Genomic DNA, 114065 nt, shown 5'->3' with positions numbered 1-114065 from the left:
CCCAGGCCTTCAGGGAAGTCCATGGGCACGTCTTTCATCGAATGCACAGCGATGTCGGCTTCGTTTTCCAGCAGCGCAGTTTCCAGCTCCTTGACGAAAAGACCCTTGCCGCCGATTTTCGACAGGGGTGAGTCCAGCAGCTTGTCGCCGCGACTGACCATGGGCACCAGGGATACCTTGAGGCCCGGATGAGCCTGCTCAAGGCGTGCTTTGACGTATTCGGCCTGCCACAAGGCCAAGGCGCTTTTACGGGTGGCGATGCGGATTTCGCGAGAGGACATGGATCAATCCGTACTGAATAGATACGGCGGATAATAACAGCTCAGGCAAATACGCTTTGATTTGAATCAGCAAGTGCGGGGCCTCCCTGGCCACATCGCACCGGGATAAGGAAGGCAGACCGCGCCCCAGCCCTTGGGCTAAAGCTGCTGCATCATCTTGCGCACGCCGGCGACATGGCGTCGGCTGACGATCAACGCATCGCCATTGAGCCCCTTCAGGAAGAGCTGAAAGTGCCCCAGGGGTGTGCGCTGCAAGCGCTCAATACGTTCGCGGGCTACCAGCGCGTTGCGATGGATACGCACAAAACGGTCGCCGAATTCATCCTCAAGAGCCTTGAGCGGCTCATCCAGCAGCACTTCGCCGGTTTCATGGCGCAGGGTCACGTACTTGTGATCGGCAATAAAGTAGACCACCTGGTTGAGCGGGATCAGCTCGATGCCTTTGCGGGTGCGCGCACTGATGTGGCTGCGTGGCCCGTTACCACTTTGGGCCGCAGGCTGGGTCAGTGCGGCAAGTTGGGCACGGCTGGGACGCTCGGCTTTTTTCAAGGCTTTGAGCAAGGCCTCGGCGGTGACCGGCTTGACGAGAAAACTGACACCGCTGTCTTCCAGCGTCTGTGCAGAGAACTCTTCCTGGGCCGCGCACAACACCACGGCAGGTGGCGATTCGCGTTCGCTCAGGCGGGCAGCGACTTGCAGGCCATCAAAGCCCGGCATACGGATATCGAGCAGCACCACATCCGGCTTGAGGCTGTCGATCAGCGTCAACGCCTCCTCACCGCTGGTGGCACTCGGTTCAAGGACTGTATAACCCTCGAGTTCACTGACAAGACGGCTCAGTCGCTCGCGGGCTTGGGGTTCGTCATCAACGATCAGGACATTCATATTGCGCTGGATTCCTGCGTGAGTCTCGCACAAGGATAGCGTAGACAGGTGCGGTGACTTGCGTCACAGCGATCCACGCTAAGACTAGCGCGAGCGGCAAAAAGTGCCCTGAGAGCGGCACCCAAATTTACCCGGACCTGTTCAATAGCGCCCAAGACCTGCTGCCTTCGGGCATCGTCGTAGGGTTCACTGATACACAATCCGAATACCCCCCTGTTTAATGGATAGTCTGGTTATGACCGCATCACCAGGCTTTGGTGCATTCACACACTAGCAGTCCAACTGTAGACGCTCACTGAGACGATATTGCTCAATCGTCAAATATCGTTTCAATAAGTACGTATCTCCAGTCTCGTCCCGGATGCGTTCGGCGGCAAGGCACTTAGCCATCTACGACACAAATAAAATTGCCGATCACCCGCGGCACCGCCTTCACGGGCAACCCTGTTATTATCGCCGGTACACCTTCATGCCTCTTTCAAGCAGATCACGAGCGAATCCATGAGCACCGACAAGACCAACCAGTCCTGGGGCGGCCGCTTCAGTGAACCCGTCGACGCCTTCGTCGCGCGCTTCACCGCCTCCGTCACCTTCGACCAGCGCCTGTACCGCCACGACATCATGGGCTCCATCGCCCATGCCACGATGCTGGCCAAGGTCGGCGTGCTGACCGACGCCGAGCGTGACAGCATCATCGACGGCCTGACCACCATCCGCGGTGAAATCGAGGCAGGCACGTTCGACTGGCGCGTCGATCTGGAAGACGTGCACATGAACATCGAGGCACGCCTGACCGATCGCATCGGCGTGACCGGCAAGAAACTGCACACCGGCCGCAGCCGTAACGATCAGGTAGCCACCGATATTCGCCTGTGGCTGCGCGATGAAATCGACCTGATCCTGGCCGAAATCACCCGCCTGCAAAAAGGTCTGCTGGAGCAGGCCGAGCGTGAATCGGACACCATCATGCCCGGCTTCACTCACTTGCAGACCGCACAGCCAGTGACCTTCGGCCACCATCTGCTGGCCTGGTTCGAAATGCTCAGTCGCGATTACGAGCGCCTGGTCGATTGCCGCAAGCGCGCCAACCGTATGCCGTTGGGCAGCGCTGCGCTGGCTGGCACCACCTACCCGATCGACCGCGAGTACACCGCACAACTGCTGGGCTTTGACGCCGTGGGCGGCAACTCCCTGGACGGCGTTTCGGACCGGGACTTCGCCATCGAATTCTGCGCCGCTGCCAGCATCGCGATGATGCACCTGTCGCGCTTCTCCGAAGAGCTGGTGCTATGGACCAGCGCCCAATTCCAGTTCATCGACCTGCCGGACCGCTTCTGCACCGGCAGCTCGATCATGCCGCAAAAGAAAAACCCTGACGTGCCTGAGTTGGTGCGCGGCAAGAGCGGCCGTGTATTCGGCGCGCTGATGGGCCTGTTGACCCTGATGAAAGGCCAACCACTGGCCTACAACAAGGACAACCAGGAAGACAAGGAACCGCTGTTCGACGCCGCGGACACCCTGCGTGATTCGCTGCGCGCCTTTGCCGACATGATCCCCGCGATCAAGCCCAAACACGCGATCATGCGTGAAGCAGCCCTGCGGGGTTTCTCCACGGCAACCGACCTGGCGGACTACCTGGTGCGCCGTGGCCTGCCGTTCCGTGACTGCCACGAAATCGTCGGCCACGCGGTGAAATACGGGGTGGACACCGGCAAGGACCTGGCGGAAATGAGCCTGGAAGAACTGCGCCAGTTCAGCGACCAGATCGAACAGGATGTGTTTGCCGTGCTGACCCTGGAAGGCTCGGTAAATGCCCGCAACCATGTGGGCGGCACTGCGCCGGCACAGGTCAAGGCAGCGGTCGTGCGCGGCAAAGAATTGCTCGCCAGCCGCTAAAACTGTGGGAGGGGGCTTGCTCCCGATGGCGGTGGGTCAGCTAAGATTTTCTTACCTGATACACCACCATCGGGAGCAAGCCCCCTCCCACATTTGCTCACCTTTTGGCCGCAATCATCGCCATGAATGCAGGCATCGCCGCCTGCCTGTCCGCCTCGACCTTCTGCGCGTTGGGCATTTCATTCAGGCGCCCCAACAAGGCCTTCACCTGCGGCAACTGCGCCAGCAGGTCCAGCCCGAACAGCTTCTCGCCCACGCCGCACGCCAGGTTCAGGCTGTACATGAAATACAAATCCGCAATGGTGAAGTTCTCCCCAGCCACATAAGGCGCGAACTTACCGTGCCGACCTAACGTACCGATCCCAAGCAGCAGCTCGGCCCTGGATTTCTCCTTGATCGCCTCCGGCACCGTCATGCCGAAAAAAGCCTCGGCGAAACACGCTCGCGCAGGCAGTTCGATGTAGAGCTCGATTTCACGGCACAGCGCCAGCACCTGAGCCCGTTGAAAAGGGTCGGCCGGCAGCAATGAAGGGCCTTCCTGAGTGTGTTCGATGTACTCCAGAATCACGCTGGTTTCATTGATAAACCCTTGCTTGACGCCCAGCACCGGCACTTTGCCTCGCGGGCTCACCGCCAAGGCTTCGGGGGTCTGGCCTGCATAGAAAGGCACCTCCTCGAAAGCCAGCCCTTTCTCCAGAAGTGCAAGCTTGACCATGTTGTAGTAGTTACTGACTGAAAATCCGTAGAGCTTGAGCATTGCAGATGCCTCCAGGCCGGGTGTGGGGTTGGCTGCAAGAGTTATAGTTCCAGGCGCCCGGCCTGACCAGCAGCATCACCTGCCTGAATGGCGGTAGACTGGCACCCTTTCCTTGAGGAGCCTGCCATGAGCGAGCCGACCGATATCGACAATGACGAAGAAGAATTCACCGAAACCACGCTGATCGAAGCCATCGAAAACCAGATCGAAAGCGACAACCCGCCAGCGGCCAAGGCAACGTTCAACAAACTGACCCTGGTGGGCTACGAGCGCGACGACATCCTGAATCTGATGGCTCACGTGCTGGCCTTCGAGATTGATACCATGCTGGACGAAGACCGCGCATTCGATACCCAATGGTATGAAACAGCGCTGCGAGCATTGCCGGAGTTGCCGCCTGAAAAGGAATAATCCCAGTACGCAGCAACACGCTGGACAGTTCGGCAAAGTGCGTTCACCTTATGGCCTGCTAGCCTCTAATAAATTTTAGAAAGTCTGGAGTCCTTATGTCGTATACCCCTGAGTTGGTTGCCGAACTGGAAATCCTTGTACTCTTCCCCTTGGACAGCACCAAGGAGGGCTTGAAAGTCCATCAGACCGCCGCTCCTACCGCCATCGCCGCTGCCAAGCGCCTCCATGCGAAAGGACTGATCGATCAGCCGGACGGGGGCTACCTGACGAGCCTTGGCCGGGATGCTGCAGAGCAGGCTCAAACCCTGCTGACCATTCTGACCACTGCCAGCACCAAAGAAGCTGCCTGACACCTGATCCCGCCCATGGGGTCCGCCCGTTGCGGACTCCGAGGGCGCTGTTGTGTGGCGCAAAAATTCTGACGCCAAAAAGCCACTTCCCTCTAAAACTCCTACGCTACTGTCTGTAGACTCCTGCATGGCTGCCCACGTCGGGCCCAGCGAGCCACCGAGTTCGACATGACCCGCACCCACGAAATCCGCCCCGATCTGGACGAAGGCATCGACCGCAAGGTGCTGACCCAGTTGCGCGCGCGTTTCATGGCCCTCAATGAGGGCCGCATGGCCCGGGCTGTCGAGGGGCTGACACCACGCCAACAAGGCGTATTGACCTTGTTGCCGCTGTTTTTCCACGTCAATCACCCGCTGTTGCCGGGCTATGTCTCCAGCAGCACCCCGGCGGGGCTGTCGAATTTCGAACCTGACGCCCAGGCCCTGGCCGAAGCCCAACGCCTGACCCGCTCGTTCTCCTATAAACCGCGCCATGGCAACCCGCCCCGCCCCATCCACGGCCTGTTCCTGATGGGCAGCCTCGGCACGCTGGCCCAGGCCGATCAAAGCGATATGGACGTGTGGGTGTGCCACGCCCCCGACCTGGACGAAAGCGAACTGGCAGAGCTGCGCAAGAAGTGCCAACTGCTGGAAGCCTGGGCCTTGAGCATGGGCGCCGAGGCGCATTTTTTCCTGATCGAACCTACGCGCTTTGTCCTGGGTGAACGCGATACGCAACTAAGCTCCGACGATTGCGGTACTACCCAGCACTACCTGCTGCTGGACGAGTTCTACCGCACAGCCATCTGGCTGGCCGGGCGCACGCCGATCTGGTGGCTGGTGCCGGTCTACGAAGAAAAGCGCTACGCCGAATTTACCCACGCCCTGATTTCCAAGCGGTTTATCCGCGCCGATGAAACCCTCGACCTGGGTCACCTGGCCCATATCCCGCCGGGCGAGTTCATAGGTGCCGGGCTGTGGCAATTGTTCAAGGGCATCGAGTCCCCGTACAAATCGGTGCTCAAGCTGCTGCTGACCGAGGTCTACGCCAGCGAACATCCGCACGTGCAATGCCTGAGCCTGCGTTTTAAACGGGCGGTGTTCGCCAATCAGGTCGATCTGGATGAGCTGGACCCTTACATCATGGTCTACCGCCGCATCGAGGAGTACCTCAAGGCCCGCAACGAGCCGGATCGTCTGGAACTGGTACGACGCAGCCTGTACCTGAAGATCAACCGCAAGCTCAGCGCCGGCCAGCGCACCGCCACTTGGCAGCGACTGCTGCTGGAACGCCTGGCCCAGGAATGGGGTTGGGACCAGCGCCAACTGGCCCTGCTGGACAGTCGCAGCCAGTGGAAAGTGCGTCAGGTTGCTTCCGAGCGCCGCGCCCTGGTCAATGAACTGAACTACAGCTACCGTTTCCTCACCCAGTTCGCCCGCAGCGAACAGACTGCCAGCCTGATCAACAAACGCGACCTCAATGTACTGGGCCGGCGCCTCTATGCGGCGTTCGAACGCAAGGCCGGCAAGGTTGAGTTCATTAACCCAGGCATCGCCCCGGACCTGGCCGAAGACACCCTGACCCTGGTGCAGTCTCCCAACCGCAAGGAGCCGGGCCAGCACCATTGGGGTTTGTATAACGGCAACCTGACAGCCTTGGAATGGGAGCACTTCGCGCCGATCAAACGCAGCCGGGACCTGCTGGAAATGCTCACCTGGTGCCATCGCAACGGCGTGATCGACAGCAGTACCCGCCTGGCGCTGCACCCCGGTGTCAGCGACATGACCGAGTTCGAGTTGTTCAACCTGCTGGGCAGCCTGCAACAGACCATCGCCCTGCCCCTGGCCAGTGTCGATGAGAGCCGCTTGCTGCGCCCGGCAGTGCCCGAAGAGGTGCTGTTGCTGATCAACGTCGGGGTTGACCCGCTCAAGCATCATCGCGACCTGAATATCCTGATGACCACCGAGCGCACCGACTCCCTGAGCTACGCCGGTGTACGCGAAAACCTGGTGCTGACCCTGGACCAGGTCATGCTCAACAGCTGGAACGAGGTAATGGTCAGCCGCTACGACGGGCCCCACGCCCTGCTCGACTGCCTGCGCGACTACCTCAACCAACTACCGCCGGGGCATCTGCCACGGCTGCGGGTGCGCTGCTTCTGTCACAACCGTGCGCAGTTCATTGCCCAGCGTGTAGAAGAGGTGTTCGACACCGCACAACACCTGCTGCTTGGCCAAGGCAATCATCGTTACCTGTTGCAGGTGCAACAGCATTATCACGTCATGGAACTGACACCGGGCCAGGCCAATCATGTGTCACTGCCAACCCAGGACGCGCTGATTGCCTACCTCAGCGAGGAACTGGCCAGCTACAGCCCTTGGCACCTTGACGTCATGGCCCTGGAAGACCATGACCTGGCGCTGCTCCTGCCTATGGGCCAGGCCGACTGCGTGCAAGTGTTCTATCGAGTCAATGAACACTTCGCCCAGCTGTATGTACTCGACGAATTCAACGCGCTTTGGCAGCAGCGCTTACCGTTTCATGATGAACAAAGCTTGCTGGCACCGCTGCAACGCTTCCTGCAATCGATCCTCTATCGCCGCCAAGCGCTGTCGTCCCTGGATGCCCGACAGCCCCTGAGTGAAGTGCACACCTTGTACTATCAGTTATTGCCATCGGGCAGCAGCCGCGCGCGCGGCGTAGAGCCACGACCGGCGCCGCAAACCCCTGCCAACAAGCCGTTTTATGACGTGCAGGCAATTATCGGCAAAGGCGCGCCTGGCCAGGTAGGGATCACCCTTTACTGCAATCAGCGGGAATTTTGCGAACTGGAATTTGGCGACCAACTGTTTGCCGTGGTCGCCCGGGAGATCGTCGGGCAACGCCGGGAAACCGAACGTTACCGTTGCTACATCACTGATCTGGACTTGTCAGGACTGCTCGGTGATGTGCAAAGCCCGAGCAATTTGTACCTGCGCTACAAAGCCGAACTGGAACAGTCCCTCAATGCCGCACTGGGCCAGATTTAGAGCGAGAAAGCCCCGCCATCCTTGGGCTGGCCTTCGACACTGAGCAATTCCAGCTTGAGCGTTTTGCCACCCGGTGCAGGCCAGTCGATATGCTGGCCCACTTGCAGCCCCAGCAAAGCACTGCCTACCGGAGCCAGGATCGAGATCTTGCCTTCGTCGGCGTTCGCGTCCTTGGGGTAGACCAGCGTCAGGTGATAGTCCTTGCCACTGCTTTGCTCACGGCAATGCACGCTGGAGTTCATGGTCACGACACCCGCAGTCACTTCATCGTGACCGACCACGTCTTCGGCGCGGTCGAGTTCGGCTTGCAACGCTTCGACGCCGGGAAACTCGTCGCCCAAGCGGTCGATCAGTTGCTCAAGACGCTGCACGTCAAGACGGGTAAGAATGATGGAAGGTGCGGTCATGATTCAGGCAGACTCCTTTTTTCTGCACAAAAAAGCAAAACCCCGCCAGAAAAAGGCGGGGTTCTCACGGACCTCGATGAGTTGAGGTGTACCCGGACACTACCACAGCGTCACAAATAAACAAGATGCTGTCAGGCTTGGGCCTTGCGCTGCTCAGCTTGCGCGCAGATCACCCGGCGCCGCGCATCGTCGGCGGAGCGCCATTCACGGATGTCTTCCACGTGGCGGAAGCAGCCGAGGCAGACTTTCTGCTCGTCCAGGCGACACAAACTGATACAAGGTGACGGCACCGCCGGGCTGACATTGCTGAACAGCGGCTTGGGCGGGCGTACAGGTACAGGCTGGGTCACGGTCAGATCTCTTCGAAATCCAGCTCGGCGCCGGTATATTCCTCGACGAGGCGCGCGAGCATTTCGCCCAGCAACTCTTCACTTTTGTCGCACTGCCATTTGCCGCTTTCTTCGTCGTAGTCGAAGTGAACGCCACCGGAGCGCGCAGCCAGCCACAGCTGACGCAGCGGCTCCTGGCGACTGAAGATCAGTTGCGGGCCGCTCTCGAACTTGACGGTCAGCACACCAGCCGAGTTTTCCAGATCCACATCCAGGTCGCTGTCGTCGAAAATATCTTCCAGCTTCTCCTGGGTGGCATCCACCAGGTCGTGAAAACGGGCTTCGGTCAAACTCATTGTGGCAACCTCAAAAGTGTCTGGTTTTGCTCAAGCGGGGCACAATACGGACGCGCTTCGCCGATTGCAAAGGATACCGATTTCATAACAGATGGCAGTACGAAATATCATCAAGTAGCGTAGCCCGCTTCTTGTGCTCCTCGGCAAAGCCCCGCCGGACGGGTAGTGCGGCGCATAGGCAAGCTGCCGGGTGGTCGGTATACTCGGGCGCAATTAATGCATATTCAAGGATTTCGCCATGAAGCGCCTGATCTCTTCCCTTGCTGCGCTCGTCGCGGTCGCTTGCCTCGTTAGTGCCTGTGGCCAGAAAGGCCCGTTGTACCTGCCGGATGACAGCAAAGATCCGAATGAACAGGCGCAATCGTCGCAAAAGCCGTCAAAAGCGCATAAGCACGACACCTACTAAGGGAAACTTATGGACGCTTTTAACTACCGGGACGGCGAGCTGTTCGCGGAAGGCGTGGCGCTGTCCGCGATTGCCCAGCGCTTTGGTACCCCGACCTACGTGTACTCCCGTACGCATATCGAAGCCCAATACCGCTCGTTCACTGACGCCCTCGATGGCGTGCCGCATCTGGTGTGCTACGCGGTCAAGGCCAACTCCAACCTGGGTGTGCTGAATGTCCTGGCGCGCATGGGCGCCGGTTTCGACATCGTCTCCCGTGGCGAGCTCGAACGCGTATTGGCCGCCGGCGGCCAGGCTGAGAAAATCGTGTTCTCCGGCGTCGGCAAGACCCGCGAAGACATGCGCCGCGCCCTGGAAGTCGGCGTGCATTGCTTCAACGTCGAATCCACCGACGAGCTGGAGCGCCTGCAAGTCGTTGCCGCCGAGATGGGCGTTCGTGCGCCGATCTCCCTGCGCGTCAACCCGGATGTCGACGCCGGCACCCACCCGTACATTTCCACCGGTCTCAAAGAGAACAAGTTCGGCATCGCCATCGCCGACGCCGAAGAGGTGTACATCCGCGCCGCGCAACTGCCGAACCTGGAAGTGCTGGGTGTCGACTGCCATATCGGCTCGCAACTGACCACACTGCCACCCTTTCTGGATGCCCTTGACCGTCTGCTGGCCTTGATCGATCGTTTGGGCGAGTGCGGCATCTACCTGCAGCACATCGACCTGGGCGGCGGCGTCGGCGTACGTTATAGAGACGAAGAGCCACCGTTGATTAGCGACTATATCCAGGCCGTGCGCGAACGCATCGAAGGCCGCGACCTGACGCTGATGTTCGAGCCGGGCCGCTATATCGTCGCCAACGCCGGCGTGCTGTTGACCCAGGTCGAGTACCTCAAGCACACCGAACACAAGGACTTCGCCATCGTCGATGCGGCGATGAACGACCTGATCCGCCCGGCGCTGTACCAGGCCTGGATGGATGTCACCGCCGTGACGCCTCGCGCAAGCGAAGCACGTACCTATGACATCGTCGGCCCGATCTGCGAGACCGGCGACTTCCTGGCCAAGGATCGTCAGCTGGCCCTGGAAGAAGGTGATCTGCTGGCCGTGCATTCGGCGGGTGCCTATGGGTTTGTCATGAGTTCCAACTACAACACTCGCGGCCGTGCCGCCGAGGTGCTGGTGGACGGTGATCAAGCATTTGAAGTGCGTCGCCGCGAGACGGTAGCCCAGTTGTATGCTGGCGAAAGCCTGCTGCCGGAGTAAGCCATGCTGCTGCGTTTTACCAAGATGCACGGGCTGGGCAATGATTTCATGGTTCTGGACCTGGTCAGCCAGCACGCGCACATCCTGCCCAAACACGCCAAACAGTGGGGCGATCGTCACACCGGCATCGGTTTCGACCAGTTGCTGCTGGTGGAGGCGCCGAGCAACCCGGAGGTGGACTTCCGCTACCGGATCTTCAATTCCGACGGTTCCGAAGTGGAACAGTGCGGCAACGGTGCGCGCTGCTTTGCACGCTTTGTGCTGGACAAGCGCCTGACGGCCAAGCGCCAGATTCGCGTCGAAACCAAGGGCGGTGTGATCGAACTGGATATTCGCAGTGACGGCCAGATCAGCGTCAACATGGGCGCGCCACGCCTGGTGCCGGCGGATATTCCGTTCCAGGCCACCGAGCAGGCCCTCAGTTACCCGCTGGACGTGGATGGCAAAACCGTGGATATCGCCGCCGTGTCCATGGGCAACCCCCATGCGGTACTGCGGGTCAACGACATCAATAACGCCCCGGTGCACGAACTGGGGCCGAAGATCGAACATCACCCGCGCTTTCCAGCGCGGGTCAATGTGGGCTTCCTGCAGGTGATCGACCGTACCCGCGCGCAATTGCGCGTTTGGGAACGCGGCGCCGGCGAAACCCAGGCTTGCGGTACCGGCGCTTGTGCCGCTGCCGTAGCCGCGATCAGCCAGGGGTGGATGGACTCGCCGCTGCTGATCGACCTGCCCGGTGGACGCTTGTCCATCGAATGGGCAGGCCCTGGCCACCCGGTGATGATGACCGGGCCGGCCTCGCGTGTATACGAAGGACAGGTCCGTCTATGAGTGAGCCAAGCCAATGACCGATAAGCCTCAAGTACCCGCACACGCTACCCCGAGTGAAAGCCTGGAGGCCGCTGCTGTCGCGGCGTACCTTGAGGCTAATCCGGACTTCTTCGTCGAGCATGAAGAACTGCTGCCGGCCTTGCGCATTCCCCACCAGCGCGGCGATACCGTGTCGCTGGTGGAACGACAGATGAAGATCCTGCGCGAGCGCAATATTGAAATGCGCCATCGGCTTTCCCACCTGATGGACGTGGCCCGCGACAACGACCGCTTGTTCGACAAGACCCGCCGCCTGATCCTGACCCTGATGGACGCCGCCAGCCTGGAAGAAACGGTGATCGCCGTGGAAGACAGCCTGCGCGAGGACTTCCAGGTGCCCTTTGTCAGCCTGATCCTGTTCAGCGACAACCCGATGCCGGTGGGTCGCTGGGTCACAGGTGGTGAAGCACAGACAGCCATCGGCGGCTTGCTGTCCGAAGGCAAGACTGTCAGCGGCACCTTGCGTGAACATGAACTGGACTTCCTGTTTGGTGCCGAGCAGCGCAAGCAGATCGGTTCTACCGCCGTCATCGCCGTCAGCCATCAAGGCTTGCACGGCGTGCTGGCCATCGCCAGCCGTGACCCTGCGCACTACAAAAGTTCGGTGGGCACGCTGTTCCTGACCTACATCGCCGAAGTACTGGGCCGCGTCCTGCCGCGCCACACCACCACACTGCGCGCGGTGCGCTGACCATGGAGCGGCAACTGGACGCCTACTGCGCTCACCTGCGCAATGAGCGCCAGGTGTCGCCCCACACCCTTGAAGCCTATCGGCGGGACTTGAACAAGGTCCTGGCCTATTGTGAGAAACAGCACGTCAGTAGCTGGAAAGCCCTGGATATCCAGGCCCTGCGCAGCCTGATCGCCCGGTTGCACCAGCAAGGCCAGTCCTCGCGCAGCCTGTCTCGCCTGCTGTCGGCAGTGCGCGGCCTCTATCACTATCTCAATCGCGAAGGCTTGTGCGATCACGACCCGGCCAATGGCCTGTCCCCGCCCAAAGGCGAGCGGCGCCTGCCCAAGACCCTGGATACCGATCGTGCCTTGCAGCTGCTCGATGGTGCGGTAGAGGATGACTTCCTGGCCCATCGCGACCAGGCAATCCTTGAGCTGTTCTATTCTTCGGGCCTGCGCCTGTCGGAGCTGACAAGCCTGAACCTCGATCAGTTGGACCTCGCCGATGGTCTGATACAAGTGCTCGGCAAAGGCAGCAAGACCCGCGTACTGCCGGTGGGCAGAAAAGCCCGCGAAGCCTTGCAGCTATGGCTGCCACTGCGCCTTTTGACCAACCCGGCGGACGATGCGGTGTTCGTCAGCCAGCAAGGCCGACGCCTGGGGCCCCGAGCGATCCAGCTTCGGGTCAAGGCCGCCGGCGAGCGGGAGCTGGGGCAGAATCTGCACCCGCACATGCTGCGCCATTCCTTCGCCAGCCACCTGCTGGAGTCCTCCCAGGATCTGCGCGCCGTACAGGAACTGCTCGGCCACGCCGATATCAAGACCACTCAGATCTATACACACCTGGACTTCCAGCACCTGGCAACGGTGTACGACAGCGCCCATCCCCGGGCCAAACGCATCAAAGGCAGCGACTCATGAGTATCAAGCTGATCACCTTCGACCTGGACGACACCCTCTGGGACAACGTACCCGTCATCATCAGCGCCGAAGCGTCGATGCGCGAATGGCTGGCGCTCAACGCCTCCAAGGTCGGGGACCTACCCCTGGAGCATTTCGCCAGCCTGCGCCAGCAAGTATTGCAGCGTCATCCCGAGCTCAAGCACCGCATCAGCATCCTGCGCCATCGGGTGTTGATGCTGGCATTCGAAGAGGCCGGCTATCCCCAGCCTGAAGCGGCGCAAATGGCGGATGTGTGCTTCGAAGCGTTCATACATGCACGTCACCAGCTCACCGTGTTCCCGGAAGCCGAGCCGATGCTCAAGGCGCTGCGCCAGCACTTCCTGCTGGGGGTGATCACCAATGGCAATGCCGATGTGCAGCGCGTTGGCCTGGCGGACTACTTCCATTTTGCCTTGCGCGCTGAAGATATCGGCATCGCCAAGCCGGACGCGCGGCTGTTTGACGAAGCGTTGCAGCGTGGCGGGGTGGACGCCAGTGCGGCCGTGCATGTGGGCGATCACCCTGGGGATGATATCGCCGGGGCACAGCAGGCCGGGTTGCGGGCGGTGTGGTTTAACCCGACGGGCAAAGTGTGGGATGCGCCAAAGCGCCCGGATGCAGAGATTCGTAGCCTGACAGCACTACCGGAGTTGCTCCTCAGCTGGCAGTAACACTAGAGATCCAACTGTGGGAGGGGGCTTGCTCCCGATTGCGGTGTATCAGGTACCCAATGTACTGGCTGACACACTGCAATCGGGAGCAAGCCCCCTCCCACATTTAGAACACCACAAGGCTCGGATAAATCATCAGGCATGAAAAAGCCCGCAGCGACGGCGGGCTTTTTCTTACAAGCAGGAGGCAGACCTTAGATAGGTCGGCTGCCGTACTTGTTATCCGGCTTCTTCGGTGGGTCTGCAACCACGTTAGCCTCGACTTCGACCACTTTGCCGCCTTTAGCGAGGAACTCTTCCATCGCACGGGCCAGGGCATCGCGCTCTTTGTTCTTGGCTTCAACGCTTGGCAGCTCGTCTACCGAAACAGCAGCCTTGGCTTTGCCTTTGGCTTTGGGAGCCGCGTCATCGGCACCGCCATCCTCGGCATCGTCAGCAACGTCTTCCGCCGCTACTTCAAGACCTTCTTCGGTGTCGTCTTCATCACCTACTTCGAGGTCGTCTTGTTCCAGATCATCGTCGCTCATGTTCTACCTCATGACTTGCGAAAAGCAGATTAGTTATAGCCCAGCTTCACCCTCTGTCGAGGTCGCCGGAAAAAAATCAACATCCACCGGATTTCCAGTGGCTTATGCCTCTTCACCGTGCAAGGTGGCGAGGACTTTACGAGCACCGCCATGATCACGGTGCTCGCCCAGATAAACACCTTGCCAGGTCCCCATCGCCAAGCGGCCGGCCTTGACCGGCAAACTCAGCTGGCAACCCAGCAGACTGGCCTTGAAGTGCGCCGGCAGATCATCCGGACCTTCGTCGTTGTGTTCAAACCCTGCGCGGCCCTGTGGCACCAGCAGGTTGAAAAAACGCTCGAAGTCACGGCGAACCGCCGGGTCGGCATTCTCGTTGACGGTCAACGAGGCCGAGGTGTGCTGCAGCCACAAATGCAACAGGCCCACACGGCAAGCCTTCAATTCAGGCAAGCCGGCAAGCAACTCGTCCGTTACCAGATGAAAGCCCCGGGGCTTGGCCCGCAGGGTAATCAGGGTCTGTTGCCACATACAGTTCTCCGCCCATCGGCGCGCATTCTAGCGCGCTCTGGGAAAAAACAAAGTGCCGAATACGCCTTCATGCCTGTAAGACATTTGCACTCTGAAAAGTGCCGTGTGGATCCCATCACAAAGTTGATAAAAAACCCATACACCTTTAGCCAAAGACAAACACCAGACAAAAAAATGCCCGGCAAGCCGGGCATGTTTTTTTCGCGTACTTACAAGTTGTAGCCGCGCTCGTTGTGTTGCGCCAGGTCGAGGCCCACAGCCTCTTCTTCCTCAGTGACACGCAGGCCCATGACCATGTCCAGCACCTTGAGGATGACGAAGGTCACGATGGCTGTATAGATCACAGTGAAGCCTACGCCTTTGCACTGGATCCAGACCTGGGCAGCGATATCGGTCACGGTGCCGAAACCGCCCAGTGCCGGGGCTGCAAACACACCGGTGAGGATCGCACCGACGATACCGCCGATACCGTGCACACCGAAGGCGTCCAGGGAGTCGTCGTAGCCCAGCTTGCGCTTGAGGCTGGTGGCGCAGAAGAAGCACACCACACCGGCAACCAGCCCGATCACCAGAGCACCCATCGGGCCCACGGTGCCAGCGGCTGGCGTCACGGCGACCAGGCCGGCCACCACACCTGAGGCAATGCCCAGTGCACTTGGCTTGCCGTGAGTGATCCACTCGGCGAACATCCAGCCCAGCGCCGCAGCAGCCGTGGCAATCTGGGTCACCAGCATCGCCATGCCCGCCGTGCCGTTGGCCGCCGCAGCGGAGCCGGCGTTGAAGCCAAACCAGCCGATCCACAGCATGGCCGCGCCGATCAAGGTATAACCCAGGTTGTGCGGTGCCATTGGTGTAGTCGGGAAGCCTTTACGCTTGCCCAGCACGATGCACGCCACCAGGCCCGCCACACCCGCGTTGATGTGCACGACGGTGCCGCCGGCGAAGTCCAGCACGCCCCAGTCCCACATCAGGCCACCGTTGCCGCTCCAGACCATGTGCGCGATCGGCGCGTAGACCAGGGTGAACCAGATAGCCATGAAGATCAGCATCGCGGAGAACTTCATGCGCTCTGCGAAGGCACCGACGATCAGCGCCGGGGTGATGATGGCGAAGGTCATCTGGAAGGTGATGAACACGGCTTCCGGAAACAGCGCCGCAGGCCCGGTGATGCTGGCCGGGGTGACACCCGCCAGGAACGCCTTGCCCAGGCCGCCGAAGAAGGAGTTGAAGTTGACCACACCCTGTTCCATACCGGTGGTATCAAACGCGATGCTGTAGCCGTAGACGACCCACAGGATGCTGATCAAGCCGGTGATGGCAAAGCACTGCATCATCACTGACAGAATATTCTTGGAGCGGACCATGCCGCCGTAGAACAGCGCCAGGCCAGGGATGGTCATGAACAGCACCAAAGCGGTGGCGGTCAGCATCCAGGCGGTGTCGCCGGAGTTGAGGACTGGAGCAGCCACTTCGTCTGCCGCCATGGCCAGGCTTGGCATTACGATGGACAGCAGGGCTCCGAGCCCTGCGAATTTACGCAGAGTCATAGTGTTTTCTCCTGGGGCGTTGGGGTTTGGCGGCTTAGATTGCGTCGGTATCGGTTTCGCCGGTACGGATGCGAATAGCCTGTTCCAGATTGACCACGAAGATCTTGCCGTCACCGATCTTGCCGGTGTTGGCCGCCTTGGTTATCGCCTCGATAACCCGGTCAAGATCCTTGTCGTCAATGGCGACATCAATCTTCACCTTCGGCAGGAAATCGACTACGTATTCCGCGCCACGATACAGCTCGGTATGACCCTTCTGCCGACCGAAGCCCTTGACCTCAGTAACGGTAATGCCCTGCACGCCGATCTCGGACAGTGACTCGCGTACATCGTCCAACTTGAACGGCTTGATGATGGCAGTGACTAGCTTCATGAAAACTCTCTCCCGAATTGGTGGACTTGCCCCAGGAAAACAAACCCGTCTCAAGTCTAAGCGCAGTGCCTGGCTTTGTAACGCATCGTCGCCTCGGCATTTGCCGTTGCGACGCCAGCGATCCACTGGTGACGAAACCTGTACCCCTGATCCGTCGGCGCACTGCATTCGTCACAGCGACTGCATCAGTGCATGGGTCATGATCGTCTAAGCAGAAACCTTGCCAGCTCCGTAAAAACCACTGAAATCAGTCCCTTGCTCACTTGTGCCCACCCACGGGGCGTGCGTGTGGCCGCAATGCGCATCAAAACGGTGCGCAGCCGCCCGCTTTGATGCGCGAAAACCGTGCGCAACGCGGCATGAAAAAGACTATAGACGCTGCGTGATACACTGCTGGCCAACTGTTTTCCGGAATGTTTCCCATGCTCGCGCCCAAAGACCTCCTCGACGCCCTGAGCGGCCACGCCTCTCGCCTGTTCAGCGGCGACACCCCGCTGCCCCGCAATGAAATCGAAAGCCAGTTCAAGGCATTGCTGCAAAGTGGTTTCAGCAAGCTCGACCTGGTCAGCCGGGAAGAGTTTGACAGCCAGATGGTGGTGCTGGCCCGCACGCGTGCGCGGTTGGAGAGCCTGGAGGCGAAGGTGGCTGAACTTGAAGCACGGTTGGCGCCATCCTCTGCTGAATAAACACGGTTAGTGTGGGAGCTGTCTTGCCTGCGATGGCGGTGCATCAGCGGATGATTCTTTGCTGACATACCGCTATCGCAGGCAAGCCAGCTCCCACATTTGTTTTGCATTGCCGCCCGGATACGTTCTGTAAAATCTCCCTCGCCCCGCTCCGTCCCACCTCGTCTACCCTTGAAAAACCCGCAGGAAGCGGCCCACCCATTCAAGGAACGAGCATGTCCCTCGCTATCGTGCACAGCCGCGCCCAGGTCGGCGTTGAAGCCCCCGCCGTCACCGTTGAAGTGCATATGGCCAATGGCTTGCCATCGCTGACGCTGGTGGGCCTGCCGGAAACTGCAGTGAAGGAAAGCAAGGATCGCGTTCGCAGCGCCATTCTCAACTCGGCGCTGCAATACCCGGCCCGGCGCATCACCCTCAATCTCGCGCCCGCCGACCTGCCCAAGGACGGCGGGCGCTTTGATCTGGCGATTGCCCTGGGGATCCTGGCGGCCAGTGTGCAAGTGCCGGCCTTGATGCTTGATGACGTGGAGTGCCTTGGTGAGTTGGCGTTATCGGGCGAGGTACGGGCGGTGAAGGGTGTGTTGCCGGCCGCGCTTGCGGCGCGCAAGGCCGGGCGCACCGTGATAGTGCCCAGGGCCAATGCCGAGGAAGCCTGCCTGGCGTCGGGGCTCAAAGTGATTGCGGTGGACCACCTGCTGCAAGTGGTGGCGCACCTTAATGGGCATGTGCCGATTGAGCCCTACAGGTCCGACGGCTTGCTGTACTTGAACAAGCCTTACCCGGACCTGAGTGAAGTGCAGGGCCAACTGGCAGCCAAGCGTGCCTTGCTGATTGCGGCGGCCGGCGCACATAACCTGCTGTTCAGCGGGCCACCCGGTACCGGCAAAACCCTGTTGGCCAGCCGCCTGCCGGGCTTGCTGCCACCGCTGAGCGAGCAGGAGGCGCTGGAAGTGGCCGCGATCCAATCCGTGGTCAGCCTGGCCCCCCTGAGCCATTGGCCTAATCGCCCGTTCCGCCAGCCGCACCACTCGGCATCCGGCCCGGCGCTGGTGGGTGGCGGCTCGAAGCCGCAGCCGGGGGAAATCACCCTGGCCCATCACGGCGTGCTGTTTCTGGATGAGCTGCCGGAATTTGATCGCAAGGTACTGGAGGTGCTGCGCGAGCCATTGGAGTCGGGGCATATCGTGATCTCCCGAGCCAGGGACCGGGTGAGTTTCCCGGCACGCTTCCAATTGGTCGCGGCCATGAACCCCTGCCCGTGCGGCTACATGGGCGAACCCAGCGGGCGTTGTCGGTGCACGCCGGAACAGATACAACGCTATCGCAACAAGCTATCCGGGCCGCTGCTGGACCGGATTGATTTGCACCTGACAGTCGCGCGGGAGGTCACTGCGCTGAGCCCCTCCCAACAGGCCGGTGACACCACCGCGCAAGCGTCCGCCCAGGTGGCGCAAGCCCGTGAACGCCAGCACCAGCGCCAGGGTTGTGCCAATGCATTCCTCGATCTGCCACGGCTACGCGAACACTGCCAGTTGACCAAAGCCGATGAAAGCTGGCTGGAAAGCGCGTGCGAACGACTGACATTATCGCTGCGTGCAGCCCACCGATTGCTCAAGGTGGCTCGCACCCTGGCGGACCTTGAGCAAGTGGAAGGCATCGCCCGCCATCATTTGGCGGAGGCGTTGCAGTACCGACCAGCCGCTCATGGCTAGCACTTGTCAGGCAAAATCCAGCAGCAGCCTCGCCACTTCCAGCACCTCTTCCAGCACCGCTTCTGCCGACTCTGCGGAAGGCTTGAGCATCAGGTCATCGGCATAGCCCATCGCCAGGGCGAAGATCTGCCGTGCAGCGCGCTGACACGACTCGCAGCGAAAGACGCCATCGGCAACGCCCCGCTCGATCACTTCGGCAAGCATGCCTTGCCACTGGGCGTTGATCACCAGGTAAGCCTGGGCCATTTGCGGGTCGTGCATGGCTTCGTCCCAGGCGTCGAGCCACAGCGCCCAAGCGGCGTCAGCGGTGCTGGGCAGGCAGTCGCGCAAGAACCCCATAAGCGCCTCCAGCGGTGGAGCATCGGCCAACGGCTCGCGCACTTCATCCAATTGCTCATTGGCAAAGCGCACAAAAGCTTCGCGACGCAGTTCATTCCAGTCACTGAAATAGTGATAGACGTGACTGCGTGACAGCCCGGCATGTTCGGCCAAGTCACGGGTGGACACCGCGGCAAAGCCCTTACTGCGAAACAGCTCAAGAGCGGCGGCGATGATCTGGTCTTTACGGTCGATACGCGACATGGGCAATTCCTTCGGGCGCCGGTAGATGAGCGGCGCTTGCTTTTTGAGCGATCGCTCAAAGATACTTGAGCAGTCGCTCAATAATAGCGTCTATCACTCCTTTGGTGCACCCATGACATCCGTCACCCCCCAAATTCTGATCGAAGAAAGCCAGAAAATCGGCCAGCAGTCCGCCAGCCAGACACTCAAGGCTATTGCCAAAGCCTATCCCGGCAAGCTGTCTTGCACCTTGTCGCTGGTGGCGCTGGAGAACGCACTGTTGTTGGCCTATCCGCTGTTTGCCGGGTTCGCGGTGGATTCGATTATCCGCGGCGATGCCACCAGTGCGTTGTTCTATGCCGCCGTGGTCATGGCGTTCTGGGTGGTCGGGGCGGCACGGCGAGCGCTGGATACACGCACGTTCACGCGCATTTACGCCGACCTTGCGGTGCCAGTCATCCTCAACCAGCGCCAACAGAACCACAGCACCTCGAAATCAGCGGCACGGGTGGTGCTGGCACGGGAATTTGTCGACTTCTTTGAAAAGCACGTGCCAATCATCGCCACGGCGTTGGTGTCGATTGTGGGCGCGGCGGTAATGTTGATCGTGATTGAGCCATGGGTAGGCATGGCCTGTCTGGCCGCGCTGCTGCTGTGCATGACCTTGTTGCCACGCTTTGCACAGCGCAATCAGGAACTACACGAGCGCCTGAATAACCGCCTGGAGAAAGAAATCGGCCTGGTCGAAAAGGTCGGCGCGCCGACCCTGCGACGTCACTACCAGGTGCTGTCGCGCCTGCGCATCTGGCTTTCAGACCGCGAGGCTGCGGCGTACCTGTTTCTCGGTACGCTCGCGGCTTTGCTGTTTGTGGTCGCGATCAGCCAGTTGGCCTTGTCCCCAGGGGTCAAGGCCGGCCACATCTACGCGGTGATGACTTACCTGTGGACCTTCGTGACCAGCATGGATGAAGCGCCAGGTATGGTCGACCAACTGGCGCGGCTCAAGGACATCGGCAAGCGCGTAGACCCAGGGCTGGGCGACCACTAAGCCTCAACGAAACCGGTCCACCTCCTGACGCAAGCCTGCCGCCAAGGTTTCCAGTTCCTTGGCGGTGACTGCCAGGTTCGACACCACTTCGCGCTGCTCGCTGTTGGCCAGGGCAATGCTCTGCAAGTTACTGCTGAGCAGGGTTGCGGTGCTGCTCTGCTCCTGGGTGGCGGTGGTGATCGCAGCGAATTGCTGGCCGGCCGAGCGGCTTTGCTCATCGATACGCGCCAGGGCCGAGGCGACGTCGGCGTTGCGCGACAGGCCGTCCTGCATCAATACCTTGCCGTGTTCCATGGTGCTGATGGCGTTGCCGGTTTCCTGCTGGATGCTCTGGATCATCGCCGAAATTTCATCGGTGGCCTGGCGGGTGCGCGAGGCCAGGTTGCGCACTTCGTCGGCGACCACGGCAAAACCGCGGCCTTGCTCACCGGCGCGGGCGGCTTCGATGGCGGCGTTGAGCGCCAGCAGGTTGGTCTGTTCGGCGATGGAGGTAATCACACCGACGATCCCGCCGATTTCCTGGGAGCGCTGGCCCAAGGTGTTGATCACCGTGGCGGTGCTGTTCAGGGCAGTGGCAATATGCTCCAGCGACGATGACGCCTCTTGCATCGAGGTGCGGCCGATCCGGGTCTGCTGGGCATTCTCTTGCGCCAGGCGCTCGGTGTTGCCCATGTTGTCGGCGATGTTCAACGACGTAGCGCTGAACTCTTCCACCGCGCCGGCCATGCTGGTGATCTCGCCGGACTGTTGCTCCATGCCTTCGTAGGCGCCACCGGATAGCCCCGACAGCGCCTGGGCGCGGCTGTTGACCTGTTCGGCAGCACTGCGGATATGCGAAACCATGGTCGACAGCGCCTCACCCATCTGATTGAAGCTGCGCGCCAACTGCCCGATTTCGTCATGGCTGGACACGTTAAGGCGTGCGCTCAAGTCGCCTGCGCCCAGAGCTTGCGCCTGGCGTACCAAATCACTCAATGGCGCCAGCTTGCTGCGCAACAGCCACACCGTGGCGCCCACTGCCAGCAACATCGCCAGCACGCTGCCGATCACCAGGCGAATCCCGACTTCCCACGTCACGGCGCGTATTTCCGCCTTGGGCATACTCGCCACCACCGCCCAGGGTCCGCCTTCGAACGGCACCGAGACGCTATAGAAATCTTCGTTCTTGTCGCTCCAGAAATGCCCTGCCCCCGGCGTCTTTGCCAGGTCGAGCATCACGGCAATGGCCTGGTCCGGCGCCTGCACGCCGGCTGGCGGCACCAGCCAATGCTTCTGCTCATCCAGCAGCGCCAGGGAGCCGGTCTGGCCGAGACGGAAGCGCTTGAGATTTTCAAACTGGGCGTTCTGCGCGTCGGTGTAATCGAAGCCGATAAACAGCACGGCGATGACCTTGCCGCTGCTGTCACGCACCGGGCTGTACTGGGTCATGTAGGAACGGTCGAACAATACCGCACGGCCGATATAGGTTTGCCCGTCGGCAACACGCTGGTAAGCCGCGCCCTGGCGGTCAAGCACCGTACCGATGGCACGGTTGCCATCCTGCTTGGTCAAGGAAGTGCTCACGCGGATAAAGTCGTCGCCGCTGCGCACGAATACGGTGGCCACACCGCCGGACATTTGCTTGAACTCATCCACTTCTTCGAAATTGTTGTTCAGCACCTCATTACCCAGGTACAGGCTCGGCGTCTGTACACCGGCCACGGCCACGGGTTGGTCGGCACGCACACTCAGGCCGGCGCCGAAGCGTTTTTCAAACAGCCCGCTCAAACGCTGGGTACTCTCGCGCAAGGTGCTGTGGAAGGTATTGAGTTGGTCGGCGAGCAAACGCGCCTCGCTGGCCAGGTGCTCCTCACGGGTGTCGAGGTTGGCGGAGTCGAGGGAACGCAGGGCAAACACAGTGCTGCCGCTGATAACGACAGCCAGAATCACTGCAAGGGCGAGACCTAACTGGGAGGCAATCCGGGCACGAGGTTGAGACATGACAGCTCCTGGCCGAGGCCAGGATCATCCTGATCTCATAGCGCTGCTCGGCAAATTATCTAGTGGGAAACGTTGGTGCACGATGGTTCCAACACACCTTCTTCGGCGGCACTTGGTAATACTTGAGCGAATCACAGGGGTATCCCGCAAACGATTGCATCAAACGCCGGCACCTACTCAATCGAGACGTTCAACCTGGGGCAACTCCATCGCTTTGACTTCACCTTGAAGAAACTCCGCCAGCCGTCGCAAGCGTTCCCCCCCGGGACGGGTTTTCGGCCACACCAGGTAGTAACTTTCCCCACTGGCGACCGCCCTGGGCCACGGCAGGCTCAGGCGTCCCTGGGCGACATCTTCGGCCACCATCAACAAATCGCCCATGGACACGCCATAACCACGCGCCGCCGCGATCATGCCCAACTCAAGGGTATCGAACACCTGCCCGCCCTTGAGAGACACCCGGGACGACAACCCCATGCGCTCCAGCCAGTTGCGCCAGTCGCGACGATCAGGCGTGGGATGCAACAACTCGGCACTCGCCAGGCGGGCAGCGTCCCAAGGCCCATCATCCAGCAGGTTCGGCGCGCCCACGGGGATCAGCAATTCGGGGAACAGGTAACTGGCCTCCCAGTCCGCCGGAAAATGCCCATCGCTCAACAACACCGCACAGTCGAAGGGTTCCTGGTTGAAGTCCACTTCATCCACGCTCATCCACGCACTGGTCAGTTGCACCTCATTGCCTGGCTGCAAGGCGCGGAAGCGACTCAGGCGCGCCAATAGCCAGCGCATGGTCAAGGTGGACGGTGCCTTCATGCGCAGAATGTCATCTTCAGTATTCAAGGTATGACAGGCGCGCTCCAACGCAGCGAAGCCTTCGCGCACGCCGGGCAGCAACAGGCGCGCGGCTTCGGTGAGCTGCAGATTGCGACCGCTGCGCTGGAAAAGGCGGCAGGCGAAATGCTCCTCGAGGGTGCGGATATGCCGGCTGACCGCACTTTGGGTGATGGACAGTTCCTGCGCCGCACGGGTGAAGGAGTTGTGCCGGGAAGCGGCTTCAAATGCACGCAGGGCATACAGTGGAGGAAGACGACGAGACATTGGGAAAGCTCCGACGGCGCAATATCGGCACCCTATCAGAATCAACCAGGCATGAGTTTTAATCATGTGAACGATCGCTTTTATCCTTTTGTGCAAAGCGCCCAAAGCGCCGAGAATCAATCTCCCCCCATTTCCTGACTATTTGAGTGTGATGATCATGCAACATCCGGCACGTACCGAACTCTGGGCCATTCTGCGGCTGTCGGGGCCGTTGATTGCCTCACAGTTGGCGCACATGCTGATGGTGCTGACCGACACCCTGATGATGGCGCGCCTGAGCCCCGAAGCCCTGGCCGGCGGCGGCCTGGGCGCGGCGAGCTATTCGTTCGTGGCGATCTTCTGCATCGGCGTGATTGCCGCGGTGGGCACCCTGGTCGCCATTCGTCACGGCGCAGGCGATATCGACGGCGCCACGCGCCTCACCCAGGCCGGGCTGTGGCTGGCGTGGTTGATGGCCCTGGCAGCGGCGCTGCTGCTATGGAACTTGAAGCCGGTGCTGCTGATGTTCGGCCAGACCGAAACCAACGTACAAGCGGCGGGGCAATTCCTCACCATCCTGCCTTTCGCCCTGCCCGGCTATCTGACTTTCATGGCGCTGCGCGGCTTTACCAGCGCGATCGGCAAGGCGACGCCGGTGATGGTGATCAGCCTGTGCGGCACCGTGGTCAACTACCTGCTCAACCACGCCTTGATCGAAGGCATGTTCGGCCTGCCGAAACTGGGCCTGATGGGCATTGGCCTGGTGACCGCCATCGTCGCCAACGGCATGGCGCTGGCATTGATGTGGTACATCCGCAGCAACCGCGCCTACGCCGCCTACCCGCTGGGTACCGGCCTGCTGCGCTTGAATACCCACTACCTGCGCGAGCTGTGGCGCCTGGGCCTGCCGATCGGCGGCACCTATGCAGTAGAGGTCGGGCTGTTTGCCTTTGCGGCGTTGTGCATGGGCACCATGGGCAGTACCCAGTTGGCCGCGCATCAGATTGCCCTGCAAATTGTCTCGGTGGCGTTCATGGTACCGGCGGGGATGTCCTACGCGGTGACCATGCGCATCGGCCAGCATTACGGCGCCGGGCAGTTGTTGCAGGCACGCATGGCCGGTCGGGTCGGCATAGGCTTTGGTGCCATGGTAATGCTGGGATTTGCCGTAGTGTTGTGGCTGTTTTCCGACCCGTTGATCGGGCTGTTCCTCGACCATGACAACCCGGCGTTCCATGACGTCATCGTTCTGGCCGTCAGCCTGCTGGCCGTCGCCGCGTGGTTTGAATTGTTCGACGGTGTGCAGACCATTGCCATGGGCTGTATCCGTGGTTTGAAGGACGCCAAGACCACCTTCCTGGTCGGCCTGGGTTGCTACTGGCTGATCGGTGCGCCCTCGGCCTGGCTGATGGCGTTCACTTTAGGCTGGGGGCCCACCGGGGTATGGTGGGGCTTGGCGCTGGGACTGGCGTGCGCGGCGGTGAGCCTGACATGGGCGTTTGAGGCGAAGATGAAGCGGATGATCCGGCAGGAGCCTGAAATGCAGCCTGCCTTTCAGGCCGCACCGACAGAATAAAGCCCTGCTCGGTCAGAACTGTGGGAGGGGGCTTGCTCCCGATTGCTGAGTGTCAGTCACTGCATTTGCTGACTGACGCACCGCTATCGGGAGCAAGCCCCCTCCCACAGTTTTAATTGTATTTGCACGTCTGGATCGCTCAGCCCAACAGCGCCTGCTGGCTTTGCCCAAACATCAGGTACTCCACCAGTTCCGCCAACGGCAACGGCTTGCTGATCAGGTACCCCTGGGCCTGGTCACAACCGAACAACCGCAACAGCTCAAGCTGCTCGGGTGTCTCCACGCCTTCGGCCACCACTTCCAGGTTGAGGTTGTGGGCCAGGTTGATCATCGCGTGTACCAATTTGCGGTTTTCTTCGCGCTCTTCCATGCCGCCGACAAAACTTTTGTCGATCTTCAACAAAGCGATCGGCAGGCTGTTGAGGTGCACGAATGACGAAAACCCGGTGCCGAAGTCATCCAGGGAGAACCGCACGCCGAGGCGGCCCAGGGCGTCCATGGTCTGCTTGACCAGATCGCTGCGGCGCATCACCGCGGTTTCAGTCAATTCGAACTCCAGCCATTGCGCTTCCACGCCACGCTCGGCAATCAGCCGACTGAGTGTGGAGAGCAATTGGCTGTCCTGGAACTGGCGAAACGACAGGTTGACGGCCATGTGCAGCGGCGGCAGGCCGCGTTCGCGCAGGTCTTGCATGTCGCGCAGGGCCCGGGAAATCACCCAGTAGCCCAAAGGCACGATCAGGCCACTCTGCTCGGCCAGCGGCACGAATTCGCTGGGTGGCAACAAGCCGCGCTCACCGTGGCGCCAGCGCACCAGGGCTTCGAGGCCGACGATATGACCGTCGTCCAAGTCCAGGCGCGGCTGGTAATGCAGCTCCAGCTCATCGCGGCGCAAAGCCCGGCGCAGTTCACTTTCCAGGTCGGCCAGGCTGCGAGCGTTGCGGTTGATGCGTTCATTGAAGATGTGAAAGGTGCAGCCCTGGGTGCTTTTGGCCTGCTGCATGGCGATATGGGCGTGCCACATCAACGGGTCAGCGCCGGCGCGGGCGCGCGCATGTGCCACGCCCAGGCTGCAGCCGATCAACAAGCTTTCGCCATCGACCCAGTAAGGCTCGGCCATCACTTCGGTGATGCGCTCGGCCATCCACTCGGCACGCTGGGGCGCGCGACGGGTGTCGATCAGCAAGGCAAATTCATCGCTGCCCAGCCGCGCCAGCTGGTCCCCGGCTTCGAGCTGGCTCTTGAGCCGCGACACCACTTGCAGGATCAACCGATCGCCGGCCTGGTGGCCGAGGGCGTCGTTGGCATGACGGAAGTTGTCCAGGTCCAGATGGCCCAGAGCCAGGCCGCGGCCTTCGTTGTCCGCCAGCCGCGCCGCCAGCAGTGTCTGGAAGCCCTGGCGGTTGGCGATACCGGTGAGCGGGTCCTGCTCGGCCAAGCGCTGCAAGGTGTTCTCCAGAACGCCGCGCTCGCGCACATGGCGCAAGCAGCGGCGCAATGTTTCAGGGTCCAGCCCATTCAGGATCAACCAGTCGCTGACACCGAGCGGCGACACCAGCGGCTCCTGCTCCAACAGCAATACACACGGCAAGCTGCAGCGGCCAGGACCGGGCTGCAGGCTGGGTGTGGTCAATAGCACGGCGCCCTGATCGTCATCGAACAGACGACTCACCGAGTCCCAGTTGGGTGCACTGATCAGCACAGCCCCTTCGCCCATCGGCACCAGGCACTCGCGCAACAACGCTGCCCATGCAGGCTCTTCGGCCAGCAGCAGCAAACGCAAGGGTTCGACAGGCGTAGACAAGCTAACTCCCTAGACTCTGCTAAATTTCGTGAGCGATGGCATTATGACGTGCGGCCTGGCAATGATAAATGCGTGACAAATGATAGGTGTTATCAAACACGCAGACTGTGAAAAATAGTCTGAGTATTCCCCACATCCTGCGGCAAAGTAGCAAAACCGGCAAATTTAGATCGAGTGGTACGTCACACCGTCGTTCTAAGGCAGCAGAATCTTGCCAGCCTGTTAAAATGCCCGCCCTTTTGAACAACGACTCCTAAAACTCCGTATGTCCCGACTCAATCCCCGGCAGCAAGAAGCCGTGAACTACGTCGGCGGCCCTCTATTGGTGCTCGCCGGCGCCGGCTCCGGCAAGACCAGCGTGATCACCCGCAAGATCGCGCACCTGATCCAGAACTGCGGCATCCGCGCCCAGTACATCGTCGCCATGACCTTTACCAACAAGGCGGCGCGGGAAATGAAAGAGCGGGTCGGCACCCTGCTCAAGGGCGGCGAAGGCCGCGGCCTGACGGTGTGTACCTTCCACAATCTGGGCCTGAACATCATCCGCAAGGAGCATGTGCGACTGGGCTACAAGCCCGGCTTCTCGATCTTTGACGAGACCGACGTCAAGGCCCTGATGACCGACATCATGCAGAAGGAATACGCAGGCGACGACGGCGTCGACGAAATCAAGAACATGATCGGCTCATGGAAAAACGACCTGATCCTGCCCGCCGAAGCCCTGGAAGCTGCACGCAACCCCAAGGAGCAGACCGCCGCCATCGTCTACACCCACTACCAGCGCACACTCAAGGCGTTCAACGCAGTGGACTTCGACGACCTGATCCTGCTGCCGGTCAAGCTGTTCCAGGAACACAAGGACATCCTGGAGAAGTGGCAAAACAAGGTACGCTACCTGCTGGTGGACGAATATCAGGACACCAACGCCAGCCAATACCTGCTGGTGAAGTTGCTGATTGGTACGCGCAACCAGTTCACCGTGGTGGGCGACGACGACCAGTCGATCTACGCCTGGCGCGGCGCCCGCCCGGAAAACCTGATGCTGCTCAAGGAAGACTACCCGTCGCTGAAAGTGGTGATGCTGGAGCAGAACTATCGCTCCACCAGCCGCATCCTGCGTTGCGCCAACGTGCTGATCTCCAACAACCCCCACGAGTTTGAAAAACAACTGTGGAGCGAGATGGGTCATGGCGATGAGATCCGCGTGATCCGCTGCCGCAACGAAGACGCCGAAGCCGAACGCGTGGCCGTGGAAATCCTCAGCCTGCACCTGCGCACCGACCGGCCCTACAGCGACTTTGCGATCCTGTATCGCGGCAACTACCAGGCCAAGCTGATCGAGCTGAAACTGCAGCACCACCAGGTGCCGTATCGCCTGTCGGGCGGCAACAGCTTTTTCGGACGCCAGGAAGTAAAAGACCTGATGGCCTACTTCCGGCTGATCGTGAACCCGGACGACGACAACGCCTTCCTGCGGGTGATCAACGTACCGCGCCGGGAAATCGGCTCCACTACCCTGGAAAAGCTCGGCAACTACGCCACCGAACGCAAGATTTCCATGTATGCCGCCACCGACGAAATCGGCCTGGGCGAACACCTGGACACGCGCTTCACAGATCGCCTGTCGCGCTTCAAGCGCTTCATGGACAAGGTGCGCGAACAGTGCGCCGGCGAAGACCCGATCAGCGCCCTGCGCAGCATGGTCATGGACATCGACTATGAAAACTGGCTGCGCACCAACAGTTCCAGCGACAAGGCCGCGGATTACCGCATGGGCAACGTCTGGTTCCTGATCGAAGCGCTGAAGAACACCCTGGAAAAAGACGAAGACGGCGAAATGACCGTCGAGGACGCCATCGGCAAGCTGGTGTTGCGTGACATGCTTGAGCGCCAGCAGGAAGAGGAAGACGGCGCCGAAGGCGTGCAGATGATGACCTTGCATGCCTCCAAGGGCCTGGAATTTCCCTACGTGTTCATCATGGGCATGGAAGAAGAAATCCTCCCGCACCGCTCCAGCATCGAAGCCGACACCATCGAGGAAGAACGGCGCCTGGCCTACGTGGGCATCACCCGCGCACGTCAGACCCTGGCCTTCACCTTTGCCGCCAAGCGCAAGCAATACGGCGAAGTCATCGATTGTGCCCCCAGCCGGTTCCTTGACGAGCTGCCGCCCGATGACCTGGCCTGGGAAGGCAATGACGACACCCCCACCGAGGTGAAGGCCGTTCGCGGCAACACCGCCCTGGCGGATATACGCGCAATGCTAAAGCGCTAGAATCGACTACTTTTCAATCTACTTTCGGCGCCTGCTGCGCCATCAGAGGAAGCTTTCCGTGGAAGCACTGCACAAGAAAATTCGCGAAGAAGGCATCGTGCTTTCCGATCAGGTTCTCAAGGTCGACGCCTTTTTGAACCACCAGATCGACCCGGCACTGATGAAACTGATCGGCGACGAATTCGCCGCGCTGTTCAAGGATTCGGGGATCACCAAGATCGTCACCATCGAAGCCTCAGGTATTGCACCGGCGATCATGACCGGGCTGAACCTGGGTGTACCGGTGATCTTCGCGCGTAAGCAGCAGTCGTTGACCCTGACGGAAAACCTGCTGTCGGCAACGGTGTATTCCTTCACCAAGAAAACCGAAAGCACTGTGGCGATCTCCCCACGCCACCTGACCAGCAGCGACCGCGTGCTGGTGATCGATGACTTTTTGGCCAACGGCAAAGCGTCCCAGGCGCTGATTTCGATCATCAAGCAGGCCGGCGCGACTGTTGCGGGCTTGGGGATCGTGATCGAGAAGTCGTTCCAGGGTGGGCGTGCGGAGCTGGATGCGCAGGGTTATCGGGTTGAGTCGCTGGCGCGGGTGAAGTCCTTGAGCGGTGGTGTGGTCACCTTCATCGAGTAATTTGCTCCACAGCAAATACCAAGTGAACACAGTTTAAAATGTGGGAGGGGGCTTGCTCCCGATTGCGGTGTATCAGTCACCAGATGTGTTGGCTGACCCACTGCTATCGGGAGCAAGCCCCCTCCCACATTTACCCTCTATTGCCTGTTAGTGCGCGGTGGCCTGGAGGCCGGCGAGTAACAGGCGCTGATACAGATCCTCCTTGAACCCCTCGGGATTATCCAAGCGCATCCGCTTCAAATGCTCGGGAAATGCCTCCGGCTCCGGCGCGTCGAGTGCCGCCTTGCCCAACTCCAGAATCTCCGTCAGCTTGAATTTGCTCTTGAGCCAGTTCAGCGCTCGCAACAAGTCCCGCTCCTCATCCGTGAAATCACTGCCCAACGGGTATTCCGGGAACAACCGTCGATGCTTGGCCTGAATCGCCTGGAGGCGTTCCGGCGTGTTGTCCGCAAAGCGCGGATCCAGCTGGAAGTCCTTGGGCAGCTTGCCGGCCTTTTGTGCCTGCTCAATCAAGTCGCCCTGGAAACGCGAGTCGGTGATATTGAGCAGCGCTTCGATCACCTTGGCATCCGTCTGCCCGCGCAAGTCGGCAATGCCGTACTCGGTAATGACGATATCCCGCAGGTGCCGGGGAATGGTGCAGTGGCCGTACTCCCAGACAATATTGGAACTGACCTCGCCCGCCGACTCCCGCCAGCTGCGCAAAATCAGGATTGAACGCGCACCGTCCAGCGCATGCCCCTGGGCAACGAAATTGTATTGCCCGCCCACACCGCTGAGCACGCGACCGTCTTCCAGCTGGTCGGCCACGCCGGCACCGAGCAATGTGACCATGATTGCGCTGTTGATGAAGCGCGCATCCAGGCGCTGCAGCCGCTTGAGTTCTTCCTGGCCGTACAGCTCGTTGATATAGCTGATGGCAGTCATGTTGAATTCGAGACGCTTGGCGTGGGTCATTTCCTGCAAGCGCTGGTAAAAACTGCGCGGCCCTAGAAAGAAGCCACCGTGGATCGACACGCCATCGGGTTGCGCCGCATCGTCCAGAGTGCCTTCGTTGGCCTGCGTCTGGGTCGCCACATCCGGGTAGACCTTGCGGCGCACAATCCCCGCATCGGCCAGAACCAACAGCCCGTTGACGAACATCTCGCTGCATCCGTAAAGGCCACGCGCGAAAGGCTCGACACCGCCCTCACGGCTGATCAGTGGCGCCCACTGATACACATCCAGGTCCGTCAGCAGCAATCGATAGGCTTCGTTATCGGCCTGGCGCGCCAGCAAGGCGGCGGTCAGCGCATCGCCCATGGAGCCAATGCCAATCTGCAAGGTGCCGCCGTCACGTACCAGGGTGCTGGCGTGCAGGCCAATAAAATGATCCTGGAAGCCCACCGGCATGTTCGGCGTGGAAAACAATGTGGTGCTGTCTTTTTCATCGAGCAGGTAGTCGAACGCGTCCATGCCCAACTCGGCGTCGCCGGGCATGTAGGGCAGATCGCTGTGGACCTGGCCGACAACGAGGATGGTTTCCCCGGCTTCGCGGCGCTTGGCGATCATCGGCAGCAGGTCGAGGGTGATATCCGGGTTGCAGCTCAGGCTCAGGCGATCAGGATGCTCGGCGCTGCTGGCAACCATTTGCGCCACCAGGTTCAGGCCGGCGGCATTGATGTCGCGGGCGGCATGGCTGTAGTTGCTGCTGACGTAATCCTGCTGCGCCGAAGTGCTGTGGAGCAGGCTGCCGGGCTGCATGAAAAACTGTTGCACTTGGATATTTTTCGGCAGGCTGTCCTTGTGCAGGTCGGCGAGGAAGTCCAGTTCAGGGTAGTCACCAAACACCCGCTCGATGAACGGTTCGAGAAAGCGCTTCTGCAAGCCATCGCCCATCGTCGGGCGGCCCAGGCTCAACGCGGTGTAGATCGTCAGCGCCCGCTCCGGCAGTTTGGCAATACGCCGGTACAGCGCGTTGGCGAACAGATTGGGCTTGCCAAGACCCAGCGGCATGCCCATGTGGATATGCGCCGGCAACCGCACCAGTACGTCGTCAACTGCTTGCTCGATTGAACACAACTGCACCATCGGACTGCTCCCGAACATTCCATGAATTGGAGTTGGACCGAGCTTGCCGGGTCTTTGCTGCAATGAACAGTGTCGAAACACAAATCGCGAGCACAAAAAAGCCGCCCGTAAGCGGCATTTTTGGCGAAGATCGTCTGATTACAGGCCGGACATCTTCTTGATGGCGCCTTTGAGGTCTTCATCCGAGCAATCAGCGCAGGTGCCTTTGGGTGGCATGGCGTTGATACCGGTGATGGCCTTGGCCAGGATGCCATCGAGGCCGCCCTGGTGGTCGGCGCGTTCTTTCCAGGCGGCGGTGTCGCCAACTTTCGGCGCACCCAAGAGGCCAGTACCGTGGCACGCGTTACAGTGCTTGGCGATAATCTCGTCCGGTGTTTTCGCACCGCCACCGCCCGCTGCCACGGCCACTTCCATGCCCTTGCATTCCTGGCCCTGGACGCAAACCTGGCCCACAGGCTCCAGGCGCTTGGCAATGTCATCATTGGTCGCAGCTTGAGCGCTGACAGCCCATAGGGCCAGTACGGTTGCTGGTGCAGCCAGCATTTTCATAATTAGGTTCACGCGTTCACCCTCAATGGTGGCTATTCACGCCTGCGGCCACGGTTTCGCAGGCGGCGAAAGTATAACGGTTAGCCCGGGCTGCCGAAACAACCCTATTAAATAAAGGGAGATACGGCCACACGGATACAGCTATGGGAGCCTCTGCAACGCTGGCAGGGCGCCTCTTTTGTTAAAAGTTCGCGGGCGTGGCTGCGCTGATTAGTCGCGCCGGCACATCGAACGGGTTGCGAAAACGATGGGGCTTGGTGCTTTCAAAGTAGTAGCTATCGCCAGCTTCGAGCACAAAAGTTTCAAGACCGACCACCAATTCCAGGCGACCTTCCAGCAGAATCCCGGTTTCCTCGCCCTCATGGGTGAGCATTTCTTCGCCCGTGTCGGCGCCCGGCGGGTAAATTTCGTTGAGAAAGGCGATGGCCCGGCTCGGGTGCGCCCGGCCCACCAGTTTCATGGTGACGGCACCGTCAGAGATGTCGATCAGCTCATTGGCTTTATAGACGATCTGCGTCGGTATTTCCTGGAGGATCTCCTCGGAAAAGAACTCGACCATGGACATGGGGATACCGCCCAACACCTTGCGCAGGGAGCTGATCGAGGGGCTGACGCTGTTTTTCTCGATCATCGAAATGGTGCTGTTGGTGACGCCCGCGCGCTTGGCAAGCTCGCGCTGGGAAAGACCTTTGAGTTTACGGATGGATTGCAGTCGTTCGCCGACGTCCAATGCAGGAGCCTCCTAGGATTCAGGCTTTGTTGTAATTGAGCGTTATCATGGCGACAGCGTTCAGTATTTACAACACTTGGGCCTAAATCCCGGGCAGCTGCATTCGTATCCGGCCATCAAGCGCCGCAATAGAGCCTTGGCACCCGGCGCAGGTTGCAGAAAATCTGGTAGGGAATGGTATCGGCAGCAGTGGCGACGTCACTGGCGAGGATGTTCTTGCCCCACAACTCCACGGTTGAACCAAGGCCCGCCTGGGGTAAGTCGGTGAGGTCGACACACAGCATGTCCATGGACACGCGCCCCAGCAGTTGGCTGCGCTGGCCCGCCACCAGCACCGGCGTACCGGTTGGCGCGTGGCGGGGGTAACCGTCGGCATAGCCCATGGCAACCACTCCGATGCGCATCGGCTTGGGCGTGACAAACCTGGCGCCATAGCCCACGGGTTCGCCAGCCGGCAGTTCGCGTACACAAATGATTTTGGACTCCAGGGTCATCACCGGCTGCAATCGTGCGGCAAAGGCCTGGTCTTCGCCAAATGGCGTTGCGCCGTAGAGCATGATGCCTGGGCGTACCCAATCGCTGGCCACGCCTGGCCAGCCTAATACAGACGGGGAGTTACGCAGGCTGACTTCGGCAGCCAAGCCTTGGCGAGCTGCTTCGAATACCGTGACTTGTTCGTTGCTGCTGACGCAATCGAGCTCATCGGCGCGGGCAAAATGGCTCATCAACACGATCTTCGCGACTTTGCCGCTGGCCAGCAGACGCTGGTACGCCTCTTGATAATCCTTGGGATGCAAGCCGACACGGTGCATGCCCGAGTCCAGCTTGAGCCACACGGTCAGCGGTTTGCTCAGTTTGGCCTGTTCGATGGCCTCAAGCTGCCACAACGAATGCACCACACACCACAAATCCTGTTCGATGATCAGCGGCAACTCGTCCGCCTCAAAAAAGCCTTCCAGCAACAGCACCGGCGCGCGAATGCCGGCGGCACGCAGTTCCAGGGCTTCCTCGATGCACGCCACGGCAAACCCGTCGGCTTCGGTTTCCAGTGCCTGGGCCACGCGCACGGCACCATGGCCGTAGGCATCGGCCTTGATCACGGCGAGCGCCTTGGCCCCCGTGACTTCACGGGCCAATTGGTAGTTGTGGCGCAGGGCTTGAAGGTCGATCAGGGCACGGGCTGGACGCATGGCGGCAGGCTTCTAGGCAGCAAGGTGAAGAAAAACCGGTGCCGACCAACAACGTCGGCGCCGGGAGAGGGATCGTTGCTAAGGCAGCGCCGCCACGACGGACAGCTCTACCAGGATTTGCGGCTCGCACAATTTGGCTTCAACCGTGGCACGGGCCGGAGCGACGCCTTTGGGCAGCCACTTGTCCCACACCGCGTTCATGCCGGCGAAGTCGGCGTCAATATCCTTCAGGTAGATGGTCACCGACAGCAACCTGGACTTGTCGGTACCGGCCAGGTCCAGTAAACGCTCGATATTGACCAGGGTTTCACGGGTCTGCTGTTCAATCCCGGCACTCAGGTCGTCGCCGACTTGCCCGGCCAGATACACGGTACCGCTGTGAACCACGATCTGGCTCATGCGCTCATTGGTGAGCTGGCGCTGGATTGACATGTTGTGCAGACTCCTGGTGATTGCCATAACGGGAAATATCGAGGCCGGCGGCGCTGATCTGCGGCGTTTTCTTTGCCATCAGGTCGGCCAGCAAGCGGCCAGAGCCACAGGCCATGGTCCAGCCGAGCGTGCCGTGACCGGTATTCAGGAACAGGTTCTTGAATGGGGTGGCACCGACAATCGGCGTGCCGTCGGGTGTGGTCGGACGCAGACCGGTCCAGAAACTGGCTTGGGCCAAATCGCCGCCCTGAGGATAAAGGTCGTTGACGATCATCTCCAGGGTTTCACGTCGACGTGGATTCAGCGACAGGTCAAAACCGGCTATTTCAGCCATGCCGCCGACACGAATACGGTTGTCGAAACGGGTGATCGCGACCTTGTAGGTCTCATCGAGAATGGTCGAGGTGGGCGCCATTGCCGGGTTGGTGATCGGCACGGTCAGCGAGTAGCCCTTGAGCGGGTAAACCGGTGCCTTGATCCCCAGGGGCTTGAGCAGCTTCGGCGAGTAGCTGCCGAGGGCCAGTACATAGCGGTCGGCGGTTTCCAGCTTGCCGTCGATCCACACACCGTTAATGCGATCACCGGCGTAATCGAGGCGCTGGATGTCCTGCTCGAAACGGAACTCCACACCCAACTGCTTGCACATCTCGGCCAGGCGCGTGGTGAACATCTGGCAGTCGCCCGTCTGGTCATTCGGCAGCCGCAAAGCACCGGCGAGGATATCCGTAACGCTGGCCAGGGCCGGTTCAACACGGGCAATACCGGCGCGATCAAGCAGTTCGAACGGCACGCCGGACTCTTTCAACACCGCGATATCCTTGGCGGCACCGTCAAGTTGGGCCTGGGTGCGGAACAGCTGGGTCGTACCGAGGCTGCGGCCTTCGTAGGCAATGCCGGTCTCGGCACGCAATTCGTCTAGGCAGTCGCGGCTGTACTCGGACAGGCGCACCATGCGCTCCTTGTTCACAGCATAGCGGCTGGCCGTGCAGTTGCGCAGCATCTGCGCCATCCACAGGTATTGATCGATATCGGCGGTTGCCTTGATCGCCAGCGGCGCGTGGCGCTGCAGCAACCACTTGATAGCCTTGAGCGGCACACCCGGCGCGGCCCATGGCGAGGCGTAGCCAGGGGACACCTGGCCGGCGTTGGCGAAACTGGTTTCCATGGCAGCGGCAGGCTGACGGTCGACCACCACGACATCGAAGCCGGCCCGCGCCAAATAGTAGGCACTGGTCACCCCAATGACACCGCTACCCAAGACCAGAACGCGCATTTTTATATCCTCATCACGGGCTTAGCCGCTGACGTGTGTTATTCGAGCAATGATGGACGCAGTGTAAAAAACAATCACCAGTGCATTTCACTATATAAATGCCTATATTTGGCGACAATTCTTGGCAAAAACCCTTTTCACAGAGGCGTATCCCCTATGCGTACCAACACCCAGACCAAGCGGGAGCTGGACAAGATCGACCGCAATATCCTGCGCATCCTGCAAACCGACGGGCGCATTTCGTTCACAGAGCTGGGGGAAAAGGTCGGGCTGTCCACCACTCCCTGTACCGAGCGGGTGCGGCGCCTGGAGCGCGAAGGGATCATCATGGGCTACAACGCGCGGCTCAACCCGCAGCATTTGAAAGGCAGCCTGCTGGTATTTGTCGAGATCAGCCTGGATTACAAGTCTGGCGACACCTTTGAGGAATTTCGCCGCGCCGTGCTGAAACTGCCTCATGTGCTGGAGTGCCACTTGGTATCAGGGGACTTCGACTACCTGGTGAAAGCGCGTATCTCGGAGATGGCTTCGTACCGCAAACTCCTGGGCGATATCCTGCTCAAGTTGCCCCATGTGCGCGAATCCAAGAGCTATATCGTGATGGAAGAGGTGAAGGAGAGCCTGAACCTGCCGATCCCCGATTGACTCAGTCAGACCAGCACTTGCCGGGTACTCGCCATATACTCATGGATCTGCTTCTCGACCCGCGGATGAATCAGCTCAACCGGTCGGCGCCCATTGGGGCATGGCAAGGTCTTGGTGGTGCCGAACAGGCGACAGATCAGTGGCCGCTCGTCATACACCGTGCACCCATGGGGCCCCAGGTGCACGCAGTTCAGCTCATCCATGGCGGCCTCCTGCTCGGCGGCCGTCTTGCGTGGCAGGCGCGACATTTCCTCAGGCGAAGTGGTCACCGGCCCACAGCAGTCATGGCAACCCGGAACACATTCAAATGAAGGAATCTGTCTGCGCAGCGCGCTGACTTTCTGACTGTTGCAACTCATCGATACACATACCCAACGGCGAATAGGCGTGGATTCTGACGCAAAACGCAGCGCGCAGACAGCTTCATCGGACCGCTGTATCCTGCGTCAAATTTTCCAAACAGGGAGGCTCCCCATGACCGCCAGCGCCCGGCATACCGCGTCCTACTACGCCGCCAGCAGCGTGCCGCACCCCGAGTACCCGGCGTTGACAGGCGAGCTGCGCGCCGATGTATGCGTGATTGGCGCGGGGTATTCCGGGCTCAACACGGCTTTGGAGCTGGCCGAGCGCGGCTTCAGCGTGGTGGTGCTGGAAGCGCGCAGGGTTGGCTGGGGCGCCAGCGGGCGTAATGGCGGCCAGTTGATTCGCGGCGTCGGCCACGGGCTGGATCAGTTCGCGTCCGTGATCGGCAGTGACGGCGTGCGCCAGATGAAGCTGATGGGGCTGGAAGCCGTGGAGATCGTGCGTGACCGCGTAGAACGCTTCCAGATCCCCTGCGACCTGACCTGGGGCTACTGCGACCTGGCCAACAAACCCCGTGATTTGCAGGGCCTGGCGCAAGATGCCGAAGAACTGCGCAGCCTGGGCTACCGCCACGAGGTACGCCTGCTGCAAGCCAGCCAGATGAGCAGCGTGATCGGCTCCGAGCGCTATGTGGGTGGCATGATCGACATGGGCTCTGGTCACCTGCACCCACTGAACCTGGCGCTGGGCGAGGCGGCCGCCGCGCAGCAGTTGGGCGTGAAGTTGTTCGAGCAGTCTGAAGTGACGCGCATCGACTACGGCCCCGAAGTCAAGGTGCACACCGCCCAGGGCCACGTACGTGCCAAGACCCTGGTGCTGTGCTGCAACGCCTACCTGAATGGGCTCAACCCGCAGTTGAGTGGCAAGGTCCTACCGGCCGGCAGCTACATCATCGCCACCGAGCCCTTGAGTGAAGCCCAAGCGACCCGCCTGCTGCCGCAGAACATGGCCGTGTGTGACCAGCGCGTGACGGTGGACTACTTCCGCCTGTCCGCCGACCGCCGCCTGTTGTTCGGCGGCGCCTGCCACTATTCCGGACGCGACCCCAAGGATATCGGCGCCTATATGCGACCGAAAATGTTGCAGGTATTCCCGCAACTGGCCGACGTGAAGATCGACTACCAATGGGGCGGCATGATCGGCATCGGCGCCAACCGCCTGCCGCAGATCGGCCGGTTGGCGGATCAACCCAATGTGTATTACGCCCAGGCTTACGCGGGTCATGGCCTGAATGCCACACACCTTGCGGGCAGGTTGCTCGGCGAAGCCATCAGCGGCCAGCAGCAGGGGCGTTTCGACCTGTTCGCTCAGGTGCCGCACATCACCTTCCCCGGTGGCAAACACTTGCGTTCACCGCTGCTGGCGCTGGGGATGCTCTGGCACCGCCTCAAAGAACTGGTGTGATCAACTGCGCCAGAACGGCTTCAGGCCTTCCTGGCGCGCCTGTTCAGCGGTCAAACCCACGTCCAGCAGCTGCTCGCGGGTCAGCGTAAGCAACGCCTTGCGCGTGTGACGACGGTGCCAGAACAGGCTCCAGCGGCTGCCGACAGGCGCAGTCGTTGCCCGCTGCTGCCCTGCTTCCAGTTCTTGGCTGTGTAGCGCCAGCCGCACATCGCTCATGCCGTTCATTTTGCTGCCCCTCGTTGGCTTGTTGCCTTGAGTGACTAGGATGGGGGCACGGGCAAAACCATTACAGATCCAGCCTGTTTTTATTAAATCCATACAGATACTGCCTATGGATGGCTGAATCCTGTATTTTCACTCTATCTGTACTGGTCTATCAGGAGCGGCCGCCATGACCCTTTACGTCAACCTCGCTGAATTGCTCGGCACTCGCATCGAACAAGGCTTCTATCGCCCCGGCGATCGCTTGCCCTCGGTGCGAGCCTTGAGCGTGGAGCACGGGGTCAGCCTGAGTACCGTGCAGCAGGCCTATCGGTTGCTGGAAGACAACGGCCTGGCAATGCCCAAGCCCAAGTCCGGTTACTTTGTACCCGCCGGTCGCGAGCTGCCGGCCCTGCCCGAGGTAGGCCGCCCGGCCCAACGGCCGGTAGAGATCTCCCAGTGGGACCAGGTGCTTGAGCTGATTCGCGCGGTACCCCGCAAAGACGTCATACAGATGGGCCGTGGTATGCCAGATGTATTGTCACCCACCCTGAAACCTTTGCTGCGCAGCCTGGCGCGGGTGAGTCGTCGCCAGGATCTGCCGGGCCTGTATTACGACAACATCCTTGGCTGTATGGAATTGCGCGAGCAAATCGCTCGACTGTCGCTGGACTCCGGCTGCCAACTGACCGCTGAAGACATTGTGATCACCACCGGCTGCCATGAGGCGCTGTCGGCCAGCATCCGGGCGATCTGCGAGCCCGGCGATATTGTTGCGGTGGACTCGCCCAGCTTCCACGGCGCCATGCAGACCCTCAAGGGCCTGGGCATGAAAGCCCTGGAAATCCCCACCGACCCAATCACCGGCATTAGCCTGGAAGCGCTGGAACTGGCGCTGGAACAGTGGCCGATCAAAGTCATCCAGCTCACACCCAACTGCAACAACCCGTTGGGCTACATCATGCCGGAGGCGCGCAAACGCGCACTGCTGACACTCGCGCAGCGCTATGACGTGGCAATCATCGAAGACGATGTGTATGGCGAACTGGCCTACAGCTACCCACGCCCGCGCACCATTAAATCCTTCGATGACGATGGCCGCGTGCTGCTCTGCAGCTCATTCTCGAAAACCCTGGCACCCGGGCTACGTATTGGCTGGGTCGCGCCGGGGCGCTACCTGGACCGGGTGTTGCACATGAAATACATCAGCACCGGCTCTACCGCCACCCAGCCGCAGATTGCGATTGCCGAATTTCTCAAAAACGGCCATTTCGAACCGCATTTGCGCCGGATGCGCACGCAATACCAGCGCAATCGCGACTTGATGCTCGACTGGGTGAGCCGCTACTTCCCGGCAGGCACGCGCGCCAGTCGGCCCCAAGGCAGCTTCCTGCTGTGGATCGAACTGCCGGAGGGCTTCGACACCTTGAAGCTCAATCGCGTGTTGGTGGAACAAGGCGTGCAAGTGGCCGTAGGCAGCATCTTTTCTGCCTCCGGCAAATACCGTAACTGCCTGCGTATGAACTATGCCGCCAAGCCAACCCCACAGATTGAAGAAGCAGTGCGCAAGGTCGGCGCCGCCGCGCTCAAGATGCTGGCAGAGACGCTGCACTGACCTTTCGCCGGAAAAGGCCGTCATATATCGATAACCGCCCTGACCTGGAAGCAGCTCCCTTGATAATTCGACGGCTATTACCGTTTTTGCTGTTGGGCACCTTGGCCCTGGGCGGCTGCGCCACGGTCGACACACCGCGTATTCCCAGCGATGCCCTGCCGGCGAACGGCTCCTCGTTCGGTCGCTCGATCCAGGCCCAGGCGGCGCCGCACCAAGGGCGCTCGGGTTTTCGCTTGCTGCCCAACAGCAGTGAAGCCTTCATGGCTCGCGCCGAGCTGATCCGCAACGCCCAATCCAGCCTCGATTTGCAGTACTACATCGTTCACGACGGCATCAGCACGCGTATGCTTGTGGACGAACTGCTCAAGGCCGCCGACCGCGGTGTGCGTGTGCGCATCCTGCTGGACGACACCACCAGCGACGGCCTCGACCAAATCATCGCCACCCTCGCCGCCCACCCCAAAATCGAAATTCGCCTGTTCAACCCCCTGCATTTGGGCCGCAGCACCGGCGTTACACGCGCCATGGGCCGTGTATTCAACCTGTCGCTGCAACATCGGCGCATGCACAACAAACTGTGGCTGGCGGATAACAGCGTGGCCATTGTGGGCGGGCGCAATCTGGGGGACGAATATTTCGACGCCGAGCCCAACCTGAACTTCACCGATATCGACATGCTCAGCGTCGGACCGGTGGCAGAGCAACTGGGTCACAGTTTCGATCAGTACTGGAACAGCGCACTGAGCAAACCTATTGATGAGTTTGTCTCGAAGATGCCCTCCAAAATCGATCTGGCCGTCGCCCGCGGGCGCCTGGAAGCTTCATTGGCGCAATCGCGTCAGCAGAACCACGCCCTGTATAACCGCCTGCGTACCTACCAGACCCGACCACGTATGGACATCTGGCGCCGTGAGCTGATCTGGGCCTGGAATCAGGCGCTGTGGGACGCACCGAGCAAGGTGCTGGCCAAGGCTGATCCGGACCCGCAGTTGCTGCTCACCACCCAACTGGCCCCGGAGCTGGAAGGGGTCAGCCGTGAACTGATCATGATTTCGGCGTACTTCGTTCCGGGGTCGCCCGGGCTGGTGTACCTGACAGGTCGGGCCGACGCAGGGGTGTCAGTGAGCCTGCTGACCAATTCCCTTGAAGCCACTGACGTACCGGCCGTGCACGGCGGTTACGCGCCCTATCGCAAGGCACTGCTGGAGCATGGGGTCAAACTTTATGAGCTGCGCCGACAACCAGGCGACCCCAGTGCCAGCAGTGGCCCGCACCTGTTTCGTCGAGGCAGCCTCTACGGCTCCGATTCGAGCCTGCACAGCAAGGCAATGATCTTCGATCGCGAGAAGTCATTTATCGGCTCGTTCAATTTCGACCCGCGCTCGGTGCTGTGGAACACCGAAGTCGGCGTGCTGGTGGACAGCCCTGAACTGGCGGAGCATGTGCGCAACCTGGCGCTGGAAGGTATGGCGCCGACGCTGAGCTACGAGGCGAAATTGCAGGATGGCAATGTGGTGTGGGTCACCGAGGACAACGGGCAATTGCACACCCTGACCCGCGAGCCCGGCAGTTGGTGGCGCCGTTTCAATGCTTGGTTCGCCACGTCAGTTGGCCTGGAACGTATGCTTTAAGCCAAAGAAGTTCAGGCAGGCTGCGCTGCTCCAAACGCCCCTTGGCGCAGCAACAGCACCACCAGCCCCAACGCCCCCGCCGCCATCAGCAATGGCAGTGCATGACCGCTGACCCATTGGCTGCCCGCACCCGCCACCAGCGGCCCGATCAGGCAGCCAATGCCCCACAGCTGCGCCACGTGGGCGTTGGCACGCACCAACGCATCATCACGGTAGCGCTCGCCAATCAAAATCAGCGACAGGGTAAACAACCCACCCGCGCTGGCGCCGAACAGCACCCACACCGGCCAGATCAGCAGTGTGTGCATCAACAACGGCACCGCCAGGCTCGACGCCAGCAACAGCAGCGCACACCCCAGGAACAACGTGCGGCGCGGCAAGTAATCGGCCAGGGCGCCAATGGGCAATTGCAGCAGCGCATCACCCACGACCACTGTGCTGACCATCGCCAAGGCAATCTCGGCAGTGAAGCCCTGTTGCAGGCAGTACACCGGCAACAGCGTCAGAATCATCGCTTCGAATGCGGCGAATAACGCCACCGCCCAGGCAATCGCCGGCAAGCTCAGGCAAAAGCGCCACAGCTCGCTGAACGTGACGCTGAACGCATCAGCCGTCGGCGCCCCGGATCGCCCCAGCAACAGCAGCGGCGCCACTACCAAAAGGCCGACGCCCACCCAGAACCCGTAATCATGATCGGTGCCCATCAGGCCCAGCAGCAAGGGTCCCGACAGCTGGCTCAAGGCATAAGTGCAGCCATACAGCGCCACCAGGCGGCCGCGCCACTGCTCGATCACCAGTTGGTTGATCCAGCTTTCACCCAGGATAAATACGATGGTCAGGATCACCCCGATCATCAACCGCAGCACCAGCCACACCGGGTAGCTGGGCAGGATCGCCAGCAAACCGATAGACAGCGCCCCGGCCCACAGGCACAGGCGCATCAGGTTGGCAGTGCCGAGCCAGGACGCCATTCGGCTGGAGACCTTGGCACCCAGCAATACGCCGAATGCCGGCATCGCCGCCATCACGCCAATGGCGAAGCTGCCGTAGCCCCAGCCTTCAAGACGCATGGATACCAACGGCATACTCACGCCCAAGGCCAGGCCAACGCTGAGTACCGATGCCAGCACGGCGAAATAAGTCGCCCAACGCATTGCCACGCTCCTGTGGATAATTTACGGGGTCGCACAAAACAGTGTGGGAGGGGGCTTGCTCCCGATAACGGTGGGCCAGTCACCACATGCAGTGGCTGACACCCAGCTATCGGGGGCAAGCCCCCTCCCACGTTTGGCCTGCAGTGCTGCTTAGAGTTTGATCCAGGTCGCCTTCAGCTCGGTGTACTTGTCGAACGCATGCAGCGACTTGTCGCGGCCATTACCCGACTGCTTGAAACCACCAAACGGTGCGGTCATGTCGCCGCCGTCGTACTGGTTAACCCAGACGCTGCCGGCACGCAGGGCCTTGGCCGTCAGGTGCGCCTTGGAGATATCCGCCGTCCATACCGCTGCGGCCAGGCCGTATTGGGTGTCGTTGGCAATGGCGATGGCTTCTTCGGCGCTGTCGAAAGTGAGCACCGACAGGACCGGGCCAAAGATCTCTTCCTGAGCGATCTTCATGGCATTGGTCACGCCATCGAAAATAGTTGGCTCGACGTAGGTGCCACCGGTTTCTTCCAGTGTGCGCTTACCGCCAGCGACCAGTTTGGCACCGTCGGCATGACCGGACTCAATGTAGGACAGCACGTTGTTCATCTGCTGCGTATCCACCAGCGCACCCACGTTGGTGGCTGGGTCCAGTGGGTTGCCCGGCTTCCAGCCTTTGAGCGCCTCGATCACCAGCGGCAGGAAGGTGTCCTTGATGGAACGCTCCACGAGCAGGCGCGAACCGGCAGTGCAGACTTCACCCTGGTTGAAGGCGATGGCACTGGCCGCAGATTCTGCGGCGGCTTGCAGATCCGGCGCATCGGCAAACACAATATTAGGGCTCTTGCCGCCCGCTTCCAGCCACACGCGCTTCATGTTCGATTCGCCGGAGCGGATCAGCAGTTGCTTGGCGATCTTGGTGGAGCCAGTGAACACCAACGTATCCACGTCCATATGCACCGCCAGGGCGTTACCCACCGTGTGGCCATAGCCTGGCAATACGTTGAACACGCCTTTTGGAATGCCGGCTTCGACGGCCAGGGCGGCGATACGGATGGCGGTCAGCGGGGATTTTTCGGACGGTTTGAGGATCACCGAGTTACCGGTGGACAACGCCGGGCCGAGTTTCCAGCAGGCCATCATCAATGGGAAGTTCCACGGCACGATGGCGCCGACCACGCCGACTGGCTCGCGGGTCACCAGGCCCAGTTGATCATGAGGGGTGGCCGCGACTTCGTCGTAGATCTTGTCGATTGCCTCACCGCTCCAGCTCAGGGCATTTGCCGCACCGGGAACGTCGATGTTCAGGGAGTCGCTGATCGGCTTGCCCATGTCCAGGGTTTCAAGCAGTGCCAACTCTTCGGCATTGGCCTTGAGCAGCGCGGCGAAACGGATCATGGTGGCTTTGCGCTTGGCCGGCGCCAGGCGCGACCAGACGCCGGAATTGAAGGTGGCGCGGGCGTTTTCCACGGCGCGCTGGGCGTCAGCCGCGTCACAGCTGGCGACAGTGGCCAGCAGACGACCGTCGACCGGGCTGATGCATTCGAAGGTGTCACCGGAAACGGCGGCGGTGTATTCGCCATTGATGTAGGCGCGGCCTTCGATCTTCAGATCCTTGGCGCGTTGTTCCCAGTCGGCACGGGTCAGGGTGGTCATGCGAGTGTCCTCCTCTTATTGAATAGAGGGCCAGGCGGGTGTCCCCCCGGCAGCCTCAAAGAATTCTTGCCCGCCAGCCAGCTGTTCGGCGCAAGGCAGCTGCCACCCTAAACCAGCGGCTGGGGATGTTTCAATATATTTGACATAACGGCGGTAAACGCCCTTGCGATGTTCATTTTAATAAACATAGACTTTGGGCTCTCCAACCGCAGGCCAGACGGGACACGCACATGAGCATCCAGGATATCGTCGACTTCAGCCAAGCCAACACGGCCCCCGAACGCTACCGCCCTGCCGCAGAAAAAATCCTCAAGGGCGATCCCGAGCAAACGATCTACAACCACTACAACAGCCCGTGCGGCCAGATGAATGCAGGGGTATGGGAAGGTGAGGTCGGGCAGTGGACGGTCAGCTATACCGAGCATGAATACTGCGAGATTGTGCAGGGGGTTTCCGTACTGCGTGACGCCGAAGGCAACGCCAAGACCTTGCGCGCCGGCGACCGCTTCGTGATCCCCGCTGGCTTCAAGGGCACCTGGGAAGTGCTGGAAGCGTGCCGCAAGATCTACGTGGTGTTCGAGCAGAAAGCCTGATCAGCAAATCCCAGGCAAAAAAAAGCCCGCATCGTGAGATACGGGCTTTTTTTCACAAGGAAGAAAATCAATTACTTGATTTTGCCTTCTTTGTAGATCACGTGCTTGCGAACGCGCGGGTCGAACATTTTCTTTTCGAGCTTGTCCGGGGTAGTACGCTTGTTCTTGTCGGTAGTGTAGAAGTGACCAGTACCGGCGCTAGAGATCATTCGAATCAATTCACGCATGATAGAGCTCCTTAGATCTTGCCAGCGGCGCGGATTTCGGCCAGCACGACAGTGATGCCACGCTTGTCGATAATACGCATGCCTTTGGCAGATACACGCAGGCGAACAAAACGTTTCTCTTCTTCAACCCAGAAGCGGTGATGCTGCAGGTTCGGCAGGAAACGACGACGGGTTTTGTTATTTGCGTGGGAAATGTTATTCCCAGTCACCGGACCCTTACCGGTAACTTGACAGACTCTCGACATGCCTCAGCCCTCTAAAACCACATGCCCAACCCGGCATGGGTTGGCCGCTTAATCTCTCAGTCATTTGGCGCCAGGCGCCGCGTTTCTTTAGGGTCTTACCGGCTACACCTACAAGCGAAGGAACCGGGCCCCTAGAAAAGAGCGCTGCTTTATACCAGAAAGACCCCAGTGCAACAACAGCCCGTGTGTTTTTACCAGCGTAAATCTTGGTGCCGGACGCCCGAACCGCTGCCAGGAGGGGCCGCTGTAACAGCCGACCGCTCGTCGCACAGAATGATTTACAGCGCTCGCAGGCACAGAGAAGTGCACGGCGAAACGCGCTGAGGCGCCATCAAAACAGCATTTTGGCCAAAAGCACAGGCAAAAATGGGCTAGTCATTTATCAATCAGACCTCTACGGTAGTCTTTTTCCAGACTGCACTCGCAGATGGGCCTTCGATCTGCACAGGAAACCGAATATGCGCCTCGCTGCCCTACCACTACTGCTTGCCCCCTTCTTTATCGCACCGATGGCCGTTGCAGCCACCAACTTGAGCGTCTGCACCGAGGCCAGCCCCGAAGGGTTCGATGTGGTGCAGTACAACTCGCTGACCACCACCAACGCCTCGGCGGACGTGCTGATGAACCGCCTGGTGGACTTTGATGCGGCCAGCGGCAAGCTGGTACCGAGCCTGGCAGACAGCTGGGAAGTTTCCCCCGATGGTCTGACCTACACCTTCAAGCTGCACCCGGGCGTGAAATTTCACCGTACCGATTATTTCAGCCCAAGCCGCACGCTGACCGCCGAAGACGTGCGCTTCAGCTTCGAGCGCATGCTCGATCCGGCCAACCCGTGGCACAAGATCGCCCAGAGCGGCTTCCCCCACGCCCAGTCCCTGCAATTGCCGGCACTGGTCAAGAAGATCGATGCCCTCGATCCGCTGACGGTGCGTTTCACCCTCGACCACGCCGACTCCACCTTTCTCCCGGCGTTGAGCATGGGCTTTGCCTCGATCTACCCGGCTGAATATGCCGACAAACTACTCAAGGCCGGCACGCCTGAGAAACTCAACAGTCAGCCCATCGGCACCGGCCCGTTCGTATTCATGCGCTTCCAGAAAGATGCCGTGGTGCGCTACAAGGCCAACCCGGACTATTTCGCGGGCAAACCGGCTGTGGATAACTTGATCTTTGCCATCACCCCGGACGCCAACGTACGGTTGCAGAAACTGCATCGCAACGAATGTCAGATTGCCCTGTCGCCCAAGCCCCTGGATGTAGGCGAAGCCGAAAAAGACCCGGCGCTGAAGGTGGAAAAAACCGCTGCCTTCATGACCGCTTTCGTCGCCATCAACAGCCAGCACCCACCGCTGGACAAACCCGAAGTACGCCAGGCGATCAACCTGGCCTTTGACAAGAGTAGCTACCTCAAGGCCGTCTTCGAGGGCACCGCCGAAGCAGCCAACGGTGTGTACCCGCCCAATACCTGGAGCTATGCCAAGGATTTGCCAGGCTACCCACAGGATCTGGCCAAGGCCAAGGCGCTGCTGGAACGTGCCGGGCTCAAGGACGGTTTCAAGACCACAATATGGACGCGCCCTACCGGCAGCCTGCTGAACCCCAACCCGAACCTCGGCGCCCAACTGCTACAGGCCGACCTGGCCAAGGTTGGCATCCAGGCTGAAATTCGTGTGATCGAATGGGGCGAATTGATTCGCCGTGCCAAGGCCGGCGAGCACGACTTGCTGTTCATGGGCTGGGCCGGCGACAACGGCGACCCGGACAACTTCCTGACCCCGCAGTTTTCCTGCGCAGCGCTGAAATCCGGCACCAACTTCGCCCGCTACTGCGACCCCGCTCTGGATAAGTTGATCAGTGCCGGCAAGACCACCAGCGAGCAAGGCGTACGCACCAAGCTGTACCAGCAGGCCCAGGCGCAGATCCAGCAGCAGGCGCTGTGGCTGCCGCTGGCGCACCCGACGGCGTTTGCATTGACGCGCAAGAATGTCGAGGGTTACCAGGTAAGCCCGTTCGGCCGCCAGGATTATTCGAAAATCAGCCTCAAGCCCTAGGGCGCAACCCCTTCCCTGTAGGAACGAGCTTGTTCGCTCCTACAGGAACAGAGGTGGCTATACCCATCCGTATTCAGCCATCGACAGCGGATCACCATCTCCCACAATGATGTGATCCAGCACCCGCACATCCACCACTTCCAACGCCTTTTGCAGCATTTTGGTCAATCTGCGATCAGATGCACTGGGCTCCGCATTCCCGGAGGGATGGTTGTGGCACAAAATCACCGCTGCCGCGTTATGAGCCAAGGCACGCTTGACCACCTGCCGCGGGTAAACAATCGCAGTGTCGATGGTGCCCTGAAACAACGCCTCGAACCCCAGTACACGATGCTTTGAGTCCAGGAACAGACAGCCGAATATCTCATGAGGCTCATGGCGCAACAGCGCCTTGAGGTATTGACGCACAGCCAGCGGGCTCTCCACTACCGAGTCGTCGCGCAAGCGTTCGGCCAGATGGCGCCGGGACATTTCCAGCACCGCCTGCAATTGGGCGAACTTCGCCGGCCCCAGCCCCATATGCTGGCTGAACAGCGCCTGGCTGGCCTCCAACAGCGGGCGCAGGCCGCCAAACTGCACCAGCAGATCACGCGCCAGATCCACCGCACTTCGACCGGAAACGCCAGTACGCAGGAAGATCGCCAACAATTCGGCATCGGACAGGCTCGCCGCGCCACCTTCCAACAGCTTCTCCCGTGGACGCTCCGCCACGGGCCAATCACGAATACTCATCCCACCTCCGTCTGTATCTGCTGCGCTGTTGCGCGGCAGACGCTGTGTTATCGTAGGCCCTCTTTTTTGCATGCGATTTCACCTGGGGAGGGGTCATCGCAGGCGTCACTGAACTGGCATCACTGAACTGGAAAGGCAAACCAATGCAGCGTCTGTATCGGAAACGCATCGTTCTCGGCGTCGGCGGCGGCATTGCCGCCTACAAGAGCGCAGAGTTGGTTCGCAGGCTCCTGGACCAGGGCGCGGAAGTGCGCGTGGTCATGACCCGTGGTGGCAGTGAGTTCATCACCCCGTTGACCATGCAGGCCCTGTCCGGCCACCCGGTTCACCTCGACCTGCTGGACCCGGCGGCCGAAGCCGCCATGGGCCATATCGAACTGGCCAAATGGGCCGACCTGGTGCTGATCGCCCCGGCCACCGCCGACCTGATCGCCCGCCTGGCCCAGGGCATCGCCGATGACCTGCTGACCACCCTGGTATTGGCCACCGACGCCACCGTCGCGATCGCCCCGGCCATGAACCAGGCCATGTGGCGCGACCCGGCCACCCAAGCCAATACCCAACTCCTGCAAAGCCGCGGCCTCAAGGTGTTTGGCCCCGCATCCGGCAGCCAGGCCTGTGGCGACGTCGGCATGGGCCGGATGCTCGAAGCCACCGACCTTGCGCTATGCGCCGCCGAGTGCTTCCAGCACCTGGCCCTGACCGGCAAGCACGTGCTGATCACCGCAGGCCCGACCCAGGAAAACATCGACCCGGTGCGCTACATCACCAACCATAGCTCAGGAAAAATGGGCTTTGCGTTGGCAGAAGCTGCGGTCGAGGCAGGCGCACGGGTGACCCTGATCACAGGTCCCGTGCATTTGCCGACCCCTGACCGCGTCACTCGAATCGACGTAGTCAGCGCCCGGGACATGCTGGCGGCCTGTGAAGCCGCCATTCCCTGTGACCTGTTCATCGCCTCGGCAGCGGTGGCGGATTACCGCCCTGAAGTCGTAGCCCCGCAAAAGCTCAAGAAAGACCCTACAAACGGTGACGGCCTGCTCCTGCAAATGGTGCGCAACCCGGACATCCTGGCCACCATCGCCACCCGTCCGGACCGTCCGTTCAGTGTCGGTTTCGCTGCCGAGACCGAGCACCTTCTGGACTACGCCGCGCGCAAACTGAAAGACAAAAACCTCGACTTGATCGTTGCCAATGATGTCGCCAACCCGAGCATCGGCTTCAACAGCGAGGAAAATGCCTGCAGCGTGATCGACCGCGAGCTGCACGCCACCCTTTTCGCCCAGACCAGCAAGGGCAAGATTGCCCGCCAACTGATCTCTTTTATCGCCCAACGGCTGAACCAGGTTTAATTTTCATGCACGCTTTGCAAGCCAAGATCCTCGACCCCCGCATCGGCAACGAATTCCCCCTGCCGGCCTACGCCACACCAGGCTCCGCCGGCCTGGACCTGCGCGCCATGCTCAAGGAAGACACCATCCTTGAGCCGGGCCAGACCATCCTGATCCCGACCGGCCTGTCGATCTATGTCGGCGACCCGGGCCTGGCGGCGCTGATCCTGCCGCGCTCCGGCCTGGGCCACAAACACGGCATCGTGCTCGGTAACCTGGTCGGCCTGATCGACTCCGACTACCAGGGCGAGCTGATGGTGTCGTGCTGGAACCGTGGCCAGACTGCTTTCAACATCGCCGTCGGCGAGCGCATCGCCCAACTGGTCCTGGTGCCGGTGGTGCAGGCGCATTTTGAATTGGTGCAGGAATTCGACGAAACCCAGCGCGGCGCAGGCGGTTTTGGGCATTCCGGCAGTCACTGACTAAGCTGAACGTGGCCGGATGCAATCGTCCGGCCACGCGCCACCGCCCGGCTTTTCAGGATGAAGAATGCGCGGAAATAATCATCGAGATTTCTCCAATGAAATCAAAGAACTACGTAAAAATAATGCTAGCGCCAATGCGCCGATGGCATTTTTACACCACGAACTCTCTGCCGAAAACGCCGTCATACCCTTCAGTTTGAGCCTGCCGGCCAGCCACATCAGGCCCGCCTTGCCCCCTTTCAGATGGAGTTTCCCCCGCGATGAGTACCGCAGCCCGCGTAGCCCCGACCTTTCCCGACAGCATTTTTCGCGCCTATGACATTCGTGGCGTGGTACCCAAGACCCTGACCGCCGAAACCGCCTACTGGATCGGCCGCGCCATCGGTTCGCAGAGCCTTGCCCAGGGCGAACCCAACGTCTCGGTGGGTCGTGACGGCCGTTTGTCCGGCCCCGAGCTGGTCGAGCAACTGATCCAGGGGCTGGCCGACAGCGGTTGCCACGTCAGCGACGTCGGCCTGGTGCCGACACCCGCGTTGTACTACGCGGCCAACGTACTGGCCGGTAAATCCGGGGTGATGCTCACCGGCAGCCATAACCCTTCGGACTACAACGGCTTCAAGATCGTCATCGCTGGCGATACGCTGGCCAATGAACAGATCCAGGCCCTGCACACCCGCCTGAAGACCAACGACCTGACCAGCGGCACCGGCACCATCACCAAGGTCGACATCCTGCAGCGCTACTCCGATGAAATCACCCGCGACGTCAAACTCGCGCGCCGCCTCAAAGTGGTGGTGGATTGCGGAAACGGCGCGGCTGGCGTGATAGCCCCGCAATTGCTCGAAGCGCTGAACTGCGAAGTAATCCCGCTGTTCTGCGACGTCGACGGCAACTTCCCCAACCACCACCCGGACCCGGGCAAGCCGGAAAACCTGGAGGACCTGATCGCCAAGGTCAAGGAAGTGGGCGCCGACGTCGGCCTGGCCTTCGATGGCGACGGTGACCGCGTAGGCGTGGTGACCGAAACCGGCGAGATCGTATTCCCCGACCGCCTGCTGATGCTGTTTGCCCGTGACGTCGTGGCGCGCAACCCCAACGCCGAGATCATCTTCGACGTGAAATGCACCCGCCGCCTGACGCCACTGATCAAGGAGTACGGCGGTCGCCCGCTAATGTGGAAGACCGGTCATTCGTTGATCAAAAAGAAAATGAAGGAAACCGGTGCACTATTGGCCGGCGAAATGAGCGGCCACGTGTTCTTCAAGGAACGCTGGTTCGGGTTTGACGACGGCATTTACAGCGCCGCTCGTCTGCTGGAGATCCTCAGCAAGGAAAAATCCACCGCCGAAGAACTGTTTCAGACCTTCCCGAATGATATTTCTACGCCAGAGATCAATATCCATGTGACCGAGGAGAGCAAATTCAGCATCATTGACGCATTGCACGATGCGCAATGGGGTGAAGGCGCCAACCTGACCTCCATTGATGGTGTGCGAGTCGATTACGCCAAAGGCTGGGGCCTGGTTCGCGCGTCCAACACCACACCGGTGCTGGTCCTGCGTTTCGAGGCGGATACCGAGGCCGAGTTGCAGCGCATCAAGGACGTGTTCCACGCCCAGTTGAAACGTGTTGCCCCTGATCTCCAATTACCGTTCTGATTTTTTGCCCGGAGCCCTGAATGACCCTCGAACGCGAAGCCGCTGCCAACACCGCCAAGGTCCTGTCCGAAGCGTTGCCTTATATTCGACGCTACGTCGGCAAGACGCTGGTGATCAAGTACGGTGGCAATGCCATGGAAAGCGACGAGCTGAAAACCGGCTTTGCCCGCGACATCGTGCTGATGAAAGCCGTGGGGATCAACCCGGTGGTCGTCCACGGTGGCGGCCCGCAAATCGGCGACCTGCTCAAGCGTCTGTCGATCGAGAGTCACTTCATCGATGGTATGCGTGTCACTGACGCGCAGACCATGGACGTGGTGGAGATGGTCCTCGGCGGCCAGGTCAACAAAGACATCGTCAACCTGATCAACCGCCACGGCGGCAGCGCCATCGGCCTGACCGGCAAGGATGCAGAGCTGATCCGCGCCAAGAAACTTACCGTGACCCGCAAGACGCCGGAGATGACCCAGCCGGAAATCATCGACATCGGCCAGGTGGGCGAAGTGATCGGCATCAACACCGATTTGCTCAACCTGCTGGTCAAGGGCGACTTCATCCCGGTGATTGCGCCGATCGGCGTGGGTGCCAATGGCGAGTCCTATAACATCAACGCCGATCTGGTAGCCGGTAAGGTGGCGGAAGCACTGAAGGCTGAAAAGCTGATGCTACTGACCAATATCGCCGGCTTGATGGACAAGGAAGGCAAGGTACTCACCGGCCTGACCACCCAGCAGGTAGACGACCTGATCGCCGACGGCACCATCTACGGCGGCATGTTGCCGAAGATCCGTTGCGCACTGGAAGCGGTGCAGGGCGGCGTCGGCAGCTCGCTGATCCTGGATGGCCGCGTGCCAAATGCAATCCTGCTGGAAATCTTCACCGATACTGGTGTGGGCACGCTGATCAGTAACCGCAAGCGTCCTTGATCGCTGCAATTAAAAAGGCCCCGCTCGATCCAATCGAACGGGGCCTTTTGTTTGTACACCGTTCACATGTGGGAGCTGGCTTGCCTGCGATGACGGCAGTACATGCAAAAATGCACCGCCTGACACACCGCTATCGCGGGCAAGCCCGCTCCCACAGGATTCAGTGTCAGACGCCAAACTGCTCGCGGTAGGCACGCACCGCCGGCAAATGCTGCTTGAGCTGCGGGTCATCTTCCAGGAACTGCAACACCTGGTTCAACGACACGATGCTCACCACCGGGATGCCGAAGTCACGCTCCACTTCCTGGATCGCCGACAACTCACCGTTGCCGCGCTCCTGGCGGTTCAAGGCGATCAGCACACCAGCAGCTTTTGCGCCGTCCTGGGAAGCGATGATCTGCATCACTTCACGGATCGCGGTGCCTGCGGTGATCACGTCATCGATGATCAGCACATCGCCGGTCAATGGCGCGCCGACCAGGCTGCCACCTTCACCATGGGCCTTGGCTTCCTTACGGTTGAAACACCACGGCAAGTCCTGCCCGTGATGCTCCGCCAGGGCGACCGCCGTCGCCGCTGCCAGGGGAATACCCTTGTAGGCCGGGCCAAAGAGTACGTCGAAGGAAATACCGCTCTCAACGATGGCTGCCGCATAGAAACGGCCCAGCTGAGCCAGGGCCGAACCTGAGTTGAACAGGCCCGCATTGAAGAAGTACGGGCTGGTGCGCCCGGACTTGAGAGTGAACTCACCGAAGCGTAAAACGCCGCGATCGATGGCAAAACGAATGAAATCGCGTTGATACGCCTGCATGAAAAAAGCCTCAGATACCACGGATTTAGCTAATTAGGTGGACGGCGTGTATCATACACGCACGCGATTTTTGGGGCCATTTATGCGGATCATCAGTGTGAACGTTAATGGTATTCAGGCTGCAGTCGAGCGTGGTTTGCTCAGTTGGCTGCAAGCCCAGAATGCCGACGTCATCTGCCTGCAGGACACCCGCGCCTCCGCCTTTGAACTGGACGACCCAGCCTTCCAACTGGATGGCTACTTCCTTTATGCCTGCGATGCCGAAGTGCCCACCCAAGGTGGCGTGGCTTTGTACTCGCGGTTGCAACCCAAGGCGGTCATCAGCGGCCTCGGCTTCGAGACAGCCGACCGCTACGGGCGCTACCTGCAAGCCGATTTCGACAAGGTCAGCATCGCGACCTTGCTGCTTCCTTCGGGGCAGAACGGCGATGAAGACTTGAACCAGAAGTTCAAGCTAATGGACGACTTCGCCCGTTACCTGGATAAACAGCGACGCAAACGTCGCGAGTACATTTATTGTGGCTCGCTGTACGTGGCGCAACAGAAGCTGGATATCAAGAACTGGCGCGACAGCCAGCAATCACCGGGCTTCCTGGCGCCGGAACGGGCCTGGATGGACGAGATTGTCGGCAACATGGGCTATGTTGATGCCCTGCGCGAAGTCAGCCGCGAAGGCGATCAGTACAGCTGGTGGCCGGATAACGAACAGGCTGAGATGCTCAACCTGGGCTGGCGTTTCGACTACCAGCTGCTGACCCCGGGCCTGCGCCGGTTCGTACGCAGTGCACGCCTGCCGCGCCAGCCGCGCTTCTCGCAGCACGCGCCGCTGATCGTGGACTACGACTGGACCTTGACCATCTGAGGTCTTTTTCCAGGCACAAAAAAAAACCGACAGCAATGTCGGTTTTTTTGTGGCCGCTCGGTTACTTGACCAGACGCCAAGTCCACGGATAGCGATAGGCAATGCCCTTGTTGGCCTTGATCCCGGCAATGATCGTCAGTATCAACGCCCCTATCACCAGTACGGTCATCAGCAAAAAGCCGACCACCACGAAGCCCAGCACCAGACACACCAACCAGGCGATGGCCACGGTGATCTGAAAATTCAGGGCTTCCTTGCCCTGATCATCGATAAGCGGGTCCACATCCTTCTTGAACTGCCACAGGATCAGCGGCCCCAACACGCTGCCGAAGGGGAACACCAACCCTGCAAACGCCGCGAAATGACACAGCATTGCCAACTGGCGTACTTCCTTGGACGGTGCCGGAACCGGCAATTGGCTGTCATTCATGGCGCTTCTCCTTGGGGCGGGCTTAGTCAGCGAGTGCAGCGGTTTGCAGTGCAAAGATTTCGGTCATGCCCTTCTGGGCCAGGGCCAGCATCGCGTTCAGCTCAGCCGGCTGGAATGGCGCGCCTTCGGCGGTGCCCTGCACTTCGATGAAACCACCGGTGCTGGTCATGACCACGTTCAGATCGGTCTCGGCGGCCGAGTCTTCCAGGTAATCCAGGTCCAGCACAGGCTCGCCCTGGTACATGCCGACCGACACAGCTGCGATCATCTGCTTGAGCGGGTCACCCGCCTTGAGGCCGCCGCGCTTCTTGATCACTTTCAATGCGTCGACCAGGGCTACCATGGCGCCAGTGATGGATGCAGTACGGGTACCGCCATCAGCCTGGATCACGTCGCAGTCGACGTAAAGGGTCACGTCGCCCAATTTGGACATGTCCAGCGCGGCACGCAGGGAACGGCCAATCAGGCGCTGGATTTCCAGGGTACGCCCGCCTTGCTTGCCACGGCTGGCTTCACGCTGGTTACGCTCACCGGTGGCGCGCGGCAACATGCCGTACTCTGCGGTCAACCAGCCCTGGCCCTGGCCCTTGAGGAAGCGCGGCACGCCGTTTTCGACGCTGACGGTGCAAATCACCTTGGTATCGCCAAACTCGACCAGTACGGATCCCTCGGCGTGTTTGGTGTAGTTGCGGGTGATGCGGATCGAGCGGAGCTGATCGGCAGCGCGACCACTTGGACGTTTCATAGGGGATACCTGTACTGAGGACGAAAAACTGCCGAGCATTATAGAGCCGCGAGCCGATTCGGGGCACTTCTAAAAATTCGGTTACGAATGCGCATGTTTGGGCGCCTCCTGCGCACTGCGCTACAATCCTGCGCCTCTCGACCGTAGGAGCGAGCTTGCTCGCTCCTACAGGTCGGCCTGGCCAATCTCTATCTATCCAACACGAGGTACCTCCATGGTGCACAGCATGACCGCCTTCGCCCGTGTCGAAAAAGCCGGGGTTCAAGGCACCCTCAGCTGGGAATTGCGCTCGGTCAACAGCCGTTACCTGGAGCCACACCTGCGCCTGCCCGAGTCGTTCCGCGACCTCGAAGGCGCCGTTCGTGAAGCGCTGCGCCAGGGCATTTCCCGTGGCAAGCTGGAATGCACCCTGCGTTTTACCGAAGAAACCACCGGTAAACCGCTGCAGCTGGACCGCGACCGCGCCGCACAACTGGTTGCCGCCGCCGAAACCATCGCCGGCCTGATCAAGCAACCGGCCGCGCTGAACCCTCTGGAAGTCCTGGCCTGGCCCGGCGTACTGGTGGGCGACGCAACCGACCCGCAGGCCCTGAACGCCGAAGCCCTCGCGCTGTTCAACCAGGGCCTGAAGGAGCTCAAGGCCGGCCGTGAGCGCGAAGGCGCTGAACTGGCGCGCCTGATCAACGAGCGTCTGACATCGATCGAAGCCGATGTGGTCACCCTGCGCGAACTGGTGCCGCAGATGCTTGCTACCCAACGCCAGAAGATCCTCGACCGCTTCACCGACATGAAAGCCGACCTTGACCCGACGCGTCTGGAACAGGAAATGGTCCTGCTTGCCCAGAAAAGCGACGTGGCCGAAGAACTCGACCGCCTGAGCACCCACATTCTTGAAGTACGCCGCGTGCTCAAGTCCGGTGGCGCCGCCGGTCGGCGCCTGGACTTCCTGATGCAGGAACTCAACCGCGAAGCCAATACACTGGGCTCCAAGGCGTTCGATCCGCGCAGCACCACGGCGGCGGTCAACCTCAAAGTGTTGATCGAGCAAATGCGCGAACAAGTACAGAATATTGAGTAAGGCAACCTCCATGACCCACAGCACCGGCACCCTTTACATCATTTCCGCCCCTTCGGGCGCGGGCAAAAGCAGCCTGGTCAAAGCCTTGACCGACGCTGACGAGCAGATCCGCATTTCGGTGTCGCACACCACCCGCGCCATGCGCCCGGGCGAAGTGAACGGCGTGCACTATCACTTCGTCGAGCGTACCGAATTCGTCAAGATGATCGAACACGGCGACTTCCTGGAGCGCGCCGAAGTCTTCGGCAACCTCTACGGCACCTCCCAAAGTCATCTGCAGCAGACCCTGGACGAAGGCCACGACCTGATTCTGGAAATCGATTGGCAGGGCGCCGAGCAAGTGCGCCAATTGATGCCCAAGGCACGCTCGATCTTTATCCTGCCGCCGTCGCTTGAAGCCTTGCACCAGCGCCTGACCAACCGTGGCCAGGACAGCGACGAGATCATCGAAGGGCGTATGCGTGAAGCCGTCAGCGAAATGAGCCACTATGTCGACTACGACTACCTGATCATCAATGACGATTTTGCCCACGCCTTGGATGATTTGAAGGCGATTTTCCGTGCCAATCAGCTCCAGCAAAAGCGTCAACAGCAGCGTTTCGGCAAATTACTCGCCGAACTGCTCGGCTGATTGGCTCTTCCCAAAACCGCTGCAAGGGCCTTACATTGGCACTTGTAGCGGTTTTGCGAGAGCCTGCGAAAAATCAGCGCTTCCCTAAACGCTGGTGATTTTTTAAACTGCTCAGTCCGCTCGCCCAACCGGGCAGCGCGCATCTTGCATTCGCTCCGAGGAATACCATGGCCCGCGTAACCGTTGAAGACTGCCTAGAACACGTGGATAACCGCTTTGAGCTGGTCATGCTCTCTACCAAGCGTGCCCGTCAACTGGCCACTGGCGGCAAAGAGCCCCTGGTCCAGTGGGAAAACGACAAGCCTACCGTTGTAGCTCTGCGTGAAATCGCTGAAGGCCTGATGAGCTACGAGTTCATTGCCAACGCCGAAATCGTTGAAGACGAACCGCTGTTTGCAGCGTTCGAGGACGAGTCCAACGAGGCCGTCTAAGCCTATGCCAGGTCGACGTAGCACGGCGCAGGGTCACAGTCATCGGCAGGAGTTCACACTTTGCCGAGCATAGACGCCCTCGCCGATCGCTTATCGGCCTACCTCGGCCCCGACCAGGTCAACCTGGTCCGCCGAGCGTATTTCTACGCCGAACAAGCCCACGACGGCCAACGCCGACGTAGCGGTGAGGCGTACGTCACCCATCCCCTTGCGGTGGCAAATATCCTGGCCGACATGCACATGGACCATCAGAGCCTGATGGCCGCTATGCTGCATGACGTGATCGAAGACACCGGCATTGCCAAGGAAGCGCTCAGCGCGCAATTTGGCGAAACCGTGGCCGAACTGGTCGACGGGGTCAGCAAACTGACCCAGATGAACTTCGAGACCAAGGCCGAAGCCCAGGCGGAAAACTTCCAGAAGATGGCCATGGCCATGGCCCGAGACATTCGGGTGATCCTGGTCAAGCTGGCCGACCGGCTGCACAACATGCGCACGCTGGAAGTGCTGTCCGGCGAAAAGCGTCGGCGCATCGCCAAGGAAACCCTGGAAATCTACGCGCCCATCGCCAACCGGCTGGGCATGCACGCTATTCGTATCGAATTCGAAGACCTTGGTTTCAAAGCCATGCACCCGATGCGTTCGGCGCGCATCTACCAGGCGGTCAAACGCGCCCGGGGCAATCGCAAGGAAATCGTCAACAAGATCGAAGAATCCCTGAGCCATTGCCTGGCAATCGACGAAATCGAAGGCGAGGTCAGTGGCCGCCAGAAGCACATCTACGGCATCTACAAGAAGATGCGCGGCAAGCGCCGGGCCTTCAACGAGATCATGGACGTGTACGCGTTCCGGATCATCGTCGACAAGGTCGATACCTGCTACCGCGTGCTGGGCGCTGTACATAATTTGTACAAGCCCTTGCCGGGCCGCTTCAAGGACTACATCGCGATCCCCAAGGCCAACGGCTATCAGTCGCTGCATACCACGCTGTTCGGTATGCATGGCGTGCCGATCGAGATTCAGATCCGTACCCGCGAAATGGAAGAGATGGCCAACAACGGCATCGCCGCCCATTGGCTGTACAAGTCCAGTGGCGACGAGCAGCCCAAAGGCACCCATGCCCGCGCCCGCCAGTGGGTCAAGGGCGTGCTGGAAATGCAGCAACGTGCCGGCAACTCACTGGAATTCATCGAAAGCGTGAAGATCGACCTGTTCCCGGACGAGGTCTACGTGTTCACGCCCAAGGGCCGGATCATGGAGCTGCCCAAGGGCTCCACAGCGGTCGACTTCGCCTACGCGGTACACACCGACGTCGGCAACAGCTGCATTGCCTGTCGGATCAATCGTCGTCTCGCGCCGCTGTCCGAGCCCCTGCAAAGCGGCTCCACGGTCGAGATCGTCAGTGCTCCAGGCGCACGCCCCAACCCGGCATGGCTGAACTTCGTGGTCACCGGCAAGGCCCGTACACATATTCGCCACGCCCTGAAACTGCAGCGTCGCTCCGAGTCCATCAGCCTGGGCGAGCGCCTGCTGAACAAGGTGCTCAACGGCTTCGACAGCGCCCTGGACAAGATTGCGCAAGAGCGCGTGCAGGCGATGCTTCATGAGTATCGCCAGGAAACCGTCGAAGACCTGCTCGAAGATATCGGCCTGGGCAACCGCATGGCCTACGTGGTCGCCCGTCGCTTGCTTGGCGAAGGCGAACAACTGCCGAGCCCGGAAGGCCCGCTGGCGATTCGCGGCACCGAGGGTCTGGTGCTCAGTTACGCAAAATGTTGCACACCGATTCCGGGCGACCCGATTGTCGGCCACCTGTCCGCAGGCAAGGGCATGGTGGTGCACCTGGACAACTGCCGCAATATCACCGAAATCCGCCACAACCCGGAAAAATGCATCCAGCTCTCGTGGGCCAAGGATGTCACCGGCGAGTTCAACGTCGAGCTGCGGGTGGAGCTGGAACACCAGCGCGGCCTGATCGCCCTGCTGGCCAGCAGCGTCAACGCGGCCGACGGCAATATCGAGAAAATCAGCATGGACGAACGTGATGGTCGCATCAGCGTGGTCCAACTGGTGGTCAGTGTGCACGACCGCGTGCACCTGGCCCGCGTGATCAAGAAACTGCGCGCCTTGACCGGTGTGATCCGCATCACCCGTATGCGTGCATAACCGATCCATTACAAGGAGTCATTCATGACCAAGACAGTTATCACCAGCGATAAAGCCCCAGCCGCCATCGGCACCTACTCCCAGGCGATCAAGGCGGGCAACACCGTCTACATGTCCGGCCAGATTCCGCTGGACCCAAAGACCATGGAACTGGTTGAAGGCTTCGAAGCCCAGACCGTACAAGTCTTCGAAAACCTCAAGTCCGTGGCTGAAGCTGCCGGTGGTTCGTTCAAGGACATCGTCAAGCTGAACATCTTCCTCACCGACTTGAGCCATTTTGCCAAGGTCAACGAGATCATGGGCAAGTACTTCGAACAACCCTACCCAGCCCGCGCCGCCATCGGCGTTGCCGCCCTGCCAAAGGGCGCACAGGTTGAGATGGACGCCATTCTGGTCATCGAGTAAAACACCCGGCGCAGCCCCAAAAGGCTGCGCCGGCTTCGCTTCATAAGGATTTCGTAATGCGCAAAGCGCTTGTAGCCTCTTCGTTGCTCGCACTGTTGCTCGGCGGTTGTGCCAGCAACCCGGCCGATCTGGACGTAAGCGGTACCTGGATCAACCAGGCCGCCATCGACGCGGCAGCCAAGGGCGGCCCTTTGCGTGAAGCCCTGCAATCCTATGGCCCCAACCTTGAGTGGGAGGTCAACACCAAGGCGTTGCAGGCGCGCTACTACAACGGTTTTGAAGTAGCGGAAGGCAAGTTGTCGGGTGAAAAACCCGGCGCGTGGAGCGTGGACTTCTACGGCAGCTCCGCCACCGAACTCAAGCGCAAAGGCAAACAATTGCTGCAAGTGGCCAACGACAATGAGCCAGAGCAGCTGTTCGCCCGCGCCAAAGACCCGGCCCCCGAAGGCGCACCACTGGGTGCCAACTTCGAACGGGCGCTGTATGCGGCCTACATGGGCGGCGACTGGAAGATAACCGACGGCACCGGCAACGGCGCCACAGTGCAGTTCCAGGCTGACGGCAAGATCGCCGGTCTGCCTGGCGTTGACCGTTACTCACTGTGCCTGGCGGGTGATTGCGCCTCCATGAGCGGCGGCTACGACAGCATCTGGCTGCAACTGAACGGCCAGGGCAACCCATGGATCTTCGTACGCAAGGGTGAGCAACTGGAAATCTTCCAGGCGATCAACACCGCCCAGGCCGATGAAGTGCCTTCGTTTACCCCAGGCCCGCGCCAATGGCTGCTTGAAAAGTAATAACAACGTCACCTGGATCTAAAGGTGGGAGGGGGCTTGCCCCCGATAGCATCACACCAGTCAATATTTCCTTGGCTGACTCACCGCTATCGGGAGCAAGCCCCCTCCCACATTTTTGACCGGGTTTCATTCTTTCAGGATGGCGGCATAGCCTTCCCGGTAAGTCGGGTAAGTCGGCACCCAGCCCAACGCCTTGATACGCGCATTACTGCACTGCTTGCTCCCCGCACGCCGCACACTGGCGTCATCAGCCCATTCGGTCACACCCAGGTACTCGCGCAACCAGCCCACCACCTCGGCCAATGGCGCCGGCGCATCGTCGACACCGATGTAGACTTTGTCCAATGTACCGCCCTGCTCTACGTGCCGCAGTAAAAACGCCAGCAGCCCGGCCGCATCATCAGCGTGAATCCGGTTGCCATATAAAGGCGGGTCAACCGCTACGCGGTAGCCTTGACGCACCTGGGTCAGCAGCCATTCACGACCCGGGCCGTAAATCCCGGTCAGCCGCACGATGGTGGCCGGAATACCACTATTGAGCGCCACTTGCTCAGCTTCCAGCATCACCTGCCCGGAATAACCCTTCGCTTGCGTCTCTGACGTTTCGTCGACCCACTCGCCGTTCTGCTGCCCATACACACTGCTGCTGGAGACAAACAGCAAATGCTTGGGCGCCTGGCCGTAGTCGTCCAGCCACTCCAGTACATGCTGCAACCCTTGCACGTAGGCGGCGCGATAGCCGGCCTCGTCGTGGTCGGTGGCAGCGGCGCTGTACACCAGATAATCCACCCCGCCGATTGGCCAGGTGTCCGGACAGTCCTTTTTGAACAGATCGCCGGCAATGCCGATCACGCCGTCGGGCAAGCGTGAAACATCGCGGCGCAGGCCGTGGACCTCCCATTCCGAGGCCAGCAATTGGCTAGCCAGCCGACTACCCACATCACCGCAACCGGCAATCACAACAGAAGGCGCAGACATCATAAAACTCCATTCTCAAAGGCGCAGATTAGCCGCGCGAGTGGATCAACGGCCAGTGAAAAGCGAAATAAAGTAACAGTGCCACTTTAGTTAACAAGAATTACTTGCAATAATAACCACCCATTTGTCCTCGACCCCCCTCGGTCTGGAAGGACGATCACCCATTTTTTCTCTCAGGTCCGGCCAGCATGACATGTAATACAACCCCCGCTTCGCCAACCAAGCCTCACAGCCCATCCCGCGCCTGGCGTGCGATTGCTGCGATGCTGTTCAGCGTCCTGCTGGCACCGACCGCCGCATTCGCTGATGCCACCGCCCCCGCCACTCCGGCGGCTACCGAGCAGAATGCTGCGACCCCGACGACACCTGCCGTTGCTCCAGTGGCTACCGACCCGGCCCAGGCCACGGGCGACGCCGCACCTGCCAACGAAACCGGCGTTGTGCTGGAAGAAGACAACACCCTGGGTATGGCCCATGACCTGTCGCCATGGGGCATGTACCAGAATGCCGACGTAGTGGTGAAGGCTGTGATGATCGGCCTGGCCATCGCCTCGATCATCACCTGGACCATCTGGATTGCCAAAGGCTTCGAGCTGCTGGGCGCCAAGCGTCGTCTGCGCGCTGAAATCGTCCACCTGAAAAAAGCCACTACCCTCAAGGAAGCGAGCGAAACCGCAACCAAAAAGGGCACCCTGGCCAACACCCTGGTGCACGACGCGCTGGAAGAAATGCGCCTGTCGGCCAACACCCGCGAAAAAGAAGGCATCAAGGAACGCGTGGCTTTCCGCCTGGAGCGCCTGGTTGCCGCCTGCGGCCGTAACATGAGCAGCGGCACCGGCGTACTCGCCACCATCGGTTCCACCGCGCCGTTTGTCGGCCTGTTCGGCACCGTATGGGGCATCATGAACAGCTTCATCGGCATCGCCAAAACCCAGACCACCAACCTCGCCGTCGTTGCCCCCGGCATCGCCGAAGCCCTGCTGGCTACTGCCCTGGGCCTGGTTGCCGCGATCCCTGCGGTGGTGATCTACAACGTCTTCGCCCGTTCGATCGCCGGCTACAAGGCTCAGGTATCGGATGCGTCGGCAGAAGTCCTGCTGCTGGTCAGCCGTGACCTCGATCACCTGCCTACCGAGCGCAGCTCGCAACCGCACATGGTGAAAGTGGGGTAATCGGCCATGGGCCTGCATTTGAATCAAGGCGACGACGAACTCGTCGAGAACCACGAAATCAACGTTACGCCGTTTATCGACGTGATGCTGGTGCTGCTGATCATCTTCATGGTGGCTGCACCGTTGGCCACCGTGGACATCAAGGTTGACCTGCCCGCCTCCAGCGCCAAGCCGGCGCCGCGGCCGGAGAAGCCGATTTTCCTCAGCGTCAAGGCGGACCAACGCCTGTTCCTGGGCGAAGAAGAAGTCAAGGCTGAAACCCTGGGGCCGGTGCTCGACGCCAAGACCCAGGGCAAGAAAGACACGACAATCTTCTTCCAGGCCGACAAGGGCGTGGACTACGGCGACCTGATGAGTGTGATGGATGCCCTGCGGGCAGCCGGCTACCTCAAGGTAGGCCTGGTCGGACTTGAGACGGCAGCCAAGAAATGATCACGACGCGCCACAAACTGACGCGTTACGGCACCAGCCTCGCCGTCGTGCTGGGCGTGCATGCCGTCGCGATCATCATCGCGCTCCAATGGTCCGCGCCGCAGGTGATCCAGTTACCGCCTGCCGCGATGGTCATCGACCTGGCGCCGCTGCCAGCGCCACCGCCGCCTCCGGCACCGCCCAAGGTCGTGGCGCCACCGCCGCCGCCAGTTGAGGAGCTGCCGCTGCCGAAATTGGCCGAGGCGCCCAAACCAACGATCCAGGTGCCCAAGCCGGTCAAGCCCAAACCCAAGCCGCAACCGCCCAAGCCAGTAGAGAAGAAGCCCGATCCGCCCAAGGAGAAACCTTCCGAGGAGCCTCCAAGCGAAACGCCGCCGAGCAACGCGCCTGCGCAAAAATCCGCCCAGCCTGCGCCCGGGCCATCGGCACAGCAGCTTGCTGCCCAGGCATCCTGGCAAAGTACCCTGCTGGCGCACCTGCAGAAGTACAAGAAGTACCCGCCGGGCGCCCAGCAACGTGGCAAGGAAGGCATGAACCGCTTGCGTTTCGTGGTCGATGGCGAAGGCAATGTACTGTCCTACGAACTGGAAGGCCGCTCCGGCAACGCCGACCTGGATCGCGCGACTCTGGAGATGATCCGCAAGGCTCAACCCTTGCCCAAACCGCCAGCCGACTTGTTGAAAAACGGCAGTGTCGAACTGGTCGCACCCTTCGTTTACAACATCGATAAACGTCGCCGCTAGCGGAGCAATGTGGGAGGGGCTCGCCCCCTCCCGCATCGTCTTTCACCGCGACAACAATTTCCGACATTCCCCACTCAATCCCCAGCAAAGTTCTGATAACGTGCGTCTATCGATTGCAGCCGGTATGCTTGGCCCGCAACTTCATGGACGCCTGCTATGACTCTTACAGAATTACGCTACATCGTGACCCTCGCCCAAGAACAGCACTTCGGCCATGCCGCCGAGCGTTGCCACGTCAGCCAGCCGACGCTGTCGGTGGGCGTGAAAAAGCTTGAAGACGAACTCGGTGTGCTGATTTTCGAGCGCAGCAAGAGCGCCGTGCGCCTCACCCCAGTGGGCGAAGGCATCGTTGCCCAGGCCCAGAAGGTCCTGGAGCAGGCGCAAAGCATTCGCGAGCTGGCCCAGGCCGGCAAGAACCAGCTGACCGCACCGCTCAAAGTCGGCGCGATCTACACTGTCGGCCCTTACCTGTTCCCGCACCTGATCCCGCAACTGCACCGCGTCGCGCCGCAGATGCCGCTGTATATCGAAGAAAACTTCACTCACGTGCTGCGCGACAAACTGCGCAACGGCGAGTTGGACGCGATCATCATCGCCCTGCCGTTCAACGAGGCGGACGTGCTGACCCTGCCGCTCTACGACGAGCCGTTCTACGTGCTGATGCCGGCCTCGCACCCGTGGACCAAAAAGGACACCATCGATGCCGGCCTGCTCAACGACAAGAGCCTGCTGCTGCTCGGCGAAGGCCACTGCTTCCGCGACCAGGTACTGGAAGCCTGCCCGACCCTGACCAAGGGCAACGACGGCGCCAAGCACACCACGGTGGAATCCAGCTCCCTGGAAACCATTCGCCATATGGTCGCTTCCGGCCTGGGTATTTCGATCCTGCCGCTGTCAGCGGTGGACAGCCATCACTACGCTCAAGGCGTGATCGAAGTTCGCCCACTCACGCCTCCGGTGCCGTTCCGTACCGTGGCGATCGCCTGGCGCGCCAGCTTCCCACGCCCCAAGGCAATTGAGATCCTCGCCGACTCGATTCGCCTGTGTTCGGTGGCCAAGCCGCCCGCTGCGAGCTAAGCAACCGTATGACTGAGCTGTCGCAGGTGTCGGTGACGGCACTCAAGGGTGTCGGTGACGCCATGGCCGAGAAGTTGGCCAAGGTCGGCCTGGAAAACCTCCAGGACGTGCTGTTCCACTTGCCCCTGCGTTATCAGGACCGCACCCGCGTCGTGCCCATCGGCCATTTGCGCCCAGGCCAGGATGCGGTGGTCGAAGGCACTGTCAGCGGCGCTGACGTGGTGATGGGCAAGCGCCGCAGCCTGGTGGTGCGCCTGCAGGATGGTACTGGCGGCTTGAGCCTGCGCTTCTACCATTTCAGCAACGCGCAGAAAGAAGGCCTCAAGCGTGGCACCCGTGTGCGCTGCTACGGTGAGGCACGTCCCGGTGCATCGGGCCTGGAGATCTACCACCCGGAATACCGCGCCATCACCGGCGACGAACCGCCACCGGTGGACACCACCCTCACGCCGATCTACCCGCTGACCGAGGGCCTGACCCAGCAACGCCTGCGCCAACTGTGCATGCAAACCCTGACCATGCTCGGCCCGCAAAGCCTGCCCGACTGGCTGCCCCTGGAGCTGGCCCGCGACTATCAACTGGCGCCCCTGGCCGATGCGATCCGCTACCTGCATCACCCGCCCGCCGATGCCGATGTGGACGAACTCGCCCTCGGCCATCACTGGGCCCAGCATCGCCTGGCCTTCGAAGAGCTGTTGACCCACCAACTGTCCCAGCAGCGCCTGCGTGAAAGCATGCGTTCCCTGCGTGCGCCGGCGATGCCCAAGGCTACGCGGCTGCCCGCGCAATACCTGGCCAACCTCGGCTTTGCGCCGACCGGAGCACAGCAGCGCGTGGGCAATGAGATCGCCTACGACCTCAGCCAGCAAGAACCCATGCTGCGCCTGATCCAGGGCGACGTGGGCGCAGGCAAAACCGTGGTCGCCGCCCTCGCCGCCTTGCAAGCACTGGAGGCGGGTTACCAAGTCGCGCTGATGGCGCCGACAGAAATTCTCGCCGAACAACACTTCATCACCTTCAAGCGCTGGCTCGAGCCGCTGGGCCTGGAAGTGGCGTGGCTGGCCGGCAAGCTCAAAGGCAAGAACCGTGCGAGCGCCCTGGAGCAAATCGCTGCCGGCGCGCCGATGGTGGTGGGCACCCATGCGCTGTTCCAGGACGAAGTGCAGTTCAAGAACCTCGCGCTGGTGATCATCGACGAGCAGCATCGCTTCGGCGTGCAACAGCGCCTGGCCCTGCGCCAGAAAGGCGTGGGCGGGCGCATGAACCCGCACCAGTTGATCATGACCGCCACCCCGATCCCGCGCACCCTGGCCATGAGCGCCTACGCCGATCTCGACACCTCGATCCTCGATGAATTGCCGCCCGGGCGTACGCCGGTCAACACCGTGCTGGTCACCGACACCCGGCGCGTGGAGGTGATCGAGCGCGTGCGCGGCGCCTGCGCCGAAGGCCGGCAGGCGTACTGGGTCTGTACCTTGATTGAAGAGTCCGAAGAGCTGACCTGCCAAGCCGCCGAAACCACTTACGAAGACCTCACCAGCGCCCTGGGCGAACTCAAGGTCGGGCTGATCCATGGCCGCATGAAACCGGCAGAGAAAGCCGCAGTGATGGCCGAGTTCAAGGCCGGCAACCTGCAATTGCTGGTGGCTACCACGGTGATCGAAGTGGGCGTGGACGTGCCCAACGCCAGCCTGATGATCATCGAAAACCCCGAACGCCTGGGCCTGGCGCAACTGCACCAATTGCGCGGCCGGGTCGGCCGGGGCAGCGCTGCCAGCCATTGCGTGCTGTTGTATCACCCGCCGCTGTCGCAGATCGGCCGCCAGCGCCTGGGCATCATGCGTGAAACCAACGACGGGTTTGTCATCGCCGAAAAAGACCTCGAACTGCGCGGCCCGGGTGAAATGCTCGGCACACGCCAGACCGGTCTGCTGCAATTCAAGGTCGCTGACCTGATGCGTGACGCCGACTTGTTGCCTGCTGTGCGCGACGCCGCGCAAGCCTTGTTGGAACGCTGGCCCGAACATGTCAGCCCGCTGCTGGATCGCTGGCTGCGGCACGGGCAGCAATACGGCCAAGTGTGACGCCCGACGCACTTATCCGACCATCACCCGTATCAAGCTGGTTATACTCCAATGACTGTAAGAAATTGGATCAGGCCATGTCAGAAGTTGCCCTCGCCACAGCCCCACTGACCGCCCCGCCGGTCATTCGGGCGCTGCTCGCAAAGCTCGCCGTCCCCTACACGGAAGTCGCCGAACACGCGGGCCTGAACCCTGCGCGAAAGGTCCAGGCGGTGTTGCTTGAGGATGCGGTCGGTGCACTCATGGTGCTGTTCCCTCAAAGCCAGTTGCTTGACCTCAACCGCCTCACCGAACTCACTGGTCGCCGTCTCACGGCCGTAGCCCCGGAGCGGGTCGAGCGTATGCTTGGCAAGCATGACCTGAGCCTGCTGCCCGGGCTGCCGCCGCTCACCAGTTCACCTTGCCTGTATGAAGGCAGCCTGCTCAACGAGCCGAGCCTGCTGGTGCATTCGGGCGAAGCCGGGTTGTTGCTGGAAATCCCCAGTGACGCCTTCAAGAGCCTGCTCACCAAGGCCAGTGCCGCCCAGTTCGGCGAGCCATTGAGCAACATTCGCCCGAACCTGGACCGCCCCAATGATGACCGCGAGGAAATCACCCAGGCGATGCAGGCGTTCACAGCCCGCCGCATTCAGCAACGCCTGGAAGCGACCATCGAGATTCCACCGCTGGCCGACACGGCGCAAAAGATCATCAAGCTGCGCGTAGATCCCAACGCCACCATCGATGACATCACCGGCGTGGTGGAAACCGACCCGGCGCTGGCCGCCCAGGTGGTGAGTTGGGCCGCGTCGCCCTACTACGCCTCGCCGGGCAAGATCCGTTCAGTCGAAGACGCCATCGTGCGCGTACTGGGCTTCGATCTGGTGATCAACCTGGCGCTCGGCCTGGCACTGGGCAAAACCCTGAGCCTGCCCAAAGACCGTCCGCATCAGTCCACCCCGTACTGGCATCAGTCGATCTACACCGCTGCCGTGATCGAGGGGCTGACCCGCGCCATGCCCCGTGCCCAGCGCCCGGAAGCCGGCCTGACCTACCTGGCCGGGCTGTTGCACAACTTCGGCTACCTGCTGCTGGCCCATGTGTTCCCACCGCATTTCTCGCTGATCTGCCGACACCTGGAGGTCAACCCGCACCTGTGCCACAGCTATGTCGAGCAACATTTGCTGGGGATCAGCCGCGAACAGATTGGTGCGTGGCTGATGCGCTACTGGGACATGCCGGACGAACTGTCCACAGCCCTGCGCTTTCAGCACGATCCGACCTATGACGGGCAATATGCCGAGTATCCGAACTTGGTGTGTCTGGCGGTGCGATTGTTGCGTAGCCGGGGGATTGGATCGGGGCCAGATGAGGCGATTCCGGATGCGTTGCTGGAGCGTTTGGGCTTGAGCCGGGAAAAAGCTGAGGAAGTGGTCGCCAAGGTGTTGGATGCCGAGGTGCTGTTGCGCGAGTTGGCATCGCAGTTCAGCCAGGGCTAAATCTTTCACCTGATAAACCGCTATCGCAGGCAAGCCAGCTCCCACAGTTGATCGAGTTCCAGCGTTGGAACGCAGCCAGACTGTGGGAGCTGGCTTGCCTGCGATGAATCCAACTCGGTATACCTGAAAACCCTACTTCTTTTTCTTCGGCTTCAAATACTTGGTCAGCCCTTGAAACCAGATCACCAGCGCCGGGTTGCCCTTGATCTGAATCGACTTGTCCTGAATCCCCGTCATGAACGCCAGTTGCTTGTTCTTCGCCTGCATCGTGGCAAAACCGTAGGCGGCATCCTTGAAAGCAATCGCAAAGGCAGGCTCAGGGTGAACACCTGAACGGCTGGTGATGCGCTGGTCTTTGACAATGAAGTGACGGGCAACCTTGCCGTCGAGGGTCTGCAGCTGGAAGGCCAGGTCTTTGTCACCCAGTTGCTGCTGGAAGGCGGGATTGGTGCGGCTGGCTTTGCCCATCATCAGGCCAAGCACCCACAGAAGAAGACGAAATTTCATGCACACGGCCTCGGTGTATTTATTGGAGTGGCCGCAGCAGTGTAACGATTTGCAAATAGAACGCCACCGATCTTGCGCTTTAGGCGCAGATCGGCTGGCGTTTAACGCTTATAGCAACAAGTGCTTAGACGTTAGGGCAAGGTACCGGCGCCCAGTCAACCAGGTTCGGGTTGGTGCAGTTGAGCTTGAGCTGGGAATCACCCGCGTTGGCTACCTGCTTGCTTTCAGCTTGCTTGGCCTGGGCCGTTTGCAAGGTCTTCTCGGTGGTGACCGCTTCTTTCGGCACGGTTGGCAGCACCGGCTTTTTCGGTGGCTTGGTGCCCGCGCCTTTCTTCTTGGTCGGCGTCACGACAGGCGCCGCATCGGCCTGGGCCACGGTGACCACGTCGGCACGCTGCACGCCGACTTGCTGCAGGTCTTTTTCGTAAGCCTGAGTGTAGTTGTTCAGGTCTTCGCTGGCTTTGCCGTTGACTGCGACGATCAGGTCATTGGATTCCTTCAAGCCCGAGACGATTTCCGCCAGGCGCTTGCGGCCTTCGGTATCGTTGACGGTCTTGGCCTTGCGGTCGGCCACAAGCTTGGTGAACGCACTCTGGTAGCACTGCTGCGACGCCTTGGCGTAGGCGGTGCTGCGGTCGATGTCGGAGACGCTTTTATTCACGTCAGCGGCATAGGAGGCGATGCGCTGGTTGTCATCGGCGATCTGCTTCTGACGTTCGGTGTAGTAACCCGCCGCGCCGCCGGCCAGGGCGCCACCGGCAGCACCGATGGCGGCATTACGGCCACGTTTTTCCTTGTCGCCGGTCAGCGCGCCCAGCAACGCACCGCCGGCCGCGCCGATGGCGGCACCGGTCACCACCGACTTGGTCATGTTCGAGTCGGTGGCACGCAGATGCTGCACCGGCTCGTAGCAGTTGGGGTAGTACTCGACCTTGGTGCTCGACGCGACCTTGGACGCAGGCGACGTAGCGCAACCGGTCAACACGGTGCTGAAACCGGCCGCGATCAGCAGCAGGTGACGCTTGGAAACCGACTTACGGGAAAAAAGCATAGATGTGATCTCTGTTAAGTTTGACTTGCCCAGCACGGCCCACCGCCGCCTGAGTCCCTTCCAAGCTCGCTAGACAGCCAACGATCAAGACCGCTGACCGCTCGCTGCGAGCAATTCCTTCAAGATCGTTGCCGGGTCGGCCCGCTGTTGCTTGCGGTAGTTGCCGACATGGCGAACGAACAGTGTCGCGCGCGTCACCAGGCTCTTGCCGAGCACTGGCTTGCGATCCAACTCTTCCTTGACCCGTTGAAACTGCGCCTGGATCACCGCATCGGTGTAGCGCGTGCCGGTGGCCAGGTTGTCGATATAAATCGCCACCGCGCCGTCGAGGGCGCTGCGTCCATTGGCAATGGCGGTGGCGAACAGCTGCGCGCTGGCTTCGTCCTTGCTGTCGACGGCCTGCTGGCGACTCTTCTGCAGGTTGGCCAGGCGAATGTTGTAGTTGCTGATGGTCTCGGCCACCAACGCCGCCGACTGGATCAGGTTGCCCGCGGCCTCTTCGCGCTGCTGGGCGATCAGCGAAACGTTGCGCTTGAGCTCTTCGTTGACCAGACCCAGCTCGGCCTGCAGCTTGAGGTCGACGCTGGCGGCGATGATGCTGTCCAGGCGCTTGGTCGGGTCCTGGGCGTCGTCGATGGCGTCGGTCAGCGCAGCGAGGCGGCCTTCCTTCTGCCATTGGGCAAACAACTCCTTGTAGCGCGAACGCGGCGCCGACAACGCGCCGATCGCCACGCGAAAGCCGGTGGTCTCGTTGCTTTGCTCGGTGCCATCGGCTGCAAACAATGGGTATTCGCGGCGCATACCGGTAAACAAGGTGCCCTCGCCTTCCAGGTAATTGCCGCCCTTGACCACAAAGCCGCCATAGGTGCCCTGGCGTCGGCCGGCATGTACCAGCTGGAACGATTCCTGGACCATTTCCGCAGCGTTGCCGATCACGTCGAACAGGCCGATGGGGTTGGGCAATTTGGTGCCGATGGGCATCAGCCGTGCCGCCTGACCGGTGCCGCCGGCGACCTGGTTGAACACCGCGTAATCAGCCAGCGGGCCATCGCTTTCGCTGCCCTCGGCGCGCCGTGGATACAAGCGGCTTTCCAGGTCCTGACGGCTCACCGCCTGGCCGCCGCGTGCGGCGTATTCCCACTCAACCTCGGTAGGCAGGCGCACAAAGCCCAGGCCGCCGTCTTCGGCTAACGAACCGCGCCCGCTCACCGGCAACAACTCGCGGTGGTACTTCATCAGCCAGGCGCTGTACACCGCCGAAAAATGCTCGGCTTCAAAACGCGACAGCTTCACCTTGGGCAACCGCCCGGCCATGCCGGTGGGCGCGTCACACGCCGGTGCCGGTTCACCGCTGGCCAGGGACTGCGCCTGGCCCATCACCTGGGCATATTGGCGTGCAGTCACTTCGTACTTGCCGATGAAGTACAGCATGGGCTTGAGTGGGGTCTTGGCGTCGGTCTTGGGCATCAGCGGCGCGATGACCTTGTTCCAGGCCTTGGGCAAGTCCTTGAGGGTGAACTGGCCGTTGATGAAGTCGCGGCGATAACCGGAAATAAACGACTGCTGGTAACCGGCCTCGCCTTCGGCAAAGGGGTAGCCGAGGCTGACTTCGCGGTCATCCAGGGTGCCCTGGGCCAGCACGTAGGCATAGCGGAACACCATGTTGCCTTCGCACGGCAGCGGCAAGCTCACGTCATCCGGCAACGGTTTCGGGTTGTCGAGCTTGTCGCTTGCCTCATCCGCCCAGGCCAGCGAGGCCAGGCTCAGCGCCACGCAGGCGCCCAGTAACTTATACATCTCTGATTCCTTCAGAAGCCTGGATACGCGCCACCCGCCACCCCCCACAGGCCGCCGCCACGGCGCTGACGCCGAGCACGGCAGCCAGGGCCAGGCCGTAGTGACGCGCCAACAGATGGCTGGCGTACTCGCCCGGCACCTGCACGAAGAGTTGATTCAAACCCGCTTCGGCCAGGCCATAGAGCCCAACACTGAGCAAGCCCGCAAAACCGGCGCTGTACAGCGCCTGCAACAGCACGAACAGCAACAGCGCGCCGGTGGAAAACCCCAGCAGGCGCAACACTGACAATTCCCGCCGCTTGCGCGCGACCGCCGCCAACGCGCCGGCAAATATCGCCGCAAAGGCTCCGGCCAGGGCCAACCCGGCGATGATCCAGAATACAATCGACAGGTTGCGGCTCAACGACTGCACTTGGGCGATAGTGTGCGCCTGGGTCGACACCAGCAGGTTCTGCCCGGCGAAATACACCCGCAGCGGTTCCACATCACTGAGGCTGCGCGCATACAGGCGAAACGCCGGATAGATACGCTGTTCGCTCACGCCCGCCACCTCGCCGTCCCAATGCAACGCCGGCACCGCACGGCCATCGCGATAATCTTCCGCCGCTTCCAGCAACGCTAAATCAGTCAACAGTCCATCACGGGCAAAGGCTTCCAACGGCAACACCGCCAGCACTTGCAACCGCGTGCGCTGGGCCTCGACGCGCCCCGCCACTTGCCGCGCAAAGCTGGTTTCCAGCCAGTCACCGGGCCTTGCCGCAAGCTTTTCGGCAGCGGTATGGCTGAGCACAATCTGATCCAAACCGTGAGGCATCGGTAAGCCTGCCAACAACGGATCACCCGCTGCGGTTGGCAACATTTCCAGGGTCAGCGCGCCCACTTGGGCCGTTGCCGCAATCTGCCGTGTGCGCGGCAAAGCAAACGCCACATCGCTGCGCTGCCCCAACTGCTCGATAAACGCTGCGCTGAATCGGCCACCGCCCAACGGGATAATTTCACGGGTAGCCGGATCGGTCTCCAAGCGTTCGGTCAAACTGCTAACCAGTCCAAATTTCAGGCTGAATAACACCAGCAATGGCGCGATAACCGCTACCAGCGCCAGCACCGAACAGGCCGACAGCCAACCGTCGTTGCGATAGTCCTGCCAGGCGAGTGAGGCAAGCAGACCGATGCGCATCAGCACGCCTCCCCGAGGGTTGCGGTGACGCCGCCGTCAGCATCGCGACGGCAACCGATACGCCGCACCTGCAAGCCACTGGCGCGGGCCAGGGGTTCGTCATGGGTGGCGATCACACAGGCCGCCCGCTGTTCACGGGCCCGGGCCAGCAGCGCCTGCATCACCCGCTCGGCGTTGAGCGGGTCGAGGGAAGCGGTCGGCTCATCCGCCAGCACCAGTTGCGGCGCATGGGCCAGGGCGCGGGCACAACTCACGCGCTGGCGCTGGCCCACCGACAACGCCGCCGGGCGCTTGGCCAACTGATCGCTGACCTGCAACTGCTCGGCCAGACGCGCCACGCTGCCGTCGTCCTTCAAGCCCAGCAATTGCCGGGACAAAGCGATATTGCCGCGCACATCCAGAAACCCCAGCAGCCCACCGGTTTGCGGTACATAGCCCAAGTGCTGGCTGCGCAACGCGGCCAGGGCGGATTGCCGGTCGGCACGCCACAGCGCGCCGATGTCCTGCTGGTTGAACGCAAACTGCCCGACCTGATCCGGCGCCAATACCAGCGCCAGCAGATCCAGCAACGTGCTTTTGCCGCAACCACTGGGGCCGACAATCGCCAGTTGTTCGCCCGCTTGCAGGTGCAACACCGGAATCACCAGGCTGTAGCGCTGGCTACCAACGCCCCGGCTCTTGTGCACTGCGCTCAGGTTCAACATTACGGCAGCGTCGACAGCGGCACGCGGTACAACGCATCACCCGGTTCGGCATCGCCGAAACGGACCCAGTTGGCCACGTCGTTATGGAAGGTTTCATACAGGCGGATTTTCGAATCCAGCTCGTCGATAAAGTCTTCCTGCTCAGCCACGCTCAACGACAGCCACAAATCCTGGGTCATGTTCAGCGACTTGCTGCGGTACGGCAGGCCCTCCAGGTATTCACCGAGCAGACCGCCGTCGGCCAGGTTGCCGCCCTTGCGCAGGGCCTGCGGGTCTCGGCTCATGTAAGCCGAGGCGCTGGCAATTTCCTGGAAGAAATCCTTGGGCGAGCTTTGGGTTTTGCGCGCCGCATCCACGATCAACTTCAGCGACTGTTGCAGGTCATTGAGTTGCAGCTTGGTCAGCATCACGCACACCTGGAACGCTGGCAGTGCCGGGTTGGTCAGGTCGCGGTCGGCGGTCCAGGCGCTGACCAGTTGCGGCGCCTGGCTGGCGGTTTTGCGCCCGAGGAAGTCCATGTGCATGGCATAGCCGACCGCGGTGGATTTGTCCGCCAGGCTTGGCGCCGAACCGAGCAGCGGCACCGGTTGCGGCGTGTTGTTGCGCACCTGATGCACCAGGTCGGCGAACACTGTACCGATCTCATCGACGCGCTCACCCAGCTTGCGCACATCGCCTCCCGGCACTGGCGTGTACAGGTCACCGATCTGCGGGTTGGCGTCGGCGGTAAGGATGCGGTACTGGCTCTCGGCACCGGCGTGGGTTTTCTTGCCGACATCGGTGCGCAGATGCAGCGCGTAGATCTTGATCTGCTTGCCGAGTGCGGCCTGTCGCACTTCGGCTTCGTTCATCTGGGTAGCGGCGAACGGGTCGTTCTTGCGCAGCGCACCCGCGTCGGTGACCAGCAGGATGATGCGCCCGCCATAGCCCGACCAGTCCATGCCATCCACCGCCTGCATCACCCCGGCAAACGCATCTTCGTTGAAGGAATGGCTGGAGACGGTTGAGGCTTTGACCTGGCGCGCCATATCGAGGAAGCGCTGCGGATCGCGCCCCTGGTCGAGGCTGATCAGGGTCTTGGCGACGTACTCAAGGCCAGGGGTTTTCTTGATGCTGCTGCGAAAGCCGACCAGGCCGAAGCTGACGCTGTCCAGTTCGCCGCGCTCGGCGATACGGGTTTGCAACTCGTGTACGACGTCGCGGATCTGGTCGATGTAGGGCTGCATCGATACCGTGGTATCCACCACCAGAACCACGGCGGTGCGGAATGCATCGGCATTGGCGCTGAGTGTCGGGGTCGCCGGTGTGGCAGCCGCGCTGCGGCCTGGGTCGATAGAGGCCACGTTGAGCAACTGCACCGGCTGGCCGTTTTCGTCGAAGCTCTCTTTTGAGTCGAAAATCGGCAACAGGTAGAACTGGTTTTGCGGAACCGCGCTGGCGGTCGGCTCAAGGGCCAGGACTTGCTGGTTGTCCTCAGGGTTACTCTGCGCCTTGGTCAGCACGCTTTTCGCGGCGGCAGGATCGGCCAACAGTTTCTCCACCTCGCCGGATTGGCGCAGGAACATCACGGGCGCACGCCCCGAGCGCTCGGTGAACTTGAGCACCAGGCTTTGTTTCCAGTCGCTGACCTGGGCGGCCGGCAACCAACCGTCGCTGCGCCCATCGGTGGCGGCGCCCACGCGTACCCACGGGCTGCCATCCACTTCCTTGCGCTGGTACACGTAGAGCACGGAAAACGCCGGCAACGCTTTACCCGGCGCGCTGCCCGCGTCTGCTGAAAGCTGGGCGCCGGGCTTGCTGAGTACGCGCTGGAACAGGGTCTTCTTGCCCGCCATCAGCAACGGACGTTGACCGCCATCCACTGCAGCGACAGCCACCGGTGGCATCACCGTGGGCACCACGGCGGCTGGCGGCTGAGCCGGTTCATCGCTGCCACTCAACCACCAGTAGCTGGCGCCACCAATGGCCAACGCGACGGCGACCGCCACGGCGGCCAAGGCCAATACCGGACCACGGCGCTGCTCGGAGGGCGCACTGTGCTGGGTCGGCGTGACCACCGGTTGGCGCACTATTGGCTGCGGCTGCGGTTTATCAGTCGGAATGTCGATGGTGACAGGGGTCATGCCCGCCAGATCAAAGCTCAGAGGAATCGGCAGCGGCCGTACCAGCGTGGCGTCCGATTCATCCGCCGGCAGTTGATCCAGCGCCAACAACAACGCTGCCGCATCCGGATAACGCTGCGCCGGGTCTTTGGCCAACAACTTGCGCAGCACACCCTGGTAACGCCCGTGATGCACAGGCAATTCCGGCAACGGCTCAGTCAGGTGCGCCAGCGCAGTGGAAAGCGCATCGGTGCCGCTGTAGGGCAGCTTGCCGACGAGGATTTCGTACAGCACCACACCGAGTGCGTAGAGATCGGCGCGCCCGTCGATCTCCTGGCCCCGCGCCTGCTCGGGGCTCATGTAGCTGGGTGTACCCACGGCAAACCCGGCCTGGGTGAATTGGGTGCGGTCGTCCAGCGACTTGGCGATACCAAAGTCGGAAAGTACTGCGGTGCCATCGGCGCGGAACAGAATGTTCGCCGGCTTGACGTCGCGGTGCACCAAGCCCTGGGCATGGGCATAACCCAGCGCCGAGGCGATCTGGCGGATCAGCGTCACCCCCTGCTCCGGCGTCAGGCCGGCAGCGATGCGCTCCTTGAGCGTGCCGTTGGGCAGGTATTCCATGGCCATGTAATACAGCTCACCGACGTTGCCGATGTCATGGATGGTCACCGTGTGCGGGTGCGACAGGCGCGCCAGGGTCTTGCCCTCACGCAGGAAGCGCTCGCAGAAACTCGGATCGGCTGCCAGCGCCGCGGCCATCACCTTCAACGCTACCTTGCGCTCCAGCGACCGCTGGGTCGCCAGGTACACGCTGGCCATGGCGCCTTCGCCGATCTCGCCTTCGATGTCATAACCTGGAATGACAATGTTCATGACGAGACCTTCACGACGAGGGTGGTGATGTTGTCCGGTGCGCCGCGATTGAGCCCCAGGTGCACCAGGCTGCGCACGATTTCGTCCGGTGCGTCATGGCTGAGCACGTCGCGGATTTCGCGGTCTTCGACGGTCTTGTTCAGGCCGTCGCTGCACAACAGGTAGCTGTCGCCGGGAGCGATCAACAGTTCAACCGACGCCACGTCCAGTTGCGCTTCCACGCCGACAGCGCGGGTGACGATATTGGAGCGCGGATGAGTGCGGGCGTCAGCTTCGCTGAGCAAGCCGCTGTCTTGCAGGTCCTGCACGTAGCTGTGGTCGCGGGAGATGCTTTCCAGCACGCCGTCACGCAGGCGATACAAGCGACTGTCGCCGGCCCACAGGCACACACCGCGCAAGCCGCGGGCGGCGAATACCACCACCGTACTGCCCATCATGGTCACGCCACGGTTGGCGGTTTCTTCGCGTACAGCGGTGTTGATGCGCAGCAGATCATTGCGCAGCGCCGCGGTGTATTCGTCGAGGGAGCGGCCCAGCGGTACATGGCGCAGGCTGTCGACGATCAAGCTGCTGACATAGTCCCCCGCGGCGTGCCCGCCCATGCCATCGGCCACCACCCACAGGCGGTTTTCCGGCAGGTCCAGAAAGGCATCTTCGTTGACTTGGCGAACCATGCCCACATGGCTTTTGCTCGCGGATTTGTACGTCGCGCCCATCTACACCACACCTTCTTGTCCGAGCAAAAACTGCGCAAAATCATTGGCGGCAGGCAAGCCCTGGCACCGTAATAAACCAGGTGAAATACGTTGCGAACCACGGCCCCACCACAGGCTCGCGCCCTCGCACGCCTGTTCGGCCAGTGCGGTCATGCGCTGATGGGGCACGATGGCGGCCACGCGCTGCAGGCCGGCGAAACGGCTGTCGACCGCACGCGGCTCACTCGCCGGAAAGCCCAGGGCGTCGAGACCCGCGTTGAAACTTTCGAAGGTAGCGCCACTGTCCAGGGTGCTGAGCAACAGCTCTTCGGCCTGCTCGAACCAGGTGTCCGGCCCGCCCACCAGGGAGGCGGGGTTGGTGTCGTGATCCAGCAAGGTGACCACGGCCAGCGGAAAATACCGCCCGACCCGATCAATGCTCGGCATCACCACGCCCGCCGCGGCATCGGGCCCGCATACGCCTGGCGCCAGTACGAAGCGCCACAAAGGGCTGACCAGATACACGTTGAGCCAGTCACCGCCCAGGCTGTTCTGGCTGGCGAGCAAACCCGCCGCCAGCCAGCTGTCCCACGGGCCGATAAAACTCTGGGGCAAGGCGCGGCTGACAAAGTCCCCGCGACTGGCCAACTTGCCGTAGAAACCCACAGTCGTCATAGCCGCTCCGGCAGGCTGAAACCGCTGAGCACGCGGCTTCTGAACGGGTTGAAGGCACTGTTGGCGCGCAGCTCGTAGGCGATGCTCGCACCATCAACCCGCAGGCGCAGGTTGAAGCGGTCCGGCGAGTTGCCCGCGGTGAGATCCGATTGCTCCAGCAGACGGAACCAGGCCCACGGACCGTCCAGCGTGATACCGGAGCGACCACTGGCCGACGGCGGCATGATGGAAATACGCACCACGCCGATGCTGCCAGGGTTCGGCCATTGCATCGCTACCGGGCGGCTCGGGCCGTGGTCGTAGCTCAACTGCTGGCCATCCAGATCAAGCAGAAACTGGGTGATGGTCGGGTCCATCGACACCGGCTTGAGCTCGAAACGCACGATAGGCTGGGTGCCCCCGGACCTGAAGAACGCATCGCGAATTGTCGCCGCCCGCTGGAAGGTTTGCAGCACGCCCGGGGCAATCCCCAGCTTCTGCGCCGCGCCCGGTTGCCAGCGCCAGGTCTGTGCCGATGTATCCACATAGGGCTGCAAGTATTTGCGGAAGTAGTTATCCATCACCCCGCCCACGCCGAAGAACTGGCCGAAGTCATCCAGGGTGGCGTCCCGCGCACTGCCCGGCGACATCGGGTAGCGACCGGCCAACGACTGACGATACACGTTGACCACTTCACTGACCCAGGCCGCGTTCAGCTGGTTACGCACCCCGCCCATCATGCTGTTGGTGGTGGAATTGACCACCGACTTGACCATGCCCTGCACCAGCGGCGGCTGGCGCTCGGCATTCAGGCTGACCCGCGTGGCCGCAGCCGCCGCCTGGTTCTTGGCCTCACCGAGCAAGGCATCGCCGCTGGCACCGACCATGGCGCTGACCTGCACATACAGCGCATTCATGTCCGACAGCAGGCCGTCGATGGCCGCCGGTTCGCCTTCGTTTTTGCTGACGATGCTGTTGAGTTCGGCAAAGTGCGCGGTCACCGGATCCTCCGACGCCGCCGGGGCATTCGCCGTCGGTTGCTCCTGGCCAAGCAAGCTGCCAAGGCGCTCCTTGAGCTTGTCGACGCCACCTTCCACCGGTACACCCTTGGCAGCCAACTGGCGCTCTTCGGCTTGCAGATCGGTTTCCCTGGCGACCGCCACCAGCAGCTTTTTCAGCGGCGAGGTCGGGCCGGAAATCACCCGCAGCACGTCGGCGGCCTGGGCCACGCTGGTGATCGGCACAAAGTCGATGTCGGCAAGCAGCGCATCCCACTGACGCTGGTAGTCCTGGAAGTACAAGCGACGCACATCCGCGGCCAGGCTCACCACGTTTTGCTGATCGGCCTGTTCGTGGCCCAGCACCCATTGTTCCTCGGCCAGGGTGCCGGTCTGGTTCAGGCTGCTCAGCAAGAACGCCTGACGATAGCCCTTGGCAGTGAAGAAACCACTCAACGGCTCACCCAATGGCTTGCCGCTTTTGCGGCTGAACACCAGCGCGGCGTCACGCCCAGCGGCTTCGTTGAGACGAAAGTCCGGGATGCCTTCGGGCAGTTTCTGGCGCTTGACCCGGTCATACACGCGCTGGGCCACCGGCAGTTGCTGCAACTGGCGTCGCAGGTCATCGATCAGGCGCGGGTCCAGGCGGGCGCTCGGCGGGTGCCGTCCGAACAGCGCTTGCAAGTGCCCGGCCAGCGCCTGACGCTGATCGGCCGGAAGGTCGCGGGGCAGGTTGCGGTCCCAGTCCAGGGCGATCCAGGCCTTGATAAAGTCCGGATCGTAATGCTCGGTGTCGGCGAGCATCAGGTAGGCCTTGAGGCCCTCGTAGAGAAAGTCGGAGTTACCGCCGCCGTGCAGTTGCTCTTCGATGCGCGTCACCAAGCGTGGCGCGAACACGGCGATCAACAGCTTGCGGTAGACACTGGCGGATTCGGCTTCAAGCATATCGCCCTGATACAGCCCCAGCCCTTCGGACCAGCTCGGCGAATCCCCCGCGAGGTTCTTCACCGCGTTCAGCAGTGGTAGCACCGCGAGCACTTCTCGTTGTGCCGGGCTCAGGTTCTGCACGGTCTGGCCCAGGGGCGCAACTTTCTGATCGACCTGGGCGATATACGCCTGGTTGGCGCGATAACTCACCCACCACAGGCTGCTGACCACCACGACCAGCGCAACGGTGGCCGCCAGCACACCACGTGCAATCCACTTGCGGCGCCGTTCGATTTTCGGGTTCACCCCCACCAAGCCACGCTCGGCGAAAGCCACTGCGGTGAAGAGTTTTTCGATGAAGTAACTGCGCCCGGTGCCGCTCTGGCGCGCCAGGTGCTGGCGGTCCAGGTTCATGCTCTGGGCCATGGCGCCGATCAGGCGGTCAATCGGGCTGCCTTCCTGGGTGCCGCTGGTGAAATACACGCCACGCAGCAACACGCGCTCTTCAAAGGCGTTGGGCTTGAACACACCTTCAAGGAAGCTTTGCAGACAGTCCTTCAACGCGCCGAACTGCTGCGGGAAACCGTAGATCAGGTCGCGGCGTGCCGGGTCGCGCTCCTGTTGCAGACGCTCGACCAGGCGTTCGTTGAGGCGCTGCTCCAGCCCGGCGAATTCGCTTTGCAGGTGCGCCAACGGGCTGTCGCTATTTTTGCCGTCGTCCAGGGCAAAGGTCATGCCCCACACCTGGGCGCGCTCTTCCTTGCTCAGGTTGTCGAAGAACTCCATGAAGCCCGGCACCAGGTCGAGCTTGGTCAGCATCAGGTAGATGGGGAAACGCACGCCCAACTGGGTGTACAGCTCCTGGATACGCAGGCGAATCGCGGCGGCATGGGCGGCGCGCTCGGCGTCTGTACCCAGCAGCAAATCCGACAGGCTGATGGCGATAAACGCACCATCGATGGGTCGGCGCGAACGTTGCTTTTTCAGCAGGTCAAGAAAGCCCAGCCACGCGGCTTTATCCACCGTCGAGTTGCTGTCCTGGGTGGTGTAGCGGCCCGCGGTGTCAAGCAAAACGGCCTGATCGGTAAACCACCAGTCGCAGTTACGCGTACCACCGACGCCGCGCACGGCACCGGCGCCCAACTGCGCCGCCAGCGGAAAGTGCAATCCGGAATTGACCAGTGCGGTGGTCTTGCCCGAACCCGGCGGGCCAATGATCACGTACCACGGCAGCTCGTAAAGGTTGCGGCGTTCGTCACCGCCCAGCTTGGCTTTTTTCAGCAGCGTCAGGGCTTCGTCCATGCGCTGGCGCAAGGTCGACAACTCTTCGGCAGTGGCAACACTGTTGGGATCAGCCGGGGTTTCGGCGGCCAGGCTGCGCATCACTTCGGCGGCCTGACGGCGGGCCTGGATGATGCGGAACACGCGGTAGGCGAGCCACAGCGCAAATACCAGAATGATCAGCGCCCAACGTCGCCCTTCGGGCATCAACACGTCGAGCAACGGCCCGACAAACCAGATGATCAGGCTCAGAGCAATCAGGCCCAGAACGGGGATCACCCAGCGAATCATGAAACTGAAAAACGCCTTCACTCGACGCCCTCCGCCAGTACGGTGATTTCAACCCGACGATTGCGGGCACGGCCTTCGGCAGTCCCGTTGCTCGCCAGCGGCTCGGTGTCGCTACGGCCTTCGGCGCTGAAGCGATCAGCCTGGCCGGTCTTGGCCGCGAGGATCTCCAGCACCGACTTGGCCCGGGCTTCGGACAGCGCCCAGTTCGACGGAAAGCGCAGCGTGGCGATCGGGCGGTTGTCGCTATGGCCGGTGACACGCACCTGACCCTTGACCTTGCGAATGGCATCAGCGATGCGCAGCATCAGCGGCTGGTAAGCATCGACAATGCTGGAGCTGGCGGAGGCGAACAGCTCATCGCCACGAATGGTCACCACCGAACGGTCAACCTTGTCTTCCACGGCCACGCGACCGGCCTTGATGTCTTCGGCCAGGAAGCCGGCCAGGCGCGGCCGCTCGATCACTTTTGGCTGCGCCACCGGACGGTCGATGGCCTGCACCGGGATCTCGCCCAGTGCATGAATGTTTTTAAACACTGGCTCGGCGTCCGAGGCCAGTTTCATGCGCAGGCCAAACAGCAACGCCAGCAGCAGCGCCACGCCGATCGCCACGGCGATCCACGGTGGCATGAACTGCGCCAGGCGATCACGGGCCACGGTCACGCCGCGCCAGTGCGGCGACAGCTCACGCTCGTGTTCACCACGGGCACTGCGAATCGCTGCGGCGGTGCGCTCGCGCAAGGCTTCCAATTGGCTGCGACCGTCGGTCATCACGCGGTAGCGGCCTTCGAAACCCAGGCACATGCACAGGTACAACAGCTCCAACAGGTACAGGCGTTCCCGTGGGCTTTGCAGGCAGTGGTCGAGCAACTGGAAGACCTTTTCACCGCCCCAGGCTTCGTTGTGCACGGTGATCAGCAGGCTTTGCTTGCCCCAATCACTGGTGCTGCCCCACGGCGTGCTCAACACCGCTTCATCCAGGGCGGTGCACAGCGCGTAACGGGCCAGCAGCACTTCGTTGCGCGCCACACCAGCCGCTTCGGCGCGCTCTTCGAACTGACGCAGATAGGCCAACAACTGCGCCCGCAGGCTGGCTGGCGCCGGGTGGGCGATGGTGTTGCGCAGCCGCGTCAGCAACGCCAGTAAAGGGCCGGCGGCGCTTTCCAGCGGGTTGAGGCCCTGGCTTTTGCCGGTGAGGATCGGCGCAGCCGGCATCGACAGCGGCGTCGGTTCTGCGCGTGCAGGCTCCGGCGCTCGGCCACCCGGGCGCGGCATGAACTGGGTGCGGTCATCATCATTGGGGTGCATCGCGGATTATCCTCGGATCGCCCAGAAGGCCAGGTTCAAACCCGGGAACTGCCCGGCGATATGGAAGGCAAAGCCGCCGGAATTGCTCAACTGCTGCCAGTGCTCGCTGCCTCGGTCCAGCTCGTAGTAGGTACTACCGGCGTGGTACGGCAATTGGCGCGGCGCCACCGGTAACGGCAGCAAGCCAATGCCTGGCAGTTGCAGGTTGACCATGTCGCGAATGTGCTCCACCGAACCGACTTTGCTCTGCTGGCCAAAGCGTGCGCGCAGGGTTTCGCCGGGCACATCGGCACGCACCACGAGGATGAAACTGGCGTTGTCGAGCAGGGTCTTGTCGGCCAGCATCGCCACGTGGATACCGTAGGCCTTCTCCACAATCGGGATCGGCGTGGCCTTGCTGTCGATCAGCATCGACAGCGCTTCACGCAGGGCCGCCATCACCGGAGTGAAGCTCAGCGCCAAGTCATCGTGCTGGTATTGCGGGTATTCCTGCGGGCGGCGACCTGAAGTGGAGAAGGTCGAAAACTCACCGGCCAGGCTCACCAGTTCGCTGAAGAAGCGCTCCGGGTGCAGCGGGCTCAACTGGCTCAAATGCTGGATCAGCGGCTGGGCGCGATTGACCAGCTGCAGCAGCATGAAGTCGGCAATCTCCGAAGCGCCGCCAGCGCCGGAGGCCACCACGCGCCCCGCCAGGGCTTCGCCACGCTGGTGCAGCAGGCCGAGCAGTTCACTGCGAAACGCAGTCAGCGGTTTGCTTGCGGTCACATTCAGCACCGGCGGGATGTAGGTGTCGTCGAGCACCAGTGCACGGTCGGCGCGTTTTTCCTTGATGCGTACCAGGCCAATGGCGGCATAGTCGCTGATGCCGTCCTGCGCCGTCAGCAGGCGCAATGCCCGCGACCCCACGGCTACCGGGGCGCGGTTTTCGAACGGCGCGTTGTCGTCACGCACTTCACGCACCTGGCTGACATAACGCGCAGCTTCCAGGGCTTCGCCTTCCTCAACCGTGTCACGCGCACCGGCACGCTTGAGCGGCAGGGCCAGGTACACCAAGCCGTCGCGCAGGTTGTCGTCGATACTCAACGGGCTCGGCGCCAGGTCATCCTGGGGGATATTGAAGGGCGTGCCATCGGGCAACAGGCCGCGGGCCGATACGATCGCCAGCTTGCCCTGGGCCAGCAGGCCCTGGTCGATCAGCAACTCGGAAAAACCCCAGGCCCCTGCCGACAACGGACGGCTGCGCGCGTCGATCAGGTTTTCCAGGTAACGGTCATGCTGCTGGAAGTGCTGCGTTGCGATGAACATGCCTTCCGACCAGACCACGCGATTGTTCCAGGACATGGGGGCTCCGATTGCTTGTTATTGGGCTGGGCTGGAGGGGGAAACCACGACGTCGGCGCGCACGGCACGCACATCGAGGCTGATCTGGTATTCGCTGGATTGGCGCGGCGCTACGTTGATCACGGCGCGCCATTGCGCGCGGTCCAACTCGCGATAGCCCACCAGCACGCCGATCTGGCGCGTGGCCGGGTTGAGGTCACGCTGAATGCTCAGTTGCTGGCCGGGTTGCACCACCACTTCATCCTGGTCCAGCAGGTCGAGGCCGAGGGTGGATTGCGCACGGTCAGCCAGGGCGAAGTAATCGGAGCGGGAAAAGGTCGCAGCGTTTTTCAGTTCGAAAATACGCACCCGCACCGGCGCAGCCTGGCCATTGGCGCCGGGGTTGAGCCCGGCGATCGCGTGGAAATGCAACTCGACGGCGGCGCTGTTGGCTTGCGTGTCGGCCGCCGCTTCGGGTTTGGCCGCGTCGTTTGCACACGCGGTCAGCAGCAGCGCGGTAGCGGCTGCGAGTAAAAACCTGGGAATCATCCTGCGTCCTCAATGACGTGTTTAGCTATCCGTTTTATCCATAAGTGCGACGCGCTTTAGCGTCGCTGTCGTGCGCTGTGCTCTTCGTAGGCCCGGCTGAATTCGCGACCGAACAGGTCCTGGAAATCCTCCTGGGCCTCGCGCGAAATGTTGCTGTAGAGCTCGGTAAACTGCTGCCAGTACTGGGCCTGGCGCGAGCCGTTGAAAATGCTCGAAAGGCCACCGGGCTTGCCCATGCGTTCCTCCAACTGCGCCGGTTCAAAGCGCGCGAGCAGGTGTTTGATCGCCGCTTCCACGCCAGCCATCACGGCCAACTGGTGGGCGCGCAGGTCATCGAAACTGTCCCGTACCGCGATGTCCGGCGCCATAAACGCCTGGTTGCCATGACGAAGCAGCAGCAGTAACGCTTCGTCGGCATTCGGGGCGAATTTCAACGGGTTGTTTTCAGCGGGGCGGATCATCGTCTGCTGCATACGGAACTCGCCCTTGAGGCTGGCCCGGGCGCGCAATACGTCGATCAGGCCCTCGACCATCAGCCGGTAGCTGCGGCCGATGCTTTCCATCTGGGCGCTGGCGTCGGCCTGGTCCAGGCGCAACTGGTCGAGACCGGCGCCACGCAGGAAGGCTTGCAAGAGGTCGGTAGGTTGCGCAGCGTCTGCCACGGCCAGCGCAACCGGCTCGACCACGGGCGGCGGAGCAATCGGTGCTGGGGCAATCGGCGCCGGGGCAGGCGCGGCATTGGCGACGGGCGCGGGCGCAGGCACGTCGCCAAACAGGTCCCAGTCTTCAGGAATGACAGCGCCTTGCACCACCGGTTTCTCGACTATCGGTACAGCAACCGGAGCCGGCGGGCGGAAATCGTGTTGTTCGGATGGCACATGGTCCGCCACAGTGGGCGGCGGCACGGCGGTGGGGCTGAGGAAGTCGAACAGGTCTGGCAGGGTTTCCATCGACGAGGCGCCGTGGAATTGCGGTGCGATCATCGGCGTAGGCGCAGGCGGACTCGCCACAGCGCCCATCAGCGCTTCGAAGCTGTTTGGCGACTCACCGGCAAACGGTTGGCTGTCGACGGCTTGCACGTTGAAGTCGATGCGCGCCTGGATTTCGTAATCGCCGATGCGGATCAACTCGCCATCTTGCAGCGGCTCGCTGTTACCCCGGCGCATACGAATACCGGCCTTGACCAACTCCACACCATTGGTGCTGTTATCGGTTAAGTAATAACGGCCATCTTTGTATTGAATAACGCAATGCTGGGAGGAGACGAGACGCTCAGGATCAGGCAATACCCAGTCATTATCCGAACTGCGACCAATAGCTATCCTGCCCTGATCCATGGACTTTTCAGCGCATTGCCCTGGGGTAATCTTGTGATAACTAGTGATAGTCAAACACAGCGACATCTTGCCTCCTTGCTGATGCATCGCGCGCGGTCTACCCAACGGGCCACGCTTCCCTGAAGATTTGCCCGCGGTCGCGAAAACGACCGCCAAAATCTGCTTTTACCAGCATGATCGCTGATCTTAACTGGCTTGCATGACAAAAATCCTCCATGGGCGCGCCTTTCGACCCGCCAGTCGCACAGGTTGTTAAACACCGCACATCTGTCACAGAGGGCGAATAGCTTACCTTGACAAGGCATAACTACTACACCAAAAATGCACAACTTCTTGAACATCAGTGATGGCGCAGTAGTGGCACTCTGATTGTATGACCAAGAAAACATGCACAGTTCATTGCGCAACTAATGCATGCGTTGCCCGCCTTCCAGCGGGCTGATAAGGAGATCGAACTCAGTGGATGTGCCGTTGCTGCTCACCGCCGTTTCTGCAACTTCGCCCTGTGGCGAAGACATGGAATATGACGCGCAATTTCTGCAATTGGAACGTGATGCCAAGGGCCAGCCCGAGCGCAGCATGGGCGACTCGATCCTGCCCGCCGAGCCGCCGGAGTGGCGCAGCATCCAGCAGCAGAGCCTCGACCTGTTGCAGCGCAGCAAAGACCTGCGCATCACTCATTTCCTGCTGCAAAGTTCCCTCGCCTTGCAGGGCGTGGCCGGGCTGGCTGAAGTCCTTGTCCTGATCAACGCCTTGCTGCGCGAATACTGGGCCGACGTGCATCCGCGCCTGGATGCCGACGACGACAACGACCCCACCGTGCGCATCAACGCCCTGACCGGCCTGACCTGCGACACCAATATTCGCCTGTTGCGCGAAAGCATCCTGACACGCTCACGCACCTTCGGGCCCGTGAGCCTGCGCGCCGCGCTCAACGCCAGCGGCCTGCAGAGTTTTGCCGATGAGCAACTGGGCAACCAGCAGCTCAACGCTGCATTCCTCGACAGCGACCCCGAGCTGCTGCAAGCCACCCGCGACGCGTTGATCGCAGCGCGTACGGCCTGCGAAGCCATCGAGCAACAGGTCAATGACCAGGTCGGTTCCGCCCAGGGCGTGGACCTCAGCGCCTTGAAGCAGCCGCTCAAGCAGGCCCTGCAAATACTCAATCAAGCGGTGCCCGGCACCGACAGCAGCAGCGAACCCGAGGCCGTCAGTGAAGACAATGCCCCCTCGGTCGATTTCGCCGCCGCACCCGCAGCCCCGCGCCCGACGGGCGACATCGCTACTCGCGATGACGTGTTGCGCAGCCTCGACAAGATCCTTGCGTACTACACCCGACACGAGCCTTCGAGCCCGCTGCCGGTGTTGTTGAACCGAGCGAAAAATCTGGTGCACGCCGACTTCGCGGCCATCGTGCGCAATCTGATTCCCGACGGCATGTCCCAATTTGAAAACCTGCGCGGCCCGGACAGCGAGTAAGCCGCCGGACCGTGCAGTAACAACACCGTCGCTCAAGCGACCAGGAGCAGCAACGTGGCGAAGCAAAGTTCTCAGAAATTCATCGCGCGCAACCGTGCGCCTCGAGTGCAGATCGAGTACGACGTCGAGCTCTACGGCGCCGAGAAAAAGGTCCAGCTGCCCTTCGTAATGGGCGTGATGGCCGACCTCGCCGGCAAGCCCGCCGAGCCGCTGGCACCCGTGGCCGACCGCAAGTTCCTTGAAGTGGACGTCGACAACTTCGACTCACGCCTCAAGGCCATGCAGCCACGCGTGGCGTTCCACGTACCCAACGAGCTGACCGGCGAAGGCAACCTGAGCCTGGATATCACCTTCGAAAGCATGGACGACTTCAGCCCGGCCGCCGTGGCGCGCAAGGTTGACTCGCTGAACCAGTTGCTCGAAGCCCGCACTCAGTTGGCCAACCTGCTGACCTACATGGACGGCAAGACCGGCGCTGAAGAAATCATCATGAAGGCGATCAAGGACCCGGCACTGCTTCAGGCACTTGCCAGCGCGCCCAAGCCTGCAGGGGAGCAGTAATCATGACTGACAATACCGCCCGCGAAGGCAGCCAGATCCTGGGTGCCACCGAAGAAGCCAGCGAGTTCGCCAACCTGCTGCTGCAAGAATTCAAACCCAAGACCGAGCGTGCCCGCGAAGCCGTGGAAACCGCGGTGCGCACTCTGGCTGAACAAGCCCTGGCGCAAACCGACTTGGTGTCCAACGATGCGATCAAGTCGATCGAATCGATCATCGCCGCCATCGACGCCAAGCTCACTGCCCAAGTCAACCAGATCATCCACCACCAGGATTTCCAACAGTTGGAAAGCGCCTGGCGTGGCCTGCACTATCTGGTCAACAACACCGAGAGCGATGAGCAACTGAAGATTCGCGTGCTCAACATTTCCAAGCCGGAGCTGCACAAGACCCTGAAGAAATTCAAGGGCACCGCGTGGGACCAGAGCCCGATCTTCAAGAAGATGTACGAAGAAGAATACGGCCAGTTCGGCGGCGAACCCTACGGCTGCCTGGTGGGCGATTACTACTTCGACCAGTCGCCACCCGACGTGGAACTGCTGGGCGAGCTGTCGAAAGTCTGCGCCGCCATGCACTCGCCGTTCATCGCGGCCGCATCGCCAACCGTGATGGGCATGGGCTCCTGGCAGGAACTGTCGAACCCACGCGACCTGACCAAGATTTTCACCACCCCGGAATACGCCGGCTGGCGCTCGCTGCGTGAATCGGAAGACTCGCGCTACATCGGCCTGACCATGCCGCGCTTCCTGGCGCGCCTGCCGTATGGCGCCAAGACCGACCCAGTGGAAGCCTTCGCCTTCGAAGAAAACACCGACGGCGCCGACAGCTCCAAGTACACCTGGGCCAACGCCGCCTACGCGATGGCGGTGAACATCAACCGTTCGTTCAAGCACTACGGCTGGTGCTCGCGCATCCGTGGTATCGAGTCTGGCGGTGAAGTGGAAAACCTGCCGGCCCACACCTTCCCTACCGATGACGGTGGTGTGGACATGAAGTGCCCGACCGAAATCGCTATCAGCGACCGCCGTGAAGCGGAACTGGCGAAGAACGGTTTCATGCCGCTGCTGCACAAGAAAAACACCGACTTTGCCGCGTTCATCGGCGCACAGTCGTTGCAGAAACCGGCCGAATACGACGATCCGGACGCCACCGCCAACGCCAACCTGGCCGCGCGCCTGCCGTACCTGTTCGCCACCTGCCGTTTCGCCCACTACTTGAAGTGCATCGTGCGCGACAAGGTCGGCTCCTTCAAAGAGAAGGACGAGATGCAGCGCTGGTTGCAGGACTGGATCCTCAACTACGTCGACGGCGACCCTGCGCACTCCACCGAAACCACCAAGGCCCAGCACCCATTGGCGGCTGCCGAAGTGATCGTGGAAGAAGTCGAAGGCAACCCGGGGTATTACAACTCCAAGTTCTACCTGCGCCCGCACTACCAGCTTGAAGGGCTGACGGTGTCGTTGCGACTGGTATCGAAGCTGCCTTCTGCCAAGAGCGCATAAGTAACTGTTGAACCGGTTCTTCTGTGGGAGCCGGGCTTGCCCGCGATGCAGGCGACGCGGTCTGCCAGCCAGACCGCGGTGATGCTATCGCAGGCAAGCCAGCCCCCCAGAAAAGCACTGCCCCATTGGCGGTAACCCAATATCGTGGCTGAGACCACACAGGGAGAAAACATGGCTGTTGATATTTTCATCAAGATCGGCGACATCAAGGGCGAGTCCATGGACAAGGCCCACAAGGACGAAATCGACGTGTTGAACTGGAGCTGGGGCATGGCCCAGTCCGGCAACATGCACGTTGGCGGTGGCGGCGGTGCGGGCAAGGTGAATATCCAGGACCTGTCGCTGACCAAGTACGTCGACAAGGCTTCGCCCAACCTGATGATGCACTGCGCCAGCGGCAAGCACATCGACAAGGTCAAGCTGACCGTGCGCAAGGCCGGTGGCGAAAGCCAGGTCGAGTACATGGTGATCAACCTGGAAGAAGTGCTGGTCACCTCCCTGAGCACCGGCGGCTCGGGCACCGATGATCGCCTGACCGAGAACGTGACCCTGAACTTCGCCCAAGTGATGGTCGACTACCAGCCGCAGAAAGCCGACGGCACCAAAGACGGCGGCGCGATCAAGTTTGGCTGGAACATCCGTTCCAACACCAAGCGCTGATAGCCCCTGTGGCCGTGACCCCGCGCCACGGCCACAGGCATCTTGTCTCTCTCGCAACCCGTCCGTGGAGCTGCTTTGGTGGTAACTGAAATCGCTTCCCGCGACCGTCTGCAACCGTCCCTGCTGGACCGGCTGACCGACGACGACCCGACCAATCCCAAGGAAAGCGCCGACAAACGCGTGCTATCCCTGACCCAATTGAAAGCCTCGGTACTGCGTGACCTGGCGTGGCTGCTCAACACCACCTCGTTACTTGATGCCGATGCGACGCTGCACACCCCGGCCGGTACCTCGGTGGTCAATTACGGCCTGCCGGCACTGGCGGGCAACAGCGTTTCCAGCGTCGACATCAAGGCCCTGGAAGCCCTGATCTACCAGGCCATCGCCACCTTCGAGCCACGCATCCTGCGCCACACCCTGCGGGTCAAAGCCCGTGTCGGCCATGGCGAGATGAACCACAACGCCCTGAGTTTCGAGATCGAAGGTGACCTGTGGGCGCAGCCAGTGCCGTTGCGCCTGCTGCTGCAAACCGACCTGGACCTGGAGTCCGGCCACGTACGCGTGGTCAATGCCGACCAGCGGAGACGCCCATGAATCCGCGCCTGCTGGAGCTGTACAACCAGGAACTGCACCACGTGCGCGAAAGCGCCGCCGAGTTCGCCAAGGAATACCCGAAGATCGCCAGTCGGCTGACCCTGTCCGGTATGGACTGCGCCGACCCCTACGTCGAACGCTTGCTTGAAGGCTTTGCCTACCTCACGGCCCGGGTGCAGCTCAAGCTCGACGCCGAGTACCCGACCTTCACCCACAACCTGCTGGAAATCGCCTACCCGCACTACCTGGCGCCCACCCCGTCGATGACCGTGGTGCAATTGCAGACCGACCCGGATGAAGGCTCCCTGGCCAGCGGTTTCCCCCTGCCCCGCGACACGGTATTGCGCGCCGCCCTGGGCCGCGAAACCCAGACCTGCTGCGAGTACCGCACCGCACATCCGGTGACGCTGTGGCCCTTGCAGGTCAGTCACGCCGAATACTTCGGCAACCCCGCCGCCGTGTTCGGTCGCCTGGCCGCCAGCGAGCCGAAAGCCAAGGCGGGGTTGCGCCTGACCTTGCGCACCGGCGCCGAATTGCCGTTCAGCAGCCTTGAGCTGGATAACCTGCCGCTGTACCTCAGTGGTGCCGACGAGCAACCATTCCGCCTCTACGAACAACTGCTGGGCAATGCCTGCGCGGTGTTTGCACGCAAACCCGGCGGCGATTGGGTTGAGCGTTTGCCCCAAGACGCGTTGCGCTCCCGTGGGTTTGACGATGCCGACGCGGCGATGCCGGTAGTGGCGCGGGCGTTCCAGGGCTACCGGTTGTTGCAGGAATACTTCGCCCTGCCCCACCGCTTCCTGTTCGTCGAGTTCGCCGAGCTGGGCCGGGCGGTCAAGCGTTGCGACGGCCAGGAGCTGGAACTGATCGTGCTGTTCGACCGCCACGAACCGAGCCTGGAAGGCAGCGTTGGCGCAGCGCAGTTTTTGCCCTTCTGCACCCCCGCGATCAACCTGTTCCCAAAACGTGTAGACCGCATCCACTTGTCTGACCGGGTCAACGAACACCACGTGATCGCCGACCGCACGCGGCCGATGGATTTCGAGATTCACTCCTTGAGCGGCATCACCGGCCACGGCACCGGGCCGGAGCAGCCGTTTTTACCCTTCTATGCGGTGCGTGATCCGTCGCGTTATGGCCGTGACCAGGCTTACTACACGGTGCGCCGCGAGCCACGCGTGCTGTCCAGCGACCAGCGCCGCAACGGTCCGCGCTCCACCTACGTGGGCAGCGAAACCTTCGTCAGCCTGGTGGACAGCCGCCAGGCGCCTTACGGCCATGACTTGCGCCAGTTGGGCGTCACGGCGCTGTGCACCAACCGCGACTTGCCGCTGTTCATGAGCGTGGGCAATGGCAAGACCGATTTCACCCTGGCCGACAGCGCCCCGGTGCTTTCTGTGCGTTGCGTCGCAGGCCCCAGCCGCCCACGTGCCAGCCATGCCCATGATGCCAAGGCCTGGCGCCTGATCAGCCAGCTGTCGCTCAATTACCTGTCTTTGAGCGAACAGGGCCAAGGTGCCGGCGCCCTGCGTGAGTTATTGCGCCTGTACGGCGACAGCAACGACGCCGCCCTGCAATTGCAGATCGAAGGCTTGCGCGAAGTCAGCAGCAAGGCGGTGACCCGGCGCCTGCCGATGCCCGGCCCGATCGTGTTTGGCCGCGGCCTGGAAATCACCCTGCAATTCGATGAAAACGCGTTTCGCGGTACCGGCGTGTTCCTGCTCGGTGCAGTGCTGGAGCGCTTCCTGGCACGTTATGTGTCGATCAACAGTTTTACCGAGACGGTGATCCGTACCACCGAACGCGGCGAGATCATGCGATGGAAAGCCAAGCCCGGACGGCGTCCGACCCTGTGAGTACCCTGGATGCGATGCATCAGGAGCCCTGGGAATATGACTTCTTCCAGGCGCTGCGACGTATCGAGTGCGAATCGCCGGACCTGCCGCGCCTGGGCCATTCCCTGCGCCTGGCGGATGATCCCTTGCGCCTCGGGCAACAGGCCGATTGCACCTTCGCGCCGGCGACGCTGGCGTCGGTCGACCCCGGCGGCGACGGCAAGCCGGCGCGCCTGGAGCAGTTCTTCTTCGGTCTCGGCGGCCCCAACGGCCCGCTGCCGCTGCATATCACCGAGTACGTGCGCGAGCGTCAGCGCAATAACGCCGACAGCACCAGCAAGCAGTTCCTGGATGTGTTCCACCATCGCTTGCTGACGCTGTTCTACCGAGCCTGGGCCGAGGCACGTCCGACGGTCAGCCACGACCGGCCGGACGATGACTACTGGTCCGCCCGCCTCGCCGCCCTGAGTGGTCGCGGGATGCCGAGCCTGCTCAATCAAGGGCTCATCCCCGATACCGCAAAGCTGCATTACAGCGGCCATCTGTCGGCGCAAACCCGCTACCCGGATGGCTTGAAAGCGATCCTCAGCGAGTATTTCGGCCTGCCGGTAGAGATCGAAGAATACGTCGGCCAATGGCTGGAACTGCCCGAACGCAGCCGCGTGGGCGTCAGCGCCAACCAGTTGGGCGTGGACTTCTGCCTGGGCAGCCACGTGTGGGACCGCCAGCACAAATTCCGCATCCGCCTGGGCCCGCTCACGCTGGATGACTACATGGGCATGCTGCCCGGCCAACAGCCGTTCAACGAGCTGGTGGCGTGGGTGGCCGAGTACCTGGGCCATGAATTGGACTGGGACTTGAACCTGGTTTTGCAACAACCCGAAGTTCCGGCGCTGCAACTCAACGGCCAGTTCCGCCTGGGCTTCAATACCTGGCTCGGCCAACCTGCGCATGACGCCAACGACCTAATCCTGGCCCGGCATTACGCCGACCACGCCACCACCTCAAGGAATCCAGAGCATGGGTGAAATCAGTCGCGCCGCACTGTTCGGCAAACTCAACAGCGTGGCCTACAAGGCCATCGAAGCCGCCACCGTGTTCTGCAAATTACGGGGCAATCCGTATGTGGAACTGGCCCACTGGTTCCACCAGTTGCTGCAACTGCAGGACTCCGACCTGCACCGCATCATCCGCCAGTTCAACGTGGAGCCGGCACGCCTGGCCCGCGACCTCACCGAAGCCCTGGACCGCCTGCCGCGCGGCTCCACGTCGATCACCGACCTGTCCTCCCATGTGGAAGAGGCCGTAGAACGCGGCTGGGTGTATGGCAGCCTGATGTTCGGCGAAAGCCAGGTGCGCACCGGTTATCTGGTGCTGGGCATCTTGAAGACGCCGAGCCTGCGCCATGCGTTGCTGGGTTTGTCCGGCGAGTTCGACAAGATCAAGGCCGAGGCCTTGAGCGAACGTTTTGATGAATACGTCGGTGACTCGCCGGAAAACGCCTTGAGCGCCAGCGACGGCTTCAATGCCGGTGTGCCAGGCGAGGCCAGCGGCGCCATGGCGCCCAGCGCGATGGGCAAGCAGGAAGCGCTCAAGCGTTTCACTGTGGACCTGACCGAACAGGCCCGCAGCGGCAAGCTCGACCCAATCGTGGGCCGTGACGAGGAGATCCGCCAACTGGTGGACATCCTCATGCGTCGGCGCCAGAACAACCCGATCCTCACCGGTGAAGCCGGGGTGGGCAAGACCGCCGTGGTCGAAGGTTTCGCCCTGCGCATCGTCGCCGGTGACGTGCCGCCTGCGCTCAAGGATGTGGAGCTGCGCAGCCTTGACGTGGGCCTGCTGCAAGCCGGCGCCAGCATGAAGGGCGAGTTCGAACAGCGCCTGCGCCAGGTCATTGAAGACGTGCAGGCGTCGCCCAAGCCGATCATCCTGTTTATCGACGAAGCCCATACCCTGGTGGGTGCCGGTGGTGCGGCAGGCACTGGCGACGCGGCCAACCTGCTCAAGCCCGCCCTCGCCCGTGGCACCTTGCGTACCGTGGCCGCCACCACCTGGGCCGAGTACAAGAAGCACATCGAAAAAGACCCGGCGCTGACCCGCCGCTTCCAGGTGGTACAGGTTGCCGAGCCGTCGGAAGACAAGGCGCTGCTGATGATGCGCGGCGTGGCCTCGACCATGGAAAAACACCACCAGGTGCAGATCCTCGATGAAGCCCTGGAAGCCTCGGTGAAGCTGTCGCACCGCTACATCCCGGCGCGCCAGTTGCCGGACAAGTCCGTGAGCCTGCTGGACACCGCCTGCGCCCGTGTCGCCATCAGCCTGCACGCAGTGCCCGCCGAAGTGGACGACAGCCGTCGCCGCATCGAAGCGCTGGAAACCGAACTGCAAATCATCGCCCGCGAACAGGCCATCGGCATTGCCATTGGTACGCGCCAGAGCAACAGCGAAGCCCTGTTGAGCACCGAGCGCGAGCGCCTGGCGACCCTGGAAAACCGTTGGGCCGAAGAGAAAGCCCTGGTGGATGAACTGCTCGCCACCCGTGCCACCTTGCGCGAAAAGGCCGGCGTCGTAGATAGCGGCAGCGATGAACTCCGCACGCAACTGATCGACCTGCAACAGCGCCTCACCGCCCTGCAAGGCGAAACCCCGCTGATCCTGCCGACCGTGGATTACCAGGCCGTGGCCTCGGTGGTCGCCGACTGGACCGGCATCCCGGTGGGCCGCATGGCGCGCAACGAACTGGAGACCGTGCTCAACCTCGACCAGCACCTGAAAAAACGCATCATCGGCCAGGACCACGCCCTACAGATGATCGCCAAGCGCATCCAGACTTCCCGCGCCGGCCTCGACAACCCGAGCAAGCCGATTGGCGTGTTCATGCTGGCCGGCACCTCGGGTGTGGGCAAGACCGAAACCGCCCTGGCACTGGCCGAAGCCATGTACGGCGGCGAGCAGAACGTCATCACCATCAACATGAGCGAGTTCCAGGAAGCCCACACCGTGTCCACCCTCAAGGGCGCGCCACCGGGCTATATCGGCTACGGCGAAGGCGGCGTGCTGACCGAAGCGGTGCGGCGCAAGCCCTACAGCGTGGTGCTGTTGGACGAGGTGGAAAAAGCTCACCCGGACGTGCATGAGATCTTCTTCCAGGTGTTCGACAAGGGCGTGATGGAAGACGGCGAAGGCCGAGTGATCGACTTCAAGAATACCCTGATCCTGCTGACTACCAACGCCGGTACCGAGCTGATCTCCCACGTCTGCAAGGACCCGGCGAACATTCCCGAGCCGGAAGAAATCGCCAAGGCCCTGCGCCAGCCGTTGCTGGAGATTTTCCCACCGGCGCTGCTGGGACGTTTGGTGACCATTCCCTACTACCCGCTGAGCGACGAGATGCTCAAGGCGATCACGCGCCTGCAACTGAACCGCATCAAGAAGCGCGTGGAGAACACCCACAAAGTCGCCTTTGACTACGACGATGCGGTGGTCGATTTGATCGTCTCGCGCTGCACTGAAACCGAAAGCGGTGGGCGCATGATCGACACTATCCTCACCAACAGCCTGCTGCCGGACATGAGCCGGGAATTTCTGACGCGCATGTTGGAAGGCAAGGCGCTGGCGGGGGGGCGGGTCAGCAGCCGGGGTAATGAATTGCACTACCAGTTCAACGATTGACCTGACGGAATGCGATAAAAATTGTGGGAGGGGGCTTGCTCCCGATAGCGGTGAATCAGTCACCCAATGCATAACTGACACACTGCTATCGGGAGCAAGCCCCCTCCCACATTGGATTCGGTTTCTTCAGTTATTACGACACTTACGGGTTAACCGATGCTATTCAACCAAGCCTCACGCCTGGCCAAGATCACCAGCCCTCTCGGGCCGGATGTGCTGTTGCTCAACGAAATGGGCGGCGGTGAAGAGTTAGGAAGGCTGTTCAACTATGAGCTGCAACTGACGTCCCTGGACGCCAACATCGACCTCAACCAGTTGCTCGGCAAGCCCATGAGCGTGGGCCTGCAACTGGCGGACGGTGGCGAGCGGCACTTTCACGGCATCGTCGCGCGTTGCAGCCAGAACATCGACCAGGGTCAGTTCGCCAGTTACCAGGTCACCCTGCGCCCATGGCTGTGGTTGCTCAGCCGCACCTCCGATTGCCGGATTTTCCAGAACCTGAGCATCCCGCAGATCATCAAGCAGGTGTTCCGCGACCTGGGTTTTTCCGATTTCGAAGACGCCCTGAGCCGACCGTATCGCGAGTGGGAATACTGCGTGCAGTACCGCGAGACCAGCTTCGATTTCGTCAGCCGCCTGATGGAACAAGAAGGCATCTACTACTTCTTTCGCCATGAACAGGATCGCCACGTGCTGGTGCTGGCCGACGCCTATGGCGCCCACACCACGGTGCCGGGCTACGGATCGATCCCCTACTACCCCAAGGACGAGCAGCAACGCGAACGCGACCATATGCACAACTGGCACTTGGCGCAGGAGGTGCAGCCGGGTTCGCTGGAGCTCAACGACTACGACTTCCAACGCCCCAGCGCGAGCATCGACGTGCGCTCGGCCATGCCGCGCCCACACACCGGCGGCGACTATCCGCTGTACGACTACCCCGGCACCTACGTGCAAAGCGCCGACGGCGAACACTACGCACGTACCCGCATCGAAGCCCTGCAAACCCTGCACGAGCAGATCGAGTTCGCCGGCAATGCGCGTGGCCTGGGGTCGGGCCACCTGTTCAGCCTCACCGGCTTCAGTCGTCAGGATCAGAACCGCGAATACCTGATCGTCGGCTGTCGCTACTACATCGTCCAGGAAAGCCTGGAGAGCGGCGGCGGCTCCGGTTCGGCGCAATTCGAAAGCAGCCTGACCTGCATCGACGCCCAACAGAGTTTCCGCCCACTGGCCAACACCCATCGCCCTATCGTCAAAGGCCCGCAGACTGCATTGGTGGTGGGCCCCAAAGGCGAGGAAATCTGGACCGACCAGTACGGCCGCGTGAAGGTGCATTTCTACTGGGACCGCCACGACCAATCCAACGAGAACAGCTCGTGCTGGATCCGTGTGTCGCAATCCTGGGCCGGCAAGAACTGGGGCTCGATGCAGATTCCACGAATCGGCCAGGAAGTGATCGTCAGCTTCCTTGAAGGCGATCCGGACCGCCCGATCATCACCGGGCGGGTGTACAACGCCGAGCAGACTGTGCCTTACGACCTACCGGAAAACGCCACCCAGAGCGGCATGAAAAGCCGCTCCAGCAAAGGCGGCACGCCGGCCAACTTCAATGAAATCCGCATGGAGGACAAGAAGGGTCTGGAGCAGTTGTATATCCATGCCGAGCGCAATCAGGACATCGTGGTGGAGGTGGATGAAAGCCACTCGGTGGGGCATGACCGCAACAAGAGTATTGGCCATAACGAGACGGTGACCATCGGCAGCAATCGTCTGCGGGTTGTGCGCAACAACGACACGGTGATCGTGGGTGGCGCCAAGTCCGACAGCGCCGCCACGCACTACACCATCGAGGCCGGCGAGAGTATTCGCCTGGTGTGCGGCGACAGTGTGATCGAGCTCAAGGCAGGCGGGGATATCAACCTGACCTGCGGCTCGTTCAACCTGTTTTCCACCGGCAGCAGCAAGATCCAGACAAAGGGCAAACTGGACATCAACCTGGGCAGTGACAAGGGCACATCGCCCGGCGCCCAGGGCGTGCAAGACACGATCAAGTCCGCCGTCGAATCAAAATTCCCCGGCAAGCCCGGCGCTGGTCAATAACGAGACTTCTTCACCATGAATTACCTGATCAACGAAGCCCAATTCACCCTGCCCGATGCCGAGGTACAGGACACCTCGATCAATATCCTCAAGTTCGCCAAGCTGGGCACCACCCTAGTGGTGAGCCGCAGCCCGTTGGCGGACGGCGAGAGCCTGCAAAGCAATTTCGAAGGCCAGCTGAAAAAACTCGAGCAGCAGGTCAAGGATCTGCGCTATTCCCCTGCACAAGCGGTCAAGGTCGGTCCGACGCAGGACATCGACGCCTTTGAAGTACAGAACCGTTTCAACAAAGGCAGCGACAACATTTACCAATATCAGCTGGCAATGCAGATACCCGGCACCCGCCAACTGATTGCACTGAGCTACGTCAAGACCCAGCCCCTGGGCCCTGCCGAGGCGGCTCATTGGGCAACGCTGAAAAACACGCTCAATTTTACTGCTACGCCCTGAGTCGAGCCTGAGCGATGAGTGACGATCTTTGGGCTGCCCGCGAAGGCGACGCACTGCTGCACACCTCGGTGATGGCCGATATTCTCGGCGGTGTGCTGGAAGTGGCCGCCTATGCGGCGATCACTACTGTGGGCTGCCTGGCCGTTGCCGGAGCGGTGTTCCTCGCGACCGGTGCAACCATTGCCACAGGCGGTGTTGCATTGGTTTTGGTGGTGGGCGCGGTCGTCGGCATCACCGCTGGGCTCACTGGCGCCGACTTGAAGATATCCAGTTGGTGCGAGTCCGCCGCCAACTGGGTGTTCCCGCCGGTGATCGATGCGTTCATCACCAGCGGCTCGCACAACGTGTTCATCAATGGCAAAAAGGCTGCCCGCGCCGCCGGCAAGATGACGGCTGTGCCCGTCGCGCCCAGCGAGCCGCCAGCGCCAAGCTTCCTGGATATGGCCGGAGAGTTTTTCTCGCAGATGTGGCGCCCGACGGTCGCCTCGCCTGCGCCCGGCACAGAGCCTTGCCCGCTGGACACCGTGGCGTGCAACAAGCACCCGCCCATGCCCCTGCAGTTCATTGCCGAGGGTTCCAGTTCGGTATTCATCAATGGTCAGCCGGCGGCACGCAGCGGGGATCGCAGTACCTGTGACGCCAAGATTGGAACGGCTGAGGGTCTGATTTCGCCGGATGTGCGCATTGGTGGCGAGACCATCGTGGTGCAGGAGATTCGTAGCGGGAAAACGCCGGGGGTGGGGCTGGCCATTGCCGTGGTGATGGCGTTGCGGGGCAACTTGAAATGTTTCTGGACCAAGCTGCCGTGCATGATCGGAGGGGCGTTGGTGGGCGGCGCAATCTCTTACGGAACTGCCAAGGTCACCTCGGCACTCAAGAACGCCATGAATGGCTCGCCCAATCCGGTGCACAGTTCGACGGGGGCCAAGGTCTTGGGCGAAGAGGAAGAATTGGACTTTGTTCTGCCCGGCCTGCTCCCTATCGATTGGCAACGTTTCTACAACAGTCTCGATACGCGTTGCGATGGCCTCTTCGGCGCCGGCTGGAGCGTCGACTATGAGGTGTCGGTCGAAATAGATGCCGACGAAAACCTGTTCTATATCGATGAGCAGGGGCGACGCCTGGAGATCGGTTACATCCCGTTGTCCGGTGGAGCGTTCGACCCGGGCGAAGGCCTTGCGGTGAGACGCAGCGGTGAAGGCGCGGTATTGATCGAGAGCATCGACGGCCTGTATCGGCTGTTCGAAATCGACCCGCAGAACAACTCACGGATGCGCTTGCACCTGCTGGGTGATCGCAATGAAGGTCGGATCTTCCTTGATTACGATGCCCAAGGACGGCTGTGCCGCCTACGCGACACGCATGACTTGATGCATGTGGACCTGAGTTATTCAATAGAACATCCACGGCGTGTGAGCCACATCGAGCGGCGTTACCTGCGCCAGGACCATTTCGATGCACGCAGCGACGTACTTGTCAGTTATCGCTATGACAACAACGGCGATCTTGCCGAAGTATTGGATGCCCAAGGCACAACCCTACGGCGCTTTGCCTACGACAGCGGCAGGCGCATGGCCGAGCACCAATTGCCGAGTGGTTTGCGCTGTTTCTACCAATGGGCTGAAGTACCAGGGCCAGACGGCCCGGAATGGCGCGTCAGCCGGCACTGGACCGACGCGGGCGATGAATACCGCTTCGATTACGATCTGGACGCCGGCATTACCCGCGTGACCGACGGCCTGATGCGGGTCAGCACGCGGCATTGGAACCCGCAGTTCCAGATCACTCGCTACGTCGATAACCTGGGCCATACGTGGCAGTTTGAATGGAGCGAAGATCGCCAGTTGCTCGGCGCGATTGACCCGCAAAACGGCCAGTGGCGTTTCAACTATGACGCATCCGGCAACCTGAGCGCCGTCATCGATCCGCGGTCCAGAACCCGCGGCACGCAGTGGCTGGAACACTGGGCATTGCCCCAAGTGGAAACCGATCCGGCAGGCAACAGTTGGCATTATCGCTACGACCAGCGTGGCAACTGCATCGAAGAAATCGACCCCTTGGGAAACCGTACGCGTTACGTCTATGACGGTTTCGGTCAGCCGGTGCAAATCATCGACGCCACGGAAAAGACCAGAACGTTGCATTGGAACGAGTGGAGCCAACTGGTCGAAGAAGTGGATTGCTCGGGTTATCCGACTCGTTATCAATACGATGCGTTTGGCAATCTGGTAGTGCAGACCAATGCCGAAGGTGAGTCGGTGCGCTACCGATACGGACCTCAGGGACTATTGCTGGAATGCCAGCTTCCCGACGGTCGCGTGGAGCAATTTCAACGTAGCACCAGTGGTTATCTGACGGTTTATATCGACCCGGCCGGTAGCACCACGCGCTATGCCTATGACGTACGCGGCCTGGTCAAGCAACGCTGGGATGCGCACAACCGCACGATCATGTTCGACCATGACGCCTACGGGCGACTGCGCAAGCTGACTAACGAGAACGGCGAAAGCTACCGTTTTGAATGGGACGCGGCCGACCGTATGGTGCAGCAGCAAGACCTCGACCAGAGTCGGCGCTGCTACACCTATGATTCGCTGGATGATGTCGTAGCCGTGGACTACCTGCCGGGGGCGGAAGGTGAGCCGATAGCGCCGCTGTCACATCAGTTTCAGCGAGATCCCGTGGGACGCCTGGTCAGCAAAATAACTGCGGACGGTACCACCAGCTACGAGCACGACCTCAACGACCAACTGGTCGGTGTTACTTTCACGGCGCCTGATGGTAGTGAGCAATCACTTGGCTTCAGCTATGACGCCATGGGGCAGCTCCTTGAGGAGAAAAGCTCGGCAGGGTCTGTGCAGCATCGTTACGACGAACTGGGAAATCTGATTCAAACCGGTTTGCCTGATGGTCGATGGCTGAACCGCCTGTACTACGGCAGTGGCCACCTGCATCAGTTGAATCTCGATGGAAAGGTTATCAGCGACTTCGAGCGTGATCGCTTGCATCGCGAAGTGCAGCGTACCCAGGGTCAACTCAAGACAAGTACCGCCTATGATCGAAGTGGAAGGGTCCGCTCGCGTCAGCGGCGCAGCATCGACCAACCATGGCAGCTGCCTCCATTGGTCGAGACCGATTACAGCTACGACTCCAGCGACAACCTGATCGGACGCCGCCGTGTTGACCGCCAGCACGATCGTCAAGAGTATCTGGGCTACGACAGTACCGGACGTATCCTCGTCAGCCAACGGGGCGGACGGAGCGAGACCTATGCCTATGATGCTGCGGCCAACCTGCTGGACGGATCGCAACAAAGCGGTCTGGTACGACATAACCGCCTGCTGACATTTCAGGATAAGCGTTACACGTACGACGCTCTTGGACGAATGATTGAAAAGCGTAGCGCTGCGCGTGGCTTCCAGCGTTTTGCCTACGACGCAGAAAGCCGACTGGTCGAAGTGCACAATGCAAACGGCAGTGTAGTCAGAATGACATACGATCCGTTGGGCCGTCGCGTCGAAAAAACCGAGCATGGCAACGACGGCTATCGATTGGGCGTGACGCGATTTACCTGGGATGGATTGAGGTTGTTGCAGGAGCACAAACATAGCCAGACCAGCCTTTATGTCTATGAGGAAGAAGGAAGCGAGCCTTTAGCCCGCGTGGACGGTGTCGGCCCGTCGCAAAAAATTCGCTATTACCACAACGACCTCAATGGTTTACCCGAACGTCTGACAGAAGCAGACGGACGTGACACTTGGCGTGCGACGTATACGGTATGGGGCAACACGGTGGAGGAGGTGCGCGAGCCTTACTACATTGAAGAGCAGAACCTGCGGTTCCAAGGACAGTATCTGGACCGGGAGACAGGGCTGCATTTCAACACGTTCAGGTTTTATGATCCCGATATAGGACGATTTACGACTCCTGACCCGATTGGTCTGTTGGGTGGGCAGAATCTATACGTCTATGCGCCCAACCCTATTGCTTGGATAGACCCTGAGGGTCTTAAATGTCACCTGCGGCCTTATTTCAAAGCATACGCCCGAATGAAGAAATTCAGAGGGCGCCTGAAAATGGAAGTGCATCATCGAATTCCTCAGATGTATATAGGCGTTAAAAAATTGTTCCCTGAATCCATGCGAACTTCGTTGTCAAACCTGCAAGGGTTGCCAAGAAATGTTCACAGAAAAATAGTGAGTCCAATGTGGGCAAGCTTTAGGAAAAATAACCCTAAGCCAACCCGTGCCCAGATCGTGAAAAAAGCGATGGAAATCGACAAAGTCATCGCCGAACATATTAACAAGGTCAATTAACCATGAAAGACATAGTCTCAAGCATTGAAAACCTCTCAACTGACCCTGAAAAGATTAAGTTATTCAGATCATATGGCACTATGGTTGTTCTGAAAAACATGGGAAAAGTCACGGGAGGGCTTGACAAGGAGTACATGTCGTTCCTGATGGAGACCAACGGGGCGTCTATTCTTGATTACTGTTTTTTAGGTTTCAAAAACCGCGAACTGGGCTTGAACCTTTATGAAAATATTATGGATTTCTGGCAAGCAGACAATTCATTAGCCATGAAATTCTGGGCATTTGCGGGCACCAGTGCCGGAGATGCTTTCGGCTATCTGGATTTAAAAAATAAAAAAGGATCCCACTTCATCGCTTACTACACCCCCGACCAACCCGAGCAAGTCACTGTTATCTCGTCGTGCTTTGAGCTTTTTATGAGGAAGTTCATAGCTGAAATTCAGATCCTCATTCAAGCCAGTGATGATTCGTTTTGGATAGAAGACAACGCATGGATGACATCTCAGGGAGGTTCGTTAGTTGATGATGTTGAACTGCAAGAATTTATTGCAACGAACGGAAGCGCCTACTACAAGCTTATCGGGTAATTGTGGCAAACAAGAAGACGGCTTTATTTGATAAGTACCTAGTCTCGCAAATGCTAAAAATCAAATAAATCCGTCCCCTTTAACCACTACGTAGGTTCCACTACTGATCAAACCTTCGGCTCAAGACTGAGTCAGCATGTCGCTTCCGGAAAACTGCCGGCTGACAAAATCAGCTCGGTACAGTTACACAGTATGAACGGGGCCACCGCCCAGGAAATCTACAAGGTCGAAGCCAGTGAAATTGTGCGAAATGGCGGCAGGAGCGTAGACGGCGGGAAAACCTCTAACCTTCGAGCGCCTGCCGGTACACGTGAGCTATTCAAAAACCCCAACTGGGTCGCAACAGAAAAATCTAAACCATCACGATTCGGAAAATGTGGCTAAGGAGTCAAAAATGGGCGCCTGGAATTACAACCCTTGGGAAAACGATGAAGCCGCGGACTGGTTTCAGGAATTCTGGAAACAACAAAATTTTGCGGTCTTGATCAACGAAATCAGCCAGTTTAATCCCGCTGAAGAACGTTATGACGCCTTTAGGGCTGCCTGTTATCTATTACAAACCCTAGGCAACCCCTATATATGGCCAGCCGAGTATCTGGCAGAACTCAAACCCCTGATCGAGCAGGCTATTTCAATTCTGACCCAACTGATTGACCCGCCCAATGACGAATGGGGGTTTCTTGATATGTGGGGCGACAGCGCCGATGTTATCAACGCCGTGGAGGAACAAATCGACGCTCTGAAAATGCGATTAGGCGAGCTGGCTTAATCTGGCATACGTATCGGCACCCAACAAAAATGGGCACCCGACCCAGTCGGCGTGCCCATTTTCTTTACCGCCCCGCCTCCCTTCGAGACGGTACCGCTTAACTTACGGGTTGACGCTGTCTTTGAGCGACTTGCCCGGTTTGAACGCGACGGTGTTGCTTGCCTTGATCTTCACAGGCTCACCGGTTTGCGGGTTTTTGCCGGTGCGGGCGCCGCGATGGCGTTGCAGGAAGGTGCCGAAACCCACCAGGGTGACGCTGTCCTTGCGGTGCAGGGCGCCGGTGATTTCTTCGAGTACGGCGTTAAGGACGCGGTTGGCCTGCTCTTTGGTGAGGTCTGCTTTTTCAGCGATGGCGGCTGCGAGATCTGGTTTACGCATAAATGAAGCCTCTTTGACGGTTTTTTGTTGTTATGTCCGTGCTGCTCTCTGGTGGAGCAGCGCCCAAGGCGCCGCAGGCTCTACTCTGCGGCAGACGGGAGTGAGGATGGCACGCCCTCGCACGCTCCGCCAGTCTCCCGGCGACCTTTCTACAGGCGAAACGGTGCTGATTCCGACAGAACAGCTGGCATTTACGCCAGCAATGGCGGAAGTTCTTTGTTCAGGGCCAGTTTTTCCATGACGGCGCTGCCGGTCAGCGCGTATCCCAGCAGGCGGCCGCTGGCGTCGCGACACAGGGCCTTGATGTCGGCGCCCTGCCCTTCGACGCTCCACACACCTTCGGTGCCCCGTGGCGCAGGTGACACCACCAGCGGGCAGACCGGGGTTTTCACGGTGATCGGCATAGGCCCATAGCTCACCGCCGTGGCGTTGCCGGCCAAGGTTTGCGCCAGGGCACGGGCGCAGCTCATCAGTGGCATCACGTACAGCAGGTTCAAGCCGTCGACCTCGGCGCAGTCGCCCAGGGCGTAGATGTTGGCGTGGGACGTCTTGAGGTGACGGTCCACCATGATCCCGCGATTGATTTGCAGGCCGGCGGCGGCGGCCAGGTCTACACGAGGACGCAGGCCGATGGCGGACACCACCAGGTCACAGTGGATCACATCACCGTCCGACAGGTGCGCCTCAAGGCCATCAGCCGTGCGTTGCAGGCGATTGAGCACCGGCCCCAGGTGGAAACGCGCGCCGATGCCTTCCAGCCCGGCTTGCACCGCTGCGGCAGCCGCCGGGTGCAGCAGGGTCGGCATGACCTGCTCACAGGGTGCGACCAGGTCGATTTCATAGCCGCCGAGGATCAGGTCGTTGGCAAATTCGCAGCCGATCAGGCCAGCGCCAAGCAACAACACGCGACGTTTGCCGGCAGCCGCGGCGCGAAAGCGCGCGTAGTCTTCCAGGTCGTTGATCGGAAAAATCAGTTCAGCCCCATCGCCTTCAACCGGTACGCGCACGGTTTCTGCGCCCCAGGCCAGGACCAGGTCGCGGTAGGCCACCGCTTCCTCGCCGATCCACAGGCGCTTGTGGCCTGCGTCGATGCCGCTGACACGTGTATGGGTGCGCACTTCGGCCTTGAGCTGCTCGGCCATGGCGCCGGGTTCGGCCATGCTCAGGCCATCGGCTTCCTTGTTCTTGCCAAAGCCGGTGGAGAGCATGGGCTTGGAGTAGGAGCGCCCGTCATCCGCGGTGATCAGCAGCAATGGGGTCTCGCTGTCGAGCTTGCGAAACTCCCGGGCTACGTTGTAACCGGCCAATCCTGTGCCGATGATCACGACGGGTGCGTTCATTCCTTTCTCCTTGTAGTACGTGTCTTAAACTAAGAATTAGCCGATTTCGATCATTTCGAAATCCATTTTGCCCACGCCGCAGTCCGGGCACAGCCAGTCTTCCGGGACGTCTTGCCACAGCGTGCCCGGAGCTATTCCGTCATCCGGCCAGCCGTCCGCTTCGTTGTAGATCAAGCCACAGACGATACATTGCCACTTCTTCATTACGTGCTTCCTCAAGTCCAGGCATGTTGGCCGGCGGTCGATGGATCCAGCGTTGCCGCACGGCTCAGGGCGTTTTGTACTGATCGAGGCCGGCAGATGCAAGCACGATCGACGCAAACGGCCGGTTTGGCGCGGCAAAAGTTCAGGGTGCCATGGTAAGCTCGCCGCCTCTTTTGCTGCCAATACTGACTCACCGTGCCGCACTCAATCGCCCCTTCCGATGCTTGCCAATGGCTGACCCAGAGCCTTCTGAGTCCCTTGCCCACGCCCTTGACCCTCGATTGGCTGTTTGACGAAGGCTCGCTGACGCGACGGCTGACAGGGCTGTCCAACGACGGTTTCAGCGTGACGCCGCTGTTCGAAGGCTGGCAGCCATTGCGCGACGATGAATGTGCCGCCCTGGGCCTGGCCCCGGCCAGCATCGGCTGGGTGCGCGAGGTGTACCTGCGTGGGCATGACCAGCCGTGGGTGTTTGCCCGCAGCGTGGCGGCGCGCAGTGCCTTGCAGGGCGACGGGCTGCACATGGACGAGCTGGGCAGTCGCTCGCTGGGGGAGCTGTTGTTCTGCGACCGCGCCTTTACCCGCCAGGCCATCGAAGTGTGCCATTACCCTCGCCCATGCCTGCCGGCAGCGGACCAGACCGACGGTTTGTGGGCGCGCCGCTCTCGCTTCGATCGCGGCGCGCTGAGCGTGCTGGTGGCAGAAGTCTTCCTGCCGAGTTTCTGGCACGCGCTGCATGACCATCCGGAGAACTGCTGATGTATCAACGTCTGCTCAAGTCCTTGAACCGCCTGAACCCCAGGGCCTGGGATTTCATTCAGTTGACGCGCATGGACAAGCCCATTGGCATCTACCTGTTGCTGTGGCCGACATTGTGGGCACTGTGGATCGCCGGCAAGGGCTCGCCGTCGCTGCTTAATATCGTGATTTTCGTGTTGGGCGTGGTGCTGACCCGCGCCGGTGGCTGCGTGATCAATGATTGGGCTGACCGCAAGGTCGATGGCCATGTGAAGCGCACCGAGCAACGCCCACTGGTGAGCGGCAAGATCAGCTCGAAAGAGGCATTGGTGTTTTTTGCCGTGTTGATGGGTATCAGCTTCCTGCTGGTGCTGCTGACTAACGCCAGCACTATCCTGCTATCCCTGGGCGGCCTGGCGCTGGCAGCCAGCTACCCGTTCATGAAGCGCTACACCTATTACCCGCAGGTAGTGCTGGGCGCGGCGTTTTCCTGGGGCATGCCGATGGCGTTTACCGCCGAGACCGGCCATCTGCCCGCTACTGCGTGGTTGCTGTATATCGCCAACCTGTTGTGGACCGTGGGCTACGACACCTATTACGCCATGACCGACCGTGATGACGACTTGAAGATCGGGGTGAAATCCACCGCCATTCTGTTTGGTGATGCTGATCGCGTGATCATCCTGACCCTGCAAGGGCTGTCGCTGGTGTGCCTGTTGCTGGCCGGCACGCGGTTTGAACTGGGGGGTTGGTTCCAACTGGGGTTGCTGGCGGCGGCGGGCTGTTTTGCCTGGGAGTTCTGGTACACGCGGGACAGGGACCGCATGAAGTGCTTCAGGGCGTTCTTGCATAACCATTGGGCCGGGTTGGCGATTTTTGTCGGGATTGTGGTGGATTACGCGGTTCGGTAGTGCAGGACTGACGCCATCGGGGGCAAGCCCCCTCCCACATTTTGATGTGTGAATACATTCAAGTGTGGGAGGGGGCTTGCCCCCGATGGATTCAGCAGCACCGCAGACTTAAGGCTTGATGATGTGCCAGGCGCCACCCTTGCCATCCCCGGTCTTGTCACCGGCTTTCTTGTCGTCCTTGTAGGTGTAGACCGGCTTGCCTTTGTAGGCCCACTGGCTGGTCTGGTCGTCGCGGGTGATCACCGTCCAATCACCGTCACCGGTCGTGGTGTCGGTGGATTCTGCCTTCAGCGGTGGCCAGTTGGTCGCGCACTGGTCCTTGCACACTGACTTGCCATCGGCGTCCTTGTCGAAGGTGTAGAGCGTCATGCCCTTGTGATCCACCAACATTCCGTCTTTAGTCATCGCAGGCTCTGCCGCAAACGCCAGGCCTGGCAGCGCCAAGGCTGCGGATAGCAGCAGGGCTTTCCAGGAAATCGTGCTGTAAGTCATCGGAACCTTCCTTTTGTGGTTGTCAGGATTCGGACCCAAAGGGTAGTCCAGAGTGCCCTGAATTGCCCAAGCGACTAAATTACTGTCACACGACTGCAATAATTCCGTTATCTAATGCGGCGCAAGACAGTTAAATGACAAGAGGATTTTGAGCATGGTTGGCAGGAGCATTCTGATTGTTGACGACGAAGCGCCCATTCGCGAGATGATCGCCGTTGCGTTGGAAATGGCCGGCTATGACTGCCTGGAGGCGGAAAACTCCCAGCAGGCCCACGCCATTATCGTCGACCGCAAGCCGGACCTGATCCTGCTCGACTGGATGCTGCCCGGCACGTCCGGCATCGAGTTGGCCCGGCGCCTCAAGCGTGACGAACTGACCGGGGATATCCCAATCATCATGCTCACCGCCAAGGGTGAAGAGGACAACAAGATCCAGGGCCTGGAAGTGGGCGCCGATGACTACATCACCAAACCTTTTTCCCCTCGGGAGCTGGTGGCGCGCCTCAAAGCCGTATTGCGCCGTGCCGGCCCGACCGATGGCGAAGCGCCGATCGAAGTCGACGGCCTGATTCTGGACCCGATCAGCCACCGCGTGACCATCGACGGCAAGCCCGCCGAGATGGGCCCGACCGAATACCGATTGCTGCAATTCTTCATGACCCACCAGGAGCGCGCCTACACCCGCGGCCAATTGCTGGACCAGGTGTGGGGCGGCAATGTGTATGTGGAGGAGCGCACCGTGGACGTGCATATCCGCCGCTTGCGCAAAGCCTTGGGCGACGCGTACGAGAATCTGGTACAAACCGTGCGCGGCACCGGCTATCGGTTTTCCACCAAAAGCTAAGCCAGCCCCTTCCTCCCTTAACAGCTGACAAGGACGCATGTTTAAGTGAACCAGAACTGGCATGGCACCCTGATCCGCCACATGCTTCTGTTGATCACTGCTTGCCTGCTGGTCGGGCTGATCAGTGGCTATTACGGCTGGAGCCTGGCCGCCGGCATCGCGTTGTACCTGGGCTGGACCCTCAAACAATTGCTGCGCCTGCATGAATGGCTGCGCCAGCACAAACCCGACGAGGCGCCGCCCGATGGCTATGGCCTGTGGGGTGAGGTGTTCGACAGCATCTACCACCTGCAACGCCGCGACCAACGGGTACGCGGGCGCCTGCAAGCGGTGATCGACCGGGTGCAGGAATCCACCGCGGCGCTCAAGGACGCCGTGATCATGCTCGACAGCGACGGCAATCTGGAATGGTGGAACCGCGCCGCCGAAACCCTGCTGGGTCTCAAGACGCCACAAGACAGCGGCCAGCCGGTGACCAACCTGGTGCGCCACCCGCGCTTCAAGGAATACTTCGAGCAGGACAACTACGAAGAAGCCCTGGAAATCCCGTCGCCCACCAACGACCGCGTACGCATCCAGCTGTACCTGACGCGCTATGGCAACAATGAGCACTTGATGCTGGTGCGTGATGTGACCCGCATCCATCAGCTTGAACAGATGCGCAAGGACTTCGTCGCCAACGTCTCCCACGAGCTTCGCACACCGCTGACGGTGATCTGCGGCTACCTGGAGACGCTGCTGGACAACGTCGACGAGATCAACCCGCGCTGGAGCCGCGCCCTGCAGCAGATGCAGCAGCAAGGCTCGCGGATGCAGACCCTGCTCAACGACTTGCTGCTTTTGGCCAAGCTTGAAGCCACCGATTACCCTTCGGATAACCACCCGGTGGCAGTGCAAAGCCTGCTGCACACCATCAAGAATGACGCCCAGGCGCTCTCCGGCGAACGCGGCCAGCAGATCACCCTGGAAGCCGACCCGACGGTGCTGCTCAAGGGCAGTGAGGGCGAGTTACGCAGCGCGTTCTCCAATTTGGTGTTCAACGCGGTGAAGTACACCCAGGACAAGGGCAATATCCGTATTCGCTGGTGGGCCGACGAACAGGGCGCGCACCTGAGCGTGCAGGACTCGGGTATCGGCATCGACGCCAAGCATCTGCCGCGCCTCACCGAACGTTTCTACCGCGTTGACTCCAGCCGCAACTCCAACACCGGCGGCACGGGGCTCGGCCTGGCGATCGTCAAGCATGTGTTGTTGCGCCATCGGGCGCGCCTGGAAATCAGCAGCGTGCTGGGGCATGGCAGTACGTTTACCTGCCATTTTCCGACAACGCAGGTAACGCGTTCGCCAGTGATCGACAATGATGAATAACTCAAATACAGCACAAATCTAAATGTGGGAGGGGGCAAGCCCCCTCCCACATTGGATTTGTATGCTTTTGGAGAACAGGTTCCTTGCCCCGCCCGGCAGCGGGCACTAGGCAAGCGCCCCGTCAGCCGCTACATTGGCCGACTTGCGCCTGCCTTTCAGGCTCACCTGTCATCCCTTATTGAACACACGGAACCTGCAAAACCCCATCATGGACCCTTCCCCTGGCATTACCCTCGCTACACTCTTCGCCGATTTCGGCATGATTCTTTTTGCACTGATCCTGGTACTGCTCAACGGTTTCTTCGTTGCGGCGGAATTTGCCATGGTCAAACTGCGCGCCACGCGGGTCGAGGCCATCGCCCACAAGAACGGCTGGCGCGGGCAGATCCTGCGCACCGTACACAGCCAGCTCGACGCCTACCTGTCGGCCTGTCAGCTGGGTATCACCCTGGCGTCCCTGGGCCTGGGCTGGGTCGGTGAACCGGCCTTTGCGCACATCCTCGAGCCAATGCTGGGCGCAATCGGCGTGCAGTCGCCGGAAGTGATCAAGGGCGTGTCGTTCTTTGCCGCCTTCTTCGTGATTTCCTACCTGCACATCGTGGTCGGTGAGCTGGCGCCCAAGTCCTGGGCGATTCGCAAGCCCGAGCTGCTGTCGCTATGGACGGCAGTGCCGCTGTACCTGTTCTACTGGGCGATGTACCCGGCCATCTACCTGCTCAACGCCAGCGCCAACGCCATCCTGCGCATCGCCGGCCAAGGCGAGCCTGGCCCCCACCATGAGCACCATTACAGCCGCGAAGAGCTCAAACTGATCCTGCACTCCAGCCGTGGCCAGGACCCGAGCGACCAAGGTATGCGCGTACTGGCCTCTGCGGTGGAAATGGGCGAACTGGAAGTGGTGGACTGGGCCAACTCCCGGGAAGACCTGGTGACCCTGGACTTCAACGCCCCGCTCAAAGAGATTCTTGCGCTGTTCCGTCGCCACAAATTCAGCCGGTACCCGGTGTATGACGCGGTGCGCAATGAGTTCGTGGGCCTGTTGCACATCAAGGATCTGCTGCTGGAACTGGCCGCCCTGGACCATATTCCCGAATCCTTCAACCTGGCCGAACTGACCCGCCCGCTGGAACGCGTCTCGCGGCACATGCCGTTGTCGCAACTGCTGGAGCAGTTCCGCAAAGGCGGCGCGCACTTCGCCCTGGTGGAGGAAGCCGACGGCAAGATCATCGGCTACCTGACCATGGAAGACGTGCTGGAAGTACTGGTGGGCGATATCCAGGATGAACACCGCAAGGCCGAGCGCGGCATCCTCGCCTACCAGCCCGGCAAATTGCTGGTACGTGGCGACACGCCGTTGTTCAAAGTCGAACGCCTGCTGGGCGTCGACCTGGACCACATCGAAGCCGAAACCCTGGCCGGCCTGATCTACGACACCCTCAAGCGCGTGCCGGAAGAAGAGGAAGTGCTGGAAGTGGAAGGCTTGCGGATCATCATCAAGAAGATGAAAGGGCCCAAGATAGTACTGGCCAAGGTCTTGCTGCTGGACTGACCTTCGATTGCCCAATGCAAAATTGGGCAATATCCCAAGCGTCGTGACGACCTAAACGATCGTCACGCAGGCAGCGCGTTGAAACAGATATCCACATTCATCTGCGCCGCGGCCGACAGATTGACTAACGCATCAAGAGAACACTTGTCGATCTTGCCGTTAAGTACGTCGTTCAGGCGAGGCTGGCTGATACCCAGCCTTAGCGCCGCATCCTTCTGGGACAGCTCCCAGCTACGAATGGTGTTGCACAACTCCAACAGCAGCTTTGAGCGTAGGCGCATATTGGCGGCTTGCGCTGGCGTGTCCTCCAGAGCATCCCACACAGAGTTGAAACGTTCGGTATGTAACTTTTGATTTGTCATGGGCTTAACCTAATTCCTGCAATCTGGCACGCGCCAATTCGATATCCCGCCCTTCGGTTTTCCGTGTGGTCTTGCGCAACGCGTGCAGCACATAGACAGCTTCAGGCCGATTGACCACGTAGAACACTCGAAACGCTCCCGACTCTTCAGTGATCCGAATCTCATTGACGCCCCTTCCGATCGTTTTCATCGGCTTGCAATCGAAGGGCTGCTCACCCTGTTGCAACAGATCCAACTGAAAACCGGCTGCCCTTCGGGCGTCGAGAGGAAAATCCTTGAGATCCTTGAGCGAGCTTCCTAGAAACACCACATCCTTGTGCCTTGGCATTGACTTCTCCTTTCCTGGAAAGAAAAAGCGTAATCGACGACTCAACCAAAGGCGGTGCAGCTTTGTTTCAAGGCATAGCAAAGGCTCGACAACACTGAAGCGTTATCGAGAGCCTATATCGGTACAGATATAAATCAAGCCATCCAGCAGGAAT

Annotated in this window: 106 protein-coding genes and 1 pseudogene (1 of these 107 only partly in view); 57 read left to right on the top strand and 50 right to left on the bottom strand. The window is 60.9% G+C overall.

Annotated features, from left to right (window positions below):
- Both hemC and E4P01_RS03665 read right to left on the bottom strand, forming a co-directional pair.
- A protein-coding gene (hemC, locus tag E4P01_RS03670; RefSeq protein WP_216090473.1) for a hydroxymethylbilane synthase crosses the window boundary here: on the bottom strand, positions 1-281 show its 5' portion. It extends 661 nt beyond the left edge of the window; the window shows 281 of its 942 coding nt (coding positions 1-281); the start codon lies at positions 279-281; the stop codon falls past the left edge of the window.
- A gap of 138 nt (positions 282-419) precedes the next feature.
- Entirely contained in the window at positions 420-1166 is a 747-nt protein-coding gene (locus E4P01_RS03665; RefSeq protein ID WP_078822617.1) for a LytTR family DNA-binding domain-containing protein, read from the bottom strand.
- A 501-nt stretch (positions 1167-1667) separates the two neighbouring features.
- Between E4P01_RS03665 and argH the strand changes: the two genes are divergently transcribed.
- A complete protein-coding gene (argH, locus tag E4P01_RS03660) occupies positions 1668-3062 on the top strand; it encodes an argininosuccinate lyase (protein WP_005792438.1) in 1395 nt (464 codons plus the stop codon).
- 97 nt (positions 3063-3159) lie between these two features.
- On the opposite strand, the gene E4P01_RS03655 is transcribed toward argH, so the two are convergent.
- Entirely contained in the window at positions 3160-3819 is a 660-nt protein-coding gene (locus E4P01_RS03655; protein WP_032878779.1) for a glutathione S-transferase, read from the bottom strand.
- 126 nt (positions 3820-3945) lie between these two features.
- Between E4P01_RS03655 and E4P01_RS03650 the strand changes: the two genes are divergently transcribed.
- From E4P01_RS03650 to E4P01_RS03640, 3 genes are all read left to right on the top strand, one after another.
- Positions 3946-4230, top strand: a complete 285-nt coding sequence (locus tag E4P01_RS03650; RefSeq protein WP_216090474.1) for a hypothetical protein — start codon at positions 3946-3948, stop codon at positions 4228-4230.
- A gap of 95 nt (positions 4231-4325) precedes the next feature.
- Positions 4326-4580, top strand: coding sequence for a TIGR02647 family protein (locus E4P01_RS03645; RefSeq protein WP_003195403.1), 255 nt, complete (start codon positions 4326-4328; stop codon positions 4578-4580).
- Between the two features lie 168 nt (positions 4581-4748).
- A complete protein-coding gene (locus E4P01_RS03640) occupies positions 4749-7589 on the top strand; it encodes a class I adenylate cyclase (RefSeq protein ID WP_078822618.1) in 2841 nt (946 codons plus the stop codon).
- Here the strand turns inward: E4P01_RS03640 and rnk are convergent.
- From rnk to cyaY, 3 genes are all read right to left on the bottom strand, one after another.
- Positions 7586-7996 (bottom strand): nucleoside diphosphate kinase regulator, encoded by a 411-nt coding sequence (rnk, locus tag E4P01_RS03635; protein WP_005792442.1) that lies wholly within the window; start codon positions 7994-7996, stop codon positions 7586-7588. The two genes, E4P01_RS03640 and rnk, sit on opposite strands and share 4 nt — an antisense overlap.
- A 131-nt stretch (positions 7997-8127) precedes the next feature.
- Positions 8128-8346 (bottom strand): DUF1289 domain-containing protein, encoded by a 219-nt coding sequence (locus E4P01_RS03630; protein WP_078822619.1) that lies wholly within the window; start codon positions 8344-8346, stop codon positions 8128-8130.
- A 2-nt stretch (positions 8347-8348) separates the two neighbouring features.
- Positions 8349-8681, bottom strand: a complete 333-nt coding sequence (gene cyaY, locus E4P01_RS03625; RefSeq protein ID WP_032878767.1) for an iron donor protein CyaY — start codon at positions 8679-8681, stop codon at positions 8349-8351.
- Between the two features lie 238 nt (positions 8682-8919).
- Between cyaY and E4P01_RS03620 the strand changes: the two genes are divergently transcribed.
- Genes E4P01_RS03620 through E4P01_RS03595 form a run of 6 tightly spaced genes read left to right on the top strand, consistent with a single transcriptional unit; the run spans position 8920 to position 13502 of the window.
- Positions 8920-9087: a lipoprotein gene (locus E4P01_RS03620; RefSeq protein WP_003195417.1), complete on the top strand. Its 168-nt coding sequence runs from the start codon at positions 8920-8922 to the stop codon at positions 9085-9087.
- 9 nt (positions 9088-9096) lie between these two features.
- Positions 9097-10344, top strand: coding sequence for a diaminopimelate decarboxylase (lysA, locus tag E4P01_RS03615; RefSeq protein WP_032878765.1), 1248 nt, complete (start codon positions 9097-9099; stop codon positions 10342-10344).
- A gap of 3 nt (positions 10345-10347) precedes the next feature.
- Positions 10348-11178, top strand: a complete 831-nt coding sequence (gene dapF / locus E4P01_RS03610; RefSeq protein ID WP_078822621.1) for a diaminopimelate epimerase — start codon at positions 10348-10350, stop codon at positions 11176-11178.
- A gap of 13 nt (positions 11179-11191) precedes the next feature.
- A complete protein-coding gene (locus E4P01_RS03605; RefSeq protein ID WP_005792447.1) occupies positions 11192-11908 on the top strand; it encodes a DUF484 family protein in 717 nt (238 codons plus the stop codon).
- A gap of 2 nt (positions 11909-11910) precedes the next feature.
- Complete coding sequence (gene xerC / locus E4P01_RS03600) at positions 11911-12810, top strand: tyrosine recombinase XerC (protein WP_032878757.1); 900 nt, start codon at positions 11911-11913, stop codon at positions 12808-12810.
- Positions 12807-13502, top strand: a complete 696-nt coding sequence (locus tag E4P01_RS03595; protein ID WP_216090475.1) for an HAD-IA family hydrolase — start codon at positions 12807-12809, stop codon at positions 13500-13502. Before xerC ends, E4P01_RS03595 begins: the two co-directional genes overlap by 4 nt.
- Positions 13503-13696: 194 nt before the next feature.
- Here the strand turns inward: E4P01_RS03595 and sutA are convergent, their stop codons facing one another.
- The 4 genes from sutA to glnK form a co-directional block, all read right to left on the bottom strand.
- Entirely contained in the window at positions 13697-14029 is a 333-nt protein-coding gene (gene sutA / locus E4P01_RS03590; RefSeq protein WP_032878753.1) for a transcriptional regulator SutA, read from the bottom strand.
- A gap of 102 nt (positions 14030-14131) precedes the next feature.
- Positions 14132-14557: a secondary thiamine-phosphate synthase enzyme YjbQ gene (locus E4P01_RS03585; RefSeq protein WP_005792453.1), complete on the bottom strand. Its 426-nt coding sequence runs from the start codon at positions 14555-14557 to the stop codon at positions 14132-14134.
- Between the two features lie 209 nt (positions 14558-14766).
- Positions 14767-16104 (bottom strand): ammonium transporter, encoded by a 1338-nt coding sequence (locus tag E4P01_RS03580; RefSeq protein WP_032878752.1) that lies wholly within the window; start codon positions 16102-16104, stop codon positions 14767-14769.
- Positions 16105-16138: 34 nt separating this feature from the next.
- On the bottom strand, positions 16139-16477 hold the full coding sequence (gene glnK, locus E4P01_RS03575; protein ID WP_002555808.1) for a P-II family nitrogen regulator: 339 nt from the start codon (positions 16475-16477) through the stop codon (positions 16139-16141).
- A gap of 422 nt (positions 16478-16899) precedes the next feature.
- Between glnK and E4P01_RS03570 the strand changes: the two genes are divergently transcribed.
- Positions 16900-17163, top strand: coding sequence for an accessory factor UbiK family protein (locus E4P01_RS03570; RefSeq protein ID WP_005792456.1), 264 nt, complete (start codon positions 16900-16902; stop codon positions 17161-17163).
- 215 nt (positions 17164-17378) lie between these two features.
- Positions 17379-18875 (top strand): YifB family Mg chelatase-like AAA ATPase, encoded by a 1497-nt coding sequence (locus tag E4P01_RS03565; RefSeq protein WP_005792457.1) that lies wholly within the window; start codon positions 17379-17381, stop codon positions 18873-18875.
- 6 nt (positions 18876-18881) lie between these two features.
- On the opposite strand, the gene E4P01_RS03560 is transcribed toward E4P01_RS03565, so the two are convergent.
- The gene (locus tag E4P01_RS03560; protein ID WP_032878749.1) at positions 18882-19457 is read right to left on the bottom strand and encodes a TetR family transcriptional regulator C-terminal domain-containing protein; all 576 of its coding nucleotides are present in this window, start codon (positions 19455-19457) and stop codon (positions 18882-18884) included.
- Positions 19458-19569: 112 nt separating this feature from the next.
- Here E4P01_RS03560 and E4P01_RS03555 point away from each other — a divergent pair, with 112 nt between their 5' ends.
- Positions 19570-20484 (top strand): ABC transporter six-transmembrane domain-containing protein, encoded by a 915-nt coding sequence (locus E4P01_RS03555; protein WP_179119857.1) that lies wholly within the window; start codon positions 19570-19572, stop codon positions 20482-20484.
- Between the two features lie 3 nt (positions 20485-20487).
- Here E4P01_RS03555 and E4P01_RS03550 read toward each other — a convergent pair whose 3' ends face one another.
- Positions 20488-22464, bottom strand: a complete 1977-nt coding sequence (locus E4P01_RS03550) for a methyl-accepting chemotaxis protein (protein WP_216090476.1) — start codon at positions 22462-22464, stop codon at positions 20488-20490.
- Positions 22465-22641: 177 nt separating this feature from the next.
- A complete protein-coding gene (locus E4P01_RS03545) occupies positions 22642-23562 on the bottom strand; it encodes a LysR substrate-binding domain-containing protein (protein ID WP_032878744.1) in 921 nt (306 codons plus the stop codon).
- Positions 23563-23713: 151 nt separating this feature from the next.
- Here E4P01_RS03545 and E4P01_RS03540 point away from each other — a divergent pair, with 151 nt between their 5' ends.
- Positions 23714-25117 (top strand): NorM family multidrug efflux MATE transporter, encoded by a 1404-nt coding sequence (locus tag E4P01_RS03540; protein ID WP_216090477.1) that lies wholly within the window; start codon positions 23714-23716, stop codon positions 25115-25117.
- Between the two features lie 139 nt (positions 25118-25256).
- Here the strand turns inward: E4P01_RS03540 and E4P01_RS03535 are convergent, their stop codons facing one another.
- Entirely contained in the window at positions 25257-26921 is a 1665-nt protein-coding gene (locus tag E4P01_RS03535; RefSeq protein ID WP_005792463.1) for a bifunctional diguanylate cyclase/phosphodiesterase, read from the bottom strand.
- A gap of 265 nt (positions 26922-27186) precedes the next feature.
- Here E4P01_RS03535 and rep point away from each other — a divergent pair, with 265 nt between their 5' ends.
- Together rep and E4P01_RS03525 are read left to right on the top strand one after the other, a co-directional pair.
- Positions 27187-29196, top strand: coding sequence for a DNA helicase Rep (gene rep, locus E4P01_RS03530; RefSeq protein ID WP_032878742.1), 2010 nt, complete (start codon positions 27187-27189; stop codon positions 29194-29196).
- Positions 29197-29254: 58 nt separating this feature from the next.
- Positions 29255-29827 (top strand): xanthine phosphoribosyltransferase, encoded by a 573-nt coding sequence (locus tag E4P01_RS03525; protein WP_043046890.1) that lies wholly within the window; start codon positions 29255-29257, stop codon positions 29825-29827.
- Positions 29828-29974: 147 nt separating this feature from the next.
- Here E4P01_RS03525 and E4P01_RS03520 read toward each other — a convergent pair whose 3' ends face one another.
- From E4P01_RS03520 to dadA, 6 genes are all read right to left on the bottom strand, one after another.
- The gene (locus tag E4P01_RS03520) at positions 29975-31897 is read right to left on the bottom strand and encodes an acetyl-CoA hydrolase/transferase C-terminal domain-containing protein (RefSeq protein WP_216090478.1); all 1923 of its coding nucleotides are present in this window, start codon (positions 31895-31897) and stop codon (positions 29975-29977) included.
- Positions 31898-32035: 138 nt separating this feature from the next.
- Positions 32036-32446: a c-type cytochrome gene (locus E4P01_RS03515; protein WP_032878737.1), complete on the bottom strand. Its 411-nt coding sequence runs from the start codon at positions 32444-32446 to the stop codon at positions 32036-32038.
- 181 nt (positions 32447-32627) lie between these two features.
- The gene (locus tag E4P01_RS03510) at positions 32628-33176 is read right to left on the bottom strand and encodes a cupin domain-containing protein (RefSeq protein WP_005792468.1); all 549 of its coding nucleotides are present in this window, start codon (positions 33174-33176) and stop codon (positions 32628-32630) included.
- A 116-nt stretch (positions 33177-33292) separates the two neighbouring features.
- Positions 33293-34366, bottom strand: a complete 1074-nt coding sequence (gene alr, locus E4P01_RS03505) for an alanine racemase (RefSeq protein ID WP_005792469.1) — start codon at positions 34364-34366, stop codon at positions 33293-33295.
- 78 nt (positions 34367-34444) lie between these two features.
- Positions 34445-34798: a RidA family protein gene (locus E4P01_RS03500; RefSeq protein ID WP_005792470.1), complete on the bottom strand. Its 354-nt coding sequence runs from the start codon at positions 34796-34798 to the stop codon at positions 34445-34447.
- On the bottom strand, positions 34770-36071 hold the full coding sequence (gene dadA / locus E4P01_RS03495; RefSeq protein ID WP_103734162.1) for a D-amino acid dehydrogenase: 1302 nt from the start codon (positions 36069-36071) through the stop codon (positions 34770-34772). The genes E4P01_RS03500 and dadA overlap by 29 nt, the downstream gene beginning before the upstream one ends.
- A gap of 156 nt (positions 36072-36227) precedes the next feature.
- On the opposite strand from dadA, the gene E4P01_RS03490 reads away from it, so the two are divergent.
- Positions 36228-36716 (top strand): Lrp/AsnC ligand binding domain-containing protein, encoded by a 489-nt coding sequence (locus E4P01_RS03490; protein WP_003176896.1) that lies wholly within the window; start codon positions 36228-36230, stop codon positions 36714-36716.
- A 5-nt stretch (positions 36717-36721) separates the two neighbouring features.
- Here the strand turns inward: E4P01_RS03490 and E4P01_RS03485 are convergent, their stop codons facing one another.
- Positions 36722-37075, bottom strand: coding sequence for a YkgJ family cysteine cluster protein (locus E4P01_RS03485; protein WP_005792472.1), 354 nt, complete (start codon positions 37073-37075; stop codon positions 36722-36724).
- Positions 37076-37190: 115 nt separating this feature from the next.
- Between E4P01_RS03485 and E4P01_RS03480 the strand changes: the two genes are divergently transcribed.
- Positions 37191-38483, top strand: coding sequence for an FAD-binding oxidoreductase (locus E4P01_RS03480; RefSeq protein WP_216090479.1), 1293 nt, complete (start codon positions 37191-37193; stop codon positions 38481-38483).
- Here the strand turns inward: E4P01_RS03480 and E4P01_RS03475 are convergent, their stop codons facing one another.
- Positions 38484-38708 carry a DUF1127 domain-containing protein gene (locus tag E4P01_RS03475; RefSeq protein ID WP_078822630.1) on the bottom strand — a complete coding sequence of 75 codons (225 nt, stop codon included), beginning with the start codon at positions 38706-38708 and terminating at the stop codon, positions 38484-38486.
- 166 nt (positions 38709-38874) lie between these two features.
- Here E4P01_RS03475 and E4P01_RS03470 point away from each other — a divergent pair, with 166 nt between their 5' ends.
- Positions 38875-40299: a PLP-dependent aminotransferase family protein gene (locus E4P01_RS03470; RefSeq protein ID WP_103734160.1), complete on the top strand. Its 1425-nt coding sequence runs from the start codon at positions 38875-38877 to the stop codon at positions 40297-40299.
- A gap of 62 nt (positions 40300-40361) precedes the next feature.
- Entirely contained in the window at positions 40362-41930 is a 1569-nt protein-coding gene (locus E4P01_RS03465) for a phospholipase D family protein (RefSeq protein WP_081883358.1), read from the top strand.
- Positions 41931-41941: 11 nt separating this feature from the next.
- Here E4P01_RS03465 and E4P01_RS03460 read toward each other — a convergent pair whose 3' ends face one another.
- Together E4P01_RS03460 and E4P01_RS03455 are read right to left on the bottom strand one after the other, a co-directional pair.
- Positions 41942-43084 carry an MFS transporter gene (locus tag E4P01_RS03460; protein ID WP_216090480.1) on the bottom strand — a complete coding sequence of 381 codons (1143 nt, stop codon included), beginning with the start codon at positions 43082-43084 and terminating at the stop codon, positions 41942-41944.
- A 150-nt stretch (positions 43085-43234) separates the two neighbouring features.
- Entirely contained in the window at positions 43235-44728 is a 1494-nt protein-coding gene (locus tag E4P01_RS03455; RefSeq protein WP_032878725.1) for an aldehyde dehydrogenase, read from the bottom strand.
- Positions 44729-44958: 230 nt separating this feature from the next.
- Between E4P01_RS03455 and E4P01_RS03450 the strand changes: the two genes are divergently transcribed.
- A complete protein-coding gene (locus tag E4P01_RS03450; RefSeq protein WP_032878723.1) occupies positions 44959-45321 on the top strand; it encodes a cupin domain-containing protein in 363 nt (120 codons plus the stop codon).
- A 71-nt stretch (positions 45322-45392) separates the two neighbouring features.
- Here E4P01_RS03450 and rpmG read toward each other — a convergent pair whose 3' ends face one another.
- On the bottom strand, positions 45393-45548 hold the full coding sequence (rpmG, locus tag E4P01_RS03445) for a 50S ribosomal protein L33 (RefSeq protein ID WP_003176906.1): 156 nt from the start codon (positions 45546-45548) through the stop codon (positions 45393-45395).
- Between the two features lie 11 nt (positions 45549-45559).
- Positions 45560-45793 carry a 50S ribosomal protein L28 gene (gene rpmB, locus E4P01_RS03440; protein WP_003176907.1) on the bottom strand — a complete coding sequence of 78 codons (234 nt, stop codon included), beginning with the start codon at positions 45791-45793 and terminating at the stop codon, positions 45560-45562.
- Between the two features lie 458 nt (positions 45794-46251).
- On the opposite strand from rpmB, the gene E4P01_RS03435 reads away from it, so the two are divergent.
- Positions 46252-47844: an ABC transporter substrate-binding protein gene (locus E4P01_RS03435; RefSeq protein WP_032878722.1), complete on the top strand. Its 1593-nt coding sequence runs from the start codon at positions 46252-46254 to the stop codon at positions 47842-47844.
- Between the two features lie 57 nt (positions 47845-47901).
- Here the strand turns inward: E4P01_RS03435 and radC are convergent, their stop codons facing one another.
- Entirely contained in the window at positions 47902-48576 is a 675-nt protein-coding gene (gene radC / locus E4P01_RS03430; RefSeq protein ID WP_216090481.1) for a DNA repair protein RadC, read from the bottom strand.
- Between the two features lie 143 nt (positions 48577-48719).
- On the opposite strand from radC, the gene coaBC reads away from it, so the two are divergent.
- The 4 genes and pseudogenes from coaBC (at position 48720) to argB (ending at position 52976) form a co-directional block, all read left to right on the top strand.
- Positions 48720-49928, top strand: coding sequence for a bifunctional phosphopantothenoylcysteine decarboxylase/phosphopantothenate--cysteine ligase CoaBC (gene coaBC, locus E4P01_RS03425; RefSeq protein WP_216090482.1), 1209 nt, complete (start codon positions 48720-48722; stop codon positions 49926-49928).
- Between the two features lie 5 nt (positions 49929-49933).
- Complete coding sequence (dut, locus tag E4P01_RS03420) at positions 49934-50389, top strand: dUTP diphosphatase (RefSeq protein ID WP_005792483.1); 456 nt, start codon at positions 49934-49936, stop codon at positions 50387-50389.
- Between the two features lie 248 nt (positions 50390-50637).
- Positions 50638-52050 (top strand): annotated as a pseudogene (locus E4P01_RS03415) (phosphomannomutase/phosphoglucomutase); the annotation flags it as partial.
- Between the two features lie 20 nt (positions 52051-52070).
- Positions 52071-52976 (top strand): acetylglutamate kinase, encoded by a 906-nt coding sequence (argB, locus tag E4P01_RS03410; protein ID WP_003213275.1) that lies wholly within the window; start codon positions 52071-52073, stop codon positions 52974-52976.
- Between the two features lie 166 nt (positions 52977-53142).
- Here the strand turns inward: argB and pyrE are convergent, their stop codons facing one another.
- Complete coding sequence (gene pyrE / locus E4P01_RS03405) at positions 53143-53787, bottom strand: orotate phosphoribosyltransferase (protein WP_003195489.1); 645 nt, start codon at positions 53785-53787, stop codon at positions 53143-53145.
- Positions 53788-53869: 82 nt separating this feature from the next.
- On the opposite strand from pyrE, the gene E4P01_RS03400 reads away from it, so the two are divergent.
- Positions 53870-54649: an exodeoxyribonuclease III gene (locus tag E4P01_RS03400; protein ID WP_003195493.1), complete on the top strand. Its 780-nt coding sequence runs from the start codon at positions 53870-53872 to the stop codon at positions 54647-54649.
- Between the two features lie 61 nt (positions 54650-54710).
- On the opposite strand, the gene E4P01_RS03395 is transcribed toward E4P01_RS03400, so the two are convergent.
- On the bottom strand, positions 54711-55079 hold the full coding sequence (locus E4P01_RS03395) for a DUF4870 domain-containing protein (protein WP_005792486.1): 369 nt from the start codon (positions 55077-55079) through the stop codon (positions 54711-54713).
- A gap of 22 nt (positions 55080-55101) precedes the next feature.
- A complete protein-coding gene (gene rph / locus E4P01_RS03390; RefSeq protein WP_005792487.1) occupies positions 55102-55824 on the bottom strand; it encodes a ribonuclease PH in 723 nt (240 codons plus the stop codon).
- A 214-nt stretch (positions 55825-56038) separates the two neighbouring features.
- Between rph and E4P01_RS03385 the strand changes: the two genes are divergently transcribed.
- From E4P01_RS03385 to E4P01_RS03360, 6 genes are all read left to right on the top strand, one after another.
- Positions 56039-56902 (top strand): YicC/YloC family endoribonuclease, encoded by an 864-nt coding sequence (locus E4P01_RS03385; RefSeq protein ID WP_005792488.1) that lies wholly within the window; start codon positions 56039-56041, stop codon positions 56900-56902.
- Positions 56903-56912: 10 nt separating this feature from the next.
- Complete coding sequence (gene gmk, locus E4P01_RS03380; protein WP_003213284.1) at positions 56913-57533, top strand: guanylate kinase; 621 nt, start codon at positions 56913-56915, stop codon at positions 57531-57533.
- A 167-nt stretch (positions 57534-57700) separates the two neighbouring features.
- The gene (gene rpoZ, locus E4P01_RS03375) at positions 57701-57964 is read left to right on the top strand and encodes a DNA-directed RNA polymerase subunit omega (RefSeq protein ID WP_003176920.1); all 264 of its coding nucleotides are present in this window, start codon (positions 57701-57703) and stop codon (positions 57962-57964) included.
- A gap of 60 nt (positions 57965-58024) precedes the next feature.
- Positions 58025-60130, top strand: coding sequence for a bifunctional GTP diphosphokinase/guanosine-3',5'-bis pyrophosphate 3'-pyrophosphohydrolase (gene spoT, locus E4P01_RS03370; RefSeq protein WP_032878715.1), 2106 nt, complete (start codon positions 58025-58027; stop codon positions 60128-60130).
- 24 nt (positions 60131-60154) lie between these two features.
- Positions 60155-60535: a RidA family protein gene (locus tag E4P01_RS03365; RefSeq protein ID WP_003176922.1), complete on the top strand. Its 381-nt coding sequence runs from the start codon at positions 60155-60157 to the stop codon at positions 60533-60535.
- Positions 60536-60591: 56 nt separating this feature from the next.
- Positions 60592-61332, top strand: coding sequence for a hypothetical protein (locus E4P01_RS03360; protein WP_032878714.1), 741 nt, complete (start codon positions 60592-60594; stop codon positions 61330-61332).
- Positions 61333-61458: 126 nt separating this feature from the next.
- Here E4P01_RS03360 and E4P01_RS03355 read toward each other — a convergent pair whose 3' ends face one another.
- Entirely contained in the window at positions 61459-62310 is an 852-nt protein-coding gene (locus E4P01_RS03355; protein WP_216090483.1) for an SDR family oxidoreductase, read from the bottom strand.
- Between the two features lie 188 nt (positions 62311-62498).
- On the opposite strand from E4P01_RS03355, the gene exbB reads away from it, so the two are divergent.
- The 6 genes from exbB to E4P01_RS03325 all read left to right on the top strand — a co-directional run bounded on the left by exbB (position 62499) and on the right by E4P01_RS03325 (position 69296).
- Positions 62499-63482 carry a tonB-system energizer ExbB gene (exbB, locus tag E4P01_RS03350; protein ID WP_032878712.1) on the top strand — a complete coding sequence of 328 codons (984 nt, stop codon included), beginning with the start codon at positions 62499-62501 and terminating at the stop codon, positions 63480-63482.
- Between the two features lie 6 nt (positions 63483-63488).
- A complete protein-coding gene (exbD, locus tag E4P01_RS03345) occupies positions 63489-63914 on the top strand; it encodes a TonB system transport protein ExbD (RefSeq protein WP_003195519.1) in 426 nt (141 codons plus the stop codon).
- Positions 63911-64657 carry an energy transducer TonB gene (locus E4P01_RS03340; protein WP_005792493.1) on the top strand — a complete coding sequence of 249 codons (747 nt, stop codon included), beginning with the start codon at positions 63911-63913 and terminating at the stop codon, positions 64655-64657. The genes exbD and E4P01_RS03340 overlap by 4 nt, the downstream gene beginning before the upstream one ends.
- Before the next feature lie 156 nt (positions 64658-64813).
- Positions 64814-65734, top strand: coding sequence for a hydrogen peroxide-inducible genes activator (locus tag E4P01_RS03335; protein ID WP_032878710.1), 921 nt, complete (start codon positions 64814-64816; stop codon positions 65732-65734).
- A gap of 8 nt (positions 65735-65742) precedes the next feature.
- Entirely contained in the window at positions 65743-67818 is a 2076-nt protein-coding gene (recG, locus tag E4P01_RS03330; RefSeq protein WP_032881178.1) for an ATP-dependent DNA helicase RecG, read from the top strand.
- Between the two features lie 77 nt (positions 67819-67895).
- Positions 67896-69296, top strand: a complete 1401-nt coding sequence (locus E4P01_RS03325; RefSeq protein ID WP_005792496.1) for an aminoacyl-tRNA deacylase and HDOD domain-containing protein — start codon at positions 67896-67898, stop codon at positions 69294-69296.
- A 132-nt stretch (positions 69297-69428) separates the two neighbouring features.
- Here the strand turns inward: E4P01_RS03325 and E4P01_RS03320 are convergent, their stop codons facing one another.
- The 13 genes from E4P01_RS03320 to tagH all read right to left on the bottom strand — a co-directional run bounded on the left by E4P01_RS03320 (position 69429) and on the right by tagH (position 86935).
- A complete protein-coding gene (locus E4P01_RS03320) occupies positions 69429-69803 on the bottom strand; it encodes a hypothetical protein (protein ID WP_032803751.1) in 375 nt (124 codons plus the stop codon).
- 124 nt (positions 69804-69927) lie between these two features.
- Positions 69928-70854 (bottom strand): type VI secretion system-associated lipoprotein TagQ, encoded by a 927-nt coding sequence (gene tagQ, locus E4P01_RS03315; RefSeq protein WP_032878708.1) that lies wholly within the window; start codon positions 70852-70854, stop codon positions 69928-69930.
- Between the two features lie 84 nt (positions 70855-70938).
- A complete protein-coding gene (locus E4P01_RS03310) occupies positions 70939-72651 on the bottom strand; it encodes an SUMF1/EgtB/PvdO family nonheme iron enzyme (RefSeq protein ID WP_248129890.1) in 1713 nt (570 codons plus the stop codon).
- A complete protein-coding gene (locus tag E4P01_RS03305; RefSeq protein WP_248129888.1) occupies positions 72644-73828 on the bottom strand; it encodes an ABC transporter permease in 1185 nt (394 codons plus the stop codon). Before E4P01_RS03305 ends, E4P01_RS03310 begins: the two co-directional genes overlap by 8 nt.
- Positions 73828-74532 carry an ABC transporter ATP-binding protein gene (locus E4P01_RS03300; RefSeq protein WP_078822639.1) on the bottom strand — a complete coding sequence of 235 codons (705 nt, stop codon included), beginning with the start codon at positions 74530-74532 and terminating at the stop codon, positions 73828-73830. The genes E4P01_RS03305 and E4P01_RS03300 overlap by 1 nt, the downstream gene beginning before the upstream one ends.
- Positions 74532-77510 (bottom strand): serine/threonine-protein kinase, encoded by a 2979-nt coding sequence (locus tag E4P01_RS03295; RefSeq protein WP_216090485.1) that lies wholly within the window; start codon positions 77508-77510, stop codon positions 74532-74534. The genes E4P01_RS03300 and E4P01_RS03295 overlap by 1 nt, the downstream gene beginning before the upstream one ends.
- Entirely contained in the window at positions 77507-78226 is a 720-nt protein-coding gene (locus E4P01_RS03290) for a protein phosphatase 2C domain-containing protein (RefSeq protein ID WP_005792503.1), read from the bottom strand. Before E4P01_RS03290 ends, E4P01_RS03295 begins: the two co-directional genes overlap by 4 nt.
- The gene (tagF, locus tag E4P01_RS03285) at positions 78227-78880 is read right to left on the bottom strand and encodes a type VI secretion system-associated protein TagF (RefSeq protein WP_103734146.1); all 654 of its coding nucleotides are present in this window, start codon (positions 78878-78880) and stop codon (positions 78227-78229) included.
- Positions 78877-82377, bottom strand: coding sequence for a type VI secretion system membrane subunit TssM (tssM, locus tag E4P01_RS03280; RefSeq protein ID WP_216090486.1), 3501 nt, complete (start codon positions 82375-82377; stop codon positions 78877-78879). Before tssM ends, tagF begins: the two co-directional genes overlap by 4 nt.
- Positions 82374-83663, bottom strand: a complete 1290-nt coding sequence (locus E4P01_RS03275; protein ID WP_078822642.1) for a DotU family type VI secretion system protein — start codon at positions 83661-83663, stop codon at positions 82374-82376. The genes tssM and E4P01_RS03275 overlap by 4 nt, the downstream gene beginning before the upstream one ends.
- 6 nt (positions 83664-83669) lie before the next feature.
- Positions 83670-85004 (bottom strand): type VI secretion system baseplate subunit TssK, encoded by a 1335-nt coding sequence (tssK, locus tag E4P01_RS03270; protein WP_005792507.1) that lies wholly within the window; start codon positions 85002-85004, stop codon positions 83670-83672.
- A gap of 18 nt (positions 85005-85022) precedes the next feature.
- On the bottom strand, positions 85023-85532 hold the full coding sequence (tssJ, locus tag E4P01_RS03265) for a type VI secretion system lipoprotein TssJ (RefSeq protein ID WP_005792508.1): 510 nt from the start codon (positions 85530-85532) through the stop codon (positions 85023-85025).
- Between the two features lie 56 nt (positions 85533-85588).
- Positions 85589-86935, bottom strand: a complete 1347-nt coding sequence (tagH, locus tag E4P01_RS03260) for a type VI secretion system-associated FHA domain protein TagH (protein WP_216090487.1) — start codon at positions 86933-86935, stop codon at positions 85589-85591.
- A 393-nt stretch (positions 86936-87328) separates the two neighbouring features.
- Here tagH and tssA point away from each other — a divergent pair, with 393 nt between their 5' ends.
- From tssA to E4P01_RS03195, 13 genes are all read left to right on the top strand, one after another.
- Positions 87329-88348: a type VI secretion system protein TssA gene (tssA, locus tag E4P01_RS03255; protein WP_032878693.1), complete on the top strand. Its 1020-nt coding sequence runs from the start codon at positions 87329-87331 to the stop codon at positions 88346-88348.
- Positions 88349-88402: 54 nt separating this feature from the next.
- On the top strand, positions 88403-88909 hold the full coding sequence (gene tssB, locus E4P01_RS03250; RefSeq protein ID WP_003195557.1) for a type VI secretion system contractile sheath small subunit: 507 nt from the start codon (positions 88403-88405) through the stop codon (positions 88907-88909).
- Between the two features lie 2 nt (positions 88910-88911).
- Entirely contained in the window at positions 88912-90408 is a 1497-nt protein-coding gene (gene tssC, locus E4P01_RS03245) for a type VI secretion system contractile sheath large subunit (RefSeq protein WP_005792511.1), read from the top strand.
- Positions 90409-90579: 171 nt separating this feature from the next.
- The gene (locus E4P01_RS03240) at positions 90580-91068 is read left to right on the top strand and encodes a type VI secretion system tube protein Hcp (RefSeq protein ID WP_005792512.1); all 489 of its coding nucleotides are present in this window, start codon (positions 90580-90582) and stop codon (positions 91066-91068) included.
- 78 nt (positions 91069-91146) lie between these two features.
- Entirely contained in the window at positions 91147-91662 is a 516-nt protein-coding gene (gene tssE / locus E4P01_RS03235; RefSeq protein WP_005792513.1) for a type VI secretion system baseplate subunit TssE, read from the top strand.
- Entirely contained in the window at positions 91659-93518 is a 1860-nt protein-coding gene (gene tssF, locus E4P01_RS03230; RefSeq protein ID WP_216090488.1) for a type VI secretion system baseplate subunit TssF, read from the top strand. Before tssE ends, tssF begins: the two co-directional genes overlap by 4 nt.
- Positions 93482-94525 (top strand): type VI secretion system baseplate subunit TssG, encoded by a 1044-nt coding sequence (gene tssG, locus E4P01_RS03225; protein WP_216090489.1) that lies wholly within the window; start codon positions 93482-93484, stop codon positions 94523-94525. Before tssF ends, tssG begins: the two co-directional genes overlap by 37 nt.
- A complete protein-coding gene (gene tssH, locus E4P01_RS03220) occupies positions 94518-97172 on the top strand; it encodes a type VI secretion system ATPase TssH (RefSeq protein ID WP_248129886.1) in 2655 nt (884 codons plus the stop codon). Before tssG ends, tssH begins: the two co-directional genes overlap by 8 nt.
- 156 nt (positions 97173-97328) lie before the next feature.
- A complete protein-coding gene (locus E4P01_RS03215) occupies positions 97329-99275 on the top strand; it encodes a type VI secretion system Vgr family protein (RefSeq protein ID WP_032878689.1) in 1947 nt (648 codons plus the stop codon).
- A 15-nt stretch (positions 99276-99290) separates the two neighbouring features.
- Positions 99291-99725 carry a DcrB-related protein gene (locus tag E4P01_RS03210; RefSeq protein WP_032878688.1) on the top strand — a complete coding sequence of 145 codons (435 nt, stop codon included), beginning with the start codon at positions 99291-99293 and terminating at the stop codon, positions 99723-99725.
- Between the two features lie 14 nt (positions 99726-99739).
- A complete protein-coding gene (locus tag E4P01_RS03205) occupies positions 99740-104041 on the top strand; it encodes an RHS repeat-associated core domain-containing protein (RefSeq protein ID WP_248129885.1) in 4302 nt (1433 codons plus the stop codon).
- A 2-nt stretch (positions 104042-104043) separates the two neighbouring features.
- Positions 104044-104628 carry an SMI1/KNR4 family protein gene (locus tag E4P01_RS03200; protein ID WP_078822650.1) on the top strand — a complete coding sequence of 195 codons (585 nt, stop codon included), beginning with the start codon at positions 104044-104046 and terminating at the stop codon, positions 104626-104628.
- A gap of 394 nt (positions 104629-105022) precedes the next feature.
- Positions 105023-105397 (top strand): DUF4259 domain-containing protein, encoded by a 375-nt coding sequence (locus E4P01_RS03195; protein ID WP_032878687.1) that lies wholly within the window; start codon positions 105023-105025, stop codon positions 105395-105397.
- A 102-nt stretch (positions 105398-105499) separates the two neighbouring features.
- On the opposite strand, the gene E4P01_RS03190 is transcribed toward E4P01_RS03195, so the two are convergent.
- The 3 genes from E4P01_RS03190 to E4P01_RS03180 form a co-directional block, all read right to left on the bottom strand.
- Positions 105500-105775, bottom strand: coding sequence for an HU family DNA-binding protein (locus tag E4P01_RS03190; protein ID WP_003195589.1), 276 nt, complete (start codon positions 105773-105775; stop codon positions 105500-105502).
- A gap of 191 nt (positions 105776-105966) precedes the next feature.
- Positions 105967-107115, bottom strand: a complete 1149-nt coding sequence (locus tag E4P01_RS03185; protein ID WP_032878686.1) for an FAD-dependent oxidoreductase — start codon at positions 107113-107115, stop codon at positions 105967-105969.
- Between the two features lie 36 nt (positions 107116-107151).
- Entirely contained in the window at positions 107152-107319 is a 168-nt protein-coding gene (locus E4P01_RS03180; RefSeq protein ID WP_002555879.1) for a rubredoxin, read from the bottom strand.
- 195 nt (positions 107320-107514) lie between these two features.
- Between E4P01_RS03180 and E4P01_RS03175 the strand changes: the two genes are divergently transcribed.
- Together E4P01_RS03175 and ubiA are read left to right on the top strand one after the other, a co-directional pair.
- The gene (locus tag E4P01_RS03175; protein ID WP_216090491.1) at positions 107515-108078 is read left to right on the top strand and encodes a chorismate lyase; all 564 of its coding nucleotides are present in this window, start codon (positions 107515-107517) and stop codon (positions 108076-108078) included.
- A complete protein-coding gene (gene ubiA, locus E4P01_RS03170) occupies positions 108078-108968 on the top strand; it encodes a 4-hydroxybenzoate octaprenyltransferase (protein WP_148853784.1) in 891 nt (296 codons plus the stop codon). The genes E4P01_RS03175 and ubiA overlap by 1 nt, the downstream gene beginning before the upstream one ends.
- Positions 108969-109076: 108 nt before the next feature.
- Here ubiA and E4P01_RS03165 read toward each other — a convergent pair whose 3' ends face one another.
- Positions 109077-109460, bottom strand: a complete 384-nt coding sequence (locus tag E4P01_RS03165; RefSeq protein WP_216090492.1) for a hypothetical protein — start codon at positions 109458-109460, stop codon at positions 109077-109079.
- A 154-nt stretch (positions 109461-109614) separates the two neighbouring features.
- Here E4P01_RS03165 and phoB point away from each other — a divergent pair, with 154 nt between their 5' ends.
- The 3 genes from phoB (at position 109615) to E4P01_RS03150 (ending at position 113221) form a co-directional block, all read left to right on the top strand.
- Positions 109615-110304 (top strand): phosphate regulon transcriptional regulator PhoB, encoded by a 690-nt coding sequence (gene phoB / locus E4P01_RS03160; RefSeq protein ID WP_005792526.1) that lies wholly within the window; start codon positions 109615-109617, stop codon positions 110302-110304.
- An 81-nt stretch (positions 110305-110385) separates the two neighbouring features.
- Entirely contained in the window at positions 110386-111672 is a 1287-nt protein-coding gene (gene phoR / locus E4P01_RS03155) for a phosphate regulon sensor histidine kinase PhoR (protein ID WP_236648093.1), read from the top strand.
- A 208-nt stretch (positions 111673-111880) separates the two neighbouring features.
- On the top strand, positions 111881-113221 hold the full coding sequence (locus E4P01_RS03150; RefSeq protein ID WP_005792528.1) for a hemolysin family protein: 1341 nt from the start codon (positions 111881-111883) through the stop codon (positions 113219-113221).
- 62 nt (positions 113222-113283) lie between these two features.
- Here the strand turns inward: E4P01_RS03150 and E4P01_RS03145 are convergent, their stop codons facing one another.
- Together E4P01_RS03145 and E4P01_RS03140 are read right to left on the bottom strand one after the other, a co-directional pair.
- Positions 113284-113583: an XRE family transcriptional regulator gene (locus tag E4P01_RS03145; protein ID WP_005792529.1), complete on the bottom strand. Its 300-nt coding sequence runs from the start codon at positions 113581-113583 to the stop codon at positions 113284-113286.
- A gap of 4 nt (positions 113584-113587) precedes the next feature.
- Positions 113588-113911 carry a type II toxin-antitoxin system RelE/ParE family toxin gene (locus E4P01_RS03140; RefSeq protein ID WP_005792530.1) on the bottom strand — a complete coding sequence of 108 codons (324 nt, stop codon included), beginning with the start codon at positions 113909-113911 and terminating at the stop codon, positions 113588-113590.
- Positions 113912-114065 lie beyond the last annotated feature (154 nt).

It is taken from the genome of Pseudomonas sp. NCIMB 10586, from assembly GCF_023127895.1.
Taxonomy (GTDB): Bacteria; Pseudomonadota; Gammaproteobacteria; order Pseudomonadales; family Pseudomonadaceae; genus Aquipseudomonas; species Aquipseudomonas synxantha_A.
Note: the sequence above shows the minus strand (reverse complement) of the source record. Positions and strands in the feature narration are given on the sequence as shown.

Excerpts from the sequence above, each read along its gene's own strand:
- E4P01_RS03300 (WP_078822639.1), bottom strand. The coding sequence starts at position 74,532 with ATGTTGAACCTGAGCGCAGTGCACAAGAGCCGGGGCGTTGGTAGCCAG.
- rpmB (WP_003176907.1), bottom strand. The coding sequence starts at position 45,793 with ATGTCGAGAGTCTGTCAAGTTACCGGTAAGGGTCCGGTGACTGGGAAT.
- E4P01_RS03335 (WP_032878710.1), top strand. The coding sequence starts at position 64,814 with ATGACTCTTACAGAATTACGCTACATCGTGACCCTCGCCCAAGAACAG.
- tagQ (WP_032878708.1), bottom strand. The coding sequence starts at position 70,854 with ATGCTTTTTTCCCGTAAGTCGGTTTCCAAGCGTCACCTGCTGCTGATC.
- E4P01_RS03640 (WP_078822618.1), top strand. The coding sequence starts at position 4,749 with ATGACCCGCACCCACGAAATCCGCCCCGATCTGGACGAAGGCATCGAC.
- E4P01_RS03665 (WP_078822617.1), bottom strand. The coding sequence starts at position 1,166 with ATGAATGTCCTGATCGTTGATGACGAACCCCAAGCCCGCGAGCGACTG.
- dut (WP_005792483.1), top strand. The coding sequence starts at position 49,934 with ATGCACGCTTTGCAAGCCAAGATCCTCGACCCCCGCATCGGCAACGAA.
- E4P01_RS03205 (WP_248129885.1), top strand. The coding sequence starts at position 99,740 with ATGAGTGACGATCTTTGGGCTGCCCGCGAAGGCGACGCACTGCTGCAC.
- E4P01_RS03650 (WP_216090474.1), top strand. The coding sequence starts at position 3,946 with ATGAGCGAGCCGACCGATATCGACAATGACGAAGAAGAATTCACCGAA.
- E4P01_RS03480 (WP_216090479.1), top strand. The coding sequence starts at position 37,191 with ATGACCGCCAGCGCCCGGCATACCGCGTCCTACTACGCCGCCAGCAGC.
- E4P01_RS03555 (WP_179119857.1), top strand. The coding sequence starts at position 19,570 with ATGACATCCGTCACCCCCCAAATTCTGATCGAAGAAAGCCAGAAAATC.
- tssH (WP_248129886.1), top strand. The coding sequence starts at position 94,518 with ATGGGTGAAATCAGTCGCGCCGCACTGTTCGGCAAACTCAACAGCGTG.
- E4P01_RS03435 (WP_032878722.1), top strand. The coding sequence starts at position 46,252 with ATGCGCCTCGCTGCCCTACCACTACTGCTTGCCCCCTTCTTTATCGCA.
- E4P01_RS03645 (WP_003195403.1), top strand. The coding sequence starts at position 4,326 with ATGTCGTATACCCCTGAGTTGGTTGCCGAACTGGAAATCCTTGTACTC.
- E4P01_RS03145 (WP_005792529.1), bottom strand. The coding sequence starts at position 113,583 with ATGACAAATCAAAAGTTACATACCGAACGTTTCAACTCTGTGTGGGAT.
- argB (WP_003213275.1), top strand. The coding sequence starts at position 52,071 with ATGACCCTCGAACGCGAAGCCGCTGCCAACACCGCCAAGGTCCTGTCC.
- rep (WP_032878742.1), top strand. The coding sequence starts at position 27,187 with ATGTCCCGACTCAATCCCCGGCAGCAAGAAGCCGTGAACTACGTCGGC.
- E4P01_RS03545 (WP_032878744.1), bottom strand. The coding sequence starts at position 23,562 with ATGTCTCGTCGTCTTCCTCCACTGTATGCCCTGCGTGCATTTGAAGCC.
- E4P01_RS03460 (WP_216090480.1), bottom strand. The coding sequence starts at position 43,084 with ATGCGTTGGGCGACTTATTTCGCCGTGCTGGCATCGGTACTCAGCGTT.
- lysA (WP_032878765.1), top strand. The coding sequence starts at position 9,097 with ATGGACGCTTTTAACTACCGGGACGGCGAGCTGTTCGCGGAAGGCGTG.
- radC (WP_216090481.1), bottom strand. The coding sequence starts at position 48,576 with ATGAGTATTCGTGATTGGCCCGTGGCGGAGCGTCCACGGGAGAAGCTG.
- E4P01_RS03365 (WP_003176922.1), top strand. The coding sequence starts at position 60,155 with ATGACCAAGACAGTTATCACCAGCGATAAAGCCCCAGCCGCCATCGGC.
- E4P01_RS03200 (WP_078822650.1), top strand. The coding sequence starts at position 104,044 with ATGAAAGACATAGTCTCAAGCATTGAAAACCTCTCAACTGACCCTGAA.
- exbB (WP_032878712.1), top strand. The coding sequence starts at position 62,499 with ATGACATGTAATACAACCCCCGCTTCGCCAACCAAGCCTCACAGCCCA.
- tssF (WP_216090488.1), top strand. The coding sequence starts at position 91,659 with ATGAATCCGCGCCTGCTGGAGCTGTACAACCAGGAACTGCACCACGTG.
- E4P01_RS03485 (WP_005792472.1), bottom strand. The coding sequence starts at position 37,075 with ATGAGTTGCAACAGTCAGAAAGTCAGCGCGCTGCGCAGACAGATTCCT.
- E4P01_RS03515 (WP_032878737.1), bottom strand. The coding sequence starts at position 32,446 with ATGAAAATGCTGGCTGCACCAGCAACCGTACTGGCCCTATGGGCTGTC.
- ubiA (WP_148853784.1), top strand. The coding sequence starts at position 108,078 with ATGTATCAACGTCTGCTCAAGTCCTTGAACCGCCTGAACCCCAGGGCC.
- E4P01_RS03540 (WP_216090477.1), top strand. The coding sequence starts at position 23,714 with ATGATCATGCAACATCCGGCACGTACCGAACTCTGGGCCATTCTGCGG.
- E4P01_RS03455 (WP_032878725.1), bottom strand. The coding sequence starts at position 44,728 with ATGACCACCCTGACCCGTGCCGACTGGGAACAACGCGCCAAGGATCTG.
- tssJ (WP_005792508.1), bottom strand. The coding sequence starts at position 85,532 with ATGATTCCCAGGTTTTTACTCGCAGCCGCTACCGCGCTGCTGCTGACC.
- E4P01_RS03340 (WP_005792493.1), top strand. The coding sequence starts at position 63,911 with ATGATCACGACGCGCCACAAACTGACGCGTTACGGCACCAGCCTCGCC.
- E4P01_RS03215 (WP_032878689.1), top strand. The coding sequence starts at position 97,329 with ATGCTATTCAACCAAGCCTCACGCCTGGCCAAGATCACCAGCCCTCTC.
- E4P01_RS03595 (WP_216090475.1), top strand. The coding sequence starts at position 12,807 with ATGAGTATCAAGCTGATCACCTTCGACCTGGACGACACCCTCTGGGAC.
- E4P01_RS03560 (WP_032878749.1), bottom strand. The coding sequence starts at position 19,457 with ATGTCGCGTATCGACCGTAAAGACCAGATCATCGCCGCCGCTCTTGAG.
- E4P01_RS03550 (WP_216090476.1), bottom strand. The coding sequence starts at position 22,464 with ATGTCTCAACCTCGTGCCCGGATTGCCTCCCAGTTAGGTCTCGCCCTT.
- xerC (WP_032878757.1), top strand. The coding sequence starts at position 11,911 with ATGGAGCGGCAACTGGACGCCTACTGCGCTCACCTGCGCAATGAGCGC.
- E4P01_RS03585 (WP_005792453.1), bottom strand. The coding sequence starts at position 14,557 with ATGTGGCAACAGACCCTGATTACCCTGCGGGCCAAGCCCCGGGGCTTT.
- E4P01_RS03325 (WP_005792496.1), top strand. The coding sequence starts at position 67,896 with ATGTCAGAAGTTGCCCTCGCCACAGCCCCACTGACCGCCCCGCCGGTC.
- E4P01_RS03140 (WP_005792530.1), bottom strand. The coding sequence starts at position 113,911 with ATGCCAAGGCACAAGGATGTGGTGTTTCTAGGAAGCTCGCTCAAGGAT.
- E4P01_RS03165 (WP_216090492.1), bottom strand. The coding sequence starts at position 109,460 with ATGACTTACAGCACGATTTCCTGGAAAGCCCTGCTGCTATCCGCAGCC.
- E4P01_RS03275 (WP_078822642.1), bottom strand. The coding sequence starts at position 83,663 with ATGCACCCCAATGATGATGACCGCACCCAGTTCATGCCGCGCCCGGGT.
- dadA (WP_103734162.1), bottom strand. The coding sequence starts at position 36,071 with ATGCGCGTTCTGGTCTTGGGTAGCGGTGTCATTGGGGTGACCAGTGCC.
- E4P01_RS03500 (WP_005792470.1), bottom strand. The coding sequence starts at position 34,798 with ATGTCAATCCAGCGCCAGCTCACCAATGAGCGCATGAGCCAGATCGTG.
- argH (WP_005792438.1), top strand. The coding sequence starts at position 1,668 with ATGAGCACCGACAAGACCAACCAGTCCTGGGGCGGCCGCTTCAGTGAA.
- E4P01_RS03320 (WP_032803751.1), bottom strand. The coding sequence starts at position 69,803 with ATGAAATTTCGTCTTCTTCTGTGGGTGCTTGGCCTGATGATGGGCAAA.
- E4P01_RS03180 (WP_002555879.1), bottom strand. The coding sequence starts at position 107,319 with ATGAAGAAGTGGCAATGTATCGTCTGTGGCTTGATCTACAACGAAGCG.
- E4P01_RS03195 (WP_032878687.1), top strand. The coding sequence starts at position 105,023 with ATGGGCGCCTGGAATTACAACCCTTGGGAAAACGATGAAGCCGCGGAC.
- E4P01_RS03190 (WP_003195589.1), bottom strand. The coding sequence starts at position 105,775 with ATGCGTAAACCAGATCTCGCAGCCGCCATCGCTGAAAAAGCAGACCTC.
- E4P01_RS03385 (WP_005792488.1), top strand. The coding sequence starts at position 56,039 with ATGGTGCACAGCATGACCGCCTTCGCCCGTGTCGAAAAAGCCGGGGTT.
- rnk (WP_005792442.1), bottom strand. The coding sequence starts at position 7,996 with ATGACCGCACCTTCCATCATTCTTACCCGTCTTGACGTGCAGCGTCTT.
- E4P01_RS03355 (WP_216090483.1), bottom strand. The coding sequence starts at position 62,310 with ATGTCTGCGCCTTCTGTTGTGATTGCCGGTTGCGGTGATGTGGGTAGT.
- recG (WP_032881178.1), top strand. The coding sequence starts at position 65,743 with ATGACTGAGCTGTCGCAGGTGTCGGTGACGGCACTCAAGGGTGTCGGT.
- E4P01_RS03655 (WP_032878779.1), bottom strand. The coding sequence starts at position 3,819 with ATGCTCAAGCTCTACGGATTTTCAGTCAGTAACTACTACAACATGGTC.
- E4P01_RS03360 (WP_032878714.1), top strand. The coding sequence starts at position 60,592 with ATGCGCAAAGCGCTTGTAGCCTCTTCGTTGCTCGCACTGTTGCTCGGC.
- E4P01_RS03210 (WP_032878688.1), top strand. The coding sequence starts at position 99,291 with ATGAATTACCTGATCAACGAAGCCCAATTCACCCTGCCCGATGCCGAG.
- phoR (WP_236648093.1), top strand. The coding sequence starts at position 110,386 with ATGCTTCTGTTGATCACTGCTTGCCTGCTGGTCGGGCTGATCAGTGGC.
- E4P01_RS03565 (WP_005792457.1), top strand. The coding sequence starts at position 17,379 with ATGTCCCTCGCTATCGTGCACAGCCGCGCCCAGGTCGGCGTTGAAGCC.
- phoB (WP_005792526.1), top strand. The coding sequence starts at position 109,615 with ATGGTTGGCAGGAGCATTCTGATTGTTGACGACGAAGCGCCCATTCGC.
- tssK (WP_005792507.1), bottom strand. The coding sequence starts at position 85,004 with ATGTCCTGGAACAATCGCGTGGTCTGGTCGGAAGGCATGTTCATCGCA.
- E4P01_RS03570 (WP_005792456.1), top strand. The coding sequence starts at position 16,900 with ATGCTCGCGCCCAAAGACCTCCTCGACGCCCTGAGCGGCCACGCCTCT.
- E4P01_RS03450 (WP_032878723.1), top strand. The coding sequence starts at position 44,959 with ATGAGCATCCAGGATATCGTCGACTTCAGCCAAGCCAACACGGCCCCC.
- sutA (WP_032878753.1), bottom strand. The coding sequence starts at position 14,029 with ATGAGCGACGATGATCTGGAACAAGACGACCTCGAAGTAGGTGATGAA.
- gmk (WP_003213284.1), top strand. The coding sequence starts at position 56,913 with ATGACCCACAGCACCGGCACCCTTTACATCATTTCCGCCCCTTCGGGC.
- tssG (WP_216090489.1), top strand. The coding sequence starts at position 93,482 with ATGGAAAGCCAAGCCCGGACGGCGTCCGACCCTGTGAGTACCCTGGAT.
- rph (WP_005792487.1), bottom strand. The coding sequence starts at position 55,824 with ATGAAACGTCCAAGTGGTCGCGCTGCCGATCAGCTCCGCTCGATCCGC.
- E4P01_RS03185 (WP_032878686.1), bottom strand. The coding sequence starts at position 107,115 with ATGAACGCACCCGTCGTGATCATCGGCACAGGATTGGCCGGTTACAAC.
- rpoZ (WP_003176920.1), top strand. The coding sequence starts at position 57,701 with ATGGCCCGCGTAACCGTTGAAGACTGCCTAGAACACGTGGATAACCGC.
- E4P01_RS03490 (WP_003176896.1), top strand. The coding sequence starts at position 36,228 with ATGCGTACCAACACCCAGACCAAGCGGGAGCTGGACAAGATCGACCGC.
- E4P01_RS03605 (WP_005792447.1), top strand. The coding sequence starts at position 11,192 with ATGACCGATAAGCCTCAAGTACCCGCACACGCTACCCCGAGTGAAAGC.
- E4P01_RS03395 (WP_005792486.1), bottom strand. The coding sequence starts at position 55,079 with ATGAATGACAGCCAATTGCCGGTTCCGGCACCGTCCAAGGAAGTACGC.
- E4P01_RS03620 (WP_003195417.1), top strand. The coding sequence starts at position 8,920 with ATGAAGCGCCTGATCTCTTCCCTTGCTGCGCTCGTCGCGGTCGCTTGC.
- E4P01_RS03240 (WP_005792512.1), top strand. The coding sequence starts at position 90,580 with ATGGCTGTTGATATTTTCATCAAGATCGGCGACATCAAGGGCGAGTCC.
- E4P01_RS03520 (WP_216090478.1), bottom strand. The coding sequence starts at position 31,897 with ATGGTGCAGTTGTGTTCAATCGAGCAAGCAGTTGACGACGTACTGGTG.
- exbD (WP_003195519.1), top strand. The coding sequence starts at position 63,489 with ATGGGCCTGCATTTGAATCAAGGCGACGACGAACTCGTCGAGAACCAC.
- tssC (WP_005792511.1), top strand. The coding sequence starts at position 88,912 with ATGACTGACAATACCGCCCGCGAAGGCAGCCAGATCCTGGGTGCCACC.
- cyaY (WP_032878767.1), bottom strand. The coding sequence starts at position 8,681 with ATGAGTTTGACCGAAGCCCGTTTTCACGACCTGGTGGATGCCACCCAG.
- E4P01_RS03295 (WP_216090485.1), bottom strand. The coding sequence starts at position 77,510 with ATGAACATTGTCATTCCAGGTTATGACATCGAAGGCGAGATCGGCGAA.
- E4P01_RS03150 (WP_005792528.1), top strand. The coding sequence starts at position 111,881 with ATGGACCCTTCCCCTGGCATTACCCTCGCTACACTCTTCGCCGATTTC.
- E4P01_RS03310 (WP_248129890.1), bottom strand. The coding sequence starts at position 72,651 with ATGTATAAGTTACTGGGCGCCTGCGTGGCGCTGAGCCTGGCCTCGCTG.
- dapF (WP_078822621.1), top strand. The coding sequence starts at position 10,348 with ATGCTGCTGCGTTTTACCAAGATGCACGGGCTGGGCAATGATTTCATG.
- E4P01_RS03475 (WP_078822630.1), bottom strand. The coding sequence starts at position 38,708 with ATGAACGGCATGAGCGATGTGCGGCTGGCGCTACACAGCCAAGAACTG.
- E4P01_RS03580 (WP_032878752.1), bottom strand. The coding sequence starts at position 16,104 with ATGACTCTGCGTAAATTCGCAGGGCTCGGAGCCCTGCTGTCCATCGTA.
- coaBC (WP_216090482.1), top strand. The coding sequence starts at position 48,720 with ATGCAGCGTCTGTATCGGAAACGCATCGTTCTCGGCGTCGGCGGCGGC.
- pyrE (WP_003195489.1), bottom strand. The coding sequence starts at position 53,787 with ATGCAGGCGTATCAACGCGATTTCATTCGTTTTGCCATCGATCGCGGC.
- E4P01_RS03305 (WP_248129888.1), bottom strand. The coding sequence starts at position 73,828 with ATGCGCATCGGTCTGCTTGCCTCACTCGCCTGGCAGGACTATCGCAAC.
- tagH (WP_216090487.1), bottom strand. The coding sequence starts at position 86,935 with ATGTCGCTGTGTTTGACTATCACTAGTTATCACAAGATTACCCCAGGG.
- E4P01_RS03470 (WP_103734160.1), top strand. The coding sequence starts at position 38,875 with ATGACCCTTTACGTCAACCTCGCTGAATTGCTCGGCACTCGCATCGAA.
- E4P01_RS03400 (WP_003195493.1), top strand. The coding sequence starts at position 53,870 with ATGCGGATCATCAGTGTGAACGTTAATGGTATTCAGGCTGCAGTCGAG.
- glnK (WP_002555808.1), bottom strand. The coding sequence starts at position 16,477 with ATGAAGCTAGTCACTGCCATCATCAAGCCGTTCAAGTTGGACGATGTA.
- tagF (WP_103734146.1), bottom strand. The coding sequence starts at position 78,880 with ATGACGACTGTGGGTTTCTACGGCAAGTTGGCCAGTCGCGGGGACTTT.
- E4P01_RS03290 (WP_005792503.1), bottom strand. The coding sequence starts at position 78,226 with ATGGGCGCGACGTACAAATCCGCGAGCAAAAGCCATGTGGGCATGGTT.
- rpmG (WP_003176906.1), bottom strand. The coding sequence starts at position 45,548 with ATGCGTGAATTGATTCGAATGATCTCTAGCGCCGGTACTGGTCACTTC.
- alr (WP_005792469.1), bottom strand. The coding sequence starts at position 34,366 with ATGCGTCCAGCCCGTGCCCTGATCGACCTTCAAGCCCTGCGCCACAAC.